The sequence below is a fragment of the Nocardioides sp. zg-DK7169 genome (genome assembly GCF_013155365.1).
Taxonomy (GTDB): domain Bacteria; phylum Actinomycetota; class Actinomycetes; order Propionibacteriales; family Nocardioidaceae; genus Nocardioides.
The window spans coordinates 1-111022 of record NZ_JABJRA010000007.1; the positions used below are offsets into that span (position 1 = coordinate 1).

Here is a 111022-nt window from a genome sequence, read left to right on the forward strand (position 1 = left end):
AAGGCCCCCAGCAGAACACTGGGTTGATAGGCCGGAGGTGTACAGCAGCAATGCCTAGCCGACCGGTACTAATAGGCCGAGGGCTTGTCTTACACTCACTTTGCTGAAACTATCAAGACGACCGCGCATGATCGCGTCCACGATCCAACACAACACCACATGCACGACATGTGAATAGTGGCTTGGCTCCCCAGACACCCACCCCCGAACCCTCACAGGTTTGTGGCTGGTGGTGATGGGTGGAGTCGATAGAGTTACGGCGGCCATAGCGAAAGGGAAACACCCGGTCCCATCCCGAACCCGGAAGTTAAGCCTTTCAGCGCCGATGGTACTGCAACCGAGAGGTTGTGGGAGAGTAGGACGCCGCCGGACAATCATTCACAGAAAGGGTCGCACCCGTGAGGGTGCGACCCTTTCTGCTATTTCGCGTGCAGGTGGCGCGACAGCTTCCGCGCGCAGCAGCTGGTCGTGCCGGACGCCGTTGTGGGGGGTCGCCGGCGCCCGGCACCGAGCCATCCTAAGCACTCCTCTTGCCGCTGGGTAGTGGTCTGGACCGAGCGGGGACATGGTGCAGGCGGTCCGGGTCACCGGTGGATGTCCCCCTACGAAGTGAGGTCCCCATGTCCGTGCTGCGCCGTGTCACTGCTGCCTTCGGCTCCGCCGTCCTGATCACTGTGCCGCTGAGCATCGTCGGCGCCCCCGCCGCGAGCGCGGCGGAGCGCGAGTTCCGCTGCTCCGGCGCGTCCGTCGACTTCGAGGTGGAGCGCGAGGGCGGACGATTCGAGGTCGACGTGAGCATCGACGGCACCCGCAACAGCCGGTGGCGCGTCACGCTGCGCCAGGACGGCCGGGTCGTCAGCAACCGCGTCCACCGTGCCGACAACGACGGCGACGTGGACGTGCGCCTGCGTCGGCCCAACACCCCCGGCGCCGACGTCTTCAAGCTCCGGGTCAAGAAGATCGGCGGCGCGCCCGCCTGCACCAGCAGGATCCGGCTGCGCTGACGCCCGATGATGTGGACGTGCCAGCGACGCCCCACCTACTGAGCCGCACGGACGCGCGACGCATCGCGGTGCAGGCCCAGCTCCTCGCTCGCCCGCGCCCGGGCGGCCTGGGCGCGGTGGTGCGCGGGGTGTCGCTCGTCCAGCTCGAGCCGACCGCCGCGATCGCCCCGAGCGCGGACCTCGTGCTCTGGAGCCGGCTCGGCGCGGCGTACGACCCCACGCACCTGCGCGCCGCGCTCGACGAGCAGCGGCTGGTCGAGATCGGCGGCTTCGTGCGGCCGCTCGAGGACGTCGTCCTGCTGCAGGCGGAGATGGCGGTGTGGCCGGGGCCGGAGCCGCGGCGCGCGTGGCAGGTGGAGCTGGCGGAGTGGCTGGGTGCGAACGACGCCTCCCGTCGCGAGGTGCTGGCGCTGCTGCGCTCCGACGGTCCGCTGCCCGCGAGCGAGCTGCCCGACACCTGTGCGCGGCCGTGGCGCTCGAGCGGGTGGAACGACTCGCGCAACCTGCGGATGCTCCTGGAGGTGCTGGTGCGCCGAGGCGAGGTCGCCGTCGCCGGGTACGAGGGGCGGGAGCGCCTGTGGGACCTCGCCGAACGGGTCTACCCCGAGGTCCCTGTGCCGCCACTGGCCGAGGCGCGTCGCGAGCGGGCCGTGCGCCGGCTGGCCTCCCTCGGCATCGCGAGGCCGGGCGGGCCGCAGGACCCCGGCGAGCCGATCGACCTGCGCGACGTGGGGGAGCCGGCCGTCGTCGAAGGGCTGCGCGGATCCTGGCGGGTGGACCCGTCATGGATCGGCCGGCCGTTCGCGGGGCGTACGGCGCTGCTCTCGCCCTTCGACCGGTTGATCAAGGACCGCCGCCGCCTCAGCGAGGTCTTCGACTTCGACTACCTGCTGGAGATGTACAAGCCGGCCGCCCAGCGCCGCTGGGGCTACTACGCGCTGCCCGTGCTCCACGGCGACCGGCTGGTCGGCAAGCTCGACGCGCAGGCCGACCGGGACACCGGGGTGCTGCGGGTGCAGGCGCTCCACCGCGACGTGCCGTTCACCGCCACCATGGACGCCGCCGTCGAGGCGGAGGTCGCTGCCCTGGCCGGCTGGCTCGGCCTCGAGGTCGAGGGCCCGGGATGACCTGCACCGGGTCCCGCGCGAGCGATAGGTTGCCACCCGTGTCCGAGACCGTGAGCCCGCCCGGAGTCGTCGCCCTCAACCACGTCGGGGTGAGCGTCGCCGACCTGCCCCGGGCACGCGCCTTCTGGGCCGACGGCCTCGGCGCCGCCGACCACGGTGCCTTCGGCTGGCCGGCCGGCACGGCGCCCGCCGACGAGTCGCTCGCGACCGAGGGCACCGCCGCCGAGGTGGTGCTGCTGCGCACCGACGCGGCGTTCCTGGAGCTCTTCGCCTTCTCCGCACCGGCATCCGCGCCCCGCCCGGGAGGCACCCCGGGGGTGAGCGCCCTGCGCTGGGCGGTCCCGGACGTCGCGGCCACCCGCGAGCGCCTCCGCTCGCTCGGGGCCGGCACCGTGCCCGCCGACGAGACGCTCCCGGTCCGATGCCCGGACGGCACCGAGGTCACGCTGTGCGCGGCGGGGGACGGCCCGACCGGCCTCGTGGGCGCCACCGTCGCGGTGGCCGACCCGGAGCGCCACCCGCTCCCGCCGGTCCCCGGGCCGGTGCGTGTCGACCTCGTGGACGGCGCGGACGCCCCGCCCGCACGCCCGGTGGACCACGGCGTCAACCACGTGTGCCTCGACGTCACCGGGATCGCGGACCTGCGCGCCGGGCTCGAGGGGGTGCGCTGGCATCACGACGTGTCCGAGTCCAGCGGCGGCATCGCGGCGGTCTGCTACGGCACGACCGACGACGGGCTGCTCGTCGAGCTGCTCGAGAGCCGCTCGCCCGAGGCGTTCTTCGCCCGCTGCAAGCTGGTGCACCCGTGAGCGCGCTGGACGCCGGGCGGGTGCTGGTGGTCGCCGCCACCCCCGAGGAGGCGGGCCACCTGCCCGCGGGGACGCCGCTGGTGGTGACCGGGATGGGCAAGACGCTGGCGGGTGTCGCCACCGCGCGGGCGCTGTACGAGCGCGCAGGCCAGGTCGACCTGGTGGTCAACCTGGGCACCGCGGGCGCGCTGCGCCCCGGGCTGGTCGGCCTGCACCGACCCCGCCGGGTCCTCAACCACGACCTCGCCGCCGGGGCGATCCGCTCCCTCGGCCACGACCCGTTCGACGAGCTCGAGCTCGCCCATGGCGATGAGACCGTGCTGGCGACGGGGGACGCGTTCGTCAGCGACCCGGTCGTCCGCGACCGGCTCGCGCAGCGCGCCCACCTCGTCGACATGGAGGGGTACGCCGTGGCGTGGGCGTGCCGCGAGGCCGGCCTGCCGCTCCTCCTGGTCAAGCACGTCTCCGACAGCGCGGACGCCTCGGCGCACGACTGGCCGAGCGTCGTCGACGCCAGCGCGCGGGTGCTCGCCGAGGCGCTGGCCGAGCTCCTCGAGTCCGGGCCGGACGGGCCGGACGGGCCGGACGCTCAGACCGGCTGACCGGTCCGCTCGCCCGGCTCGCCGTCGAGGTCGTCGTACGGCGTGTCCGTGCCGCCGTCGGCCGGCCCGCCCATGCCCGGCTGCGCGACCACGGAGGCCGCCGCGGCACTGCTGACCGCGGCCTCGGCGGTGGCGTCCGAGGCACGCGAGGCGGCGTCCAGCGCGCGGCGCACGGGGCGCTGGCCCAGCAGCGCGAGGAGCACCGCGCCCACCGTGGCAGCGACGGTGACGACGAAGGCGGCGCCGTACCCCTCGGCGTCGGCCGCCCGGCCGGCGGCGCCGGAGCCGAGGGCGTAGCCCACGCCGGTGGCCCCGCCGAGCAGCGTCATCGCCATGCCGACGCGCGACATCGGCACCAGCCGCTCGCCCAGGGTGAAGACGCTGATCATGTACGGCGCGACGGCGAAGCCGAGCAGCAGCACGACCGCGATCAGCGCACCGATCGAGTCGACGCCGAGCAGCGGGGTGGAGAGCACCACGAGGGCCGCGGCGAAGGCGAGCACGCGCCGCTCGAGGCCGAACCGCTCGGGCAGCGCCACGGTGGCCAGTCCGGCCAGCACGCTGCCGACGCCGAGGAGCGCGTGCACGAGCCCGGCGACCTCCGGGTGCCCGGCCTGGTCGGCGAGCGCGGTGGTGCCGGTCTGCACGGAGCCGAACAGCATGCCGACGAAGAGCTGGGCGAGGAGCAGGCCGCCGAGCAGCGGGGTGAACAGCCGTCCACCGACCTCCGCGGCACCCTGCACGGCGCGGCCGGTGAGGCGCGCGGTCGGGTGGATCGCGAAGGCGCTGCCGAAGACGAGCAGCAGCACGGAGGCACTGACGAGCGCGCCGCCCGGGGAGGCCAGGGCGACCAGCCCGCCGACGAGCGCCGGGCCGAGGACGAACGCCGCCTCGTCCGCGGCACCCTCGTAGGAGAACGCCGCCGACATCAGCCGGCCCTGGCCGGAACCGGCCTCCTGGGTGATCGGGCGCCAGCGCACCCGGGCGAGCGGGCCGACCTGCGGCATGAAGAAGCCGGCGAGGGCCGCGCTGGCGATCAGCACGCCGTCGGCGGCCCCGGCGTCGGTAAGGGCGACCAGCGCCCCCAGGCCGGCGGCGCCGAGGACGGACTGGACGAGGACGACCGGGCGCTGGCCGATGCGGTCCGCGAGACCGCCCGCGAGCGGGGAGCCGATCGCGTTGGCGACCGCGAGGCCGCCGGCGGCGGCGCCGCCGGTGCCGTAGGAGCCGGTGCTCGTGGCGACCAGGAGCAGGGTGCCGATCTGGCTCATGCTCATCGGCAGCCGCCCGAGGAAGGCGACGACGACGTAGAACCAGCCGGTCAGGCCGAAGAGACGACGGTAGGTGGCGAGGGGGGACACGTGGGGAGACTTCCTTCGGGCGCGTTCACGAGCGCGCCGAACCCACCACCAAGACGCGCGGAACCCTTAACCGAGCCCCTAGCATATCGAGCGACCGGTGGGCTGCGCATTTCTCGGCGCCGCCCACGGCAGACTGGGGCGCATGCCTCTCGGGTCCCGCATGCTCTCGTCCCTGCTCGCCACGACCGGCGTCCTGACGGGGGTGGTGGTCAGCGCCCCGGACGCCCGCGCGCTCGATCCGGCGCCGGTCACCCTCGCCCTGGAGGCGCCGCGCGCGGTCGCCGGCGAGGTCAGCGACGTCTCGCTCTCGCTCGGCACCGACACCGGGCCGGTGCTCGCCGCGAGCGTGCGGGTCGAACGCCGCGTCGGGGGCGAGTGGAGCCCGCTGACGACCGTGGTGACCGACGACACCGGCCACGCGGTGGTGCCGCTGCGGCTGCGCAAGGTCGCGGCCGACAACGTCGTGCGTGCCAGCTGGTCGGGCGACGAGACCTACGGGCCCGCGCGCGCCACCCTCACCGTGCGGCTGCGCAGGCTCACCAGCCGCCTGGTGGTGCGCGCGCCGGCCCGCGTCGTCGACGAGCAGCAGGTCCGTGTCGAGGTGCGCTGGCGCGCCGGCGGCCGGCCGGTCGCCGGCCGGGTGCAGGTGCTGCGCCGCGACGCCGGCGGCCCCTGGCGCGCGGTGCGCTGGGTGCGCACCGGGGGCAAGGGCGCGGCGAGCCTCGTCGTACGACCGCGGGTGGACACGGCCTGGAGGGCCAAGGCGCCCGCCGTCGACTGGGCCACCCGCGCCACCAGCAAGGTGCGCCGCATCGACAACGTGCCGCCCGGCACACCGGTGTCCCTCCCGGCCGCGGCACCGAAGCCGCGGGTCTCCCTGCCGCGCCAGCAGCGGGCGATCGGCACCGGGCCGAACCCGGTGGTCACGACCATCCCGGACGGGGTCTGGCGCACCATGACCGGACGCAGCTGGCACGCCGGCTGCCCCGTGGGTCGCGGCGGTCTGCGGCTGCTGCGGATCAACTACTGGGGCTACGACGGCTACCGCTACCGCGGCGAGCTGGTCGCGAACGCGGACTCCGTGGGCCGGATGTCGGCCGCGCTCGCCTCCATGTACCGCCGTGAGCTGCCGCTGCGCTCGATGTACCGCGTGGACCGGTTCGGCTGGTCCAAGCGGCTCAACGGCGCCGACGACTACGCCTCGATGGCGGCCGGCAACACCTCGGCGTTCAACTGTCGCCACGTGGTCGGGCGCCCCGGCGTCCGTTCGCCGCACTCCTACGGCCGCTCGCTGGACGTGAACCCGTGGGAGAACCCCTACCGCGCCTCGCACGGCTGGACCCCGAACTCCTGGTGGGTCGGGCGCAGCCACCCCCGCGTCGCCTGGCGCTCGAGCGGGCACCAGGTGGTCCGGCTGATGGCCTCGCACGGCCTGCGGTGGACCTACGGCACCAGCGACGCCCACCACTTCGATGCCACGCCCGGCGGCGCCGCGGGGCGCCTGCTCACCCCGGCCGAGCTGCACCCCCAGTGCGACGGGTTCGTGTGCAAGTGAGCAGCGACTGCGCGTTCTGCGCGATCGTCGCCGGCGAGGCCGCCGCCGACGTGGTGCTGGAGACCGACGACCTGGTGGCGTTCCTCGACCGACGCCCGGTCTTCAAGGGCCACGTGCTGCTCGTGCCCCGCACGCACGTCGAGACGCTGCCGGAGCTGCCGGCCCGGCTGCGCGACCCGTTCCTCGAGGCCGGGCAGCGGCTCGCGACCGCCGTGGTCACCGGGCTCGGTGCCCAGGGCAGCTTCGTGGCGATCAACAACACCGTGAGCCAGTCGGTGCCGCACCTGCACCTGCACGTGGTGCCGCGCACCAAGGGCGACGGGCTGCGCGGGTTCTTCTGGCCGCGCACCCGGTACGCCGACGCCGAGGAGCCCGCGTCGTATGCCGCCCGCCTGCGCGCGGCGCTGGAGGACGCCGGGGGCGGCGCCGCCTAGAGTGACCGCGGTCACCAGCACACGCCACGACGGAGGAGTCAGCATGGGTCGTTTCGAGGGTCGCGTCGCCGTCATCACCGGGGCCGCCCGCGGCATCGGATTCGCCACCGCGACGCGCTTCGCCGAGGAGGGCGCCTCGGTCGCGGTCATCGACCTCGACGAGGAGGCGGCCGCCGCCGCGGCCGCCCGCCTGGCGCCCGTCGACGGCGCGAGCGCGATCGGCGTCGGCGCCGACGTCAGCGACGCCGGTTCGGTCGCCGCGGCACTCGCCCGGGTCGTCGGCGAGCTCGGCGGCCTCCACGTGCTGGTCAACAACGCCGGCATCACCCGCGACAACCTGCTGTTCAAGATGAGCGAGGACGACTGGGACCTGGTCCTGGGCGTCCACCTCAAGGGCGCGTTCCTGATGAGCAAGGCGGCCCAGGAGCACTTCGTCGCCCAGCGCTACGGCAAGATCCTCAACCTCTCCAGCACCTCCGCGCTCGGCAACCGGGGCCAGGCCAACTACTCCGCCGCCAAGATGGGCGTGCAGGGGTTCACCCGCACCCTCGGCATCGAGCTCGGCCCGTTCGGGATCAACGTCAACGCGATCGCGCCGGGCTTCATCGCCACCGAGATGACCGACGCGACCGCGGCACGCCTGGGCATCGAGCTCGAGGAGTTCCGCCGCCTCAACGCCGAGGCCAACCCGGTGCGCCGGGTCGGGCGGCCCGAGGACATCGCGGCCGCCGCGGCGTTCCTGTGCAGCGACGAGGCGTCCTACATCACCGGCCAGACGCTGTACGTCGACGGCGGGGCCACCCTCGGCTGAGGAGGGGTCGAGGCGCGGATCACACTGCTTCGGTGCGGGGAGGCGACCGGGTATTCTGGCCTTCGGGCGCGCCTACCCTGCTGCGGCGGTGTCGCCCGCCAGACTGGGTGAGGCGACGCCGACCGCTCGCCGCACCCGACGGGTGCCCCCTTCCCCGACGTCGACCTCGAACGGAGCCTTCCCGTGCGCCGTGCCCGCCTCCTGGCTGCCACCGTCCTCGCCTCCAGCCTCGCGCTGACCGCCTGCGGCGGCGACGAGCCCGCCGACTCCGGAACCGACGAGCCGAAGGCCGCCGAGAGCAGCGTGGAGGCGACCTGGCCGCTCACCGGCCTCCCGGTCGGTGACGGCGAGGACGCCAGCCAGGACCACCCGGTGATGGTCGTCAAGATCGACAACAGCTCCGCCAGCAGCCCCCAGCTCGGCCTCGGCAAGGCCGACCTGGTCGTCGAGGAGCTGGTCGAGGGCGGGATGACCCGCCTGGCCGCCTTCTTCTACTCCGAGCTGCCGGACAAGACCGGGCCGGTGCGCTCCATGCGGGCCAGCGACATCGGCATCGTCGCCCCGAGCGAGGGCGTGATGGTCACCAGCGGCGCGGCCCCGGTCACCATCGAGCGGATCAACGACGCCGGCATCAAGTTCTTCAACGAGGGCAGCCCCGGCATCAGCCGCGACAACGCCCGCTCCGCGCCGTACAACCTCTTCGCGGACCTCGGCGTCATCGCCGAGGAGGCCGCCGGGGGCGACGAGCGCCCGGACGACTACCTGGAGTGGGGCAGCTCGGACGACCTGCCCAAGGGCCAGCCGGCCAGCACGGTCTCGGCCAGCTTCTCCGGCGGGCACACGACGAGCTGGCGCTTCGACAAGGGCGCCTACGTCAACGAGAACTCCTACGCCGCCGACGGCGAGGAGTTCCGCGCCGACACCGTGCTGGTGCTGCGGGTGAAGGTCGGCGACGCCGGCTACCTCGACCCGGCGAACAACCCGGTGCCCGAGACCAAGCTCGACGGCAGCGGCGAGGCCCTGCTGTTCCACAAGGGCCGCCTGGTCCGCGGCACCTGGACCAAGGACGGGCTGGACGCTCCGATCGAGCTCTCCACCAAGGCCGGCGACCTCACCGTCCCGGCCGGCCACACCTGGATCGAGCTGGTCCCGCAGGACGGCGGGGACGTCACGTTCGGGAAGTGACGCCCGGCGCCCCGGCCACGCGCCGGGGCGCTCAGCCCCGCGTGTCCGGCCCGGCCGGGGTCGAGGTGGGCAGCTCGACGCCCTCGTTGGCCAGCGACTGGAAGCCCATCAGGATGAACGTGATGGCCGTCTCCACGCGCTGTGCGGCCGCGACCGGGTCAGGGTCGGTGCTCACCGTCTCGCCGGCCGTCGACATCGCGCCGAAGAAGATCCGCGCGAAGGTCTGGAGCATGTCCTCGTCGAGCTCCCAGGTGCCGGCCTCGACGACCGAGCGCACGATCTCCAGGACGTTCGCGAACGTCGAGCGCTCCTCCTGCTCGCGGTAGCGCTCGTAGCCGAGCACCGCCGGGCCCTCCTGGATCACGATGCGGCGGTAGGCCGGCTCCTGCACGACCGCGAGGAACGCCCCGAGGCCGGCCCGGGCCTTGTCCCACGGGTCGCGGTGTCCGCGCAGCGCCTTCTGGATCGTCCTCGACGCCGCGCTCTCCACGCCCTCGAAGACCGCCTCGAAGAGCGCCTGCTTGCCGGTGAAGTGGTGGTACAGCGCACCCTTGGTCACCCGGGCGCCGGCCACGATCGCGTCGAGGGAGGTGGCGGCGTACCCGTGCTCGGTGAACAGCTCGGCCGCCACGTCCACCAGCGCGCGCTTCGTCGAGGCGGAGTACTGCTGGCGCCGGCTCGCCCCGGATCCGCCGGGGACCTTCGGGACGAGTCGGGCGACGGGGGACTTCGGCATCCCGCCAGCATATGACCTACCCGCGGTACGTCGGGGCGTGCGGCACCCCGGGGACACCGCCCGGTCGCGGGAGGGACCGGCGCACCGGGGGAGGTGCAAGATGGAACCATGGCAGCGGATCGAGGCGGGCTCGGCACGAGACCGGGAGCCGGCATGCTCCTGGTCGCCAGCCCCGAGCTGATCGACCCCAACTTCGCCGAGACGGTGGTGCTGCTCCTCGACGTCGACCCCGAGGGCGCGCTGGGCGTGGTGCTGAACCGGCCCTCGCCGGTGCCGGTCGCCGACGTCCTGCCGGAGTGGTCCGCCGCGGTCGCGGAGCCCGAGCTGCTCTTCGAGGGCGGCCCCGTCGGGCCCGACGGCGCGCTGGCGCTCGCCCTGAGCGAGGGCGCCGCGGACGACCAGCCGGTCGGGTTCCAGCCGGTCCTGGGCGACCTCGGCATGGTCGATCTCGACGCGCCGGTGGAGCTGGTGCGCGACCAGCTGCGCGAGCTGCGCATCTTCGCCGGGTACGCCGGGTGGGGCGCCGCGCAGTTGGCGGAGGAGATCGCCGAGGGCAGCTGGTACGTCGTCCCGGCCCACGCCGACGACATCTTCCGGGTGGACCCGACCCAGCTGTGGCGCGACGTGCTGCGCCGCCAGCCCGGCGAGCTGGCGTGGGTCTCGACACGCCCGATCGACGCCGGGCTCAACTGAGCGCCCGCCGCCCGCGCGGACGCGGCGCGCCGGCCGGCGGGTGCGCCGGGGGCCGCGTCGGCGGATGAGACCACCCGCGCGGACTGACGTACCCTTGAGCCGTGAGCACCATCGGATTCGGGACCGGCACAGCCGTCGACGAGCGGGTACGCGAGGACCGTTCCACGCTCCCCACCCAGGGTGGTGACCACGAGCGCTTCTCGCACTACGTGGACAAGGACAAGCTCACCGAGGCGATGGTGATGGGCACGCCCGTCGTCGCCCTGTGCGGCAAGGTCTGGGTCCCCAGCCGGTCACCGGAGAAGTTCCCGGTGTGTCCGGAGTGCAAGGAGGTCTGGGAGGAGCTCAACGACGACGAGGGCAAGGAGTGACCGGGGGCACCGACGCCGCCGAACCTCAGCCCAACGCACTCAGCCCGGCCTGGCCGGAGCGAGCCGCGTGGGGTACCGCGCCGTCCCTGCGTGCGTGGCAGTCCGCTGCCATGCAGAAGTACTTCACCGAGCACCCGCGCGACTTCCTCGCCGTCGCGACCCCCGGCGCCGGCAAGACCACCTTCGCGCTCTCCGTCGCCTCCGAGCTGCTCGGTCGCCGGATCGTGGACCGCATCATCGTGGTCGCACCGACCGAGCACCTGAAGACCCAGTGGGCCGAGGCCGCCTCCCGTGCGGGCATCCCGATCGACCCGACGTACTCCGCAGGCAAGGGCAAGACCTCCGGCGACTACGTCGGCGTCGCGGTGACCTACGCCGGCGTCGCGGTCAACCCGCTCGCGATGCGGATCCGCGCCGAGCGGTTCAAGACCCTGGTGATCCTCGACGAGGTCCACCACGCCGGTGACGCGCTGAGCTGGGGCGAGGGCGTCCGCGAGGCCTTCGAGCCGGCCACCCGCCGTCTGGCGCTGACCGGTACGCCGTTCCGCTCCGACATCAACCCGATCCCGTTCGTCACCTACGCGCCCGGTCCCGACGGCGTGCCGCGCTCGGTGGCCGACTACACCTACGGCTACGGCGACGCGCTGGCCGACCACGTGGTCCGCCCGGTCCTGTTCATGGCCTACTCGGGCGAGATGTCGTGGCGCACCAGCGCCGGCGACGAGATCGCCGCCCGCCTCGGCGAGCCGCTCACCAAGGACCTGACCAACCAGGCGCTGCGCACCGCGTTGGACCCACAGGGCTCGTGGATCCCCTCGGTGCTCGCGGCGGCCGACAAGCGGTTGTCCGAGGTGCGCCGCCACGTCCCCGACGCCGGCGGCCTGGTGATCGCGACCGACCAGGACGCGGCCCGCTCCTACGCCAAGACGCTGCGCCAGATCACCGGCGAGTCCGCGACGGTGGTGCTCTCCGACGAGAAGGCGGCGTCGAAGAAGATCGGCGAGTTCTCCAAGTCCGACAGCCGCTGGATGGTCGCGGTCCGGATGGTCTCCGAGGGCGTCGACGTCCCGCGCCTCTCGGTCGGCGTCTACGCCACGACCACCTCGACGCCGCTGTTCTTCGCCCAGGCCGTCGGCCGCTTCGTGCGCTCCCGCTCGCGCGGCGAGACCGCGTCGGTGTTCCTGCCGAGCGTGCCCAACCTGCTCGCCTTCGCCTCCGAGATGGAGGTGACCCGCGACCACGTGCTGCAGAAGAAGGTCCGCAGCGAGGACGACGTCTTCTCCCCGGAGGAGCGCCTGCTCGAGGCGGCGAACGCCTCCGAGGCGGCCTCCTCGGACCTGCTCGCGTCCTTCGAGGCACTGGGCTCGGAGGCCCGCTTCGACCGGGTGCTCTTCGACGGTGGCGAGTTCGGCCACGCCGGCGAGGTGCAGGTCGGCTCGGAGGAGGAGATGGACTTCCTCGGGATCCCCGGCCTGCTCGAGGCCGACCAGATGCGCGACCTGCTGCGCCAGCGCCAGAGCGACCGCGCCCGCAAGCAGAAGTCGGCGCTGGCCTCGCGTGTCGACGAGGCCCGCAAGGCCTCCGAGGACCTCACCGAGGTGACGACCCACGAGCAGCTCGCGGTGCTGCGCCGCGAGCTCAACGGCCTGGTCGCCGCCTGGTACCACCGCACCGGCACCCCGCACGGCATGACCCACGCGAAGCTCCGCAAGGAGTGCGGCGGCCCCGCGGCCGCCGTCGCCAACGCCGAGCAGCTGCGTGCCCGCATCGACAAGGTCCGCGACTGGGCGGCGCGCAAGACCTCCTGAGCCCGCTCAGGCCGGGTCCACCGCCGCACGCACGAGCGGCAGGACCCGGAACGGGACCTGGGTGGCCAGCGCGATCACGGTCGCGGAGCGCACGATCGCCGGGTGCGCCAGCACGGCGTCGATGACCCTTTGGAGGTCGGTGTTGGAGCGCGCGACCACGCGCACCCACAGGTCGCCGGCGCCGGTGATGGTGTGCGCCTCCAGCACCTCCGCGATCGCGGCGAGATGGCTCCCGACCGCGTCGTGGCCGCCGGCGTCGGGGGACTGGCGGATCTCCAGGGTGAGGAACGCCGTGACCGGGTGGCCCAGCGCGGCGGGGGAGACCTCGGGGCCCCAGCCGGTCACCACCCCGCCGGTCTCGAGCCGGTCCAGCCGCGCCTGCACGGTGCCGCGGGCGACGCCGAGGCGCCGGGACGCCTCGAGCACCCCGACGCGGGGCTCGGCGGCGAACAGCTCGAGCAGCCGCCTGTCCAGATCGTCCACGTGTGCCCCCGTCCCGGCCACCCTCGCTGGGCAGTCTGTCCAGTGTTCCGGGCCACGATTGCACAACCTGTAGTCCAGGTCACACCCTGCTGACATGACCCTCACGCCCGACGAGATCAAGGCCGACCTCACCCTCGAGCAGCTGCGCCAGCTGGTGGGGCTCGTGGAGTACGACGCGGAGTCCGACCCGTTCCCCGTCACCGGCATGGACGCCGTCGGGTTCGTCGTCGGCAACGCCACCCAGGCGGCCGCCTGGTACCAGCTCGCGCTCGGCATGGACCTGGAGGCCTACCGCGGCCCGGAGACCGGCTGCCGCGACCACAAGTCCTACGTGCTGCGCTCCGGCAGCGCCCGGTTCGTGCTCTCCGGGGCGGTCTCGCCCGACAGCCCCCTGATCGAGCACCACCGCCGCCACGGCGACGGCGTCGTCGACCTCGCCCTCGCCGTCCCCGACGTGGACGTCTGCATCGACCACGCCCGCGCATCCGGGGCCACGATCCTCGAGGAGCCCCACGACGTCAGCGACGAGCACGGCACGGTGCGCCTGGCCGCGATCGCGACGTACGGCGAGACCCGGCACACCCTCGTCGACCGCTCCCGATACTCGGGCCCCTACCTGCCCGGCTACGTCGCGCGCACCTCCACGGTCGTGCGCCCCGCGGACCGTCCGGCGCGGCTCTTCCAGGCCGTCGACCACTGCGTCGGCAACGTCGAGCTGGGTCGGATGGATGAGTGGGTGGACTTCTACCGCCGGGTGATGGGCTTCGCCAACATGGCCGAGTTCATCGGCGACGACATCGCCACGGACTACTCCGCGCTGATGAGCAAGGTGGTCGCCAGCGGCAACCACCGGGTGAAGTTCCCGCTCAACGAGCCCGCGATCGCGCAGAAGCGCTCCCAGATCGATGAGTACCTGGAGTTCTACGACGGCGCCGGCTGCCAGCACCTGGCGCTCGCGACCGGCGACATCCTGCGCGCGGTGGACGTGATGCGCGAGCAGGGCGTGGAGTTCCTCAGCACCCCCGACTCCTACTACGACGACCCCGAGCTGCGTGCCCGGATCGGGGAGGTGCGGGTGCCGGTGGAGGAGCTGAAGAGCCGCGGGATCCTCGTGGACCGCGACGAGGACGGCTACCTGCTGCAGATCTTCACCCGGCCGATCGGGGACCGGCCCACCGTCTTCTTCGAGCTCATCGAGCGGCACGGCTCGCTCGGCTTCGGCAAGGGCAACTTCAAGGCCCTCTTTGAGGCGATCGAGCGCGAGCAGGAGCTGCGCGGCAACCTCTGAGGCCGCGCCTCCTCAGTCGCGGCGGGCCACGGCGACGAACAGCTCGCTGCCGACCTCGACGAGCCGGTCGGGGGTGAGCCCGGGCTCGTCGTGGAGCCAGTCGGCGACCAGCTCGGCGAGGCCGGCGACGAAGAACGTCGCGTGCACGCGCAGCCGGTCCGCGGGCAGGGCCCGCTCGCCCAGGATCGAGCGCGCCTCGTCGGTGACCACGCCGGCGAACCACGCGACCAGCTCGCGGCGCCGCGCGCGCAGCGGGGCGCTCGCGCTGGACTCCACCACGACCACCCGGGCCTTGGCCGGCGCGGCGACGAGCACGTCGACGGCGGCGCGCAGCGCGGCCCGGGTGCGGTCCAGCGGCTCGCCGTCGGTCGCCTCCACCGCGGCCACGGCGCTGGTCGCCAGCTCGCGGCACACCTCGTCGAGCGCGGCCACGAGGGCCTCGTCGCGGTTGCGGAAGCTCTCGTAGAAGTAGCGCTCGGTCAGCCCGGCGGCCTGGCAGATCGCGGTCATCGTGGCCTTCTGCTCACCCTGCTCGCCGAGCAGTGTGATCGCGGCGGCCAGCAGTCGGGCGCGGCGTTCCGCGGCCCGCTCCGCGGCGCTGCGCCCGCCGTAGCTCCTGGTGCCCTCTGTCGCCTGGCTCACAGGAAGACCTTGACATCTCCGCGGCGTACGTCAAAACTGACAGCGCTCCCTGTCAGATGTCGCACGGCCTCTGACGACTCCCCACCGATCGGAGTCCCGATGCCCTCCCTGCCGCTCGTCGGCGAGACCCTCGCCTATGTGCGCGACGCCCCCGGCTTCATGCAGCGCCGCTGGTCCGAGCACGGTCCGGTCTCCACGATCACCTTCCTCGGCCGTCCCTGGACCGTCCTGCTCGGCCCCGACGCCTGCGCCGAGGCGCTGCGCAACGCCGACAAGGCCTTCGCCAGCGGCCCGGGCTGGGGCTACCTGGTCGGGCCGTTCTTCGACCGCGGCCTGATGCTGCTGGACTTCGGCGAGCACCACCAGCACCGCCGGGTGCTGCAGCAGGCGTTCACCCGCCAGCGCCTGGAGGGGTACGCCGCGGCGCTCGGCCCTGCCGTGGCCCGCGGGGTGGCCGCGTGGCCCGAGCAGCCGGGCTTCCGCGCGTATCCCGCCCTGAAGTCGCTGACCCTCGACCTCGCGACCGAGATCTTCATGGGCGGCGCCGACCTGGCCACCCCCGACGAGCTGGCCCGGGTGAACCGTGCCTTCGTCGACTGCGTGCAGGCTGCGACCGGTCTGGTGCGCGCCGACGTGCCCGGCACCCGCTGGGGACGCGCCCACCGCGGCCGGCGGGTGCTCGAGGAGTTCCTGCACCGCCACCTGCCCGCGAAGCGCGCCGGCGGGGGAGACGACCTGTTCTCGGTGCTGTGCCGCCTGCGCGACGAGGACGGCACGGCGTTCAGCGACGACGACATCGTCAACCACATGATCTTCCTGCTGATGGCCGCGCACGACACCTCGACGATCACGGTCTCCACCGTGCTCCAGCACCTGGGCCAGCACCCGGAGTGGCAGGAGCGCTGCCGCGAGGAGTCGCTGGCGCTGCCCGAGCACCCGTCGCTGGCCGAGCTGGACTCCCTGACCTCGCTGGACCTGGTGGTCAAGGAGTGCCTGCGGCTGGTGCCGCCGGTCCCGGTGCTCGCGCGGCACACCGTGCGCGAGACCGAGGTGCTCGGGCACCGGATCCCGGCCGGGCGCCACACCGCGCTGATGCTGCACCACAGCCACCAGATGCCCGAGCTGTGGAGCGACCCGCAGCGCTTCGACCCCGAGCGGTTCGCCGAGCCGCGCCGCGAGGACCGCTCGCACCGCCACGCGTGGGAGCCCTTCGGCGGCGGCGTCCACAAGTGCCTCGGCATGGCCTTCGCCGGCATCGAGGTGAGCACGATCCTGCACCACCTGCTGCGCCGCCACCGCTGGTCGGTCGACCCCGGCTACCGGGCGCCGCTGAGCTATGCCTCCCTGCCCTTCCCCAAGGACGGCCAGCCGGTCGACCTCGTCCCCCTCACCCGTCTTCCCAGGAGCGCCGCATGACCCGTGACCTCGCCACGCTGTCCGTCCTCGTCACCGGCGGCGCCCGCGGCATCGGGCGCGCCACCGCCGAGCGCCTGGCCCGTCAGGGCGCCCGGGTCGCGATCGGCGACCTCGACGCCGACCTGGTGCGCGCGGTGGCCGCCGAGATCTCCGCGAGCCCCGCCGTCGTGGCCGCCGGCGGACGCGTCGTCGGCGCCGAGCTCGACGTCACCGAGCGCGACTCGTGGGACGCGTTCCTCGCCGCCACCGCCGACCTCGGACCGGTCGACGTGCTGGTCAACAACGCCGGCATCATGCCGCTGGGCCCGCTGCTCGAGGAGCCCGAGGCGCTGACCCGCAAGATCGTCGACGTCAACCTGCACGGCATCATCCACGGCACCAAGGCGGTCGTCCCGGCGATGATCGGCCGCGGCGGGGGCCACGTCATCAACGTCGCCTCCGCGGTGGGCCGGGTCCCGCTGCCGAACGGCGCGACGTACTCGGCCTCGAAGTTCGCCGCCGTGGGCTTCAGCGAGGCGCTGCGCGGCGAGCTGGCGCCCCTCGGCGTGCAGGTCACCGCGGTGCTGCCCAACGTGGTGCGCACCGAGCTCGGGGCAGGCGTGCCGGCGGCGCGCGGGGTCAAGGCGGTCACCGCCGAGGACGTCGCCGCCGTCATCGAGTCGGCGATCCACAAGCCGCGCCCCGAGCTGTGGGTGCCGCGCTACGCCCAGGTGATCGCCAAGGGTGCGCTGGTGCTGCCCCAGCGGGTGCAGGACGCGATGGCCCGCCTGATCAAGGCCGACAAGGTGCTCTCCTCGGCCGACCACGAGGCGCGGGCGGCGTACGAGGCGAGGGTCCGCACCCAGCACTGATCCGGGCCATGATGGGCCCATGACGACGTACGTCGGGTTCCTGCGGGCCATCAACCTCGGCGCGACCCGCAAGTTCCCCAAGGACGCGATCGTGGCCGCGGTGGAGTCGCTCGGCTTCACCGCGGTCGCGACCCACATCAACACCGGCAACGTGCGCTTCGAGACCCCGATGCGCTCCCGCGCGCGGATCGAGGCCGCCCTGGAGGGCGCCTTCGCCGCCGCGGCGGGCTTCGAGGTCCCGACGGTGGTGATGACCCCCTCGGAGCTGCGCGCCACCCTCGAGCACGCCGAGTCCTTCGGGCACGACGGCATGCACTATGTGTCCTTCCTCAAGCAGGAGCCCGCCCCCGAGGCGGTCGCGGCGCTCGAGGCGGGCAGCAGCGCCGAGGAGGTCGCCCGCGTCGGCGGCCGCGCGGTGCACCTGATGCTGGGGGAGAACTACCACCAGGCGCGGCTGACCAACGCCGTGGTCGAGCGGCACCTCGGCGTCGCCACCAACCGGAACCTCACGGTCGTGCGCACGATCGTGGACAAGTGGTGCTGAGCTGAGGCTCGCCCGCGGCCGCGGCGTCACTCCCCGCGGAACACCGGGCGCCGCCGCTCGGAGAAGGCGCGCATGCCCTCGGCGACGTCGCGGGTGCGCAGCAGCACGCTCTGGCCGGTGCGCTCGCGCTCGAGCGCGTCCTCGAGGTGGGGGAGGGTGGCGGCGTTGACCGCCTTCTTGGCCGCCGCGAAGGCGAGCGGCGGGCCGGCGGCGAGGCGGCGGGCCAGGGTGGCGACCAGGTCGGGGAGCTCCTCGTCGGGGGCCAGGTGGGTGACCAGGCCGGCGGCCAGTGCCTCGGCGGCGCTGAGCGGCTCGGCCAGCAGGGCCATCCGCATCGCGCGGGCCCGGCCGATCGAGGCGGCCACGGTGGCGCTCGCGCCGCCGTCGGGCATCAGTCCGACCCGGCTGAAGGCCAGGAGGAACGAGGCGGACTCCGCCGCGACCACGATGTCGGCGGCGAGCGCCGCGGAGCAGCCGACGCCGGCGGCGACGCCGTTGACCGCCGCGAGGACGGGCTTGTCGAGGTTCACCACCGCGCGGATGATCCGGTTCGCGGCGTCCAGTGCGCGGACGTCGAAGCGCTCGTGGGCGTCCTGGCCGGAGATGTCGGCGCCGGTGCTGAACGCCGCGCCGGTGCCGGTCAGCACCACCGCGCGCACCTCGTCGCGCGCGGTCGCCCGCTCCAGCTCCTCGGCCAGCCCGACGGCCATCTCGTCGCTGAGCGCGTTGAAGACCTCGGGGCGGTTCATCCGCAGCCACAGCACGCCGTCGGCGAGGTGGACCTCCAGGTCAGACAACGTCGACCCCCGCCTCGCGCAGCTGCACCAGCGCCGCCTCGGTGGTCTCCGGCGCCACGCCGGCGCACAGGTCGAGCAGCACCCGGGTGGCGAAGCCCTCGCGGACGGCGTCGAGCGCGGTGGCCCGCACGCAGTGGTCGGTGGCGAGGCCGACGACGTCCACCGCCTCGACCCCGCGCTCGCGCAGCCAGTCGGCCAGCCCCGCGCCGGAGTGGTCGCGTCCCTCGAACCCGGAGTACGCCGCGGCGCGCTCGCCCTTGCGGAACACCGCGTCGAAGGGCCGCGGCTGGAGGTCGGGGTGGAACTCCTCGCCCGGGGTCCCGACCGCGCAGTGCACCGGCCAGGAGTCGACGAAGTCGGGGGTCTCGGACCAGTGGTCGCCCGGGTCGACGTGGTGGTCCTTGGTGGCCACCACGTGGCCGTAGCCGGGGGCGTCGGCGGCGCCGCGCACCGCCCAGCGCTCCAGCAGGTCGCCGACCTCGCGGGCCACCCTCGCGCCGCCGCTCACCGCCAGCGAGCCGCCCTCGCAGAAGTCGTTCTGGATGTCCACCACGACCAACGCACGTGTCATGGCACGACCCTAGACCGGGGCCGGGGACGCCAGCAGGCCCAGCGAGGACCAGAGACGCTCAGACGTGCAGGGTCGGGATCACCGGCTCGCCGCGCGAGAGCTTGCGCGCCGCGCGCGGCAGCTCGGCCCGGGCCATCTGGTGTCGGTCGCGGGCGGTCTCCAGCGACTCGCGCCCGACCACCTCCCCGTCGCGGACCAGGGGGACCAGCAGCGCCCGGTCGTCGCCGTCGTCCTCCGGCGGGGTGCCGACGCCGACGACCTCGGCCTCAGCGACACCGCGCCTGTTGCGTCGCCGCAGCGCGTACTTGCGCCCGCCCAGCGAGCTCTTGTCCTTGCTGAGCTTGGCCACCGAGACCAGCGAGCCGTCCGCCCCCTCGCGCGCGACCAGCTTGTAGACGAGGCCCGAGGTGGGGTGGCCCGAGCCGGTCACCAGCTGGGTCCCCACGCCGTACCCGTCGACGGGCGCGGCGCCGAGCGCGGCGATGGCGTACTCGTCGAGGTCGCTGGTGACGATGATCCGGGTCCCGGTCGCGCCGAGGGAGTCCAGCTGGGCGCGCACCTCATGGGCCAGCACACCGAGGTCGCCGGAGTCGAGGCGCACCGCGCCCAGGCCGGTGCCGGCAGCCTCGACCGCGGCCCGCACGCCCGCGGCGACGTCGTAGGTGTCGACGAGCAGGGTGGTGTCGGCGCCCAGCGAGGCCACCTGCGCGCGGAAGGCATCGGCCTCGGAGTCGTGCAGGAGGGTGAAGCTGTGCGCGCTGGTGCCCGTGCTCGGCACGCCGTAGCGCTGCCGCGCGGCGAGGTTGGAGGACGCGGTGAAGCCGGCGACGTACGCCGCCCGGGCCGCGGCGACCGCCGCCTCCTCGTGGGTACGCCGGGCGCCCATCTCGATGCAGGGCCGGTCCCCGGCGGCGCAGGTCATCCGGGAGGCGGCGGAGGCGATCGCGCTGTCGTGGTTGTAGATGGAGAGCAGCAGCGTCTCCAGCAGCACCGCCTCGGCGAACGTCGACTCCACCACGACGAGCGGGGAGTAGGGCAGGTAGACCTCGCCCTCGGGGTAGCCCCACACGTCCCCGGAGAAGCGGTAGGACGCCAGCCACTCCAGCGTCGTGCCGTCCACGACCCCGTCGAGCGCGGCGAGGCTCTCGTCGTCGAAGCGGAACGCCTCGAGCGCGTCCAGTGCCCGGCCCACGCCCGCGACCACGCCGTAGCGCCGGCCCTCGGGCAGGCGTCGGGGGAAGAGCTCGAAGACGGCCCGGCGCCCGGCCGTGCCGGCCGCCAGCGCGGCCTGCACCATGGTCAGCTCGTAGTGGTCGGTGAGCAGGGCGGTCGAGTGGGGCGTCGACGGGGACGCGGTGGGAGAGGCCACCGGGTCAGTGTGCCAACATGGTCAACGTGTCCGCCGCGAGCCCGGTCGAGGTCGAGCCGACGGTCGTTCCCGATGACCTCACCCACCTGTCCAAGCCGTGGGTGACCATCGTGTGGAACGACCCGGTCAACCTGATGACCTATGTCACCTACGTCTTCGAGACCTACTTCGGCTACCCGCGCAAGAAAGCGGAGAAGCTGATGATGGAGGTCCACGAGGACGGCAAGTCGGTGGTCAGCTCCGGCACCCGCGAGGAGATGGAGCGCGACGTGCAGGCCATGCACGAGTACGGCCTGTGGGCCACCTTGCAGAAGGCGGAGTAGCGATGATCAGCACCGGTTTCGAGCGGCACCGCCGCAGCGGACGCATCATCGCCAACTTCACCGCCTTCGAGGCGGACCTGCTGCGCTCGCTGGCCTCCCAGCTCGTCGAGCTGCTGCGCAACGAGGCGGCCGTCCCGCGCGAGGACCAGGACCCGTTCGAGGCGATGATGGACTTCTCCGGGCCGACCACGGTCCCCGAGGACCCGGTGCTGGCGCGACTGTTCCCCACGGCGTACACCCACGACGAGGAGGCGGCCGGCGAGTTCCGTCGCTTCACCGAGGGCGCGCTGCGCGACGGCAAGGCGCAGGCCGCGGCCACGGTCATCGAGACCCTCGAGGACGCCGGTCTGCCCGCCGAGGTGGACGAGGACCGGATGGTCTTCATCGACGTCGAGCTCGACCGGGAGACCGCACACACCTGGATGCGGTCCTTCACCGACATCCGCCTGGCCCTCGCCACCCGCCTCGGCATCGAGGACGGCGACGAGGAGTTCTGGCTCTCCCTGCCCGACGAGGACCCGCGCGCCGCCGCGCACGACATCTACGAGTGGGTCGGCTACCTGCAGGAGACGCTCGTCCAGTCGCTCATGTCCTGAGGCCGCCGACGAAGAACCGCCCGGAACGCCGAAGGGGCGCCCCCACCGCTCGGATCCGACGGCGAGGACGCCCCTCTCGACGTACGGGTCAGACGACGCCGAGGGAGAGCATCGCGTCGGCGACGCGCAGGAAGCTGGAGACGTTGGCGCCGGCGACGTAGTTGCCGGGCTGGCCGTACTCGTCGGCGGCCGAGGCACACCGGTCGTGCACGCCGACCATGATCTCGCGCAGGCGCTGCTCGGTGTGCTCGAAGGACCAGGAGTCGCGCGAGGCGTTCTGCTGCATCTCCAGCGAGCTGGTCGCGACGCCACCGGCGTTGGCGGCCTTGCCCGGCGCGAACAGCACACCGGCCTCCTGGAACAGGCGGGTGGCGTCGGGGGTGCAGGGCATGTTCGCGCCCTCGGCGACGGCGCGCACGCCGTTGTCGATGAGCGTCTTCGCGGCCGCCCCGTCGAGCTCGTTCTGGGTCGCGCAGGGCAGTGCGACCTCGCAGGCGACGTCCCAGACCTGGCCGTTCTCGACGAAGGTGGCGCGGGGGCGCTGGGCGGCGTAGTCGGAGACCCGCTGCCGGTCGACCTCCTTGACCTGGCGCAGCAGGTCGAGGTCGAGGCCGTCCTCGTCGACGACGTAGCCCGAGGAGTCCGAGCAGGCGACGACGTGCGCGCCGAGCTGCATGGCCTTCTGGGCGGCGTAGATCGCCACGTTGCCGGAGCCCGACACGATCACCCGGCGACCCGACAGCGACTCGCCGCGGGTGGCCAGCATCTCCTCGGTGAAGAAGACGGTGCCGTAGCCGGTGGCCTCGGTGCGGACCTGCGAGCCGCCGTACGACAGGCCCTTGCCGGTCAGCACGCCGGACTCGTAGCGGTTGGTGATCCGCTTGTACTGGCCGAAGAGGTAGCCGATCTCGCGCTGGCCGACGCCGATGTCGCCCGCGGGGACGTCGGTGTACTCGCCGAGGTGGCGGTAGAGCTCGGTCATCAGCGACTGGCAGAAGCGCATGATCTCGGCGTCGGAGCGACCCTTGGGGTCGAAGTCCGAGCCGCCCTTGCCGCCGCCGATGGGCAGGCCGGTCAGCGCGTTCTTGAAGATCTGCTCGAAGCCCAGGAACTTCACGATGCCGAGGTAGACCGACGGGTGGAAGCGCAGCCCGCCCTTGTAGGGGCCGAGGGCGGAGTTGAACTCGACGCGGAAGGCGCGGTTGATCTGCACGCGGCCCTGGTCGTCGGTCCACGGCACCCGGAAGATCAGCTGGCGCTCGGGCTCGCAGAGACGCTCGATGACGGCCTGGTGCAGGTACTCCGGGTGCTTGTGGACCACCGGGCCGAGCGACTCGAGGACCTCGAGGACGGCCTGGTGGAACTCGCGCTCGCCGGGGTTGCGCGACAGTACGGTCGCGTAGTGCTCCTGCAGCGCGGTGTCGAGCTTCTCCATGCGACAAACCTTAGGTGCTGGCTGGGAGGCCCCCACGCCCGGATGTCCCGGTCGAGACCGCGGCGCGTGCCGGTGTGAGGTGCGTCGCTCCCCTCCCGCGCCGTCGTGCGGCGCAACATGGTGGCAACAGGCCGGCAACAGCGCTGTCACACTGGGGCCGTGCCGATCCCGCCGTTCATCGTCGACCTGCGTCGCAGCGTCGGCACGCACGAGCTGTGGCTGCCGGCGGTGACCGCGGTGGTGCTCCACGAGGGCCGGGTGCTGCTCGTCGAGCGCGCCGACAACGGCCGCTGGGCGCCGGTCACCGGCATCCTGGACCCGGGGGAGGAGCCCGCGATCGGGGCACGCCGCGAGGCGCTGGAGGAGACGGGTGTGGAGATCTCGGTCGACCGGCTGGCCGCGGTCTCGGTGAGCCCGCGGATCACCCACGTGAACGGCGACCGCGCGGTCTACCTCGACCTCACCTTCGCCTGCTCCTGGGTGGCGGAGGACCCGTACGTCGCCGACGACGAGAGCACCGACGTGCGGTGGTGGCCGATGACGGACCTGCCGCCCATGGCTGCCCACATGCTGGCCGGCATCGAGGCCGCGGCGTCGGGGGAGAGCACCCCGCGCTTCGTGCGCTGAGCGCGCACCCACACCGCGGGAGCGGGCGTGTGCCACGCCTCGTCGTACGCCGTCCGGGTCCCGGGCGGGTGCTCGGCGCGCCTGCCGCTACCCCTAGTCTGGAACGGTGCTGACCATCGACCAGGCGACCTTCGACGCGATCGTCGCGCACGCCAAGCGCGACCACCCCGACGAGGCCTGCGGCATCGTCGCGGGACCGTACGGCAGCGACCGCCCCGAGCGGTTCGTCGAGATGGTCAACGCCGCGGGGAGCCCGACGTTCTACGAGTTCGACTCGATGGACCTGCTCGCGCTCTACAAGGAGATGGACGAGCGCGACGAGGAGCCGGTGATCATCTACCACTCCCACACCGCGACCGAGGCCTACCCGAGCCGCACCGACATCGGCCTGGCCAGCGAGCCGAACGCGCACTACGTGCTGGTCAGCACCCGCGAGCACGGGAATAACGACGGTCCCGTGGAGTTCAGGTCGTATCGGATCCTCGACGGCGAGGTGACCGAGGAAGAGGTCGTCGTCGTCCCCGCACTGGGCTGAGGACCCTCCGACCGCAGCACCCGCACGACCCTGCACCGAGCGCAGAGACCTGCGCGCACCACGACATCGCACGACATCGCTGAATCCCTGAGGAGCTGTTCGAAGCCATGGCCATCGAGGTCCGGATCCCCACCATCCTGCGCACCTACACCGGCGGCGAGAAGGCCGTCTCGGGTGACGGCGCGACGCTGAGCGCGCTCATCGACGACCTCGAGGGCAGCCACCCCGGCATCAAGGACCGCCTCATCGACAACGGCGACCTGCGTCGCTTCGTCAACGTCTACATCAACGACGAGGACGTCCGCTTCATCGGCGGGCTCGAGGCCGAGCTCTCCGACGGCGACCAGGTCGTGGTGCTTCCCGCCGTGGCCGGGGGCTGCTGAGAGCGCGACGGCCCCGCGATGATCACCACCCCGGCGCGGCGCACGTTCGTCCTGGTCGACGGCGAGAACATCGACGCGACCCTCGGCAACTCGCTGCTGGGCAGGCGCCCGCAGCCCGACGAACGGCCCCGCTGGGAGCGGGTCACGGCCTACGCCCGTGACCTGTGGGACCAGCCGGTCACCGGCCTGTTCTTCCTCAACGCCTCCAGCGGGCAGCTGCCGACGAGCTTCGTCCAGGCCCTGCTGGCCATGGACTACCGGCCGATCCCGCTGGCCGGGCGCAGCGACGAGAAGGTCGTCGACGTCGGCATCCTGCGCACCCTCGAGGCGCTCATCGGCCGCGACGACGACGTGCTGCTGTGCAGCCACGACGCCGACTTCGCCGACGCGCTCGGCCGGCTGCTCGGCAACGGGCGCCGGGTCGGCGTGGTGGCGCTGCGCGAGTACGCCAGCACCGCGTTCGACAACCTCGGGCTGGAGGTCCACGACCTCGAGGACGACGTGCGTGCCTTCAACGTGCCGCTCCCGCGGGTGCGGATCATCGCGCTGGAGGACTTCGACCCCGAGCGCTTCCTCAGCTGAGACGCGGGCCTGCGGGCCACGTCGTCGGTTCCGATCCGATCCCACCCGAATGGCATCCTGATACCCATGCGCTACGACAACCTGCTCGCCTCGGTCGGCAACACCCCGCTGGTGGGTCTGCCTCGGTTGTCGCCGAGCCCCGAGGTCCGGCTGTGGGCCAAGCTGGAGGACCGCAACCCCACCGGCTCGATCAAGGACCGCCCGGCCCTGAAGATGATCGAGGAGGCCGAGAAGAGCGGCCTGCTCCGTCCGGGTTGCACGATCCTGGAGCCCACGTCCGGCAACACGGGCATCTCCCTGGCGATGGCGGCCAAGCTCAAGGGCTACCGCATCGTGTGCGTGATGCCGGAGAACACCTCCGAGGAGCGGCGCCAGCTGCTGCGGATGTGGGGCGCCGAGATCGTCTCCAGCCCCGCCGCCGGCGGCTCCAACGAGGCGGTGCGGGTCGCGAAGCGGATCGCCGAGGAGCACCCCGACTGGGTGATGCTCTACCAGTACGGCAACCCCGCCAACGCCCTCGCCCACGAGCAGGGCACTGGGCCCGAGCTGCTCGCCGACCTGCCCTCGATCACCCACTTCGTGGCCGGCCTCGGCACCACCGGCACGCTGATGGGCGTCTCGCGGTTCTTCCGCTCCGCGAAGCCCGACGTACGCATCGTGGCGGCGGAGCCGCGCTACGGCGAGCTCGTCTACGGCCTGCGCAACCTCGACGAGGGCTTCGTCCCGGAGCTGTACGACGCGGACCTGATCGACTCCCGCTTCTCCGTCGGCCCGCGTGACGCGGTGCGCCGGGTGCGCGAGCTGCTGGAGCTCGAGGGCATCTTCGCCGGCGTCTCGACCGGCGCGATCCTGCACGCCGCGCTCGGCCAGGCGGCCAAGGCGGTCAAGGCCGGGGAGACCGCGGACATCGCCTTCGTCGTGTGCGACGGCGGCTGGAAGTACCTCTCCACCGGCGCCTACGAGGGCACGGTGGACGACGCCGAGGAGCGCCTCGAGGGCCAGCTCTGGGCCTAGCCCGGGGTCCGTCCGCGGTCCGTCAGCGGTCCGTCCTGGGGTGCCGGTGGCGAGGGACACCCCGCCGTGGACGTGACGTCGGTCGCGACACGGTGCGCGCGGGCGCGCGACGCCCTAGCCTGTGCGACGTGCCTGCCCTGACGACGACCTGCCTCCCGTGCTGCCGGGGGCGTGCATGAGGCTGACGATCGTCGGGTGCTCCGGGTCCTTCCCAGGGCCGGACTCGCCCGCGAGCTGCTACCTCCTCGAGGCTCGTCACGACGACGGGACCGGCGAGCGGACCTGGCGCGTCCTGGTCGACCTCGGCTCCGGCGCGCTCGGCGCGCTCCAGCGCCACGTCGACCCGCTGACGATCGACGCGGTGCTGCTGAGCCACCTGCACGCCGACCACTGCCTGGACCTGTGCGGCTACTACGTGATGCGCCGCTACCACCCCGACGGCGCGCAGCCGCGGATCCCGGTGTGGGGCCCCGCCGACACCGCGGACCGGATGGCGCGGGCCTACGACCTGCCCCAGGAGCCCGGCATGCGCGAGGAGTTCGACTTCCGCGTCTGGGACGGCCCGGTCGACGTCGGCCCCTTCCACGTCGAGCCGGTCCCGGTGGACCACCCGATCCCGGCGTACGGCCTGCGCGTCAGCGCCGACGGTGCGGTGCTGGCCTACACCGGCGACACCGGCCCCTGCCCGGGGCTCGAGGACCTGGCCCGCGACGCCGACCTGCTGCTCGCCGAGGCCTCCTTCGTGTCCGGGGTCGAGAACCCGCCCGCGCTGCACCTGACCGGCACCGACTGCGGGGAGGTCGCGCGGCTGGCCGGGGCCCGGCGCCTGGTGCTCACCCACATCCCGCCGTGGCACACCCCGGACGTGGCGCTCGCCGAGGCGCAGGGCGAGTACGACGGCCCCGTCGAGCTGGCCCGCCCCGGCGCGGCGTACGACCTGCACGGCTGAGGGGCGCCCGCGGGTCCTGCTCAGGCGGGGCCGGCGTCGTGCACGCAGATCGCGATCTGCACCCGGTTGGTGACCTCGAGCTTGTCGAAGAGCCGTGACACGTGCGCCTTGACCGTCGGCACCGACAGGTGCAGCGTCCGGGCCACCTCGGCGTTGCTGAGACCGCGCCCCACCGCGAGGGCGACGTCGAGCTCGCGCTCGGTGAGCCGGTCCAGGCGCGCCCGGGCCCGCCCGGCCCGGTCGTCGGGCACGTCGGCGCGGAAGCGCTCGATGAGGGTGCGGGTCACCGAGGGCGACAGCATCGGGTCCCCGGCGGCGACCCGGCGGATGGCGGTGAGGATCTCGGCCGGGGCGGTGTCCTTGAGCAGGAAGCCGTCCGCACCCGCCGACAGCGCGGCGAGCACGTGCTCGTCGGCGTCGAAGGTGGTCAGCACGATCACGCGCGGGCCCTCCTCGGCCATCAGCTCACGGGTCGCGTCGAGGCCGTTGAGGTGCGGCATCCGGATGTCCATCAGCACGACGTCGGGGCGCAGCCGCCGGGCCAGGTCGACCCCGGCGCGCCCGTCGCCGGCCTCGCCCACCACGACGACGTCGTCCTGCCCGCCCAGCATCAGCCCCAGCGCGGAGCGCACCAGCGGGTCGTCGTCGACCACGAGCAGGCGGGTCGGGGGCGGGCTCACCGGGCCCACGGTATCCACCCGCGCAGGACGAATGTCGCACCCTCGCGACCGTGGCTCAGGTGGCCGCCGCGCAGCTCGGCGCGCTCGCGCAGCCCGACCAGCCCGACGCCGGCACCGGGGGTCGCGCTCGTCCCGAAGCCCACGGGGTTGCTCAGGCAGGCAGTGACGCCCGCCTCGGGCGACCCGGACAGCGCGACGGTGACAGTGGAGCCCGGCGCGTGCTTGCGCGCGTTGGTGAGCCCCTCCTGCACGATCCGGTAGAGCGTGCGGCCCACGGCCTCGGGCACCGGCTCCCGGTCCGCCAGGCGGTCGTCGAGGTCGACGGTGAGCCCCGCCAGCCGGGCCTCGGCGACGAGCGCGGGCAGGTCGTCGTACGTCGGCTGCGGGGAGTCGAGGACCTCCCCGCGCAGCACGCCGAGCACGCCGCGCAGGTCGCTCAGCGCCTCGTGCGCCCGCTCGCGGATCGCCCCGGCACCCGCGCGCATCTCCTCGGCGCTGAGGTCCTCGCGGAAGCTCAGCGCGCCGGCGTGCATGGAGATCTGCGAGATCCGGTGTGCCAGCACGTCGTGCATCTCCCGGGCGATCCGGGCCCGCTCGGCGTCGCGGGCGCCGGTGACGCGCAGCTCCTGCTCGGCCTCGGCCCGCTCCGCGCGCTGGCGCAGGCTCCAGACGAGCTCACGTCGCGAGCCGATGTACATGCCCCAGGCGCACATGCCCGACACGAGGGCCGCGTTGAGAGCGAGGTCGATGGGCCAGGGGTCCCGGGGATCGAGCGGCTGGACCTGGTTCCACGTCATTCCGGCGGCGATCCCGAGAACCGCGACGGGGACGATCTCGTTCCACCGGCGTCGGGTGGCCAGCGACACCGTGGCGAGCAGGGCCGGCCCCGTCGCGAGCGAGAACACCGTGGAGAGCAGGGCGGTCGCGACCGCGACCGCGAGCGGCCAGCGGCGCCGGCACGCGGCCAGCGCGAAGGCGGGGAGCGCCATCGCCAGCTCGACGGTCCGCATCGCGTCGGACTGTCGCTCGGCGACCAGCGTCCAGAGCATCAGGCTGACCGTCAGTGCCAGCAGGACCCGCCAGGTGCGGCCCCACCCGCTGAGCGGGGGAGGGGGCGGTGCCGGCTCGTCCACGCGGAACAGGCTAGGCGTCCGCACGGCCCCGCGGCAGCCGTCCCCGGTCGCAGGCACCCCCTACTTAGGTCACCGTCCGCCAGCCGCGCGTCCCGTGCGCGGCAGGGACGGGCTCTGGAAGGGTGGGCGCATGATCACAGTCGAAGGACTCACCAGGACATACGGCGCGTTCACCGCCGTCGACGACGTGAGCTTCGTCTGCCAGCCAGGACGGGTCACCGGGTTCCTCGGTCCCAACGGTGCCGGCAAGACGACCGCGATGCGCATGATGGTCGGGCTCACCGCCCCCACCCGGGGCCGGGCCACGATCGGTGGACACCGCTACGCCGACATCCCCAACCCCGGGCGCCACGTCGGCGTCCTGCTCGACGCCTCCGCGCAGCACGCCGGCCGCACCGGCCGCGAGGTCCTCACGATCGGCGCGAAGACGATGGGCCTGCCCGCCTCGCGCGTCGACGAGATGCTCGCGCTGGTCTCGCTCAGCGACGCGGAGTCCAAGCGCCGCCTGCGCAACTACTCCCTCGGCATGCGCCAGCGCCTCGGCATCGCGCACGCGCTGCTCGGCGACCCCGAGGTGCTGATCCTCGACGAGCCGGCCAACGGCCTCGACCCCGCCGGCATCCGCTGGATGCGCGGCCTGCTGCGCGGGTACGCCGAGCGCGGCGGCACCGTGCTGCTCTCCAGCCACCTGCTGCACGAGGTCGAGCAGATCGCCGACGAGCTGATCCTCATCGGCCGCGGCAAGATCGTGGCCCAGGGCGACCGCGAGACGCTGCTGGCCGACGCCGGCCCCGCGAGCAGCCTGGTCACCGCGCTCGACAACGACGCGCTGGCCGCCGCGCTGCGCGCCCAGGGCATCCAGGTGAGCGCGTCCGGGACCGGACTGCGCGTCGCTGCCTCCCCGGAGACCGTGGGCCGCACGGCGCTCGACGCCCGCGTCGTGCTCACCGACCTCCGCACCGGCCAGGCCGGCCTGGAGGACCTCTTCCTCGAGCTCACCGCCGACACCCAGCGCGAGGGCCACCCCGCCGCCGCGACCCAGCAAGGAGCCTCCGCATGAGCACCCCCGACCTGACCGCGACGGCGCCGCCGCGCACCATCGACATCTCCGGCACCGCTCGGGTCCCCTTCACCCGGCTGGTCGCGGTGGAGTGGCGCAAGATGCTGGACACCCGGGGCGGGTTCTGGCTGATGGCGATCACCGGGCTGCTCCTCGCCGGCACCATCGCCCTCGTGCTGCTCGTCGTGGCCCTCGCGGACGACGCGCGGGTGAGCGCCAACGACCTCTCCCAGATCCTCTCCATCCCGCTCTCGGTGCTGCTGCCGGTCTTCCCGATCCTCGTGGTGACCAGCGAGTGGAGCCAGCGCACCGGCCTGGTCACCTTCAGCCTCGAGCCGCACCGGCTGCGGGTGCTGCTGGCCAAGCTCAGCGCCGTGGTGCTGCTCGCGCTGGCCACGATGGTGCTCGCGGTCGTGCTCGGCGCGATCACCAACCCGGTCGGTGCCGCGATCGGCGGCTACGACGTGCGGTGGAACCTCGAGGCCGGCACCCTCGTGATGACGGTGATCAGCCAGCTGTTGTACTTCCTGATGGCCTTCGGCCTGGCGATGCTGATGCTGAGCACCCCGGCGGCGATCGCGGTCTTCTACGTCGTCGCGATCATGCTGCCGTTCATGGTCTACTCCATCCTCTACGCCGTGTTCGACTGGGCGCAGTCGCTGATCCCGTGGATCGACCTGAGCTTCGCCTTCACGCCGTTCCTGGACGGCTTCGACGGGGTCGACGGCCTCGACGTCGCCCGGCTGCTGGTCGCGGTCGCCATCTGGATCGTGGCCCCGATGGTGCTGGGCGCCCGGCGGGTGCTGACCTCCGAGCCCAAGTAGGCCCCAGCAGGCCGACGGCGCGACCGTCGGCGCCGGGTCGTAGCCTTCGGGCCATGACACGTGCCGACGGTCGCGCCGACGACGAGCTCCGCCCCATCACCATCACCCGCAACTGGCTCGACCACGCCGCGGGCTCCGTCCTCGTGGAGTTCGGTCGCACCAAGGTGCTCTGCGCCGCCTCCGCCTCCGAGGGCGTGCCGCGCTGGCGCAAGGGCTCCGGCCTCGGCTGGGTCACCGCCGAGTACGCCATGCTCCCCGCCTCCACCAACACCCGCTCGGACCGCGAGTCGGTCAAGGGCCGCATCGGCGGGCGCACCCACGAGATCAGCCGCCTGATCGGCCGCTCGCTGCGCGCCGTCATCGACTACCAGGCGCTGGGGGAGAACACCATCCAGCTCGACTGCGACGTCCTCCAGGCCGACGGCGGCACCCGCACCGCCGCGATCACCGGCGCCTACGTCGCCCTCGCCGACGCGGTCGCGCACCTGCGCTCCACCGGCGCGATCAAGGGCGAGCCGCTGACCGGCTCGGTCGCCGCCGTCAGCGTCGGCATCATCGACGGCGTGCCGCGCCTGGACCTTCCCTACGAGGAGGACGTGCGCGCCGAGACCGACATGAACATCGTGATGACCGGCACCGGCTCCTTCATCGAGGTGCAGGGCACCGCCGAGGCCGCGCCGTTCGACCGCGCCGAGCTCGACGCGCTCCTCGCCCTCGGCGAGAAGGGCTGCGCCGACCTGACCCGCATGCAGATCGAGGCGCTCGCGCGATGACCCGCGTCTTCCTGGCCTCGCGCAACGCCAAGAAGCTCCAGGAGATGGAGCGGATCCTCGGCGAGCACGTGCCGGGCGCGGTCGTGGTCGGGCTCGACGACGTCGCGCCGTACGACGAGCCGGTCGAGGACCAGCCGACCTTCGCCGGCAACGCGCTGCTCAAGGCGCGGGCCGGTTTCGAGGTCACCGGGCTGCCCTCGATCGCCGACGACAGCGGTCTGTGCGTCGACGCGCTGAACGGCATGCCGGGCGTGCTCTCCGCGCGCTGGAGCGGCCCGCCGAAGTCGGATGAGCGCAACAACGAGCTGCTGCTCGCCCAGCTGGCCGACGTCCCCGACGAGCGGCGCACGGCGCACTTCGCGTGCGCGGTCGCGGTCGTGCACGCCGGCGGCGAGCTCGTCGTCGAGGGGCGCATGGACGGGCGGGTGATCCGCGAGACCCGGGGGACCGGCGGCTTCGGCTACGACGTGCTCTTCGAGGCCGACGACCGGCCCGGGCTCACCACCGCCGAGCTGGACCGCGCCGAGAAGGACGCGATCTCCCACCGCGGGCGCGCGCTCAGGGAGCTGGCACCTCGGCTCGCGGCTCTGCTCGCACCCGGCGACTGACCAGCGCGCCCCAGGCTGCGGCGAGCACGAACATGAAGACCGAGTAGACGGCTGCCGGGATCGACATCTCGGTGGAGTCGAGCACCTCGACAGCCACGTAGATCGCCAGCGTGGCGTTGTGGACGCCGATCTCCATCGACGACGCGATCGCCTGGTCCTCCCGCACGCCCGCGGCGCGCGGGACGACGTACCCGACGACCAGGCTCAGCGCGCAGAACAGGCCGGCGGCCAGGCCGACGTCGGCGAGGTAGTCCCCGACCTCCTCGCGCTGGTCGAGCAGGATCCCGAGCACCAGCACCGCCAGCACGACCGCCGAGCCGATCCGGACCGGCCGGTCGGCGCGCTCGGCGAGCGCCGGCCGGGCCGCCCGGACCGCCATCCCGAGCGCGACCGGGAGCAGGACCACCGCGAAGACCTCCACGACCTTGGTGAACTGCAGGCTGACCGTGTCGCCCTGGTCGTAGTGGGCGATCGCGAGGTTGGTGATCAGCGGCAGCGTGCCGATCGCCAGCACCGAGTTGATCGCGGTGAGGCTGACGTTGAGGGCGACGTCGCCGCGGAACAGGTGGCTGTAGAGGTTCGCGCTGGTGCCGCCGGGCGAGGCGGCCAGCAGCATCATGCCGATCGCCAGCAGCGGCGGCAGGTCGAAGGCGGTGACCAGGCCGAAGCACAGGACCGGGAGCAGCACCAGCTGGCAGCCCAGCGCGACCACCACCGCGCGCGGGTGCCGTGCCACCCGGCGGAAGTCCTCGGGGGTGAGGGAGAGGCCCAGGCCGAGCATGATGATGCCGAGCGCGATCGGCAGGCCGACGGTGGTGAGCGCGGAGTCCATGGCGGGACTGTAGTGACCCGCGTCACTTCGTGGGCCCGGATCGCGCGGTCCCGGCTCCGGGGTGCGACCGGCCCGCCCGGTACCGTCGGCAGGTGACCCCGCCCTCGGCCCGCTCCTCCTTCCGGATCCGACGTCCCCTCGCCCGCGCGCTGCTGCGCCTGGCCCGCTGGCGCACGGTCGGCACCGTCCCCGAGCGCGGTGTGCTGGTCGGCGCCCCGCACACGTCCAACTGGGACTGGGTGCTCACCATGCTCCTGGCCTGGGACAACAACGTGAACATCCACCTGCTGGTCAAGAAGGAGCTCTTCGTCGGCCCGCTCGGCTGGTTCCTCAAGGCCTCGGGTGCGGTGAAGCTGGACCGCGCCGACCCCGGCGCCACCATCCGCGAGCTGATCGAGCAGGCGAGCGCCTCCGACGAGCCGTTCCTGCTCGGGATCGCCGCCGAGGGCACCCGCGACCGCGGGGAGTACTGGAAGTCCGGCTTCTACCGGATCTCCCAGCGCACCGGCCTGCCGGTCACGCTGGCCTTCCTCGACGTGCCGACCCGCACCGTCGGCTGGGGCCCCACCTTCCAGCCCTCCGGCGACGTCCGCGCCGACATGGACCGGGTCCGGGAGTTCTACGCCGACAAGCGCGGCTTCCGCCCCGACGACTTCACCCCGCCTCGCCTGCGCGAGGAGGAGCGCTGACCGGCTGATCGCCGGCCTCGGTGCGCTCGGAGAGACTCGAACTCTCACTGGCCAGGACCTAAACCTGGTGCCTCTGCCAATTGGGCTACGAGCGCGCTGCCGCGCCGAGTCTAGGCAGGGCGCCGCCCGCGTGGAGCGGCGCCCGGCCCCCCGGCGTACGGCGGGGGTCAGGCCTCGTTGAGGGCCAGGTCGCGCTTGAGCTTCGCGACGTGGCCGGTGGCCTTGACGTTGTACTGGGCGAGGAAGACCTTGCCGTCCTCGTCCACCACGATCGTGGAGCGGATGACGCCCTCGACGACCTTGCCGTAGAGCTTCTTCTCGCCGAACGCGCCGTAGTCCTTCATCACCTGCTTGTCCGGGTCGGAGAGCAGCGTGATCGACAGCCCGTCCTTCTCGCGGAACTTCGCGAGCTTCTCGGGCTTGTCCGGGGAGATGCCCAGGACGTCGAACCCGGCGCCGCGCAGCGCCTCGAGGGAGTCGGTGAAGTCGCAGGCCTGCTTGGTGCAGCCCGGCGTCATCGCGGCGGGGTAGAAGTACACGATCACCTTGCGGCCCAGGTAGTCCGAGAGGGCCACCTGCTTCCCGGTGTCGTCGGCGAGGGTGAACTCGGGGGCGGTGTCGCCGGGGGACAGGCGGGTGCTCTCGCTCACGGGGGTCTCCTCGATGCTCGAAATCTGCTATTGCGACAAATGTGCAACAGCGTAAAGTGGGCGGACAGGGCAGGACGCCCGGTCGCCAAACTAGCGGCACCCCCTGCAAGCACCTGGAGCGAGTCCATGCACGTGCCCGACGCCTTCCTCGACGCTCCCACCTCGATCGCCACCGGTGTCGTGGCCGCCGGCGCTGTCGCCCTCGCGCTGCGCCGCGCCCGCACCGAGCTCGACGACCGGACCGCGCCGATGGCCGGGCTCGTGGCCGCGTTCGTGTTCGCGGCCCAGATGATCAACTTCCCGGTGGGCGCCGGGACCAGCGGCCACCTGATGGGCGGCGCGCTGGCGGCGGTCCTGGTCGGACCATGGACGGCCGTCCTCTGCCTCGCGGTGGTGCTCCTGGTCCAGGGCCTCTTCATGGCCGACGGCGGCGTCACCGCGCTCGGCACCAACATCGTCCTGATCGGCGTGGTCACGACCGCGGTCGGATGGCTGGTCTTCCGCGGCCTGCGCGCCGTGCTCCCGCGGCGCCTCGGCGTCGTCGCTCCGGCCGCCGCGGTCGCCGCGCTGGTCTCGGTGCCGGCGGCCGCCGTGGTCTTCACCGCCCTCTTCGCGGTGGGCGGCACCGTCCCGGTGGAGAACGGCGACGTGCTCGCCGCGATGGTCGGCTGGCACGTCCTGATCGGGATCGGCGAGGCCGTGGTCACCGGCCTCGTGGTCGGCGCGGTCGTGAAGGTCCGCCCGGACCTCGTCCACGGCGCCCGCGACCTGATCGCCGAGCGCACCCTGGAGATCCGCACGACGGGGACCTCCGCATGAGGACCCGCCGCTTCTACGTCGTCGCCCTGCTGGTCGCGCTGCTCGTCGCCGGGGTCGGGAGCTACTACGCCAGCGCCCACCCCGACGGACTGGAGTACGTCGCGGAGAAGACCGGGTTCCTGCACGCGGCCGAGGACTCCGCCGCCTCCGACAGCCCGCTGGCCGACTACCAGGTCGTCGGGGTCGACGACGCCCGCCTCAGAGGCGGGCTGGCCGGGGTGCTCGGCGTACTGCTGGTGCTCCTGATCGCCGGTGGCCTGGCCTGGGCGGTGCGACGGCGCGGGCGGCCGGACGAGGCGGAGCGGTCCGCGGACGAGCCGGTCGAGGACCCGGCGAAGCGGCGGTGAGCGGGGGCCACGCGCACCTGCTGCACCACCACGGGCACAGCCCCGTGCACCACGCACCCGCGCACCTCAAGCTCGTCGCGCTGCTGGCCTTCGTCCTGCTCGTGGTCGCCACCCCGCGGGAGTGGTACGCCGTGTTCGCGGGCTGGGCGGTGCTGCTCGTGGCGGTCATCGCCTTCGCGCGGGTGCCGCTGCGCCACCTGGTGCCGCGGATGGTCATCGAGGTGCCGTTCGCGGTCTTCGCGGTGCTCGTGCCGTTCATCGCCACCGGCCCGCGCACCGAGGTGCTCGGCGTGAGCGTCTCCGAGCCGGGCCTGGTCGCCGCGGGCGCCCTGCTCATCAAGGGCACCCTCGGGGTGCTGGCGTCCCTGACGCTGGCCGCGACCACCGAGCCGACCGAGATCCTGGTCGGGCTGCGCCGGCTGCGGATGCCGGAGCTGCTCGTGCAGATCATGGGCTTCATGGTGCGCTACCTGGAGGTGGTGACCGGCGAGATGGCGCGGATGCTGACCGCCATGCGCTCGCGCGGCTGCCAGCCGCGCTCGCCGCGCCACTGGCCGGCGCTGGCCCGCTCACTCGGCGCGCTGTTCATCCGCTCCTACGAGCGCGGCGAGCGGGTCCACCTCGCGATGGTCTCGCGCGGCTACACCGGTAGCCTCCCGGACATGAGCGGGATCGCGGCAGGAGCGCCGGACGCCCGGCACGAGCGGCCGTGACGACCCCGGTCCTCGACGTGCAAGGCCTCGCCTACGCCTACCCCGACGGCCGGCAGGCGCTCTACGGCGTCGACCTGCACGTGCACCGCGGGGAGCGGGTGGCGCTGCTCGGGCCCAACGGCGCCGGCAAGACCACGCTGGTGCTGCACCTCAACGGCATCCTCACCGCCGGTGCCGGGTCGGTCAGCATCAGCGGGCTGCCGGTGGTGAAGAAGAACCTGGCCGAGATCCGGCGCCGGGTCGGGGTGGTCTTCCAGGACCCCGACGACCAGCTGTTCATGGCCACCGTCGGCCAGGACGTCGCGTTCGGCCCCGCCAACATGGGCATCCGCGGCCCCGAGCTCCGGCACCGGGTGCTGGCCGCGCTCGAGATGGTCGGGATGGCCGAGCACGTCGACCGCGCGCCGCACCACCTCTCCTTCGGCCAGCGACGCCGCGTCGCGCTGGCCACGGTGCTGGTGATGGAGCCCGAGATCCTGGTGCTCGACGAGCCGTCGTCCAACCTCGACCCGGCCTCGCGTCGCGAGCTCGCCGACATCCTGCGCTCCCTCGACGTGACCGTCCTGATGGTCACCCACGACCTGCCCTACGCCCTCGAGCTGTGCCCGCGTGCGGTGGTGCTCCACGACGGGGTCGTGGTGGCCGACGGCGCGACGTACGACGTGCTGCTCGACGAGGAGCTGATGCGCGCGAACCGTCTGGAGCTGCCCTTCGGTTTCGACCCGCGCACCACGCGGGCCGCGCCCGACGCGGATTGATAGCCTCCCCTAGTCCAGCACCGTCGGGGTCCACCCGGCCGAATCCCAGGAGCAGGCCCGTGAGCAACGCCAACGACACCTCGGCCCTCGAGCGCGAGATCGAGGAGACCCGCGAGCGGCTCGCCGGCACCATCGACCAGCTGCTGTACCGCTCCAGCCCGAAGACCATCGCCAACCGCGAGATCGCCTCGCTGAAGGCGCACTTCGTCGACCCCGCCACGGGCGAGCCGCGCACCGACAACATCCTCAAGGTCGTCGGCGGCGTGGTCGGCGCGATCGCCCTGATCGTCGTGATCCGCAAGGCCGTCGGCTGATCGTCGTGAGCGAGCGCACGCCGATCAAGATGCTCCACGACCGCATCCTCGTCGAGGTCGACGGGGAGGCGGGGGAGCGGCGGTCCTCCGGCGGGATCGTGATCCCCGCGACCGCCGCCATGGGCGCGCGACGGCTGAGCTGGGCCAAGGTCATCGGGACCGGCCCGACCGCGCGCGCCGTACAGCCCGGGGACCGGGTGCTCTTCGACCTCGAGGACAAGGCCGAGGTCGAGGTCTCCGGCGAGGTGTACGTCGTCATGCGCGAGCGCGACGTCCACGCGGTCGCCGCGGACCGGATCGCCGACGAGTCGACCGGCCTCTACCTCTGACCCACCCGCTCTCGTTGAATCGAGAGTTCTGACCGGTTGAGTCGGTACGTCGGACGCCATTGGCGCCGACTCGGCGCGCCATTGGCGCCGACTCGCGCGGGCACCCGGCGTGGGTTACGGGGCGACCTGGACGACGACCTTGCCCTGGTTGCGGCCGCCCATCAGGCGGGCGAAGGCCTCGGGGGCCTGCTCGAGGCCGACGTAGCGGTCCTCGAGGAGGCGGACCCGGCCGTCGGCGATGAGGCTGCCGAGACGGCTGGCCTGCTCGGCGACGAGGTCGTGGTGGTCGTAGACGACCATCCCGCGCACCTCCGCGCGGGCGGTCATCACCGCGCCGGCGCGGACGGTCGTGGGGGTGCCGCCGTTGTACTGGTCCATCAGGCCGCACAGCGAGACCCGCGCGCCGAGCGCGAGCTGCTCCATCACCACGTCGAGGGTGGCCTGGTCGCCCATGTGCAGGTAGGCGTCGACGCCGTCCGGGCAGGCCTTGCGCAGCTCCTCGGCCCAGCCGTCGCGTCCGCGGACCACGGCCTCGGCGTACCCGAGCTGCTCCACCGCGATCGCGGCCTTCTCGTCGGTGCCGACGATCGCGACCGCGCGGGCGCCAGCCACGGTGGCCAGCTGCCCGGCGACGGCGCCGACGCCGCCGGTGGCTGAGGAGACGACCACGGTGTCGCCGACGCGCGGCACCAGGTGCCGCACGTGCGCGGCGTACGCCGTGAGGCCGGGCATGCCGAGCGCGCCGAGGGCGGCGCTGGCCGGGACGCCCGGGCGCCGGGGGACGGGCGTCACCGCGGCGGCGGGCAGGACCGCGGTCTCGCGCCAGCCGGTCTCGGCGAGCACCAGGGTGCCGACCGGGACGGAGTCGTCCGCGGACGCGGTCACGGTGGCGATCGAGCGGCCGGGCACCACGTCCCCGGGTCCCACGGGTGCGTCGCCGAGGTGACGACCGCCCAGCGTGGAGCGGATGTAGGGGTCGAGGGACAGGACCTCGACGGCCACGGTGACCTGGCCCGCGGTCATCTCCGGCACGGCGACGGTGGTGACGGCGAAGTCCTCGGCGCAGGGGACCCCGTCAGGGACCCGGGCGAGGGTGACGGCGCGGGCGGAGGTGGTGGCCATGTCGTGCTCCTGGGGCTGGTCGGGGTGGCTGGGACCGAGTCTCGCACAGCGATATATGATCTACGAGCGCCCGTTGCGGGACGTGGAACATGGTTACACTCCCAGCCGTGCCGGACACCTTCCTCTTCGGGCCCCTGATCTCCACCGACGACATCGCCGCCCACCAGCGCGTCTTCGGCGTGGCCTTCGACCTCGTCGAGGCGGGCCGCTCGCAGGTCCCGGGCGCCGACGCGCAGGCCCTCTTCGGCTCCGGCGTCGACATCGCGAACCTGGTCTCCCTGCAGACCGAGGGCGTGCCGGCCGGCGTGGTCCTCGCCGACTTCGGGCCGCGCTCCGCCGAGACGGTGCGCGACCCCGACACCTGGATCCACCGCGACGTCCTGCGCGTGGTCGACTTCCACGCCCCGGACTTCCCTGCGGCGGTGGCGCACGCCCGCGCCTCCGGGTGCGAGGTCGAGGGCTCCGAGGCGGAGTACGAGGGCGAGGACGCGGGGTTCCGCGAGGCCCACCTGCGCCTGCCCGACCACGTCGTCGCGGCGGTGCTGGGCGCTCCGGCGGACTTCTTCGCCGACTTCGTCCAGGTGTCGGACCGCCGGGTGAGCGAGGTCGTGAGCATCTCGCTGCCGCTCAGCGACGCCACCGAGACCCTGGACTTCCTCGCCCGGGTGCTCGGCTGGGACGTGGTCTACGAGCTCACCTTCCGCGACGCCTCGTTCAGCGAGCTGCTCGGCACCGACGAGGAGCTCACGGTGCGGGCCCGGATGGTCGGCCCGGCGCGCAACCAGCCGTACCTGAACCTCGTCGACTACGGGCTGCCCGCCACTGCTGCGGCCAGCCTGCGCGGGCGTGCGGTCGCGCCGCGCCGCGGCCTGCTCGGCGCGGTGCTGGGCACCTCCGACCTCGACGCCGTGCGTGCGGCCGCCGGCGCCGCGGCCGGCCCCGTCGTACCGCTGGGGCTGGCGCCCTTCGGGGAGACCCGGGCCTGCGTGCTCGACCTGCCCCCGGGCGTCCCGCTCCTGGTCCTCGAGGCCCGCTGACGGCACCTGCGAGCTTCGCAGGACGGGCGAGGCGCGTGGCGCCCGGCAATGTGCGCGTAACCATGGCAACGTCCGTGTAACACCGTTCCGCCACAGTGGGCGTGAGGGCGGCCGGCGGTTCCCGCCGTGCCCGCGGAGCTCAGGGGGACGTCCCGGTGGTCGGCCCCTTGACCATGTGGTCCACACCACCTACCTTTGCCTCATTCCGCACAAAGAAAAGTCGTTTCGACTAGCGGAACGCATGGGACGTCATCGGGGACGGGCCGGTGCCTTCAGGCTTGAGAAGCAGAATGGAGCCCACATGAAGTTCAATCGGCGCAGCCCGCAGGCCGCAGGCCGCCAGGTCGGCCGTCTCCGGCTCGGCACCGCCGCCGTCGCCGCTCTCGGCCTCGGTGTGCTCACCGCCTGCGGTGGCGGCTCGGGCACCTCCGACAGCGCTCCGGAGAGCACGACCATCAAGGACCTGGTCGTCGACGTCCTGTCCGAGCCCGACTCGCTGGACCCCTTCTACCGCAACACCGCCGAGACCCAGCGCTACTACCGCCTGGTCTACAGCAGCCTGCTGCAGTGGAACGAGGACGGCACCCTGGAGCCCGACCTCGCCGCCGAGATGCCCGAGGTCAGCAAGGACGGGCTCACCTGGACCGTCACCCTGCGCGAGGGCGTCACCTTCCACGACGGCTCCCCCCTGACCGCCTCGGACGTGGTCCACACGATCGAGGAGGCCCAGGACCCGCAGAACGGCGCGGTCTGGCTGGCCGGCATGAGCTACGTGAAGTCGGCCGCCGCGCAGGGCGACGACACGGTGGTGCTCACGCTCAGCCAGCCGTACGCCTACCTGGACGGCAAGCTGGCGATGCTGCCGATCATCTCCGACGAGGACGACTACAAGCCCAACGCGACGTACGCCACCACCGGCAACGGCAGCGGTCCGTACGCCCTGTCCTCGCTCAAGCGCGGCGACTCGCTGGTCCTCGAGCGCAACGAGGACTACTACGGCGAGCCGATGAAGTTCGAGACCATCACCTTCAAGGTGGTCCCCGAGGACGCCTCGCGCATCGCGCGGCTCACCAACGGCGACTCCCACATCGTGCCCGACCTCCCGACCGAGCAGGTCGACCTGGTCACCGAGCGCGGCGCCAACGCGGTCACCGTCGAGTCCAACGTCTCGCGGCTCTTCGCCTACCCCTCGATGAAGGCCGACCGGCCGACGTCCAACGCCGACTTCCGCCTCGCGATCGCCTATGCGGCGGACCGTCAGCGCATCGTCGACCAGGTCTACGGCGGCGCCGGTCGCCCGAACAGCACCTACCTGACCTACGGCACCCTCCACCACGACGAGGACCTCGGTCTCGCCTTCGGCGCGGAGCCGGACCTGGACAAGGCCAAGGAGCACCTGGCCGCCTCGGGGGTCAAGCTGGACCGCAAGCTCAGCATCATCGCCGTCAACGACCCGCAGGTGACCAGCGCCGCCACGATCCTGCAGTCCAACCTCAAGGACCTCGGGATCGAGTCCAGCGTCGAGTCCCAGGACGTCGCGGGCTTCTACGCCAACCTGGTCTCGGGCGAGTACGACCTGATCCTGTTCGACGCCCCGGCGTCGACCTCGACCGGTTTCTCGCCCGACTACGTCAACGGCGGGCTGAACTCCCAGGCGGCGAACAACTTCGCGAAGTTCGCGGACGACGAGATGGACGAGCTCCTCGAGGTCGCGCTGACGGCGCAGACCAAGGAGGAGCAGGCCGAGGCGTGGCGCGCGGTGCAGCAGCGCGACATCGAGACCCAGGGCAACATCCAGCTCGTGGTCTCGCAGATCAGCCAGGCGTGGTCCAAGCAGCTGGTCGGCTACGAGCCGTCCGCGCTGCTCTGGCTCAACACCCTGCGCAACGTGAAGTAGTCCCGCGAAGACACGGGGAAACGGCGCCGGTCCGGGTGGCAGCACCCGGGCCGGCGCCGCCGTGCGTCCCCGCCTCGGGGCCCGCTCAGGCGGCGAGCAGCCGGCGGCGCAACCAGACGCCGAGGACCACCAGCACCAGGGCCGAGAGCAGGAATGCGACCAGCTCGCCGTTCTCGGTGACGCCGGCCGAGACGGCGACCTGCCCGGCGGAGGCGAGGGTGGCGATGCCCAGCACCGTGCCGATCTGGCGCATCAGCGCGACCGAGGCCATCGCGGGGGCGCTCTGATGGCCCTGTGCTGCGTCCAGCAGTGCACTGGTGTCGAGGGAGTACAGGACGCCGCACCCGACGCCGATGAGCACCAGCGGCACGACCAGTGCGCCGACCGGCAGGTCGCCCCCGAGCGCCAGTGCCAGGTACGCCGCGGCCAGGACCAGCAGGCTCCCGCCCATCAGCGTGGGGGAGGAGAGGAACGGGCGCAGCACGTTGACCAGCACGCCGGCGATCGGCATGCCTGCGTTCGCGACCAGCAGCAGCAGGCCCGCGGTGGTGACGCTGAGCCCGCGGGTGTCCTGCAGGTGCATCGACAACAAGAACGCCGCCCCGTTGATGACGGCGTTGTAGCCCAGGCAGGCGATCAGGACCGCGCGGATGCGCGGGGAGGCGAAGAGCTCGAGGTCGAGCACCGGCCGCTCCGCGCGGCGCTCCACCCGCACGAAGACCCCGACCAGCACCGCGGTGCCGGCGTACGCCGCGAGCAGCGGGACGGCGCCGGCGGTCCCACGGCCGGTCGCGATCAGCGCCCAGGACAGCAGCGCGAGCGTCGCGCACGCCGTCGCCAGCCCGGCCAGGTCGAGGCGCCCCGCCTCGCGCCGCGCGGTGTTGTCCAGGCGCCCGGTCACCAGGACGGCGAGCAACGCGACCGGGACGACCGCGGCGAACGTCGCGCGCCATCCGTAGGCCTCGGCCAGGGTGCCGCCGAGGAGCGGGCCGAGGAGCAGTCCGGTGGAGCTGGCCATCATCCAGTGGCTGACGCTGCGCGCCCGGTGGGCCAGGTCGACGTTGCCGCCGAGCAGGGTGGGGCCGTTGGGCAGCACCAGCGCCGCGCCCACGCCCTGGACGACGCGCGCCGCGAGCAGCACCGCGAGGTTCGGGGCGAGCGCGGCGGTCGCGGCGCCGGCGGCGAACACCAGCAGTCCGGCCCGCAGCGTGCTCCGGGCGCCGAAGCGCTCGCCGAGCAGCCCGCTGACCGGCATCGTGCTCGCGGCGACCAGCGGGAAGATCGCGGTCAGCCACTGCAGGCCGCTGATCCCGGAGCCGAGGTCGGCGCCGATGGTCGGCGCGGCGACCACCAGCGAGGTCTGGTCGAACATCACGCAGCCCATGCCGATCGCGCACATCAGCGCCACCAGGAGCGGCGGGCGCTGCCGGCTCGTCGCCGGGATGCCGGTCGGGCGGGGGACGGCAGTGCTCACGAGATCTCCGGTTCCTCGAGCGACGGGCGGCCTGGATCCGAGCGTCGAGGGGTGGGCAGCCGTTGACGGCGCCGGCCTCTCTGATTACGCTCAGTGAAACGATGTTTCCGTTAGTGGAACATAGAAACGGTCTGATCCGCTACGGACGATCGGCCGTCGAGAGAGGAAGACGATGAGCCTTCAGTTCCTGCAGGAGGTCGTGGTCGCGAGCGCCGACGTGCCGGCCGCGACCCGCTTCCACCGCGAGGCCTTCGACCTCGAGGTGCTCGAGGAGGCCGACGGCTCGGTCCTGCTCGGGGTCCCGGGTGCCCCCGCGGGGCGGCTGCGCCTGGTCCCGGCGAGCTCCGCACCGAGCGAGGACGCCCCCGAGGTGTGGGACCTCGGCGCCCGGCTGCTCGGCATCTACTCCCGCGACCTCGACGCCACGGCGGCGGCGATGGCCCGCGCCGGGGGAGCGCCGCGTCGTCCGGTGACCTACCCCTACGGCGAGGCCAGCCTGTCCGAGCTGGTCGGCCGCGGCCCCGACGGGGTCTGGTGGACCATCCCGCTGGCCGTCACTGGCGCGCACCGCCCCAGCGCGGCGTACGACGCGGACGCCGTGCGACGCCACTCCGAGCTGCACACGGCCGTGCTCGTGGTCGCCGACCACGAGGCGGCCGTCGCCTTCTTCGAGGCGGCCGGGTTCAGCACCCTGTTCGACGGCGCGATGACCGGCGCCCCGTTCGACGACCTCGTCGGCATGCCGGCCGACGCCGCCCTCCGCCTCGCCTTCATGGTCGGCCCCGAGCACCAGCCGGCCCGCCTGGAGATCATGTCCTTCACCGGCGTCCCCACCCGCGACCGCAGCGCCGACCCGGTCGGGATCCGGCGCCTGGTCCTGGTCTCCGACGACCCCGAGGCGACCCGCGCGGCCATGGTCGGTGCCGGCGCCGAGGTCCTCGAGGGTGGCATCCTGCGCGGCCCGGTCGGCGTCGAGATCGAGGTCGTCGCCGAGGGCGCGCGATGAGCACCGTCCCGGTCGTGGTCGTCGTGGGGACCGGCGGCGCCGGCCTCACGACCGCGATCGCCGCGGCCGAGCACGGCGCCCGGGTGCACCTGGTCGAGAAGCAGCCCGGCATCGGCGGGATGCTGCACATCGCGAACGGCGAGTTCTCCGGCGCCGGCAGCCGCCGCCAGCGGGAGCGCGGCATCGACGACAGCCCGCAGCGCCACCTCGAGGAGGTCGAGCGGATCTCCCACGGCCGCATCGACCGCGACCTCGCCGCCCTGTCGGTGCGCCACCAGGGCGAGACCGTCGACTGGCTCGACGACCTCGGCTTCGAGTTCCACCCCGACTGCCCCGGGCTGATCCACGGCCACGAGGTGTACGACGTCCCGCGCACCTACTGGGGCGTCGAGCACGGACGCTCGGTGATCACCGTGCTCGAGCGGCTGCTCGCGGAGCAGGTCGCCGCCGGCCGGGTGCTGCTGCACCTGTCCACCACGATGACCGGCCTGCTGCGCGAGGGCGACCGGGTCGTCGGGGTCGAGGTCGAGCACGAGGGCGCCACGCGCCCGCTGACCGGGGACGCGGTCGTGCTCGCCACCGGCGGCTACGACGCCAACCTCGAGCTGCGCAACCGGTTCCTGCCCGAGGGCTGCCACGACGTGCTCGTCGGCTGCCTCGACCACGCCACCGGCGACGGCCTGCTCGCCGCCGAGGCGCTGGGCGCCGCGGTCTCCTCCGACGGCATCTTCCTGCCGGTGATGGGGCTGATCCCGGACCCGGCCCGGCCCCAGCACGCCGTCGACTACCGCGAGGCGTTCGTCGAGATGGCGCCGGCCTACCGCGCCCCGCACGAGATCTGGGTCAACCGCGACGGGCACCGCTTCGTCGCCGAGGACACCACCAGCCCCGAGCACCGGGAGCGGGCCCTCATCCGCCAGCCTGGCAACACCATGCACGTGGTCTTCGACGCCGGTGTCGTCGAGAACGCGCCGGTCAGCCTGATCCGCAACCCCGCCGACGAGTGGACGCCCGCCCGCTTCGCCGAGGCCTGCCGCACCAGCCCGTGGGTGACCCGCGCGGACTCCCTCGCCGAGCTGGCCGCCCTGCTCGACGTCGACGCGGACGCGCTGGCCGCGAGCGTCGCGTCGTACAACGAGGCGGTGACCAGCGGCTCGGACCCGCTCGGCCGGACCACCCTGCCGCAGCGCCTGGACCGGGCGCCGTACTACGCCATCACGACCGTGGCCTCCTCGATCCTGTCGCGCGACGGGCTGTCGGTCGACACCTCGATGCGGGTCCTCGACACCTCTGGCGAGGTCATCGAGGGGCTGCACGCGGTCGGCGAGCTGCTCGGCAACAACAAGTTCGCCGGCGACAACTACGTCGGTGGCATGAGCATCACCCCCGCGATGACGCTGGGTCGTCTGCTGGGCCGTCAGCTGGCCAGCCGGCTGGCCGGCGCCGGCACCAAGGAGAAGAGCTGACATGGCCGAGCCCCTCATCATCGGCGGCGTCGACGCCGCCTTCATCGGGGTCAACGACCTCGCCGCCCAGCTCGACCTCTACGTCGGGCAGCTCGGCTGGGAGGTCGCCGAGGAGGGCGTGATCCCCGCCGCCGAGGCCGCCGCCCTGTGGGGCGAGGGGGTCGGCGACCTGCCGGTCACGGTGCTGAACGCCGCCGGCGCCCAGCACGGGCGGCTGATCCTGCTGCAGGTCCCGCAGCAGGAGGTCCCCGAGCACCCGCTCCAGGCCGACACCGGCCTGGTCGCGATCAACATGTACACCCGCGACATCGAGGTCAGCCACACCACGCTGGCCGAGGCCGGCCAGCAGTGGCGCACCCCGCCGGCGACCTGGGCGGTGCCGCTGGGGGACAAGCTGGTCTCGGTCACGCAGGGCTTCCTGCTCGCGCCCGAGGGCACCGACATCGTCTTCGTGGAGCCCGCCGAGGCCCGCGGCACGGCCGCCTGGGACGCCGACCCCGACCGGCACTACACCGAGCTCACCTCGGTGGTGTGCCACGTGCCCGACTTCGAGGCGGAGGCCGCCTTCTGGGGGCCCGAGGGCCTCGGCCTGCAGAGCTGGTACGACGTGTCCTTCACCCACCCCGGCCTCGACGAGATGGCCCTGCTCCCGGCGGGCTCGGTCATGCGCCTGAGCTTCCTCGCCGGGCCGGCGACCGCCCGCCTGGAGGTCACCCGCCTCGAGAACCGGACCCTCGGCACCGACCGCCGCGCCCACCAGCGGACCGGTCGGCACCTCGGCCACACCGGATGGCTGTTCAAGGTGCGGAACCTTGAAGAAACACTGTTCCGCGCAGAGCAGTTAGGCGGTACACTCTGTACTAGAAACCAGGCGGGACCGTCGGTCCTCTTCGGCGAGAAGTCGGTGGCGTTCGTGGACACCCCCAACGGACTCCCCGTGACCTTCGTCGAGATCTCCGGCTGACGCGCGTGCCTGGGGCGCGTGCTCGGCAGTCGTCGAGCAGTGCGGCACCACGCACCACCACCACCCATCGAGAGAGAAGAGGCGCGTCATGCGACCGCACGTGGAACTGATCCAGGAAGACGACTACGTCTGGCACGGCGCCGAGCTGCCGGGCGGCGAGGGCCGCGCGAGCGAGCGCCGCCTCTCGGTCGACGAGGAGGACGGCTCGTCCTCGCTGCGCGTCGACTTCCACACCGAGTGGGGCCGCAGCGCCGGCATCCACCACGCGAACACCGAGTACTACGTCCTCGAGGGCGAGATCGACTACGGCGGTCGCAAGATCGGCAAGGGCGGCTACGTCTACGCGCCCAAGGGCGTGCCGGTCGACTACCTCAAGGTCGCCGAGGGCACCAAGCTCCTGCACTACCGCGAGTACGGCGACGCCGGCTTCGACGCGGTGGACTCCCTCGCCGGTGCCAAGGCCTGGGACGACGCCCGCGAGGACGTCATCGTCATCGACTCCGAGGCGATGAAGTGGGACGCCGTCCCCAACCCCGGCCCGATGCCCGGCCTGTACATCAAGTACCTGCACGTGGACCCGGTCACCGGCTTCTACACCCGTCTCGTCCACGCCCAGGAGGGCTGGTCGGACCACCGCCTCGCGCACCACCCGTGCTACGAGGAGGCCTACACCACCCAGGGCCACATGGAGTACAACTTCGGCACCCTGGACCTCGGCACCTACTTCTTCCGCCCGGCGCGGGTGAAGCACGGCCACTTCACGACCATGGAGGGTGGCGCCACCTGGCTGCTGCGCTCGGACGGTGAGCTGAAGAACTGGTACACCCAGAACGAGTGGGTGCGCTGGGGCGGCGACGGCGTCAACTACACGCCCGAGGGCCTGAACGAGGCGCCGCACGAGCCGGCCCGCTGGTCCTCCTCGACCCACGACCTCGCCGAGCCGTGGCGCTCGGACGAGGACATGCGTCAGATGACCGCCGCGTGGCAGTTCCAGATCGACCAGGGCCAGAACAACACCCCGGTCAAGCACCAGGGCCTGGGCGCCGACCCGTCGGTCCTCGCGATCATGAAGGCGATGGACGCGGCCAACCTCCAGGGCGGCCACGGTCACGACCACGACCACGAGCACGGCCACGACCACTCGCACGACGACGAGCACGGTCACGACCACGAGCACAGCCACGACGAGACCCCGGCGCGCGAGACCATCAACCTCGACTGGGGCTGGAGCGGCCGCGACGTCGAGCACCCCGACGAGCGCACCGGCAAGTTCGCGCACAACTGGGGCACGCGCGTCGACTGGAAGGACGGGGACCCCATCCCCGCCCCGATCATCTCCTCGCTGCCGGTCCGCAGCCGCTCGCGCGGCCGCTGGGACGGCGACGGCATGTGATCACCCGGTGCGCCCCACGTCGTACGGCGTGGGGCGCACCACCTCTCAGCGGCCGGGCCCGCCCGGCCGCTGAGCCCCGTCCGATTCCGCCTCCACAGCGAGGCGCCCCCGAGGAGTGAAGAGCGATCAGCACTGAGACCAGCTACGACGTCGTCGTCGTGGGAGCCGGCACCGCCGGGATCCCGTGTGCCATCCACGCCGCCCAGGGCGGCGCCCGGGTGCTGCTCGTCGACAAGGAGTCCAAGGTCGGCGGCACGCTCTTCATCACCGGTGGCCACATGGCGGCCGGCGGCACCAAGCGGCAGGCCGAGAAGGGCATCGTGGACTCGCCCGAGGCCCACCTCGCCGACGTCCGCGAGATCAGCGCCGGCACCGCGCGCGACGACCTGATCACGATCGTCGCCGACCACGCCCCGCAGACCCTCGACTGGCTCCACGAGCGCGACTTCCCCTGGGCGCCGGAGACCCCGCGGATCGTCTACGGCCACGAGCCCTACAGCGTCGCGCGCACGGCGTACGGCAAGGACGAGGGCCTCTCGATCCTCGAGGTGCTGCGCGCCGAGCTCGACCGCACCGTCGCCGAGCACGACCTCACCGTGTGGACCCAGGCGCCGGTCATCGAGCTGCGCCAGGACGCCGAGGGTCGGGTCATCGGCGTCTCGGTCCTGCGCGGCAGCGACGAGGTCGAGATCGACGCCGGGGCCGTGGTCCTGGCGACCGGCGGCTACGGCGCCGACGCCGAGCTGTTCCTCGAGCTCGAGGGCGCGCCGCTGGTCTCGGCGGCCGCGAAGACCTCCACCGGCGACGGCATCCACCTCGGCATGTCGGTCGGCGCCCGCCTCCAGGGGGAGGGCACCTACCTGCCGACCTTCGGCGGCCTGCCCGACCCGCAGGCCCCGAACCGCGCCAACTGGAACGACCGGCAGCGGCTGACCAGCGAGCGCCCGCCGCGCGAGATCTACGTGGACGTCCACGGCAGGCGCTGGGTCGCCGAGGACGAGGAGTCCATCGACCAGAAGGAGCGGGCGCTGGCCACCATCACCGACCAGACCTTCTGGACGGTGTTCGACGACGCGGCGCTGAGCCTGTCCACCGGCACCCTCAACGAGATGGTGGTCGGCAAGGACCCCGACGCGGTCCGCGCGATGGTCAACAACCGCCCCGGCCTGCACTCGGCGCCCACGCTCGCGGAGGTCGCCCGGCTGGCCGGGATCGACCCGGACGGCCTGGAGGCGACGGTCGCGGCGTACAACGACGCGGTGGTGAACGGCGTGGACCCGGAGTTCGGCCGCACCTACCTGCCCGCGCCGATCGCCGAGGGCCCGTTCTACGCGATCCGCAACCACGCGATCACGCTGGTGACCTTCCAGGGCCTCGACATCGACGCGGACTTCGCGGTCCGCGACGAGGCAGGCGAGACGATCCCCGGCCTCTACGCCATCGGCGAGGTCATCGGCGCCGGCGCCACCTGCGGCAACAGCTTCTGCGGCGGCATGCTGGTCACGCCCGCGCTGACCTTCGGGCGGCTGCTCGGCACCCGCCTCGCGGCCGGCTGAGCGGTCCCGACCCGGTGCCCGCGGCCGACGACGCGCCCGTGCTGCAGTCCCTCGACGTCCCCGACAGCAGCTGGCTCGACCTGACCATCCCGGGCTCTCAGCCCGAGGTCAGGTTGTGCCGGCTGCATGCCGACCCCGTCTCGAAGGCAAGCGTCTCGCTGGTCCGGTTCCCGCCCGGATGGCGCCGCCCCGGCTCGGGGCACTACCTGCCGGCCGAGGAGTTCGTGGTGCTCGAGGGCTCGATCGACGTGGTCGGGACCCATCAGCCGGGCGACTACGTCTACCTGCCGCCCCGCACCGTGCGCGCCGACACGCGCTCGGACGGCGGCGCCCTGGTGATCGCCTGGTTCTCCGGCGTGCCCGCGTGGGTCGACGGCGAGCCGGCGGTGCCCGCCGCGCAGGACCCGGTCGCGCTGGACGCCCGCGGCGTCCTGCGCGCCGATGCGCCCGAGGTGCCGGGGGAGTACGCCGTGCTGGCCGACGGGCTGAGCGCCCCGCTGCAGCACGACGCCGACGTCCTCGACCTCGAGGCGCGTCTGTGGGGCTGGCTGCCGGCCGGCACCCCGCCGCCCGTCGGCCGCGCGCCGCTGCACGTGCGCGTCTGGGGCTGAGCACCCTGCTTCTCGGGGTGCGCCCAATTACCTGACATATCGGCCGCCCCTTCCCAAGGCGGCGTCGCGGGTGGAGGATTCCCTTCACCGAATCGGGAAGACGTTTCGCACAGCGGAATGAATCGATGACCCGGCGACGGTGCCGCGGTCGTCGCGCAGCGGAGCGTCCGTCCCCGATCCGGCGGTCCTCCCCCCAGGTGCGCCCTCACGCACCGACCCGCGAAAGGCCGACTGTGACTGCGATCTGCATCGACCACGTCTCCAAGAGGTACGGCCCGCCCGGGGCGCCCCTGATCCTCGGCGACATCGAGCTCGAGATCCCCGAGGGGCAGTTCGTCGCCCTTCTGGGTTCCTCGGGATGCGGCAAGACCACGCTGCTGCGCATCGTCGGCGGCCTCGAGACCGCGACGTCGGGCCGCGTGGAGGTGGCCGGGCGCGACCTCGGCACCACCGCCGCCTCGCGGCGCCGGGCGCTGGGCGACGTCGGCTTCGTCTTCCAGGAGCACAACCTGCTGCCGTGGCGCTCGGCGCTCGCCAACGTGCTGCTCCCGCTGGAGAACCGCAAGGTGCCGCGGTCGGAGCGCCGGGCGATCGCCGAAGCGATGCTGGAGGTCGTCGGCCTCTCCGCCGCCAGCGCCAAGCTGCCGCACCAGCTCAGCGGCGGGATGCGCCAGCGGGTCGCGATCGCCCGGGCGCTGTCCTACGACCCCTCCGTGCTGCTCATGGACGAGCCGTTCGGCGCCCTCGACGCGCAGACGCGGGACAACCTCAACCTCGAGCTCCAGCGGATCTGGCTGGAGAAGCAGAAGACGGTGGTCTTCGTGACCCACTCGATCCAGGAGGCGGTCTTCCTCGCCGACCGCGTGGTGGTGATGCAGGCCGGCCCGGGCCGGATCGTGGCGGACGTGCCGATCGAGCTCGAGCGGCCCCGCGGCATCGACGTGCTGGCCACCCCGGAGTTCGCCCGCTACACCGGCGTGCTGCGCGAGGCGCTGACCCACCAGGCGGCCACCGACGAGCGCGGGAGCGCGGCATGAGCGCGCGGAGTCTCCTCGACCGGTACCTGGTGCTGGTGACCACGCCGCTGCTGGCGCTCGCGCTCATCGGCGGGTGGCAGCTCTACGTCGAGCTGAGCGACGTCTCGCCGTTCATCGTCCCGCCGCCGGGGGACGTGTGGACCGCCCTGCGCAGCCAGGTGAGCGACCCCTACATCTGGAAGGTGCACGTCTGGACGACCTTCGTCGAGACGGTGCTGGGCCTGCTGATCGGTGCCGTCATCGGCGTCGGCGCGGGCTTCGCCATCGGCAAGTCCCGGATCCTCAACCTCGTGCTCAAGCCGTTCCTGGTCCTGCTCCAGGTGACGCCGAAGGTCGCGCTCGCGCCGCTGTTCGTGCTCTGGTTCGGCTTCGGCGAGGAGTCCAAGATCGCCCTCGCCGCGCTCGTCTGCTTCTTCCCGCTGATGGTCAACACGGCGTTCGGCATCCAGTCCCTGCCCCAGGGGCACACCGACATGGCCAGCTCGATCGGCGCCGGGCGCGTCTTCCGGTTCCTGCGCGTCGAGGTCCCGCACACGATGGCCTTCATCCTGGCCGGCCTCGAGCAGGCGATCGTGCTGGCCACGATCGGCGCGATCGTCGGGGAGTACCTCGGCGGCGACAAGGGCTTGGGCCGCTACGCGCTGAACCTGCAGAACAACCTGCAGATCGACCTGCTCTTCGGCGCCATCGTGCTGATGGCCCTCTACGGCCTGGTGCTCTACCTGGCCGTGACCTCCCTCAAGCGGTTCCTCATCCCGTGGCACGAGTCCGTCCGGCTCACCCGGCCCGCCCCCTGATCACCCACTGATCCCCCCTGAGCACAGGAGAATCCATGCACCAGAACGGACTGAGCCGGCGCAGCGTCCTCTCATGGGCGGCCGGCCTCGGGGTCGCGATCCCGACCGCCTCGCTGCTGAGCGCCTGCGGCGGTGACGGCGGTGGCAGCGGCAGCGGCGGGGGTGGGACCCGGCGCACCTACCAGACGGCGCTGGGCTACAACGTCGGCAACTGCCCGGAGATGGTGGCCCGCGAGGCCGGCTTCTTCAAGGACCTCGGCCTCGACGTCGACGTCATCTCCTCGACCGGCACGCCGCAGGCGATGTCCGGGCTGATCGCCGGCTCCACGGCCTACACCCGCTTCCAGTCGATCAGCGCGCTGATCACGATCGCCAACGAGGACGCGCCGTTCGTCGCCATCGGGATGCCGGTGCAGCGCACGGCCTTCGAGCTGCAGTCGATGGCGGAGTCCCCGGTCGCCGGCATCGCCGAACTGGAGGGCCGCGCCGTCGGCGTCGTCTCGGCCGGTGGCACCACCGACCAGCTGATCGACCTGATGGCCGTGCAGGCCGGCATCGACCCCGGCTCCATCGAGCGCAAGGTCACCGGGCTGGGCACCGCCGCCTACCAGTTCGCCAAGAAGGGCGACGTGGCCGCGTGGATCGGCAGCGCGGCCGAGCGTGAGGCGCTCGAGGAGGCCGGCAGCGGCGTCCACGCCTGGAACTTCGACGACGTGATGCCGGTGCCCGCCGACACCTACCTCACCACCCGCGACGAGCTCGACAAGCACCGCGACGTCGTGGTCAAGGTGCTGGCCGGGTTCTACCAGGCCCTGGAGTTCGTCTGCGAGGAGTCCAACGACGCCCAGACCATCGAGTGGATCCGCAAGTACAACCGCGAGATCACCCCCGAGGACGCCCAGGAGCAGCTCGACCTGGTGCGCCCGCTCTACCTGGCCCGCGGCGAGGACCAGCTGATGGCACTGCACCCGCAGGAGTGGGAGCAGATGCAGGAGGCCCTGCTCGGCGCCAAGCTGATCGGCAAGAGCACCGACCTGTCCAAGGTCGTCCACCCCGACCTCCTCGCCGAGGCGAAGGCCCTGCTGTGAGCGCCCCTCGCTTCCGCGCCCTGGCCCTCCAGACGGCCTGCCACGCGATCAACGAGTGCCCCGACACCGCGTCGGCGCGCTCCGCGATGCTGGCCGCCGTCGACCGCATCCACGGCGAGGTGCTCGCCTCCCGGGCCAGTGTCGGGCAGGACCTGCGCCTGGTCGTCCTGCCCGAGTACGTGCTCAGCGGACCGCCGGCGGGGGAGGCACTGCCGGTGTGGGCCGAGCGCGCCGCGCTCGACCCGGACGGCCCGGAGTACCAGCGCCTCGCCGCGATCGCCCAGGACGCCGGGGTGTTCCTCGCGGTCAACAACTACGAGACCGACGAGCACTTCCCGGGCGTGTACTTCCAGGCCTGCGTGATCTTCGGCCCGACCGGGGAGCTGCTGCTGCGCTACCGCCGCCTCAACTCGATGTGGGCGGTCACCCCGCACGACGTGCTGGACCGCTACCTGGAGATCTACGGCGAGGACGCGCTGTTCCCGGTCGCCGACACCGAGATCGGCCGGCTCGCGCCGATCGCCTCGGAGGAGATCCTCTACCCCGAGATCGCCCGCTGCTTCGCGGTGCGGGGCGCCGAGATCTTCGTGCACAGCTCCTCGGAGGTGGCCAGCGGGCTGCAGTCGCCCAAGAACGTCGCGAAGCTGGCGCGCGCCCTCGAGAACAGCGCGTACGTCGTGTCCGCCAACACCGCCGGCCTCTACGGCACGGCGCTGCCCCCGCAGTCCGGCGACGGCAGCAGCAAGATCGTCGACCACCGCGGGCTGGTGCTGGCCGAGGCGGTGCAGGGGCCCTCGATGGCCGCGAACGCCGAGCTCGACCTCGCCTCGCTGCGGGCCTTCCGCCGCCGGGTGGCGATGGAGAACGTCCTGGCGCGCCAGCGCTTCGAGCTCTACGCCCCGACGTACGCCGGGACCATCGTGCACCCGGCGAACACCGTCGAGGGCGTGCCGGACCGGGCGCACTTCCGCAGCACCCAGGAGAGCGTCATCCGCGGCCTCGAGGCCCGCGGCATCATCTGAGCCAGTCGAGGAGACCGCGACATGAGCACCACGATCAACGACATCCTGCGCGAGAAGGTCGCCGGCGTGTGGGCGGGCACCTACACGGTGCTGCGCCCCGACGGCACCCTGGTCGAGCGCTTCGACAGCCGCCAGGAGGGCCGCATGACGGGCACCACCTGGACCGAGCGGGTGACCTACCTGCGTGCCGGCCAGGAGCCCTACGAGCACTACTACCACGCGACCGTCGACGGCGACTCGGTCCACTTCCACAACTCCGACATGTGGGGTGAGACCAGTCGGATCGGTGCGGAGGCGGTGATCTTCTCCTTCGGGTGGAAGGACCGGCCCGACGAGCGGATCATCGAGGTCACCCGGCCCGACGGGGACTACCGCACCCGGGTCTGGCAGCACTTCGAGAACGGCGAGCTGAGCAAGCTCACCATCATCGAGGAGCGCCGGGTGCCGGGCGCCGAGGCGGTCCGCTGGGACCCCGAGCAGAACCCGGTCTGAGCCCGGTGCCCGGGACGATCCTCATCACCGGCGGCGGCACCGGCCTCGGTGCCGCCATCGCCAGGCTCCTCGGTGCGCTCGGGTGGACGGTGCACGTCGCCGGCCGACGGCAGGCGCCGCTCGACGCGGTCGTCGCCGAGGTCCGCGGGGCCGGTGGTCAGGCCCACGCGCACGTCCTCGACGTGCGCGACGCCGAGGCCTGCCTCCGGGTGGTCGCCGACGTGGTCGCCTGCTCCGGGAGGCTCGACGCCCTGGTCAACAACGCCGGGGTGTTCCGGCGCGGCACCGCGTCCGGGGTCGGCGCCGATGACTGGGCGACCACCCTCGAGGTCAACCTCACCGGCGCGCTGCACGCCCTGCAGGCCGCCGTCGCCCAGATGCGGCGCCAGGCGCCGGTCGACGGCTGTCGCGGACAGGTGCTCAACGTCAACTCCGGCGCCGGGCTGCGCGGCTACGAGCCCGGGGCCGCCTACACCGCGTCGAAGTTCGGCCTGCTGGGCCTCTCCGACGCGCTACGACTGGAGGTCGCCCCCGACCTGGTCAAGGTCACCGACGTGGTGGTCGCGGCGGCGGTCGAGAGCGACCTGTCGACCGGCGGATCGGTACGCCGGCTGCCGGCGCTCGTCGTGGCGCAGGCCGTCGCGAGCGTCCTGACGATGCCCGGCGCCGCCGTGCTCAGCCGCGTCGACCTCACCCAGCTGCCCGAGCCGGAGCCGCAGCCCCCGGGACCCCGGTCCTGACCCCGCCGACGGGGCCCGTCCGGGCGCCCGTCCCCGTACAGCAGAGGAGCACGAGAGTGGAGCACGAGATCGTCACCGCGGTGAGCGACGTACGCGCCCGGGTCGCCGACTGGGTGGCGCGCGGCGTCGAGGGGAGGATCGAGGTCCTCGCGCAGTGGGCCGAGGAGCTGCGGGCCCGCCGGCCCGAGCTGCTGGCCGGCCTGGTGGCCGACACCGGCCGGATCGCGCTCTCGGACATGGAGATCGACTCCGTGCTGGCGTCCATCGAGCGCCAGTCGGGTTGGGCCCGGGACCTGCTCGGTGCGCCGGCCGGCCGGCCCAGCAGCGACGGCAGCGTGCTGATCACCGACGCGCCGGTGCAGCTCGGTGTGGTCGGGGTGATCTCGCCGTGGAACTTCCCGCTCCAGCTGGCCCTCATCGACGCGGTCCCGGCGCTGCTGGCGGGCTGTCCGGTGGTCGTGAAGCCGAGCGAGGTGACCCCCGGCTTCGTGCCCGCGCTGCGGGCGAGCATCGCCGCGGTCCCGGCGCTGGCGGAGGTGCTGGTCGTCGTCGAGGGCGGACCGGAGGCCGGTCGTGAGCTGGTCTCGCGCGTGGACGCCGTCTGCTTCACCGGCAGCGTGCGCACCGGCCAGGCCGTGGCGGTCGCGGCCGCCGAGGCGTTCGTGCCGTCGTTCCTCGAGCTGGGCGGCAAGGACGCCGTGATCGTCGCGGCCGACGCCGACCTCGACGTCGCCAGCTCGGCGATCCTGTGGGGCTCCACCGCCAACACCGGGCAGTCGTGCATGTCCCTGGAGCGGGTGTACGCCGAGCGGTCGGTCGCCGAGGAGCTCGTCGAGCTGATCGTGCGCAAGGCGGCCGCCGTGCGCCTCGCCGTACCGGCCCCGGCCGACGGCGAGATGGGCCCGTTCATCGACTCCCGCCAGGCGGCGGTCGTCGCCGAGCACATCCGGGACGCCGTGGAGCGCGGCGCCGTGGTGCGCCACGGCGGTGAGGTCGAGGAGCACGGCGGGCGGCCCTACCTGCGCCCCACCGTGCTGTCCGGCGTCGACCACACGATGACGGTGATGACCGAGGAGACCTTCGGGCCGGTGATCCCGGTGATGGCGGTCGACGACCTCGACCAGGCCGTCGCGCTCGCCAACGACACCCGCTACGGGCTCTCCGGTGCCGTCTTCGGCAGCCGCGAGGTCGCCCAGGCCGTCGCCGCCCGCCTCGAGGCGGGCGGCGTCAGCATCAACGACGTGTGCCTGACCGGACTGGTCCCGGAGGGGGAGAAGCAGGCGTTCAAGCTCTCCGGTCTCGGCCCGAGCCGCATGGGCCCGGCCTCGGTGCGTCGGTTCCTGCGCCAGCGGGTGCTGCTGACCCGCGAGGAGCCGAAGCTGCAGCCGTGGTGGTACCAGGCCTGAGCCTCACGTCACCTCTCGCACCTCACCAGGGCTGGATGCCCTCGTCGTCGCGGAAGGTGCCGGTCGGTCCGCCGTCGGGCAGCGTCGCGAGCTGGAGGAAGATCGCGGCGCCCTGCTCGGGCGTGCGGTGGCCCTGGAAGCCGTTGAGGTCGGTGGCGACGTAGCCGGGGCAGCCGGCGTTGATGAGGATCCCGGTGTCGGCGAGCTCCTTGGCGTACTGGATCGTGACGGCGTTGAGGAAGGACTTGGATGGCGAGTACGCCGCCGAGATCGGGCCGACGGCATCGGCCTGGGCGGTCTGCAGGGTGAGCGAGCCGACCGTGCTGGAGACGTTGACGATGCGCGGTGAGGTCGCGCGACGCAGCATCGGCAGCATCGCGTTGGTCACCCGGATCACGCCGACGACGTTGGTGTCGACGACCGCGAGGACCAGCTCGGGGCTCACCCGGGTCGGCTCCTGCGGCACCCCGCCGGTGACGCCGGCGTTGTTGACGAGCACGTCGAGGCCGCCCTGGGCCTCGAGCTGGGCCGCCGCGGCGGCGACGCTGGCGTCGTCGGTGACGTCGAGCGGTACGCCGAACACGTCGAGGCCCTCGGCGCGGAGCTTGGCCACGGCCTCCTCGCGCCGGCCGGTGTCGCGGGCGCCAAGGCCGACGCGGAACCCGAGGCGGGCGAGGCCGGCGGCGATCTCGTAGCCGATGCCCTTGTTGGCGCCGGTGACGAGCGCGGTCTTCTGGTCGGTCTGGTGGTGCTGGGTGGTCTGGGTGCTGTTCTCGGTGTTGTTCTCGGTCATGCCTCGATCCTGTGCGCCGCGTGCCGGGCGGGTCCAAGACCGATCGGGTCGGGTCCGATACCGCGCGGGTATCGCTGCAGGTGAGCGGGGTAACGTCGAGGTCGTGGAGACCCGCGAGCTGCGTTACTTCCTCGCCGTCGCCGAGGAGTCGCACGTCGGCCGCGCCGCCGAGCGCCTCGGGATGGCCCAGCCGCCGCTGTCGCGCGCGATCGCCGGGCTGGAGCGGCGCCTCGGCGCCGACCTGTTCGTGCGTACGTCGCGGGGGGTGACGCTCACGGGCGCGGGGGAGACGCTGCTGCGCGAGGGGCGGGCCGCGCTCGCCGCGGTCGAGGCGGCCGAGCGCCGTACCCGTCGTACCGCTGCGGCCGGCGCCCGAGCCCCCGTCGTGCTCACCGCCAAGGCGGGTGCGTCGAGCGAGCTGATGGCCAAGTTGCTCGACGCGTACGCCGCCGAGCCGGACGCCGTCGACGTGGACGTCGTGCTGAGCCCGCCCGGGCACCAGGCCGTGATGCTGCGCGACGGCCGCGCCGACGTCGCGCTCCTGCACCTGCCCTTCGACGACACGAGCGGGTTCGACATGGACACCCTGCTCGTCGACGAGCAGGTGCTGATCCTGCCCGCCGCCCATCCGCTCAGCAACCGGACCTCCCTGACCGTTGCCGAGGCCGCCTCGATCCCGGACCTGCCGCTGCCGCGGTGGCCGCACCTCGACGGCACCTACCCCGCCGGCCCGGGCCCCGAGCTCCGCGACCTGACCCAGGTCCTCCAGCTGGTCCGCCTGGGCCGCACCGCGATCATGCTGCCCGAGTCCGCAGCCGCCGGTCTGCACGACGGCCTCGCCGTCCTACCCCTCACCGACGCGCCGCAGGTCACCACCGTCATCGCCTGGCCCCCGCACAGCACCTCCCCGGGCGTCGCCGGTCTGGTGCGTACCGCGGGGAGGTTGTGAGGGGCTTGGTCTCCTAGCCCCCGCCGAGAGGCGGGGTCTGACCTGCGTCGAGGTGACGGTGCAACGCGGGGCACCCCGCCGCCTATGCCAGCACCAACCGGCTCGCCGACGTACCGGAACGGCCGGCAGCTAATGGCCCGGTGGTGCGAAGGCGCGCCGTACCGTCTCGCGGAGTAGATCGCGGCGCTGTTGGTGGACCGCGGCCGGCTCGTCCGCGGTCGCGGCGTAGACGTTGCTCACGGGCGACCACGCCATCGACATCGCGATCACCATTGCCATCACGTCGAACGGGTCGGCCCGGCCAGCGACGTCGCTAATGGCGCCCGACCGCTGTGCCGACGCGATCGCCGTGAGTTTGGGCTCGTCGATGCGGTCGTCGCCCAGGAGGTGCCCCGTCGGTTGTCGTTCGAGCCGGGCCCAGGTCGCGAGCCGGATCAGGTCGGGGCGGTCGAGATACTCGTCGTACAACCGCACCGCCCAATCGGCGAGGTCGTCGGCGGAGATCGGTACGACCTCCATGATGCGCTCCAGCGAGGCCGCGAAGACGGTGTCGAAGAGCCGGTCCTTGCTTCCGAAGTACGAGTAGAGCTGGGCCTTGTTCGTGGCAGCGGCGGCGGCGATCCGGTCGACCCGCGCCCCGGCGATCCCGTGCCGGGCGAACTCGTCGGTCGCCGCCTCGAGGATCCGTTGTCGGGTGGCCTCACCCTTGCTCGTCAGGGAGGTACCCGAGGATCGCGGCGTGCTCACGAGCCAAGAGTACCAACCGGTCTGTTTGGAAATTGGAACTCCGTCTGCCTAGAGTTGCCGGACAAACTAACCAGTTGGTTTTAGGAGTTCCCGATGCGAAGCACCACCGCGTACCAGGCGGCAACCCCTGGCTCGAGCCTCGAGCAGGTGACGATCGAGCGACGCGACCTGCGATCCGACGACGTGGCGGTGCGGGTGACGCACTGCGGGGTCTGCCACAGCGACTTGCACGCGCTCGGGGCCTCGGAGTCGAGCGCCTTCCCGGTCGTGCCCGGTCATGAGTTCGTCGGGGAGGTCACCGCTGTCGGTGCCGCGGTGACGGCGTTCGCCGTCGGCGACCCGGTCGCCGTCGGCAACATCGTGGACTCCTGTGGCTCCTGCCCGATGTGCCGCGCCGGCCAGGAGAACTTCTGCCGGGAGTTCCCCACCCTCACCTACGGCGGACGCGACCGGCTCGACGGCTCGGTGACCCAAGGCGCGTACGCCGCGGAGTACGTCGTGCGCGACCGGTTCGTCTACCACCGCCCGCCCGGCCTGGACCCCGCCGCCGTCGCGCCGCTGATGTGTGCCGGCATCACGGTCTGGGAGCCGCTGCGCCGCTGGCAGGTCGGCCCGGGAACCCGGGTCGGCGTGGTCGGTCTGGGCGGGCTGGGCCACCTCGCGGTCAAGCTCGCGCACGCGCTCGGCGCCCAGGTCACCGTCTTCACCACCTCGCCGAGCAAGTCGGAGGACGCGCGCGAACTGGGCGCTCACCACGTCGTCATCTCAACCGACGAGTCCGCGATGGCCGCGGTCGCCGACTCCCAGGACCTGGTCATCGACACCGTCTCGGCCGCCCACGATCTGACGCCTTACGTTGCAGCCGTCGCCCTCGACGGCACTCTGTGCTCCCTCGGGCACCTCGGCACGGTGACCATCGAAACCACGGCGCTCCTGATCGGTCGCAAGAGCCTGTCGTCCGCCGGCAGCGGAGGCCGACCAGCCACCCAGGACCTCCTCGACTTCTGCGGCCGGCACGGCATCACTGCCGACGTCGAAGTGCTGCCGTCGAGCGCGGTCGCGATCGCGCTGGACCGGCTCGCCCGCAACGACGTCCGCTATCGGTTCGTCCTGGACCTCACGGACCTCAGCTGAGACAGAGTCGTCGCTCCACGACTCCCCTATCGATGCCGCGCGCAGCCCTGGAGCCGCACACGCCGTGACACGCGAACCTGGCTCCGGACCCGGTCGCCGGAGTCGCGTCATATCGGCCCCCTTCTGTTGTCAACCGGTCCGGCGTAGCGTCTTGTCCGCGGGTCCGGGAAGTGGCTGATCCGAAGTGTCGATGAGCAGGGGAAGGTCGACCGCGCTGGATTTTTGAGACGCCCTGCAGTGCCCTCCCGGACCCGTGCCAACGTCCTCGACGGCGGCGCGTTGAGCGTCCTCGAGGAGTTGGCGGTAGATCGCATCTGAGATCCTGCGCTTGAGGCAGCGGATCGCCTCGAGGGGCTTCTTGCCCTCGGCTCGCTTGCGTCGGTAGTAGGCGCGGCCGTCGGTGTCGAGCCGGATCTGGCTGATCGCGGCGATGTGGATCATGTGGTTCATCCGCCGGTTCCCGGCACGTGAGAGACGGTGTCGGTTCTGCTCACCAGAGGAGGCGTCGAGGGGTGCGGTGCCCGTCCAGGACGCGAAGCGGTTGCGGTCGGCGAAGCGGGTCACGTCACCGACGTCGGCCAGGACACGGGCTGCCACGACGGGGCCAACACCATGAAGGTCCATCAGCCGGGAGCCTCGGGCCAAGACGATCGACTTCAGTTCGGCGGTGGCCTTCTTGATCTTGGCCTCGACCGAGACGAGCTCGGCAAGCTCCTCGGAGGCGATGCGTCGGCGGGTCTTCCCGGCGATGTCGCGCGGCCTCACGCTGGCCAGCATCGTTTTGGCCTGACCCGTGGTGAGGTCGCGTTTCGCCTGCCCTGGCAGGAGTTCAGCAAGCAGTGCCTGGAGCCGGTCGACGGTCTGGACCCGGCGCCGGGTGAGTGCTTCACGGCGGTCGGTGAGCATTCGCAGTGCCTCGAGTTCACCGTCGTGCTGCAGCACCCGCAGGGTCGTGGTGCGCACTGCGACGGCCGCGACCGCGTGCGCGTCGTGGGCGTCGGTCTTGCGGTTGTGCCCGGTGTCGAACAGTCGCACTCGGGCGGCGAGTTTCGCGGGCACGTCGACCACGTACTCGCCGTCTTCGAGGAGTCGTTGCGCGAGCGGTCGCCCGGCGCCGTTGCTGCCTTCGACCGCCCAGACCCGGTCCGGCCACTTCCTGGCGTAGGACCGCATCGCGGCGTAGCCGGCTCGGTCCGTGGTGAACCGACCTGATCCGAGCATCTGCTCGCGCTGACCGACGACCTCGATCGTGACCGACAACTTGTGGGGATCCACCCCGATGATGACCTGCTCGACCTTCTGACTCATGTGCTGCTCCCGCCTCTTCGATCCGATGTGGACGGCGAGGTGGGCATTGCTACTACGAGCAGGGCAGTCCCTTCTTGAGCCACGCCTCGTCACGGTGACCGGCGGGCCGCAGACCGATAGCGAGCCACACCAGAACAGCCGGTGGGCAGCCGCATAGAGAGCTGCCCGCCGATCACCTGGACCGAGTCTGGCCGGACGCCGGTCCTACGGGAATCGTCTAGTAGGCGCGGTAGGGACATGCCGGACCGCGTGCACGCGTAGCTCGGGCCGCGGGGAGTAGGGCTACAGCCCGGCGGACGACCACAGATGACGTGTCGGGCTCGGCCGGTCGGTCTAACAGCGTCGGTGGAAGGTGAGCTTCCCGCCCGGGAGAGTCGTGGTCTCGTAGGCCGGGTCGTGGGCGCGGGCGTGGTGGCGGGGGCAGAGGAGCCGGCCGCTGGCCACGCTGGTGCCTCCGCCGCGTGACCACGGGACGTCGTGGTGGGCGTGGCACAGGCCCGGTGGCCAGTCGCATCCTTCGGCGGTGCAGCCCCCGTCGCGCAGCGCGAGGGCGACGCGGTGGGTCTTGGTGTGCAGCCGCCGCTTGCGCCCGACGTCGAGGGGGCGGCCCTGGCCGTCGAGGACGGCCGGCACGATCCCGGCCTCACAGGCCAGGCGGCGCGCCTCGGTGGCCGAGATCGTCTCCCCGGTGTGCAGGTGCGCCGCGCGCAGCCCACCGAGCAGGGACTCCAACGGCATGGTGATGACGATGGTCGCGGCCACGCCCCCGGCGTCGGGCAACCGGTCGGTGGGGTAGCGCTCGAGGAACTCGCAGAACGCCTGACCCATCCGCTCCGGCCCCGGCCTCCGCTCAGCCCCCACAGCACCGGCGCCGTTCACCGCCTGCTGGTGCTTCGGCGCGGCGATCGCGAGGAGCGCGGCACGCAGCATCGCGGCGTGGTGGGTGGGGATGGTGAACCGGCCGTGGGTCTTGCCGTGGCCGTCGTCGGACATCGTGAGCCGGGCCGCGGCACGCGCCGCGGCCTCCTCGCGCTCCAACCGGGCGGCCTCGGCGGCGTCGGCCTGCTCGGGAGCGGCCACCTCGACCAGCCGCTTGGCCAGACGACGCAGGGTGATCGCGTCGTGCTCGCTCGCCTGCTCGAGGAGGAACTCCTCCGCCTTGGCCCGGATCTCCTCGTCGACCAGGTCGGCGGGCAGGTCGTCGACGGCGTCGATGATCACCTGGGCCTGGTCCAGGTGGATCTGCCCAGCCGCCAACGCGCCCCGGACACCGTCGTGGTGGCCGCTGTCGAGCGCCCGGGCAACCCGCATCAGCCGGTGGGCCTCCGGGCGGGTCAAGCGGGACTCATGGGCCCACCAGTTCGCAGTGCTGGTCGCACCGACCGCGTCACCGACCTCGACCGAATGCGCGTGGGCCGCGACCCGCAACCGCAGCTCCTGCAGCCGCGCGATCTCGGCCCCCAGGTCCAGCAGGGTCGCCCCGGCCTCCGCCTCGCTCAGCGACCACACCGGCGCCTCCGCGACCGCGTCCAGGGCCTCGTGCACGCAGGCCACCGCTGCGGCCACCGGGTGGCCGGATCGGGGCGGGCGAGGTGCTTCCATGGACCTACTCAACCATCGACCACCGACAGTCTCGGGCCGTCGTTCCCGCAGGTCAGGGGGCCTGTGGACAACCGTTCGGTCGGGCGGCTCAGCCGTCGAGGGTGTAGTCGAGCAGGAGCCGGTGGGTCCCGTCCTCCTCGACCACGACGCGGCCCGTCCCGGCGATGCTCGCGAGGTCGCCGGTGCCGCTGTCCGGGACGATCACAAGGTGCTCGTCGAAGCGGTCGGTGCCGTGCGTCGACGCCGCATGCACCACGTTGAACGTGCCGCGCCGTCCGCTCAGGGAGCTCGCGAAGGGTCTTGACCATGTGGGCGACGACTCCCGCTGGCGACGACCTCTCCGGGACGGCGATGCCGCCCACCGCGGTGGGGGAGCTTATCGGGGTCCAGACGGAGGTCGTGAAGGTCGAGGATCGTGCATGGCCCGACGGGAGGCGACCCGGCGCCGTCGTGGGGTGAAGGAGAGCGACGGCTCTCGCCCGCGTCGTACGACGACAAGGGCCCGGCCCACCGCGAGGTGGACCGGGCTCGTGGTCGTACGACGGAGCTCAGCCGGCGAGCGTGCCCGGCTTGAAGACGCCCAGGAACGAGGCGATCAGGACCAGCACCCAGATGGAGTAGACCCACGGCACGGCACGCTTCATCGCGCCGCCGATGCCGGCCTCGACCTCGGGGGTGGAGCCGGTGGTCATCAGGGCGCCGAAGGCGGGCCCGAAGGGCCGCAGCGAGACCCGGATCATGATGCCGCAGAAGATGCAGAGGGCGTAGGCGATGATCTTGCCGGCCAGCCACTTCGGGTTGGTGTCGACGCCGAACGGCGAGTCGACGATCAGCGCGTAGAACGCGGCGGCCAGCAGGCCGACGGTGATCGCGATCCGGACCACCCAGTCGGCGCGGTAGGCCAGGTCGGCGTGCTTCGCGGGGGACTTGAAGAAGGCGATGAGCATGATCGCCAGCCAGGCCAGCGAGCCGACCCAGGCGAGCACCAGCGGCCAGCCGTAGAAGATGTCGCGGCCGATGTCGCCGGCCGCCATCAGGGTCACGCCGCTGGGGAGCATCAGGATCAGGCAGATCCGCGGGGCCAGGTCGACCATGTGCATGATCTTCATGGCCGTGGCGCGGGCGGCCGGGGTGATGCTCGGGTCGACCACGAACTTGCTGGAGTAGAACACTCCGAGGTCGCTGCCCAGCCAGTAGGTCACCAGCAGGATGTGCAGGAGGATCGCGAAGCTGTGCAGGTCGAAACCGACTGCGGGTTCGATCGTCGCAGCGAGGTCCATGGGTCTCCGTTCGAGGGCAAGACGGGATGGGGAGCGCCGCGGAGCGGCAGGCTCAGAGGCGGATGTCGCGCTTGACGACCTTGCCCGCGGCGTTGCGGGGCAGGACGTCGGTGGTCGACCAGCGACGGGGGATCTTGAAGCCGGCGAGACGCGCGCGGCAGAAGGACTCCAGGTCGTCGGTGTCGAGGGTGGCGCCGGGGGCCAGGACGAGCACCGCCGCGACCTCCTCGCCCCACTTCTCCGAGGCCACGCCGAGGACGGCGGCCTCGGACACGGCCGGGTGCTCGGCCAGGACGTCCTCGACCTCGCGGGGATAGACGTTGATCCCGCCGGAGACGATCATGTCGCTCTTGCGCCCGACGATGTGGATGAAGCCGTCCTTGTCGAGGGAGACCAGGTCGCCGCAGGTGACGAAGCCGTCCTCGGTGGTGCAGCGGGCGGTGGCCTCGGGGTTCTTGAAGTAGCCGTTCATCAGGTACGGCGAGCGGCTGAACAGCTCGCCGCTGCCGCCGGGGCCGACCTCGACGCCGGCGTCGTCGATGACGCGCACCTCGGTCATGAACCACGGCTGGCCGACCGACCCGGGCCGGCTGGTCGCCTCGTCGGGGCGCAGGTTGGTGATGATGCCGCTCTCGGTCGAGCCGTAGAGCTCGTGGACGTCGACACCGGGGAAGGCGCCCATGACCCACTGCTTGAGCTCCCAGGGCAGGGCGGAGGCGTTGAAGTACAAGGTGTCCAGGCTGGACAGGTCGGCGGCGGCGATCGCCTCGTCACCGAGGCCGCGCAGCATCTGGGCGTGCGCGGGCACCAGGAACACCGACTGCACGGCGTGCCGGGCGACCAGCTCGAGCATCGTGGTGGGGGACCACTTGTTCAGCATCACGACGGTGCCGCCGGTGAAGACCGGCGCGTAGCCGAAGGCGAACCCGGCGCCGTGGTACATCGGCGCGACCGCGAGCGAGGTGCGGCCGTTGCCCAGGCCCCACTCGGCGGCGGCCTGGTAGAAGGTCAGCGACCGCGAGCGGTGGCTGATCATCACGCCCTTGGGCTGACCGGTGGTGCCCGAGGTGTAGGCGATGCAGAAGGGGTCGGTCTCCGCGACCGGGCGGCGCGGGTCGACGGGGGAGGCGGCGGCGAGCTCCGCGTCGTACGTCGCGAACTCCTCGCTGTCCCCGACCACGATCAGCGGCAGCCCCCCGGAGCGGACGGCCGGGCCGACGACGTCGATGAGCTCCTCGGCGGCGATCACGGCGCGCGCCTCGGAGTGCTCGAGGATGAACGCGGCCTCCGCGGCGGTGTAGCGCGGGTTGACCGGGACCATCGTCATCCCCGCCATCGCGATGCCGCAGGCGATCTCGGGGTGCTCAAGGCGGTTGCCGAGCCCGACGGCCACGTGGGCGCCGTCCTCGAGGCCGAGGCCGAGGAGCACGTTGGCGACGCGGGCGGCCCGCTCGCCGAGCTGGGCGTAGGTCAGGGTCCGGTCACCGTCGATGACGGCGAGGCGGTCGGGCGTCGCGCGGACGAACTCACGGACGCCGTTGGCGATGTTGAGCGGCGCACCGCCCGGAGCGAGTGACATGGGAAGCCCTTCCGGTTTTCAGGATGCGAAACAGCGTTCCACATCTGGGGCGTCCCCGTCCAGCGTTGCGCGACGTTCGGGGTGATTCTGGTCGGCCTGTCCAGTCCCGCGGGCCGTGTCCGGCCAGGGAGCACGGTTTTGCTTGCGACCGGGGGGAGAACATGGGAGAAACGAGATTGCCCTGTGTGGAACAGGTGGATCCGGCGGGCCGTTGTCCGCTGCGAGGCCCGCCCGGGCCGGGCGGGCGCCGCCGACCCGCCATGACGACGACACGATGTCCAGACATCTGCGAGGAGTTCAGGTATGCCCCCCACGGCCAAGTCGGTCACTGGCACCGAGAGTCAAGGCAGCGGCAGCGCCACCATCGCCACGGTCGAGCGCGCCGCCGACATCCTCCTGCACCTCGCGAACACCCGCGGCCCGGACTTCGGGATCACCGAGCTCAGCGAGCAGCTCGGCATGTCGAAGGCGGCGATCCACCGGGTCCTGGCCTCGCTGCGCGGCCGCGGCCTGGTCGACCTCGACGAGCGCACCCGCCGCTACTCCCTCGGCGTGGGCGCGCTGCGGCTCGGGCTGGCCTACCTCGATCGCATCGACGTGCGCCGGATGGGCCGCCCGACCCTCGAGCAGCTCTCCGCCCGCACCAACGAGACCGCCACCCTCTCGGTGCTTCTCGGCGGGCGCGAGCGGATCTACGTCGACCAGGTGACCCCGGACCGCGAGGTGATCATGTCGGTCTCCCTCGGCGAGCCGTACCCGCTGCACGCGGGCGCCTCGGGACGTACGTTCCTGGCCTACCTGCCCGAGGAGCAGGGCGAGACCTACCTCAACGACGTCCCGCTCGACGCGCTGACCGCCAGCACGATCATCGACGCCGACACGCTGCGCAGGACGCTGGCCGAGATCCGCGCCCAGGGCTGGGCCCGATCCTCGGGCGAGCGCAAGAGCGGTGCCGCGTCGGTCGCGGCCCCGGTGCGCAGCCATGACGGCTACCCGATCGCCGTGATCAGCGTGTGCGGCCCGGCGGAACGCCTGGCGAGCGAGTTCGAGGGCTGCCGCGACGCGCTGCTGCACGCCTCGCGGATGATGTCGCGCCAGTTCGGCTGGACCGGGGACTGATCAGCGACCGGGTCGAACGCCCCTCGGGGGCAGAATTAACACGAACGTTCCCGTTACCCCTTGTGGAACACCGTTCCTCTAGGTGAAACTCCTGTCTAGCGCGGCGTCGCCGGCCTCGGTCGCAGCGGTCCGCGCCACCAGCCGGATGTCCGCGTCTGCGGCGCTGCACAGGAACGAGGGAACCGATGGGCTCGCACCGACCCGTGCTGTACGGCGGACTCATCTCGACCGCGACGCCGCAGGCGCACGTACGCCTCTTCGGTGAGGTGTTCGGCATGGCGCTCGCCGGCGCGACCCGCCTCGACGGCGCCGCCGCGAGCGCCCTGTTCGGCGCCCCGCTGAGCGGCGCCGAGCTCGTCGTGCTCCAGACCCCGGGTGTCGAGTCCGGGGTGGTGGTCGTCGCCTTCACCCCCACCTCGGCCCAGACCGTGCGCAGCTACGCGACGCGGGTGGACCGCGACGCGTTGAAGGTCATCGACTTCTACGCCCCCGACTACGAGGCCGCGATCGCGCATGCCCGGGCCCTCGGCCACGAGGTGGTGGAGGCCGAGGCGGAGTACGAGCTGGCCGCCGGCACCTTCCGCGAGGCGCACCTGTGGGCCCCGGACAACGTCGTGACCGCGTTCCTCGGCGGCCCGGCGGACTTCTTCGCCGACTTCGCCCAGGTGGGGGACCGCCGTACCAGCGAGGTGCAGAGCATCTCGGCGCCGGTCAGCGACGCCCAGCCCGTGGTCGACTTCTACCGCGAGGTCCTCGGCTGGGACGTGGTGTTCGAGTACGCCATCGACGACCCGAGCTTCTCGGCCCTGGTCGGCATCGAGGAGCCGCTGCAGCTGCGCTCGCGCAACGTCGGGACCAGCACCCGCGAGCCCTACCTCGGGCTCATCGACTACGGCCTGCCCGCCGACGTCGGGGGATCGCTGCGCGGGCAGAGCGTCGCGCCGCGACGCGGGCTGCTCGGCGCGGTCGTGCTCGTCGCCGACCTCGACCCCGTGGTGGCCGCGGCCGGTGACGCCGCCGGCCCCGTGCAGGCGCTGGACCCCGTCGCGTTCGTGGGCCCCCGGGCCTGCGTCCTGACCCCGCCGCACGGGGTGCCGCACCTGGTCCTGGAGCGAGCGCGCTGACCGTGGTGCCGAGACCTGCCCAAGAGGCGTGGTCGGTGCCCACGGGCCCGGTCCGCGGTGTGAACGAAGTGTCGAGGAGTGCCACCGGAGCCGCCCGCAAGGGCGCACCGGGCGGCGAGAGGAGTGGAGCCGTGAGGCGGACGCAGAGGCGAGTGGGCCACGTGGACCCAGTGGGTCGAGCGGGGGTCCCGGCACCCCGGTGCTCGACCCCGTCGGGGGCCGGGCGCGATCCGCGCCCCGTCGGGCGGGAGGACGCGGCGTGCTGAGGATGACGCTCTCGCGGCTCGCCTCGGCGGTGCCCGTGCTGATCTTGATCTCGATGGTGTCCTTCGCGCTGCTGCGGCTCTCGCCGGGCGACCCGGCGCTGCTCTCGGTCGGGATGGAGGCGCCGGCGGAGGCGCTGGCCAAGGCCCGCGCCGAGATGCGTCTCGACGACCCGATCTGGACCCAGTACTGGGCCTGGATGACCGACATGGTCCGCGGCGACCTCGGTACGTCGTACTCCGACAAGGCGCCGGTGACCGAGGCGATCGCCGACCGGCTGCCCGCGACGCTCCAGCTCGCCGTGATGGCGCTCCTGCTCATCGTCCTGATCGGCGTCCCGCTCGGCGTGCTCTCCGCGCTGCGCGCGAACCGGCTCACCGACCAGATCATCCGGGTCGGCTCGCTGGCCGGCATCTCGGTGCCCAACTTCGTGGTCGCGCTGTTCCTGGTGCTGGCCTTCGGCTGGTGGTTCCCCGGGATCATGCCCTACCAGGGCTACGTCGCCCTGGGTGACGACCTGCTGCTCAGCCTCAAGACCACGCTGCTCCCGGCGATCGCCCTGGCGGCGCCGCAGATCGGCCTGGTCGCCCGGCTCACCCGCTCCAGCATGCTCGAGGTCCTCGGCCAGGACTACGTGTCCGCGGCCCGGGCGATGGGCGTGCGCGAGCGGGTGATCATCTGGAAGGACACCCTGCGCAACGCGCTGCTGCCCGTCGTCACGGTCCTCGGCGTGCAGACCGGGTTCCTGCTCGGTGGCTCCGTGGTGGTCGAGACGGTCTTCGGCATCCCGGGCCTGGGGCGCCTGCTCGTGGAGTCCTTCACGATCCGCGACTACCCCGTGACCATCGGCGTGATGATGTTCATCGCCGCGGTCTTCGTCTTCATCAACATCGTGGTCGACCTGCTCTACGGGGTCATCAACCCGCGCATCCGGGTCGGCTACGCGAGCGGGAAGGAGTGAGCGCGGTGAGCACCAGCATCCCCACACCGCCCGCCGTCGAGCCGAGGGACCCGGGTGCGGCGACGACGCCGGCACCCGCCTCGGTCCACCGGGCCGACGAGGTCGGCCTGCTGCGCCGGCTGGCCTCGAACAAGCTCAGCCTGATCAGCCTGATCGGCGTCGTCTTCTTCCTGCTGCTGGCCCTGGTCGGCCCGTTCTTCTCGCCCCACGACCCCGCGGCGCTCGGCGACGACCCGATGGCGGCGCCCAGCTCGACGTACTGGATGGGCACCGACTCGGTCGGCCGCGACGTCTTCTCCCGGTTCCTGCACGGCTCGAGGGTCTCGATCCTGGTCGGCTTCGTCGCCGTCGTCTTCGCGCTGGTCGTCGGGACCGCGCTGGGCATGCTCGCCGGCATGCGCTCGGGCAAGTGGCGCGACTCGGTGATCATGCGGCTGATGGACGTCATCTTGGCGTTCCCGCTGCTGGTGCTGGTGCCGGTGATCACCGGCATCATCGGCCAGCGCGACCTCTCCCTCGGGCCGATCCCGATCGGGCCCGAGGTGCTGGTGGCCGTCGCGATCGGCATCGTCCTGGTCCCCGTCTTCGCCCGCATCGCCCGCGCCAGCGTCCTGGCGGAGATGCGCGAGGACTACGTCATGGCGGTGCGCTCCTTCGGCGGCCGCAGCCGCGACATCCTGCTGCGCAACCTGCTGCCCAACATCGCGGCCCCGCTGGTCGTCCAGGCGGCGTTCGGCCTCGCCATGGCGATCACCGTCGAGGCGGCGGTGTCGTTCCTCGGCCTCGGCGTGCAGCCGCCCGGCGCCAGCTGGGGCACCCTGCTCGCCGACGCCCGCCAGTACGTCACCCTCGGCGCCTGGTGGCTGGTGGTGTTCCCGTCGATCGCGATCGCGCTCTTCGTGCTGGTCTTCAACCTGCTCGGCGACCAGCTGCGCGACGAGCTCGACCCGCGGGCCAAGACCGCGATGAAGAAGAGGTCCGGCGGTTCGCGGCGGGCCCGACGTGGCGCCGTTGCGGCCGCCACCCCCGAGCGTGTGGAGGGAGAGCAGCGATGAGCACCACGACGACGGACGGCGCCACGGCCGACGCCGCACCCGCGGTCCCGGAGGTCCTGCGGGTCACCGGGCTGCAGACCAGCTACCAGTTCCGCGGGACCCCGGTCCCGGCCGTGCAGGAGTTCTCCCTGTCGGTGCGGCCCGGCGAGATCGTCGGGCTCGTGGGGGAGAGCGGCTCGGGCAAGAGCACCGCCCTGAAGTCGATCCTCGGCATGCTCCGGCCGCCGGCCGAGGTCGTCGCGGACGAGATCGTGCTCGACGGGCGCGACCTGCGCGGCCTCTCCGCGGACGAGGCGCGGCGGGTCCGCGGCGGCGAGATGTCGATGATCTTCCAGGACCCCATCAACTCCTTCAACCCGGCCTGGACGATCGGCAGCCAGTTCCGCCGGGTGCTCGCCCTGCACCGCCCCGACCTGCGCCGCAAGGAGTACGACGCGGAGATCATCCGGCTGCTGCGCGGCGTCGGGATCGACGGCAACGGCAAGCTGGACTCCTACCCGTTCCAGTTCAGCCAGGGCCAGCTCCAGCGGATCATGATCGCGGTCGCGTGCGCCAGCAAGGACCTCAAGGTGCTGCTGGCCGACGAGCCCACGACCAGCCTCGACGTGACCATCGAGGCCCAGGTCCTCGACCTGCTCCGCACCCTGCGCGCCGAGCGCGGGCTGGCGATGGTGCTGGTCACCCACGACCTCTCCGTGGTCGCGGAGATGTGCGACAAGGTCGTGGTGATGTACGCCGGACGCATCGTCGAGGTCGCGGACGTCTTCGACCTCTTCGAGCGCCCGCAGCACCCCTACACCGCCCAGCTGCTCCGCGCGATCCCCGGCTTCCCGCACGACGGGGAGCGGCTCTACGCGATGCGCGGCGCCGTCCCCGGGCTGGACGCCCAGATCCGCGGCTGCCGCTTCGCCGACCGGTGCGACGCCAAGCTGGGCTCCATCTGCGACACCCAGGCGCCGGACCTCTATCCCGTCGGCGACCAGGGAGCCCGTGCCGCCTGCCACCGGGTCGTGACCGACCTGCCCACCCCCACGGTCCAGGAGACGAGCCGATGAGCACCCCAGCCCCCGACGCCGCGACCGCGCTGGTCTCGGTCCGCGACCTGAAGACCCACTTCCCGGTCGGCGGCGGCCTCCTGGCCAAGGCGCGGGGCAAGCAGCAGATCGTGCACGCGCTGGACGGCGTGACCGTGGACATCATGCCGCGCGAGACCCTCGCCGTGATCGGGGAGAGCGGGTCCGGCAAGAGCACCATGGGGCGCAGCATCCTGCGCCTGGAGGAGCCCACCTCGGGCTCGGTGTCCTTCCGCGGCAAGGACGTCACGTCGCTGTCCCGCGAGGACCTGCGCCGCCAGCGCCAGCACATGCAGATGGTGTTCCAGAACCCCTACTCGTCGGTGAACCGGCGCAACCGGCTCGTCGACATCATCTCCGAGCCGCTGCGGGTGCACGGGGTCGGCGACGCCGCGTCGCGGCGGGCGCGGTCGGTGGAGCTGCTCGAGCTGGTCGGCCTGAACCCGGACTTCCTGCACCGCTACCCCCACGAGGTCTCCGGCGGCCAGCTCCAGCGCGTCGGCATCGCCCGCGCGCTGGCCACCGGACCGGAGTTCCTGGTCGCCGACGAGCCGACCGCGAGCCTCGACGTCAGCGTCCGCGCCCAGGTGATGAACCTGCTCAAGGACCTGAAGGAGGAGCTCGGGCTGACGCTGATGTTCATCAGCCACGACCTCGCGGTCGTCTCCTACATCGCCGACCACGTCGCGGTGATGTACCTCGGGCGCATCGTCGAGGTCGGCACCCGCCAGCAGCTGGAGTCCGAGCCGCAGCACCCCTACACGCGGGCGCTCTTCGCCGCCGCCCCGAAGCCGGACCCGCGGCAGCGCAAGACCGAGCCGGTGCCGCTCGGGGAGGTCCCGAGCGCGATCGATCGGCCCGCGGGCTGCCACTACCGCCCGCGCTGCCCGCTCGCGATGGACATCTGCGAGGTGGAGTACCCGCGCCTGGAGCAGAAGGCCCACGGCCAGCAGGCGGCCTGTCACGCGGTGCCCTCGGCGCCGCTGCCCGCCGGCGCGACGGCGCTCCCGCTCACGACCGCCTGAGGCTCCCGGCCTGAGGCTCCCGGGCCGGTCCCGCCCCGCCGCGTGTGCGGCGGGGCGGGACCGCTCAGCCCGGCAGCTGCGCGAGGTCCACGCGGTCCCAAGTGGCCGCTCCGCCGAGGGCGAGGCACGCCTCGATCGTGTGCACGACCGTGCCGGGCGGGATCGTCGCGACGTCGCGGCCCGCGCTCATCTCGCTCTCGACCAGCCCGCGCAGGAGGTGCTCGGACGCGGCGTACGCCGAGCCGGCCGGGAAGGCAGTCACGCCGGCGCCGGAGCTCAGCGCGAAGACGTGGCCGCGGGCGCCGTCGAGCACCGCCCGGCCGATGCCGGAGCCGGCTCCGGTGACCAGGGCGAGGCCACGCGGACCCGCGGGCGGCTCACCGGCGCTCGTAGATCTCGAGCCGCTCGTCGTCCGGGCCGAAGTAGGCGCGGGCCGCCACCCGGCCCAGGCCCGGCAGCTCGAGCTCGACGCGCTCGCCGGCCGCCTCGGCCCCGATCGCCCCGAGCAGCAGCTCCGCGGCGCCCAGGTCGTCGGTCTCGAGGGCGGCGCTGAGGATGCCGAGGGCCGGCGGGACCGCGCGGCCGCGCTGGGAGCGGCCCGGGAACCCGACGTACTGGGCGATCTCCAGGCGTCCGAGGTCGGGCGCCTGCGGGTTCATCATGTTGATGTTGTGCAGGCCGGTCCCGGCGGGGAGGCCGAAGAACGACTCCATCTCGCGCAGGACCTTGTCGTAGAGCGGCCGCATGCCGAGCGCGGCGTAGAACTGCGCGGAGCGTCGCGCGTCGCTGCTGTGGATCGCCACGGTCTGCAGCGCCGAGGGCCGCCCGTCGTAGTCGGCCAGCAGCGACCCGGGGGCCGGCTCGAGCTCGAAGACGTCGAGGAGGACCCGGTCGGGGTCGTAGGACAGCGAGTCCCAGGCCGACAGGTCGGGGGTGACGGTCCAGTGGGTCGGGCCGGACCGCGCGCTGCCGCCGTGCGTGCGCACCGCCTGCACGGCGGCCTGGATCTCGGGGACCCGGACGTTGAGCGCGTAGTGGCCGTAGTCCTGCATCGCGGAGTAGTCGCCCCAGTAGAGCTCCCCGGGCCGGTCGAACTGGGCCAGGCGCAGCAGGCCGCTGGTGGCCCCCTCGGGCCCGAGCAGCACGGTGTCGGCACTCATGCCCTCGGGCAGGCCCCACAGCTGACCGAGGGCGTCGCCGGACAGGCGCCCCGCGCCGAGGACGACGTAGTCGAAGCACTCGGCGTAGAAGCGCTGCGAGCGCTCGAGGTCGGAGACGCCGACCGTGGCCACCCGGATCTCGCTGATCATGGTCCCTCGTTCCACTAGTTGAAACAGTGTTTCGCGAGTCTGGCGGCCGGGAGGAGGGGGTGTCAAGCGCGGGTCGAGGGACGGTCGGCGCTGGTCGACGGCGCCTTAAGTAGGACTTTATTCCTGCTGCCGCGACGCGGCCCTAGCGTGAGCGAAACCACGTTACGAACAGCGGAACGCGGGATCGATCACGGACGGAGGCGCGCTGAATGCTGTCCTACCTGGTGCGGCGCCTGGGCGGAGTGGCCGTCGTGCTGCTGCTCGTCCTGACCATGGTCTTCCTGATGCTGCACGCCACCCCCGGCGGCCCCGAGACGGCGTACCTCGGCAGCAACCCCACGCCGGAGAAGCGCGACGCCGTGCTCGCACAGCTCGGCCTGGACCGGCCGCTGTGGATGCAGTACCTCACCTTCGTCGGCAGCGTCCTCACCCTCGACCTGGGCAGCTCGCTGACGACCGGGACCCCGGTCACCGAGCTGCTCGGGGACCGGATGCTGGTCACCCTCGAGCTCGGGCTGGTCTCCTTCGTCGTCTGGACGGCGGTCGGCATGCTCGCCGGCGCGCTCGCCGCGGCCCGCCGCGGGCGACTCCTCGACGGGGTGGTCCGGGTCGGCAGCGTCGTGGCCCTCTCGATCCCGAGCTTCTGGCTCGGCCTGGTCCTCGTCCTGATCTTCGGCCTCTACGTGCCGGGCGTGCTGCCCAGCTCGGGCTGGGTGCCGTTCACGGAGGACCCGGTGGAGAACCTGCGCTCGCTGGTGCTGCCCGCCTTCACCCTCGGCATCGGCGCCTCGGCGGTGATCGCCCGGACCCTGCGGACCTCGATGATCGAGGCCCTCGACGCCGACCACGTCGCGTTCGGGCGGGCCCTCGGCCTGCCGGAGCGGACCATCCTGTCCCGGCTCGCGCTGCGCAACGCCGTCATCCCGACCCTCACCGTGCTCGGCATGATGCTCGGGACGTTCATCGGGGGCGCGGTCCTGGTCGAGAACGTCTTCAACGTGCCGGGGGTCGGGCAGCTCGTCGTGACCTCCTTCCTGGCCCACGACTACCCGGTGGCGATCGCGGCCACGGTCTGGACGGCGGGCACGTTCCTGGTCACCACGCTGGTGGTCGACCTCCTGTACTTCGCGATCAACCCGCGCATCCGTGCCCAGTTCGTCGGAGGTGGTTCCCGGTGAGTGCCCTCGCTCCCACGGTCCGTGCCAGGCGCCGCCCGAGGCTGCCCCGCCTCTCGGCCCTCGGCTGGATCGGGCTGGTCCTGGTGCTGGCGTTCTGCGCGCTGGCCCTGCTCGGGCCGCTGTTCTCGCTGCCGCCCGACGAGCGGACCGGCGGTCCGCTCGAGGCGCCCAGCGCCGCGCACTGGTTCGGCACCGACGACCTCGGGCGCGACCTGTTCGCCCGCACCGCGGTCGGGGCCCGGCTCTCCCTGATGGTCGCCCTGGGCAGCGTGCTGGCCGGCCTGGTCGTGGCCGTGCCGCTCGGCCTCCTGGCCGGCTACCTGGGCGGCACCTGGGTCGACGACGTGCTGATGCGGGTCATGGAGGCGCTCCAGGCGCTGCCGGTCTTCGTGCTGGCGCTCTTCGTGGTCGGCATGATCGGCACCGGCCCCACCGAGGTCGGACCGGTGACCCTCTCCGCGGGGGTCAAGGTGATCATCCTGCTCGCGCTCTCGTTCCTGCCGTTCTTCGCCCGGGTCACCCGGGCGGCGACCCTCGTCGAGGTCCAGGAGGAGTACGTCGCCGCCCTGCGGGTCGTCGGCGTCCCGCGTGGGCGGATCATGCTCGGCGAGCTGCTGCCCAACGTGCTGCCCCCGGTGCTGGTGCAGGGCTTCTTGTGGGTGGGCGTGGCCGTGTTCGCCGAGAGCGCGCTGTCCTTCCTCGGCCTCGGGGTGCAGCCGCCGCAGGCCAGCCTCGGCAACCTGCTCTCGGACGCGACCAGCGCCCTGATGATCGGCGGCTGGTGGCTCTCGGTGGTCCCCGGCCTGGCGATCCTGCTCGTCACGATCGGCATCAACCTCCTCGGCGACGAGGTCGACCGCCACCTCGGCGGCCGCTGACCGCACCGCCGCTCCCGGCTCGACCCACGGCCCAGACCCGGGCCGCCCCAGACCCAGGCACACCCCGGCCCCGCGCCCGTCGCGGTCCCGACCCCGTCGCGGACGCCCGTCCTCACCGACACCCCACCTCTGTTTCAGGAGCTCGCATGAAGACCGATTCCTTCGCCATGTCGCGCCGCACCCTGCTCGGCACCCTGGGCGTCATCACCGCAGGGGTGGCGCTGTCCGCGTGCGGCGACGACTCCAGCACGGGCGGCTCCGGGACCGGCGGCAAGCCGGTCGCCGGCGGCGCGCTGGTGCTCGGCCTCCCCGCGCTCTCGGACTACCTCAACCCCCTGGTCGCCACCACCAACTCCCTGGCCTGGGTGACCGACCCGGTCGTCGAGACGCTCTACACCTACGACGAGGAGATGCGCTCGGTCCCGCTGCTCGCCGCCGGCGAGCCGACGATCTCCGAGGACGGCCTCACCTGGACCATCGAGGTGGCGAAGGGCGTGACCTTCTCCAACGGCGAGCCGCTCACCGCCGAGGACGTCGCGGCCGTGATCAACCACGTCTCCGACCCCAGCGCCTACACCGACTGGACCAGCTACTTCGCCTACTTCGTCTCGGGCGCCAAGGCCAAGGGCCCGCGCACCGTCGTGATCTCCCTGGCGATGCCGTACGGCGTGCTGCGCTCGCACCTGAGCAACCTGCCGATCATCCACCGCGACTCGCTGAAGAAGAACGACACCACCATCGGCACCGGCCCCTACGCGATCGACAAGGTCACCCAGGGCCAGACGGTGCTGCTGCGCCGCAACGACGGCTACCACGGCACCCCGGGCGGCCCCGACACCCTGGAGTTCCGCGCGATCCCGGACGCCGGCACCCGCCTGGTGAACCTGCGCGAGGGCAAGATCCACGTGATGACCGACGTGCCGGCCAGCAACGTCGCGACCCTCGAGAAGGACGACTCGCTGACCGTCGAGGTCGTCGACGCCCCGATCTCGATCCTCACCTTCTTCAACGCGACCAAGGCGCCGTTCGACGACGTACGCGTGCGCCAGGCGCTCGCGCACGCCATGGACCGCGAGGGCGTGGCCGAGCTGGTGTACGCCGGCACCGCGGTGCCCGCGCAGGGCCCGGCCGGCCCGGCCCTCGAGGCGCACGACCCCGACCTCGAGCTCTACTCCGCGACCCCGGACGTGGAGCGCGCCAAGGAGCTGCTCGCCGAGGCCGGAGTCGCGGACGGCGTGGAGTTCACGCTGACCATCAGCAGCTCCTCGGAGGCCACCGTCAAGATGGCCGAGGTCCTGGCCCAGGGCTGGGCGAAGGCCGGCATCACCTGCCGCCTGGAGACCACCGACGCGGGCACCTGGATCACCCGCTGGATGGAGGGTGACTACCAGCTCTCGATGACCACCTACGTCACCGGCGTCAGCGCCGGGGCGAGCGCCTTCCCGCTGTTCACCTCCTACGCCTCGAGCAACACGATGAACTTCGGCTACTCCAGCAAGGAGGCCGACGCGCTGATGAGCCAGGCGTGGGCGACCACCGACGAGTCCGAGCGCGCGGAGCTGACCCGCAAGGTCGACCGGATCCTGGCCGAGGACGCGGTCGCCGTGCCGCCGGTCTACCCCCGGATGATCGTGGCCCAGCGCCGCGACGTCACCGGCCTGGACGCCGGGCAGCTCGCCGTGGGCCGCATCGACGCCGCCGCGCTGCGGCGCCTGGCCTGACGGTGAGGACCGAGGTGAGGGACCGCGGGGAGCCGCGGTCCGTGGACACCGGCGCCACGCCGGTGCTGCGCGTCGAGGGCCTCGACGTGACCTACCGGACCGGGCGGGGCACGCTCCCGGCCGTCCGCGACGTCTCCTTCGAGGTCAGCCGCGGCGAGGTCTTCGGGCTGGTGGGGGAGTCCGGCTCGGGCAAGAGCACCCTGCTCAGCGCGCTGATGCGCCTGCTGCCGCGGGGCACCGAGCTCTCCGCCGGTCGCCTCGAGCTGGAAGGAGACGACCTGCTGGGCATGTCCGAGTCCCGGCTGCGCGGCCTGCGCGGCACCGAGATGGGACTGGTGCCGCAGCGCCCCATGACCTCCCTGTCGCCGGTCACCCCGGTCCGCGCCCAGCTGCGCCGCCTCACCGGCGGGCAGGTCGACGACGCCCGGCTGCACGAGCTGCTGACCAGCGTCGGGCTCGGCGGGCTGCGCGAGCGGCTGGGGGACTACCCCTTCCAGTTCTCCGGCGGCCAGCTGCAGCGGATGCTGATCGCGATCGCGGTGCTCGCCCGCGAGCCCCGGCTGGTGCTCGCCGACGAGCCGACCACGACCCTCGACGCCACCGTGCAGGCCCAGGTGCTCCGGCTCCTGATCGACCTGCGCGAGCGGCTGGGCAACACCGTCGTGCTGGTGACCCACGACCTCAACGTGGTCGCCCAGGTCTGCGACCGCGTCGGCGTGATGTACGGCGGCCGGCTGGTCGAGGTCGCGCCCACGCGCGCGCTCTTCGAGGACCCCCAGCACCCCTACACCCAGGCGCTGCTCGCGGCGATGCCGAGCAAGCACGCGCCGGGGGAGCGGCTGCGCCCGATCCCGGGCACGGTCAGCGGCGCCCAGCGGCTGCCGGGGTGCCCCTTCGCCCCGCGCTGCCCGCGCGCCGACGCCCAGTGCCGCGCGGTCGACCCGGCGCCCCGGCCGATCGACGCGGCCACGGTCCGCTGCCACCACCCCGGGAGTGCCGCATGAGCGCCGCCGTCGAGCCCCTCGTCAGCGTCGAGGGCCTGGTCAAGCACTACCCGGTCCGCGGCCCGCGGCGCCGTCGCGGTGCGCCGGCCTCGGTGGTGCACGCCGTCGACGGGATCGACCTGCGGATCGCCCGGGGCGAGTCGGTCGCGCTCATCGGCGAGTCCGGCTGTGGCAAGTCCACGGTCGCGAAGGTCCTGGTCGGCCTGGTCCCGGCGACGCGCGGCGTGGTCCGGGTCGCCGGGCACGACGTCGTACCGGTGACGGTGCGGGACCCGGAGGCACGCCGCCGGGTGCAGCTGGTCTCCCAGAACCCCTGGTCGGCGCTCAACCGCGCCCGCACCGTGCGGCACATCCTGGCCCAGCCGGTGCTCCTGCACGGCCGGGCGACGGGACGCGACGCGGTGGAACGGCGCGTGGTCGAGCTGCTCGGCCTGGTCGGGCTGCCGGCCGAGTACCTCGACCGGCGTCCCCGCGACCTGAGCGGCGGCGAGCTCCAGCGGGTGACCGTGGCCCGCGCGCTCGCGACGGAGCCCGAGCTGCTGGTGCTCGACGAGCCGACCGCCAGCCTGGACGTCAGCGTCAAGGCGACGCTGGTCAACCTGCTCGCGGACCTGCGCGCCGAGCTCGGGCTCACCTACCTGCTGATCACCCACGAGCTCGACGTCGCCCGCCACCTCGTGGACCGGGTGGCGGTGATGTACCTCGGCGAGGTCGTCGAGACCGGTACCGCCGAGCAGGTCTTCACCGCACCGGAGCACCCCTACACCCGCGCGCTGCTGGCCGCCTCGCCGGCCGAGCTCGTGATCGGCCAGCTGCACGGCGACGGCCTGGTGGGCGAGGTGCCCTCGGCGATCGACGTGCCGTCCGGCTGCCGCTTCCACACCCGCTGCCCGTTCGCCACCGAGACGTGCACGACCGAGCACCCCCTCCTCCGCAGCCGGCCCGGCGATCGTGCCGTGGCCTGCCTGCGCATCGACGAGCTCGCCGACGTACCTGTCGCGGGCACCCCCACCGGAAGGACACCGCAATGAACCCCTGGGACCAGGACTTCCCGATCCTCAGCAAGCACATGGGCGAGTGGGAGGGCGAGTACGTCCACCTCGACCCCGAGGGCAACGAGATCGACCGGCACGCCTCGCACCTGCGGATGTGGGTGCCCGAGGACGGCTCGTGCGACATCAAGCAGATCAACACCTACACCTGGCCCGACGGCCGGGTCGAGGCCGTGGAGTTCCCCGGCATCCTCAAGGGCCGCGACGTGCACTTCGAGACCGACCGGATCTCCGGGCACATGCACCAGGCCGACGAGCTCACCATCCTGCTCACCTGGACCTACAAGGAGCTGCTGAAGAGCGGCAACTACCTCTACGAGCTCATCCAGCTCAGCCGCGACGGCCAGCAGAAGGTCCGCACCTGGCACTGGATGGAGGAGGACCGGCTGGTGCGCCGCACGGTCATCCGCGAGCGCAAGACCGCCTGACCCGAGCTGACCCGAGCCTCCCGCCCGGACGGCGGGCGCATCCCCCTGCGCCCGCCGTCCTCCGCACCCGAGCACGAGAGCGAGCCATGCACGCAGACACGAACCCCGGGCGCTACCCCGTCGCCCCGCTGGCCCAGGACGCCTGGACCCTCGGCGTCGCGCAGTCGCGCATCCACCCCGCCGCGGACCGCGCGGAGATGGACGACAACCTCCAGCACATGCTCCACCTCATCGACAACGCCTTCCACTACGGCGCCGGTCCGGACCTGCTGCTCTTCCACGAGTTCCCGATCAGCGGGTGGGACACCTGGACGCGTGCCGAGGCGCTCGAGCGCTGCATCACCCTGGACGGGCCCGAGGTGGCCGCGATCGCGGCCAAGGCGCGCCAGTACGGCTCCTACATCGCCTTCGGCGCCTACGTGAAGGACCCCGACTGGCCCGGCCACGTGCTGAGCATGACCAACCTCGTCGGCCCCGACGGCGACCTCCTCGCGAGCCACTGGAAGGCCCGCAACGTCCGCGGCCTGTTCCCGGGCTTCGAGCTGTTCACCACCTCGATCTACGACGTCCTCGACGAGTACGTCGCGCGCTACGGCGCCGACGCGGTGCTGCCGATCGCCCGCACCCCGCTGGGCAACATCACGATGTCCTCCGCCCAGCTCGAGCCCGAGCTGATCCGGGCGCTGGCCGTCAAGGGTGCCGAGGTGGTGCTGCGCACGGCGAGCGGGAGCTTCACCGAGACCGACGTCGCCGCGTCCGCGCTCTACAACCGGGTCTACGTCGCCATCGCGAACAACGCGCTCCTGCTGCGCAAGGGGCCCTACTTCGAGGACACCGGCGCCGGCGGCTCGGCGATCTACGGGCCGGACGGTCGCGCGATCGTCCGCGCCGAGGACAAGCACGAGACGCTGCTCCAGGCGCGGATCCCGATCGCGGAGTTCCGCGCCCGGCACCTGCAGCCCGACGTGCACTGGGACCTGTACCGCGACGTCTTCGACGGCTACGTCAGCCGGTTCCCGCCGAACCTGTTCGCCGAGGAGCAGCCCCCCACCCTCGGCGACACCGCGGCGTACGTCGCGGGCCGGAGCCGGTGGACCTGAGCCCCGCCCACGGCCCGCCGAGCGGCGCCCCGACGGGGCGCCGCTCAGCCGGTCGGAGCGCTCCGGGCGACCACCCGGTCCTGGGCGTGCAGGAAGAGCGCGAGGGTGAGGTCCATCAGCTCGCCGCACACCTTCTCGGCGCCCGCGACGTCCCCGGCCTGCACCAGGTCGACCAGCCGGCCGTGCCGGGCGGCGGTGTCGGGGGAGAAGTGCCGGTAGCGCTGGAAGTCCGGCACCCGCAGGCAGGCGTGCACGGTGCCGGCGAGGCGCGCGAGCATGTCGTTGCCCGAGCCGAGGTAGAGCAGCCGGTGGAAGGCGGTGTCGGCCTCGATCATCAGGCGCGGGTCCGCGGCGCGGGTCGCGCGGTCGATGCGCTGCACCGCGTCGGCGAGCGACTCCAGCACCGCCGGGTCGCCGTGCGCCGCGGTCAGCCCGGCGGCCAGCGGCTCGAGGCGCTCGCGCAGCTGGAGGGACTCGCGCAGCTGCACGAACCGGCGCGACCCGGACGCGCGCCAGCGGATCACCTGCTCGTCCAGGAGCGCCCAGCTGCTCGGGTCGGTCACCGTCGTACCGGTGCGCTGGCGGGCCTGCACCATGCCCTTCGCGGCCAGCGTGCGCAGGCACTCGCGCACCAGCGAGCGCGACACCCCGAGCTCGGTCGCGATCCGGTCGGGGTCGATCACGCCGACCACCTCCCCGGCGGCGATCTGGCTGCCGAGGCGCTCGACGATCCGCCCGTGCATGCTCGCCAGCTCGGCCGGCTCGGGCGGGACGGGCGGGTAGGACTGGCTCCGGGCCTCCACTCCGCGCGGAGCCGGGAGACGGCGGGTCGGCCGGGCGGCGCCGGTCGAGGACGGGGCGTGCGAGCGGTCCGCCACGGGTCGGTCCCCTTCGGTAGGCGTGGGAGCAAGTGACCGCACCATATAGGAACAATGTTTCAATTAATGGAACAAGTGGAGGTTCGTCCATGTCCGCATCCGCCCGGTCCTCGGGGTCCGGGGCCACGATCGCGACCGTCGAGCGCGCGGCCGACGTCCTCCTCCACTTCACCCGCGACCCGCGCGCCGACCACGGGGTCACCGAGGTCGCCGAGGCCATGGGGCTCTCCAAGTCCGCGGTCCACCGGGTGCTGAGCTCGCTGCGGCACCGCGGCCTGGTCGAGCTCGACGAGCGGACCCGCCGCTACTCCCTCGGGGTGGGCGCGCTGCGCCTGGGGCTGAGCTACCTGGACCGCATCGACGTGCGGCGCCTGGCCCGGCCGGTGCTGGAGGACCTCTCCGAGCGCACCGGCGAGACCGCCACGCTGTCGGTCCTGCTGGGGGAGCGGCAGCGGATCTACGTCGACCAGGTGACGCCCGAGCGCGAGGTGATCATGTCGGTGTCGCTGGGCGAGCCGTACCCGCTGCACGCCGGGGCGTCCTCGCGTGCCTTCCTCGCCTTCCTGTCCGAGGCGCAGCGCGAGCGCTACCTCGCCGGCGGCCCGCTCGCCTCGGTCCGCGCGGCCACGATCGTCGACGACGAGGGCCTGCGCGAGGACCTGGTCCGGGTGCGTGCCCAGGGGTGGGCGCGCTCGGCGGGGGAGCGCCTGGACGGCGCCGCCTCCGTGGCCGCGCCGGTGCTGCGCCACGACGGCACGCCGGCCGCGGTCATCAGCGTGTGCGGCCCGGCCTCCCGGTTCGCCGACGACCTCGACCACTGCCGCGAGCTGCTGCTCGGGGCCACCCGGTCGCTCTCGACCGGGCTGGGCTGGGTCGCGGAGGCCTGATCGCCGCGTGCCGAGCCGTTCGGGCCCGGCGTACCACTTGTGCGACACCGGACCGACGGCCAGAATGATTCCGCTAAGCGAAACAATGTTTCACGAGGAGGAATCGGTGATAGAGCGTCACTACGTCAGTCTCCCGGGCGGGCAGCTGCACTACCTGCGTGCCGGAGCGGGGGCGCCGGTCATCGTGCTGCACTCCTCGCCGATGTCGTCGGCCTGCATGACACCGTGGATCGAGCGGCTCGCGGCGTCCTTCACCGTCTACGCCCTCGACACCGCAGGCTACGGCCAGTCCGACCCGCTGCCGTACGGCGGCGCGGACCCCGAGATCGCCGACTACGGGCGCCGGGTGCTGGAGTTCGCCGACGCCGTCGGGCTGGAGCGCTTCATGCTCGCCGGCACCCACACCGGGTCCAAGATCGCGCTGTCCGCCGCGGTCCAGGCGCCCGAGCGGGTCGCGCAGCTGGTGATGGACGGCCTCGGTCTCTACACGGTCGAGGAGATGGCCGAGCAGCTCGAGCACTACACCCCGCCGATCGAGCCGGTCTGGCACGGCGGCCACCTCACCGAGGCCTGGCACCGGATGCGCAACATGTGGACGTTCTGGCCCTGGTACCGCCAGGAGGCCGGCCGGCGCCTCGATGAGTCCATGCCGGCGCTGGCCGACCTGCACCAGATGACCTTCGACATGCTGCGCGCCCGTCCCGACTGGGGCCTGGCCTATCGCGCCGCGTTCCGCTACGACGCCCGCGCGGCGCTGCGCGACCTGCGGGTGCCCGCGGTGCTGCTCGCCAAGCACGCCGACCCGCTGCACGAGCACCTCGACCGGCTGCGGGTCGAGGCGCCGACGATGGAGGTGCGCAGCGTCGACAACGCCACCCACCTCGACGACCTGGTGGCGGCCTTCGACCGCGGCCTCGGCCTGGCCGACGCCCCGCCTCCGCCGCCGGTCGAGCACCGTGGGGGTACGACGCGGACCTACGTGCGCACCGAGCACGGGGTCAGCCACGTGCGCCTCGACGGCGACCCCGCCGCCCCGCCGCTGCTGCTGGTCCACGGCTCGCCAGGCTCGGCGGACAGCTTCGAGGCCCTGATCGGCGAGCTGGCCCGGGACCACCTGGTGGTCTCGCCCGACACGCTGGGCAACGGCTACTCCTCCGCGCCCCGCGGCGAGGACCCCCGCATCGAGGAGTTCGCCGCCGCCGGCGCCGCGGTGCTCGACGCGCTGGGCCTCGCCGGCGTCACGGCGTACGGCAGCCACACGGGCGCCTGCATCGCCCTCGAGCTGGCCTGCCAGCGCCCGGACCTGGTGGCCAGCGTGGTCGCCGACGGCCTCCCGGTGCTGGGGGAGGAGGAGCGCGCCGACCTGCTGGAGAACTACTTCATCTCGATGGAGCCCGAGCGGCACGGCGAGCACCTGCTGCGCGCCTGGCACACGATCCGCGACGTGCAGCTGTTCTGGCCGTGGTACCGCCAGACCGCGGCGACCGCGCGGCCGACCGCGCCCTCGCAGCCCGCGCACCTGCACCGGCTGGTGATGGAGTTCCTCAAGAGCGGCCCGACCTACCGGCACTCCTACCGCGCGGCGTTCCTCTTCGACTCCCGCGAGCGGCTGGCGGCGGTCTCGGTGCCCACGCTGGTGTGTGCCGCCCCGGAGGACATGCTGCGCAAGGGCAGCGAGGAGGTCAGCGGTGAGGGGCGGGTCCGCTTCGTCGAGCTGGACCACGCCGCGGGGCGCGATGCGGCCTGGGCGGTGCGCCAGGCCTGATCCGGCGCGCCCCCGAGGGCAGGACCTACGACGACGCCCGCCGCTCCCCGAGGGGAACGGCGGGCGTCGCTGCGTCAGGCGCCAGGCAGCCGGTCAGGCCGTCGGGCGGGCCAGGTAGCGCCCGGGCGTCTCGTCGGTGACGACGCCGTCGGTCATGATCTGCTGGCCGCGCAGGAAGGTGTCGGTGACCTTGGCGGTCAGGTCGGCACCCTCGAACGGCGTGTACTCCTGGCTGGAGACCGAGTCCGCGGCGCGCACCGTCCAGGCCTGGTCGATGTCGACCAGCGCGACGTCGGCGTCCTTGCCGACCTCGATCGCGCCCTTGGTGGCCCCCAGGCCGTAGCGCTGCGCGGGGTTGGTCGCGGTCAGCTCGGCGATGCGGCCGAACGCCAGGCCGCGCTTGCGGCCCTCGGAGACCATGCCGGCGAGCAGGTACTCGGCGCCGCCGAAGCCGGACTTCGCCACGAAGACGTCGTCCTTCGGCTGGCCGAACTTCAGCTCCTCCTTGCAGCAGGCGTGGTCGGAGACGACCCAGTCGATCTTGCCGTCGAGCAGGTAGTCCCACAGCGCCTCGACGTCCTCGCGGGGACGCAGCGGCGGGTTCACCTTGCCGCCGACACCGTGCGCGGTGTCGCAGTCGGCGAGCAGGTGGCCCACGGTGACCTCGCGGCGGAAGTCGATGTGCGGGAACGCCGCGGCCATCGTCAGCGCCGCCTCGACGGCCTTGCGGCTGGTGAGGTGGAGCAGGTTGATCGTGGGCAGGTTGGTCTCGTGCGCCAGGTAGGAGGCGATCGTGACCGCGAGGCCCTCGGAGTGCGGCGGGCGCGAGGCGGAGTACGCCGGGAGGCCGGTGAGGGTGCCCTCCTCCTCGACGATCTTGGTGTAGGCGGCCATGATCTCAGCGGTCTCGCAGTGCAGCGAGAGCGAGATCTGGTCGGCGATCTCCGGGTTCTCCTCGCGGGCCTTCTGCACGCCGCGCATCACGAACTCGAAGTGGGCGTAGTCGTAGCGCTCGCCCTCGGGGGTCATCAGGAACTGCGACTGGTCGCTGCTGCGCCCGTGCAGGCCGTAGGAGCCGTAGAACATGAAGACCTTGAACGACGTCACGCCGTGGTCGCGGACGAGCGCGGGGATCTCCGCGATCTGCGACTTGCTCATCGGCGCCAGGTGGTAGGTGTAGTCGATCGTGGCGTTGCCGTCGGTCAGCTCCAGCACCTCGGGGAAGACGTCGGCGTAGTCGCCGGACTTGTTGAGGTAGTACTGCCCGGTGCGCATGTAGGACAGCGAGGTCGTCACGCCGCCCTGGGCCGAGGCGCGCGACTCGGTGCGCACGTCCTCGGGCAGCGGGTTGTAGATGCCCCAGTGCTGGTGGGCGTCCACGACGCCGGGGAAGGCGACCTTGCCGCCGGCGTCGACGACCCGGGCCGCGGAGTCGGCGGGGATGCCGGCCTCGATCCGGGCGAACTTCCCGTCCTTGACGGCGATGTCGACCGCCTGGGGGTCGTCGTGGCCGGGGAGGACGGCCTTGACGTTGGTGAGGAGGACGTCGTACTCGGTCACTCGGATTCTCCTTGCGCAGTGGGCTCGATGAACGTGGACAGCGGCGTGAGGACGGCCACCAGGTCGGTGGCCGTGTGCAGCGAGAGCACGTCGGCGCTGACGGCCTCTGCGGTCGCGGGTGCGAGGCGTCCGGCGACGTTGTCGCTGAACTTGCGCGCCAGCTCGGCGTCGGAGAGGGGACGGGCCGGACCGCCGCGGTTGGCCAGCACCTCCTCGACCAGGACCTCCCCGGAGACGGTGGTCACGGTGACCACGGCCGGGAACTGGAAGGGGTAGATCTCGTTGCACCGCTCGTCGGCGACCACGTCGACCTTGGCCATCAGCTCCCGGCGGGCCGGGTCCTGGGCGAGGGCGTCGGTGTAGTCGTCCAGGCCGGTGCCGAGCCCGCCGCCGCCGAACAGGCCGGCGGCGAAGGCGTACGGACCGGAGAACTGCGCCTGGTAGCCGGTCACCGGGGTGCGCTTGACCTCGATCGGCTCGCCGATGGTGCGCACCGTCGAGCCGGCGACCCCCACGACGACCGAGGCGACGTCCTCGGGGCGCAGGCCCCGCTCGCGCAGTGCGCGGCCGGCGTCGACGGTGGTGTGGGTGAAGTGGTTGGCCGGGTAGGGCTTGAAGAAGATGCCGGGCACCGACCACTCGGTGCCGAGGCCGTCGGTGATCGCCTCGGGGAAGAACTGGCCGTGCAGCCAGGCCTGGAAGAAGCCGAAGCGGCCCTCGAGGACGGTCGGCGGACCGGTGAAGCCGCGGCGCACCAGCTGGGCGGCGGTGACGCCGGCCTGGGCGGCGTACCCGCAGTGCAGGCGCTTGACGGTGCCGCCGGTCCGGTTGGCCTCGATGATGCCGGAGGCCAGCGACGCGGTGATGCCGAGCGCGTCGGCCACCCCCGCCTCGTCGAGCCCGTAGGCGATCGCGGCGGCGACCGCGGAGCCCATCGCGCCGGTGATCGAGGTGGCGTGCTGGCCGTGCTCGAAGAAGACCGAGTTGCCGAGCTCCGCGTCGTACCCGGCCATGCCGAGGCGGACAGCGACCTCGAGGCCGACGGCGATGGCGCGGACGGTCAACTCGCCGCTGGCGCCGGCGTGCTCGGCGGCGGCCAGCGCGGCCGGGACGACCGAGGCGGACGGGTGCAGCACCGAGGGCAGGTGGGTGTCGTCGTAGTCGAGGGAGTGGGCGAGCACGCCGTTGGCGAAGGCCGCCTGGATCGCGCTGACCCGGGTCGGCTCGCCGACGACCGTCGCCTGCGGGTGACCGCCCTGGTCGAGCACGTGGCCGATGGCCGCGGCGCTGGTCGGGAGCCGGTGCGCGGCGACGCAGAGGCCCAGGACGTCCAGGGTGCGCTGGCCCACCGACGCCTCGACCTCGGGCGGTACGCCGTGGGCCGCGGCGTCGACGGCGAACGCGGCGAGCTGCTGGGCGAGGGTCGGGCCGCCGCCCTGCTCGCCGGTCGGGTTGCCGGCGGGGCGGGCGTCGGCAGCGGGCGTGTAGCTCATGCGCCCACCACTGCCAGCGGGCGCACCGGGGAGCCGGTGGCGCCGAAGAACTTCAGCGGCGAGAGCACGAACAGGAACTCGTGCACCCCGGCGGCGGCGAGCGCCTCCAGGTCCATCGCCTCGATGATGTAGATGCCGGACTCGACCAGGAGCACCCGGTGGGCCGGCAGCAGGCCGTGACCGGCGCCCGGCTTGAGCTGCTCGTAGGCGATGGTGTCGGCGCCGGTGGCGTGGATGCGGTGCCCGGCGAGGAACGCCGCACCCGCCTCGGAGACGCCCGGGACACCGGTGGACAGGCCGCGGTAGAGGTCGCCGTCGCCGTTGTCGAAGTGCTGGCCCCAGCCGGAGCGGACCAGCACGACGTCGCCCTCGCGGATCTCGGTGCCCTGGGCGGCCAGGGTGGCCTCGAGGTCGGCCACGGTGATCTCCTGGCCCGCCTCGAGCCGGTCGACCCCGAGGGTGCCGGGCACGTCGAGCAGGACGCCGCGGCGCACCATCGGCTTGATGGTGTGCGCGCCGTGCTCGAGGAAGCGGCCGCCGACCTGCGCGGCCTCGGCGTCGAGGTCGCCGTGCAGCTTGCCGTCCTGGGAGACGTGGCTCAGCGCGTCGATGTGGGTGCCGACGTGGGTGCCCATCGAGATCATGTCGTTGGCCGCAGAGCCGCCGTCGGAGCGCACCATGTCGCCGTGGCGACGCGGCAACGCGTGCCAGTACGCCGGGTGGTTGGGCGACTGCGGCATGCCGACGGTGAGCGTGCGGCCCAGGTCGAAGATCTCCAGGCCGGCAGCGGCGGCGTCCAGGAGGCGTGCGGTGGTGGAGTCGGTCATCTGTCCTCGAAGTGTCGTGCGGGTCGGGGCGGCGGTGCGGGGTCGGCGGAGGTCAGCGGATGTCAGCGGATGACCAGGCGGCTGCGCAGGTCGGCGAGCTCCTCGGCGCTCAGGCCGAGCTCGCCGAGCACGGCGTCGGTGTCCTCGCCGTGCTCGCGACCGGTGAACCGGATCGAGCCGGGGGTCTCCGACATCCGCCACATGACGTTGTGCTGGAGCAGGGGGCCGAAGTCGCGGTCCTCGACCTCGGTGAGCATCTCGGTCTCGCGGATGTGCGGGTCCTCGACGATCTCCTTGGCGGAGTAGATCGGGGCGATCGCGGCGCCGGCCTCGGTGAAGGCGGCCACCACCTCGTCGCGGGTGCGAGCGCCGATCCAGGAGCCGACCATCTCGTCGAGCTCGTCGGCGTGCTCCGCGCGGGTGTTGCCGGCGGCGAACCAGGGCTCATCGATGACCTCGGAGTGCCCGACCAGCACCATCACGCGCTCGGCGATGGCCTGGGCGCTGGTGGAGATCGCGACCCAGTGGTCGTCGGAGGTCCGGTAGGCGTTGCGCGGGGCGTTGTTGGTCGAGCGGTTGCCGTGGCGGGTGCCGACGACGCCGGTCTGCTGGTAGACCGTGGGGCCGGGGCCGACGGCGGTCATGATCGGCGAGAGCAGGTCGAGGTCGATGACCTGGCCGCGACCGCCGTTGCGCTCGCGGTCCAGCAGCGCCATGGAGACGGCCGAGGACGCGGCGATGCCGGCGATCGAGTCCGCCAGGCCGAAGGCCGGCAGGGTCGGGGGCCCGTCGGCCTGGCCGGTCAGGTGCGCGAAGCCGCTCATCGACTCCGCCAGGGTGCCGAAGCCGGCGCGCGAGGCGTACGGACCGGTCTGTCCGAATCCGGTGATCCGGACGATGACCAGCCCGGGGTTGACCGCGTGCAGCTGCTCGGGGCCGACGCCCCAGCGCTCCAGGGTGCCGGGGCGGAAGTTCTCGACGACCACGTCGGCGCTCGCCGCGAGCCGGAGGAAGAGCGCGGCGCCGTCGGGCTCCTTGAGGCTGAGGCCCACGGTGCGCTTGTTGCGCGCGATCTCCTTCCACCAGATCGGCGTGCCGTCCTTCGCGGGACCGTGCCCGCGCATGCCGTCGACCTTGGCCGGGTGCTCGATCTTCACCACGTCGGCGCCGAAGTCGCCGAGGATCTGGCAGGCGAGCGGCCCCGCGAGGATCGTCGACGCGTCGATCACCGTGTAGCCGGTGAGCGGTCCTGCGGTCATGGGGTTCGCCCTCCGTCGTGTTCCGCCTTGCGAAACTGTATTCCAGAAGCTGCAATATAGGCCGGGGCGCCCGCCGAGCGCCAGTACGCCGCGGGAGCGGTCTGATCGGCGGGTCGCCTCGGGTCGCCCCGGGTCGCCCCGCGTCGGCTCAGAGGACGGGTGCGGCGAACCCGCCGGCCCGGCCGAGCATGGCCGGTGCCTGGGGCAGGCCCAGCTGCTCGGAGATCCACGTGCCGGTGCCGGCGACCGTCTCCGCGTCGATGGCGCTCGTGGTCGCGATCCCGGACTGGCGCAGCAGGTAGAGCAGGTCCTCGGTCGCGATGTTGCCGGTCGCGCCCGGGGCGAAGGGGCAGCCGCCGATGCCGCCGGTGGAGGCGTCGAGCACGCCCACGCCGGCCTCGACGGCGGCCAGCGCGTTGGCGTACCCGGTGTTGCGGGTGTTGTGGAAGTGCGCGCGCAGCGGCACGTCGGCGTCGAGCGCGCGCAGCCCGGCGACGAGCGCGGTGACCTGGCGGGGCACACCCACGCCGATGGTGTCGGCGATCGCCAGCTCGTCCGGGCCGCCGTCGAGGCAGCCCTTGGCCACCTCGAGCACCCGGGCGACGGGCACGGCGCCGTCGAAGGGGCAGCCGAAGGCCGCCGCGATGATGACGCTGGCACGCACGCCGGCGTCGCGGGCGGCATCGGCCATGTCGTGCCAGGCGGCGATCTGGGCGGCGGTGTCGGCGCCCTGGTTGCGCAGGGCGAGGCCGTCGGAGGCGACCACGACGGCGGTGACCTCGCGGCAGCCCGCGGCGACCGCGCGGTCCAGGCCGCGGCGGTTGAGCACCAGACCGATCGACTGGAGCCGCTCGTCGTCGCGCACGGCGGCGAGCACGTCCTCGGCGTCGGCCATCTGGGGGACCCGGTCGGGACGCGCGAACGCGGTGACCTCGATGCGGCGCAGCCCGGCGTCCAGGGAGCGGCGGATCAGCTCGGCCTTGACCTCGGTCGGCAGCACGCGCTTCTCGTTCTGCAGCCCGTCGCGCGGGGCGACCTCGACGATCTCGACGGAGGCCGGGGCGGTCGGAGGGGTGCTCGGGTGAGTTGTCACGGGTATCGTCCCAGTCCTCGGAGGTGCGGGGTGCAGGCCGATGATATCGAATATACGATCAGCGGCATGACCAGTTCCGAGACCGTGACCGGCCCGCTGCACGGAGTCCGCGTCCTGGAGGCCGGCCAGCTGCTGGCCGGACCGTTCGCCGGCACCCTGATGGGTGACCTCGGCGCCGACGTGATCAAGGTGGAGCCCCCGGGCATCGGTGACTCGATGCGCCAGTGGGGCCGCGCCACCGCGGCCGAGGGCAAGTCGCTGTGGTGGCCGGTCGTCGGGCGCAACAAGCGCTCGGTGACCCTGGACCTGCGCCAGGCCGAGGGCCAGGAGATCTTCCTCAAGCTCGTCGAGCAGGCCGACATCGTGGTGGAGAACTTCCGCGTCGGCACCTTCGAGAAGTGGAACCTCGGCTACGAGCAGCTGCGCGCCGTGAACCCCAAGATCATCTTCGTCCGGGTCAGCGGCTACGGCCAGACCGGCCCGTACGCCAAGCGCGCGGGCTACGGCTCGATCGGTGAGGCGATGGGCGGGCTGCGCTACATCGTCGGCGACCCCGACCGCCAGCCCTCGCGCACCGGCATCTCGATCGGCGACTCGCTCGCCGCCATGCACGCCACCATCGGCGCGCTCGCCGCGCTGCGCCACCGCGACGTGACCGGGGAGGGCCAGGTCGTGGACTCCGCGATCTACGAGGCCGTGCTCGCGATGATGGAGAGCCTGGTGACCGAGTGGGACGCCGCGGGCTACCAGCGCGAGCGCACCGGCGCGATCCTGCCGAACGTCGCGCCCAGCAACGTCTACCCGACCGCCGACGACAGCATGGTGCTGATCGCGGCCAACCAGGACAGCGTCTGGAGCCGCCTCGCGGCGGTGATGGGCCGTCCCGAGCTGGCCAAGGAGGGGCAGTACGCCACCCACACCGGCCGCGGCGAGCGCCAGGCCGAGCTCGACGACCTGATCTCGGACTGGACCCGCACGGTCGACTCCGAGGAGCTGCTCGGGCTGATGCACGAGAACGGCATCCCGGCGGGCCGCATCTTCAAGGCCGCGGACATGCTGACCGACCCGCACTTCGAGGCCCGCGAGGCCATCGTGCGGGTGCCGGACGAGTCCTTCGGCTCCCTGGCGATGCAGAACGTCGTGCCCAAGCTGTCCGCCACGCCCGGCTCGATCCGCTGGACCGGTCCCGAGCTCGGCCAGCACAATGGCGACGTGTACGGCGACCTGCTCGGCCTCAGCGAGGAGGAGCGCGCCGCGCTCCTCGACCGCGGCGTGATCTGAGCGATGGCGACCGAGCGCTCCGAGGACTACTCCTCGGCCGGCTTCCTGGGCCGGATCGGCCCGGGCAGCGCGCCCGCCGTGATCGTGGTCGACGTGTGCCGCGCCTACCTCGAGGGCGGTCCGCTGACCGACGCGGGCGGCCGGTTCGAGGCGGCCCGCGCGAGCGCCGCCCGCGTGGTCGAGGCCGCGCGCGCCCTCGGCCACCCGGTGCTGTTCACCGAGGTCCGCCTCGCCCCCGGGCGCGTCGACGCCGGCTGGTTCGGCGTCAAGGTGCCCGGCCTGGCGGCCTTCGAGAAGGGCTCGCCGTGGGCCGAGGCGCCCGAGGCGGGCCCCGCGCCGCTGCCCGGGGAGGTCGTGGTCACCAAGCAGTACGCCTCCGGCTTCTTCGGCACCTCGCTGGCCTCGACCCTGCGGGCGCTCGGCGTCGACACGACGTACGTCCTGGGGTTCTCGACCAGCGGCTGCGTGCGGGCCACGGCGCTCGACGCGCTCCAGAGCGGGTTCCGCCCGCTCGTGGTGCGCGACGCCAGCGGCGACCGCGACGCGGTCGTGCACGACCAGAACCTCTTCGACCTCGACGCGAAGTACGCCGACGTGGTGTCCGAGGACGAGGCCATCGACCAGCTGCGGGCGATCGCCCCGCGCGACCTGACCGGAGGACCTGCATGAGCATCGTCGAGCTGGACTCGCCGGACCTGGCCTGGGGCCAGCACACCGTGGCGGGGGCCGACGTCCCCGCCGGCATGGTGATGCTGCACGCCGACGCGCAGCGGCCCTACCGCGCCGTGCTGGTCGGCTTCCCCGACGGCTGGCGCCGCGACGTGACCGGCAACCAGCCGGCCGGCGAGGAGATGGTGGTGGTCTCCGGCGCGCTGCACATCAGCGGTCGCACCTGCGCCGTCGGCGAGGTGCTCCTCGCCGAGCCGCACGCCACCCGGGCTGCGACCTCCACCGAGCCCGGCACCCGCGCCGTCGTGTGGTTCACCGGCACGCCCGGTGGCTGGAGCGAGGGCGAGGCCGAGCATCCGGGCAATCTCGACGTGGTGCCGATCGCGCCGGGCGTCCTGCGCGGGCCCAGCGACACGCTGCCCGGCACCGTGGAGGTCCGCGAGGACGTCTCCGGCGCGGTGTTCGACAGCGACGTCGACCTCGTGTGGCCCGACGCTCAGCGCTACCTGCACCTGCCCGCCGGCACTCCGGCCCCCCAGGTCGCCGGCCCCGCCGTCGTACGCGTCTGGGGCTGAGCCCGCGCACACCACGAGCGCCGACTCGGCACACCACGAGCGCCGACTCGGCGGACATGACGAGAGCGCCCGGCCCTCCCTCTCGCGAGGGGGAGCCGGGCGCTTCGTCGTTGCGGGGCCAGGTGGCCCGGGATGGTCCCGGCAGCCGCGCTGGGGCTGCCGGGACCCGGGGTCAGACCACGGTGTCCGGGGAGACCCGGGAGGCGGCCGTCGCGCGGGCGGCGTCCTCCTCGAAGGAGTCACGGATCCAGAGCAGTGCCACCACCGCGGCGAACATCGCCGGCACCAGGACCAGCATCGCCAGGGCGAGCGGCTCCCCGTCGTAGCCGGTCGAGCCGACCAGGTCCGAGGTGGCGCCGATGAGCAGCGGGCCGACGGCGCCGCCGAGGGTGACCAGGAAGGTCAGCAGGGCGAAGCCCATGCCGCGGCGGTCCGCCGGGACGACGTCGGCCGAGGCGGCGGTGAGGTTCGGGATCGCGGCGGCGAAGCCGGCGCAGGCGGCGCACACGAGCGCGATGCGCAGCCACAGGCCGGGCAGCAGGACCGAGCCGGTCAGGGTGATGGCGCCGATGAGCAGGAAGCCGGTGGCCACCTTGATCCGCCAGCCAGGACGGATGCCGTGGAACTTGTCGCCCATCCGGCTGCCCAGCACGATGCCGATCACGATGCCGGTGCCGCCCACGCCGCCGGCGAGGCCGGAGGCGGCGTCGTAGCCCAGGTCCTCGGTGCGCTCCAGGAAGGTGGGCAGCCAGTAGAAGAGGCCGGCCACGCCGAGGGACAGCAGCGCCTGGCCCAGGATGATGCCCTTCAGGGTCTTGACCTTCAGCAGCCCCTTGGCCTCGGCGAACAGCGAGCTCTTGGAGACGGTCAGGACGCCGTGGGCGCCGTCGGCGCCGGTCGTGTCGGTGCCACCGCGCAGGCGGTCCATCCGGTCGCCGAGGCCGCGCAGCGGCTCGCGCAGGGTGAGCACGAGCAGCGCCACCAGGACGCCGGGGACCGCGGCGACGAAGAAGACCGCGCGCCAGTCGAGGGCCTCGGCGACGGCGCCGCCGAGGATCACGCCGGTCGGCAGGCCCATGTAGTAGCCGGCCCGCTCGAAGCCGAAGGCCTTGCCGCGGCTGCGCGCGGGGTAGTAGTCGGCGATCAGGCTCGAGGCCGGCGGGTTGTAGAGCTGGCCCGCGGCGCCGATCAGCACCCGGACCGCGAAGAACATGACCAGGCTGGTCGCCAGGCCGCTGAGCACCGAGCAGATCGCCCAGGTCAGCACCACGATGAAGATCGTGATGACCCGGGGCGCGCGGTCGGCGAGCCGGCCGGCCGGGAGCAGCAGGATCGCCGCGGCGAGGCTGGCCGCCGTCGGGATCGCACCGGCGACGGTGTCGTTGAACCCGAAGTGGTCCTGGATGGCCGGCAGGGCGCCGGCGATCAGGTTGATCTCGACGCGGTCGATGAAGGCGACCAGGGCGATGACCACGGCGGGCCACCAGCCCAGCGGTGCCGGCTTGTGCACGTCGACCGCCTGGGCCGGCCGCTTGGGGTAGACATCGAGCATCACGGGCTCGGACGCCGCTGCGGACGCGGCGCCGACGGCCTCTCCTGCGGGCCGTTGCGGTGCCACGTCGTGCGTGTCCGTCATGAGATCTGCTCCTGTCGTGGGACCGGGTGTGGGAGGCTTCGGGCAAGATCGTACAAGATATATAGGAGCAGATGTGTCGGTCCTTCGCGTCGCCGCAGTCCAGTTCGCCGCCACCGAGGACGTTGCCGAGAACCTCGCCACGTGCCTGCGCACGATCGACGAGGCTGCCTCCCAGGGCGCTCGGGTCGTCGTGCTCCCGGAGTTCTGCAACCACGTCTCCTGGTACGGCTCGCGCGAGCACGCCCGGGAGAAGGCGGTGACGCTCGACGGCGAGTTCGTCGCGGCGCTCGCCGAGCGCGCTGCTCGCCACGGGCTGTACCTGATGGCCAACCTGACCCTCCTGCGCGAGGACGGCCGGGTCAGCGGCAGCAACGTGCTGCTCGGCCCCGACGGTGCGGTGCTCTGCGTCAGCGACAAGCAGGTGCTGATGGGCAGCGAGCGCGACCACATCGACACCGCGGTCGAGCGGTCCCCGGTCGTGGAGACCGAGGTGGCTCGCTTCGGCCTCTACTCCTGCATGGACGGCGTCATCAACGAGACGCCGCGGATGCTCGCCGTCGAGGGCGCCCAGGTGCTGCTCAACAGCGTCAACTCCTTCGCCCTCGACGAGGCGACCCTGCACGTCCCGGTGCGCGCGGTCGAGAACAAGGTGTGGGTGGTGGCCGGCAACAAGGTCGGTCCGCTGGTCCCCGAGCACAGCATCCAGGCGGTCGCCGAGCGCGTGGGCGTGCCGGTCGAGCGCCTCCACGGTGCGGGCGAGGCCCAGATCGTCGCCCCGGACGGCACCGTGGTCGCCCGCGGGCCGCGCACCGGCGAGGCCGTGGTCGTCGCGGACATCGAGGTCGAGGCCGCGGACGACAAGCGTCGCCCCGACGGCACCGACCTGATGGCCGCGCGCCGTCCCGAGGTCTACGGCCCGATCGCCGAGGAGCCCCGCGGTCGCCGTGCGCCCGCCGGCGCCGCACGCGCCAGCGCCGTCGTGGTCGCACCGGCTCCCGGGGAGGACGTCGCCGCGCTGCTCGCCAAGGCCGTCGCCGAGGGCCCCGACCTGATCGTGCTGCCCGAGCTCGCCGCCCACGAGGGCGGTACGGCGGACGCCCCGGCGCGTGAGGACCTCGACGCTGACGCGATCGCCGCCGCCCTGGCCGGCACCCGCACCCTCGTGGTCACCAGCGTCGTGGACGGCGCCCGCCACCTCGGCCTGGTCGTGGGGGAGTCCGGCGTGCTCCTTGCCCAGCCGCAGCTGCACCGCAGCGCGCGGCACGCCGGCTGGCACACCGACCTCGGCAGCGAGGTCGCCGTGCTCGAGACCGCCTTCGGGCGCCTGGCCGTGCTCGTCGGCGACGACGCGCTCTACCCCGAGGCGTTCCGCCTCGCGGCGCTCCAGGACGCCGACGTCGTCGCGGTGCCGTTCAGCGCCGCCGAGCCGCACGACCTGGACCTGCTGCTGCGCGAGCGCGCGGCGGAGAACCGGGTCAACCTGGTCGCCGGTTCGCGGCGTACCGGTGCGGGCCTGAGCGGGGCGGCCGTCCCGCTGTCCCCGGACTTCACGCTGTGGGGCGATGGCTGGGAGAACGGCTTCGCCGGCGTCATCAGCTGCCCCGGGCTGGTCGTGGCCGAGGACTCGCTCACCACGGTGTCGCTGCGCCCGGAGTGCGCGACCAACCGCTTCGTCAGCAAGGGCACCGACGTGGTCGACGGGCGGCCGTGGTCGCTCGCGGCGCCGCTGGTCGCGCCGATCGCCGGCCGCTGAGCAGCAACCCCGGTCCGACGAGACGAGGGCCGCACTCCCACGGGAGTGCGGCCCTCGTCGCGTTGCTGTGGCCCGTGCTGTGGCTCGTGCGGTGACCGGGATCTCTCCCGGTGGGCGGGACGGCGCTCAGGCGGAGGTGTCGCCCCGGGCGGCCAGCGCCTGCAGCATCGCCTGCTGGGTGCTGTCGAGGTGGGCGATCCAGGCCTTCTTGAGGCCCTCGGTGTCGCCGGCGCGGGCCAGCTCGAGGAGCTCCTGGTGCTCGTCGATGCGGCGCTGCTGGGTCTCGGGCTCGCGGTCGAGGTTGTCCATGAGCAGGTGCAGGTAGCGGTCCGCGGACTTCCACAGCAGGTCGAGCACGCGCCGATCGGCGTTGCCGAGCACGTGGTCGAGCATCGCCGCGTGGAACGCGTGGTGCTTGGCGGCCAGGGCGGCCGGCTCGCGCACGATCCCGACGTACTCGGCGAGCGCGTCCTCGGCGGTCTTGAGGTACTCCTCGCGCATCGAGGCCATGGCGCGGACGGTCAGCTCGCCCTCGACGAGCTTGCGCAGCTCATAGATGTTGGTGAGGTCCTCGGCGCTCAGCGAGGCGACCAGTGCGGAGCGGCCGGGGCGCAGGCTGATCACGCCCTCGCTCTCGAGACGGCGCAGCGCCTCGCGCACGGGGATGTGGCTGACGGCGAACTGCTCGCACAGATCGACGATCGAGACTGCGGACCCCGGGGCGATGTCGCCGTTGAGGATCGCCCGGTGCAGCTCGTCGGTCACGCGGTCGACCAGGGACTGGTGCGCGATCGGGCGGACCGAGGTTGAGGCCTGTCGGGCCATCGGAACTCCTGGGGGATGGTGCGGGGGGCAGGGGGTGCCTCGGACTGCACAGATCATATATCGACGCCGCCCGGATGCGGCTTCTCAGGAACTGGTTCCCCCGGTCGGGACCAAAGTACTCTTGCGCGCCAGCGAAGAAGATATTGTATATTCTCCGACGAGGATGAGGAGGTGAGCCGTGGTCGATCCACAGGTCTTCCGGGACGTGCTGGCCCAATGGCCCAGTGGCGTGACCGTCGTGACGACGCTGGCTGCCGACGGCAGCCGGATCGGGATGACTGCGAGCTCGTTCTCGAGCGTGAGCGCGACCCCCGCGCTGGTCTCCATCTGCTTGGACCGCAAGCTCTACACCCACGACCAGATCGCGCAGGCGGGCTGCTTCGGCATCAACGTCCTGGCGAAGGACCAGATCGAGGTCGGTCGGCGCTTCGCCGGCATGGTCAAGGACTGCCCGGACCGGTTCGCGGGGGAGGAGTGGTCGACCGCCGAGACCGGCGTCGCGCTCCTCGACTCCGCCCTCGGCTGGTTGGACTGCCGCGTCGTGCACCAGTACGACGGGGGCGACCACACGATCTTCGTCGGCGAGGTGCTCGCGGCCAACGCCGCCCGCCGCTCCGCGCCGCTGCTCTACCACGCGCGCGGCTGGGGCCAGTTCGCCGACGTGCTCCCGGAGGTGGCCACCCTCGCCGACGGCGGCGCGGTGCAGGCGCTGCGCGAGCGCGGGGAGGACCCCGCCTCGATCGCGGCAGTCGTCGCGGCGCTGGCCGACGCCGGGATCCGGGTGCGGGTGCTCGACCTCACCGACGCCGGCTCCGGCCCTGACGCGCAGGACACGCAGGCGGCGCTCGCCGCGGTGCCCGGCGACGTCGACCTCGCGACCACCACCGCCCGGGTGGGCGACCGGCTCCAGGCCGAGCAGGCGCTGGGCCTCGGCATCGGCACCGTGGAGGTCGTCGCCGACCTCGGCACCGACCCCGACGCGGCCCTCGCCCGGGCGCTAGCCACCATCGAGGGCGTCGAGGACCGGGCCGCGGTGACGTTGCTCGACCCGTTCGACCCGGCGCGCGCCGAGAGCGTGATCGCCGCCGTGGTGGCCCTGGCCGACCGCGGGGTGCGCGAGGTGTGCCTGCCCGACACCGACGGCCGCGCCACCGCCCTCGAGGTCCGCGCCCTGCTCTCCGAGGTCACGCGGCTGGCCCGCCCGACCTCGCTGCGCATGGCGCTGCACGACCGCGACCGCCTCGGCCTGGTCAAGGCGCTCACCGCCCTCAAGAGCGGCGTCACGCACTTCGACACGACCCTCGGCGGGCTCGACGGCGCCGTCGCCTCCGAGGACCTGGTCCGGCTGCTCGAGACGCTCGACGTCACGACGCCCGCCGACCCCCACACGCTCTCCGGACTCGCCCAGCAGCTGCGCGGCGAGTCCACCTCGGGCCTGCTCGGCCCGGAGCCGGTCGCCGACCGGCCGGAGCTCGCTCCGGGAACTTCCACCCCTGACACCGTAGGAGCCGCAGGATGACGGCACGACTGACCGCAGAGCGCCTTCTGCCCGACCTCACCCCGGCAGAGCGCGCCCGCGCCGAGCGGGTCGAGGCCGTGCTCCCGGCGATTGCCGCCGCTGCCGAGGCGGCCGACGCCGCGGGCAAGCTGCCCGAGGGCCACCTCGAGCTGCTCGGCGAGGCCGGCCTGCTCGGCCTGGTGATCCCGGAGAGCTACGGCGGCCTCGGCGGCGGCCTGCGCGACCTCGCCGCGACGACGTACTCGATCGGCACGGTCTGTGGCTCGACCGCGCTCGCGTACTTCTTCCACTGCTCCTCCTCCTCGCGCGGCATGCTGCCGCTGGCCGCCCTCGAGGCCGGCCTCTACACCGACGAGGAGGCCCCGGTCGTCCGCGCCTTCGCCGAGAAGGTGCTGACCCTGATGGGCGCCGAGAAGAAGTCGATCGGCAACTTCGCCTCCGAGGCGGTCAAGGCCTCCAACGCCAACGTGCTGATCCAGACGACCGCGACGCGCACCGAGGGCGGCTGGCTGCTCAACGGCGAGAAGTCCTTCGGCTGCCTCTCCGGCTCCGGCGACTACGCCCTGGTGACCGCGCGCCGCGAGGACGTCGACGGCCTGGACGCGCTGAGCCTGTTCCTGGTCCCGAAGAACGCCGCGGGCTCGCGCCCCCGCCTGGACTGGTCGGGCCTGGGCATGCGCGCCTCCGACAACTTCGGCCTGGTCCTCGAGGACTGCTTCGTCGCCGACGACCTGGCGCTGACGGTGCCCGGCGGATTCACCCGCGCCACCCAGATGTCGCGCGGCTCGTGGGTCGGCAACCAGATCGCCATCGCGGCGATCTATGCCGGCATCGCGCAGGGCGTGTGGGACTACGCGCTGGGACGCACCATGGCCGCGACCTTCGCCGACACCGGCAAGCCGATCGCCTCCTCGCCGATGCACCAGGTGCTGATCGGCGAGGGCGAGCGCCACCTCGCCGAGGCGCACCTGTGGCTGCGCCGCCAGATCGAGCTGGAGGCCAGCGACCCGCCGATCCTGCCCAAGCCCGAGGTCGTCCAGAGCTGGAAGCTCGCCAAGGGCGCGATCTGCGAGCACGCCCACGAGGTCGCCCTCGCCGCGCTGAAGATGTGCGGCACCTCGGGCGCGCTGATGGGCAACGAGATCGGCCGCGCGGTGCGCGACACGACGATGGGCCTGGTCCAGGCGTTCCCGGCCGAGCGCGGCAAGCTCGACCTTGCGAAGATGATCGTGGAGAAGGAGGGCTGGGCCGGTCTCACCACGACCGACAGCTTCAAGCCCACCCCGACCAGCCCCGCCGCGAACGGGTCGGCGGTCAACGGTGCCCTCAACGGCGCCCCGGCACCGGCACTGGAGAAGGCATGACCGCCACCGACGCGACCGGCACCGCAACGGGACGCATCGAGGTCCCCGAGGTCGTCGAGATCATCGCCGGCGTCACCGCGACCCCCGGTGACCGCCTCGAGCTCGTGCTCGAGGACCCGTTCACCGGCGCCGAGCTCGGCCAGGCCGTGGCCAGCACGCCCGAGGCCGTCGAGCGGGCGCTGGCCGCCGCCGCCGAGGTGCACGCGTCCGGCTCCTGGTCGGGCACCCCGATCGAGCGCCGCGCCGACATCCTCGAGGCCGTCGCCGACGCGGTGATGGCCGAGGTGCCGCGCCTGGCCGCGCTGGAGTCCTTCGCCACCGGCGTCCCGGTCGCCCAGACCCAGATCGTCGCGCTGATCGACCACGCGGCCTTCCGCCTCGCGGCCGCCGCCATCCGCAACGGCGCGCTGCACGAGACGACCACCGGGGAGAGCGGCCGCGCCGTCGAGGTGCACCGCCTCCCGCTCGGTCCCGCGCTCAACCTGGTGCCGTGGAACGCCCCGGCCCCGATGGCCGCGCACAAGATCGCCAGCTCGCTGGCCGCGGGCGCGCCCACGATCCTCAAGCCGAGCGAGTACGCGCCGTACGCCACCACCGAGCTCGGGCGCATCGTCGCCCGGGTGCTCGAGGAGCACGGCGTCGCGCCCGGCACCTTCCAGCTCGTGCAGGGCGGCGCCCACGTCGGCGGGTCGATGGTGCAGGACCGCCGCATCCGCGCGGTCTCCTTCACCGGCGGCCTGGTCGGCGGCAAGGCGATCGCCGCGGCCTGCGCTGCGAACTTCACCTCCCTGCAGCTCGAGCTCGGCGGCAACAACCCGCTCGTCGTCCTCCCGGACGCCGACCCGGCCGCGGCCGCGCACCACGCCGCGGACCTGCTCACCACCCTCAACGGCCAGTGGTGCCGCGCCCTGGGCCGGCTGATCGTGCCCGAGGAGCTCGCCGAGGAGATCGTCGAGCTGACCCTGGGCCGCCTCGCCGACCTGCGCGTCGGCGACCCCCTCGACGAGGCGACCCAGCTCGGCCCGATCGTGCACTCCGTGCACCGCGCCCGCCTGGACGCCGCGATCGAGGAGCGCGTCGCCGCCGGCGGCACCGCCCGCTCCGCGACCACGCTGCCCGAGGACGGTCACTTCCTGGCCCCGACCCTCATCACCGGCGTGCCCGACGAGGCCGCCCACGAGGAGGTCTTCGGCCCGGTCGCGACCGTGCACACCTACCGCACCGAGGAGGAGGCGCTGGCCCTGGCCAACGCGACCCCCTTCGGCCTCGAGGGGTACGTCGTGGGCTCGGACGAGGAGCGGGCGCTCGCGGTGGCCCGCCGGGTCCAGGCCGGCGAGGTCAAGGTCAACGGCTCCACGATCATGAACCTGCACCTGATGACCCCCCGCCCCGCCTGGGGCTGGTCGGGCATGGGCGAGGAGGGCACCGTGGAGACCATCCGGATCTTCACCGGGGCCCGCGTGGTCGGCGTCGAGGGCGGCTTCGCCCTCCACGGCCGGTGACCTCGCACCAGCTCCTGCGTGCGGCGCCCGGCGGGGCCGCGGACCGACTGAGGTCGCTGCTGCACGGCAGCGAGCCCGACGGGCTCGTGCACCTGCCGGGCGTCCACGACGCGGTCAGCGCACGGCTCGCGAGCCGCGCCGGCGCCCGTGCCCTGCACCTCTCGGGCGCGGCCGTCTCTGCGGTGGAGCTCGGCCTGCCCGACATGGGCTTCGTGCACGGCACCGACATCGCCCGGCGGGCCGCGGTGATCGCGGCCGCGAGCGGCGGCGTACCGGTGCTGGCCGACGCCGACACCGGCTACGGCAACGCCCTGCAGGCGCGGCACACCGCGCTGGGCTACGCCGCGGCCGGCGTCGCGGGCCTGCACCTGGAGGACCAGGTCTCGCCCAAGCGCTGCGGGCACATGGCCGGCAAGGCCGTGGTCCCGCGCGCCGAGGCGGTGCAGAAGGTCCGCGCCACCATCGACGCCGGGACCTCGTTGGTCGTCGTGGCCCGCACCGACGCGCTGTCGGTCGAGGGCATCGGGGCCGTGGTCGAGCGGTGCGTCGCGTTCGCCGACGTGGGCGCCGACGCGGTGTTCCCCGAGGGGGCCGCGCTCGCGGACCTCGAGCGGGTCCGCGACGCCCTGGACACCGCCGGCCACCGGGTGCCGATGGTCTGGAACCGCTCCGAGGCCGCCGGCCCGGTCGAGTCCGGCCCCACCGCCGCACAGCTCGCCGAGGTCGGCGTGCGTGCCGTGATCCACCCCGTCTCCGCGCTGCTGGCCGCCGCCCGCGCGATGGAGCAGGTCTATGCAGCAGTCGTCTCGTCGGGCTCCGCGGCCGGCACCGAGCGCTGGGAGTGGTCCGCCCTCACCGCGCTCGTGCGCCAGCCCGAGCTGCTCGACGAAGAGTCGCAGTACGCCGTCGCCGAGGCCGAGCCCTCGGCGCACCTTTGAAAGGGAGACCGATGACCACCACCCCCGCCCCCCACCACAGCACCGTTCTCGTGGCCGGCGCCGGCGCGGTCGGCCTGACCGCCGCCCTGGTCGTCGCCCGCGCGGGTGTGCAGGTGACCGTGCTCGAGGCCGGCGCCACGCTGTCCACGGAGTCGCGCGCCTCGACGTTCCACCCGCCGAGCCTGGAGATGCTCGACGACCTCGGCGTCCTCGAGCAGCTGATGGCCCGGGGCATCGTGTCCACGGGGTTCCAGTACCGCGACCGCCGCTCCGGCCCGATCGCCGACCTCGACCTCGGGGTGCTCGCCGAGGACACCCGCTTCCCGTTCCGGGTGCAGTGCGAGCAGTCCAAGCTCACCCCGATCCTGCTCGAGGTCCTCGAGGGCCTCGACAACGTGACCGTCCACTTCGACCAGCGCGTGGTCAAGGCGGAGACCACTTCGGACACGGCGACCCTGACCACCGAGCGCGGCGACGTCTTCACCGCCGACTGGGTGCTCGGCGCCGACGGCTCGAACTCCCAGGTGCGCCAGACCGCGGGCTTCACCTTCGAGGGCATGACCTACCCCGAGCGCTTCCTGGTCGCCTCGACCACCGAGGACCTCGAGACGATCCTGCCCGGCATCTCCGCGGTCAACTACGTCTTCGACCCCACCGAGTGGCTGGTGCTGCTGCGCACCCCCGAGCACTGGCGGATCCTGTTCCCGACCGACCCGGCCACCGCCGACGAGGTCGAGATCGACGCGGCCCGGGTGCAGGAGCGCCTCGCCGGCGTCGCCGACCTCGGTCGCGAGTGGGACGTCCTGCACACCACGCTCTACCGGGTCCACCAGCGCGTCGCCGACACCTTCCGCAAGGACCGGCTGATCCTGATGGGCGACGCCGCCCACATCAACAACCCGCTCGGCGGCATGGGCATGAACAGCGGCGTCCACGACGCCATGCTCGAGGCGCTGACGCTGGTCGGCGTGCTCGACGGCTCGGCCACCCTCGCCGACCTCGACGAGGTCTGCGAGGCCCGTCGCCAGGTCGCGCTGTCCTACGTCAAGACCATCACCCACGACAACTGGGAGAAGCTGCGTCAGGACGACCCGGAGGCGCAGCGGGCCTACCACGACGAGCTGCGCGCCCTGGCCTCCGACCGCGAGAAGATGCGCAAGCACCTGCTCAACACCTCGATGATCAACTCGCTGCGCAGCGGCCAGGTCGTCGACATGGTCGGCGTCGGCGGTGCCTCGGCGTGAGGATCGAGCGCGAGAACCCGGCGCGCACCGACGAGCTCGTCGGTGCCGTCGAGTCCTCCGACGCGGCCGCGGTCGACGAGGTCGTCCGCCGCGCCCGCGCCGCCCAGGCCGAGTGGGTCGCCGTACCGGTCGAGAAGCGGGCCGCGCTGCTGCGCGCCGCCTCCGAGCGGGTGCGCGAGCACCTGGAGGAGATCGCCACCCTCACCGCGCGCGAGACCGGCAAGGTGCTCGCCGACTCGCGCGGCGAGGCAGGCTTCGCCGCGACCGTGCTCGGCTTCTACGCCGACCGCGGCGAGGCGCTGCTGGTGCCCGGCGGGTACGACGACGAGCGCGGCCGGATGAGCGTGCGGCACCGCCCGTACGGCGTGGTCGCGGCGGTCACGCCGTGGAACGCGCCGCTGATCCTCACCACGCTCAAGCTGGCCCCGGCGCTGGTGAGCGGCAACGCGGTGGTCGTGAAGCCCTCGCCGTTCGCGCCGTTCGGCATCGGCCGGCTGCTGGAGCTCGTCGGCCGCGACCTGCCGGCGGGACTGGTCCAGGTCGTGCACGGGGGAGCGGAGACGGCCACCGCGCTGGTCACCCACCCCGGCGTCGACCGGGTCGCGTTCACCGGTGGGGAGACCGCCGGGCGGGCGATCGCCTCGCTGGCCGGCCAGGCGCTCACCCCCAGCGTGCTCGAGCTCGGCGGCAACGACCCGGCGCTGGTGCTCGACGACGCCGCCCTCGACGACGCCGCGCTGGACCGGATGGTGATGGCCGCGTTCGCGACCAGCGGCCAGGTCTGCATGGCGATCAAGCGCCTCTACGTCCACCGCAGCCGCCTCGATGAGGTCGTCGTCGGCCTGGAGTCGGCGGCGGCGCGGGTGCTGCGCACCGGTGACCCGCTGCACGACGGGGTGAGCATGGGGCCCGTCGTGAGCGAGGCGTCGGCAGCGCGGGTGTCCGGGTTGGTCGGGGAGGCACGCGCCGCGGGTGCCGAGGTGCGCGACCTCGGCACCGTCGACGCGGCGACCGACCTGGCCCGGGGCTACTTCGTGCGCCCCACGCTGGTGCTCGGCGCCGCGGACTCCTCGCGCCTGGTCGCCGAGGAGCAGTTCGGCCCGACCCTGCCGGTGCTGGTCTTCGACGACGTCGAGGAGGCCCTCGCGCGGGCCAACGCCGGCGACCTGGGCCTCGGGGCCTCGGTGTGGTCGGCCGACGAGGACCGGGCCTTCGCGCTGGCGTCCCGCCTGGACGCCGGCTTCGCCTTCGTCAACACCCACAACCGCACCGGGATGGCGCTGCACGCGCCGTTCGGCGGCGTGAAGCGCTCCGGCTGGGGCCGCGAGTACGGCGACGACGGCCTGTGGGAGTACGTCCAGCCCTGCGTGGTGCACGCGCCCGCGGCGTTCCGCGCCGGCGGGGCCGGGCTCGCGGCGAACGCCTACCCCGGCTCCTGAGAGTTCGGGACCAAGGTCCCGAGCCGAGCCGCTCGATATAATATATAGTTCAGGCGTCACCGCCCGAGATCCCCAAAGGACACCCATGAGCCAGAACCTCAAGTTCGTCCAGGACTTCCTGGACGACGCCCCGGTCACGGACGTCTCCACCATCTTCGCGGAGTGGACCGACATCATCGATGGCCTCAAGGAGAAGGTGATGGCGCGCTTCGAGCTCGAGCGCGACCCCTCCACCGAGGAGCTCGAGGCGTTCGCGTCCGACGTCGACGGCGGCCCGAGCGGCAGCGTGCGCGGCTACACCGGTCCCGACGTGGACTGGATGATCCACTCGCACATGCAGAACAAGGGCCTCGGCTTCGTCAACGTGCACCTGACCATCTGGCTGGGCCCGCACATCGACGTCCCGCACTTCGGCATGGCGCTCGGCGCCTTCCCGCAGGGCTGGATGTTCATGGACTCGGTGCCGCGCAAGCTGGTCCCGACCGACGTGGACTACTACAAGAAGTACTACGAGCCGTTCAACGCCGAGTGGGAGCAGATCCACAAGAACACCCCGGGCATCGAGGAGTTCGTCTCCCGCGACGCCTTCGTCCGCGCGACCTACTCGCCGACCGCGTGGTCGTTCATGGGCCCCGGCTCCCAGCAGCTGTTCGACCTCGCGCGCAGCACCGCCAACGCCCACCTCGACCGCTGGCTGCAGTGGGTCGACGAGGCCGTCGCGGTCCCGGCGGAGAAGCGCGCCGAGCTGGCCGCGGGCGACCTGGCGACCCGCCGCAACATCGCCGAGCTCGACCCCGCCAACGTCGTGGCCGTGCGCTACTTCGGCGAGGAGCGCACCGAGCAGCTGGTCCGCGCCCTCTGGGGCGGCGACCGGGTCCTGCCCCGCCCGCTGGACGCCTGACCTCTCGCGATGAGCTCCCCTGTCACCCCGGTGCTGGTCCGGGCGGTCCGTGAGGCGGTGCGCGTCCCCGGCGCGCCCGCCCCCTACGACACCGCCCACGTGACCGTGCGCCACCCGGCCCGGCCGGCGACGACCGAGGTCGAGCGGATGAGCGGCATGCTCCCCGCCGACGCCTCGGGCGCGCCGTACCCGGTGGTCGTGGTGGTCCCGGGCGTGAACGTCTCCTCGGAGGGCTACCGCTGGCTGGCCGGCGCGCTCGTCGAGGCCGGGTACGTCTGCGTCACCTACGACTGGGTCGGGGAGCTCTTCGCGGGCCAGAACGGCCTCACGCCCGGGGTCGACCTGACCGCGGTCGGGCCCGACACCTACGGCACCAAGCCGACCACGCCCGCGCTCGCCGCGGTGCTCGACCGGCTCGCCGAGCTCCACGCCGCCGAGGATGGCGTGCTCGCGGGCCTGCTCGACCTGGACCGCGTCGCGCTGCTCGGCCACTCCGCCGGCGGCACGGTCGCCCTGCAGTCGGCGAGCCCGCAGTGGTTCCCCGGCGTACGCGCCGTCATCACCTACGCCTCGCACACGATGGCCTCCCAGCAGCTCGGCCACCCGGCCGGAACCCTGCTGCGCGCCCCCGTCACGGCGCCCGTCCTGCTCGTCGGAGGGAGCGCCGACGGCGTGGTCGCCGCCAGCGCGGTGCGCTACGGCGAGCGGGCCGGCGCGCCCGACCACGACCCGCTCACCCGCACCTGGGGCGAGGGGCTGCCGGGTGCGGCCGAGGCCTGGCTCGCGGTGCTGGCCGGCGCGGGGCACATGCTCCCCGCCACCCCCGACGACCCGTCGTCGGCGCGAGGCTTCCTCGAGGAGCCGCTCGCCGCCGACCAGGACGAGCTGCGCGAGGCCTTCGTGCGACTCGTCACCGACTTTCTTGCCGCGAAGCTCCGCGACGACCCGGCCGCCACGGCCACACTTCTGCACTACCTGGACCAGCCCAACCCCGTCTTCGCCGATATCCGGCGACGCTAGGAGGATCACGATGTTCAAGAACTTCTGGTACGCCGTCGAATTCGCCACCGACGTTGTCCCCGGCAAGCCCAAGAGGGTCAAGGTGCTGGGTCAGCAGCTGGTCCTCTACCGCAAGAACAGCGACAACTCCGTCGTCGCGATGTCGGACCTGTGCGTGCACCGCGGTGCCGCGCTCTCCGACGGCGAGGTCAAGGGCGACTGCATCACCTGCCCGTACCACGGCTGGGAGTACAACCCCGCCGGTGAGGTCACCAAGATCCCCGCGCACCCCGACAAGGGCATCCCGCGCAAGGCCCGCATCGACTCCTACCCGGTGCAGGAGAAGTACATGATGGTGTGGGTCTACATGGGTGACCTGCCCGAGGAGGAGCGCCCGCCGATCCCGGACTGGTCCGCGGTCGACGACACCGAGACCTACGCCGCCGTCACCGGCAGCTTCTTGTGGAAGTCCAACTACGAGCGGATCCTCGAGAACGGCGTCGACGTCGCGCACACGCCGTTCGTGCACGGCGGCGTCTTCGGCAACCCGGAGAAGCCCGAGGTCCCCGAGTTCGAGATCGAGGAGAGCCCCTGGCACTGCAAGGTGTCGGTGAAGCTCAACCCGCCGAAGTCCAAGGGCCTGTGGGGCGTCATCAACCCCAACAAGCAGGACCTCGCGAACCGCCCGCAGGTGCCGGTCTCCACCACCTGGTGGCTGCCGAACATGATCCTGCTCGAGGTCGACACCCCGATGGGTGCGATGAAGATCTTCGACGTCAACATCCCGATCGACGAAGAGACCACGCTGGTCAAGTTCATCGCCCTGCGCACCTTCTTCAAGGGCAAGTGGGCCGACCGCGACGCCAGGCGCCGCGTCTTCAAGGTGCTCTACGAGGACCAGGCGATCGTCGACGCCGTGCGTCCCGAGCTGCTCCCGTTCGACCTCTCCGACGAGCTGCACGTCAAGAGCGACTACAACGCGGTGCTCTACCGCCGCCGTCGCCAGCAGCTCATCGACATGGGCTGGTCGGTCGAGGGCAACACGATCGTCGGCGAGGGCCCGGCCCGCGTCGAGGCCCGGGTGATCCCGTCGCCGATCCGCAAGGAGGTGCCGGAGCTGGCCAGCGCGTGGAACTTCAAGGAGGTCCGCAGCCGCGAGCTCAAGGCCGGCATCCAGGAGAAGGAGGCGGCGGCCAAGGACGCCGCCACCGCGCGTACCAAGACCAAGGCCGGCGCCAACGGCGCCGCCGCGACCAAGACCCCCACCAAGAACGAGGACGTCAAGGCATGAGCCTGCCCGAGGAACTGTGCATCGGCACGCTGGACGAGATCGTCAAGCGCGGCAACCTGACCGAGATCACCGGGGCCGACGGCGGCCCCTTCCAGGTGCTCGGCTCCGTCATGGGTCCCGACCCGGTCGGGTCGGTCCGGATCTTCACCGGCGAGAAGATCGCGAAGGTCGTCTACGTCGGCATCGTGGTCCCGCAGATCCAGATGGACAGCCACATGGTGTTCGCGTTCATGCCCGACGACTCGCCGGTGCCGCACTACACCCTGGACTCGGTCCACGCGGGCGGGCACTACGCCTTCCACATCGACCTGATCCAGCGCGCCGACGCGGGCACCCACATGGTCTACAACGACTGGGCGCACACCCCGCTCACCGAGGCCTACGAGTCCGTCCACGCGATGGAGGGCCTCTCCAAGGCGGCCCTCGCGCCGCGCCAGCTCACCGTGATGTCCTCGTGGATGCTGGCCAGCCGCGCCAGCGAGGAGGCCTTCGCCGGCCTCCACGCCCCGGTCAACGCCTACCTCGACCACTGGTTCTCCCTGGTCGAGGGCGGCGTGCCGGCCGAGGTCGCCGCCGACCTCGCCGACACCGACCTGGCCGCGCGCGACGCGAAGAACCGGGCCCTGCTGTTCAGCCCCGACGTGGACAAGGTGTGGGCGCAGATCTCGCGCCTGCTCACCGAGCCGGTCGCCGAGAGCATCCGCCTGCAGCTGGTCGACAACGAGCTGCCTGCATGAGCGAGGCCCAGGCCAGCGAGTGGCAGAAGCGGATCGCGGGGGAGTGGCACGGGCGACCGTCGCTGTTCGACGCCGAGGGCAACCACGTCGGGTTCGAGCGGATCGCCCGGGCCAGCGTGGTCGAGAACGGTGAGACCAGCTACTGGATGAAGAGCCAGCTCGAGGGCAGCGGACCGCTGCGCAACCGCCTCGAGGTCGGCGCGACGTTCAACTTCGGGATCGTCGACTCCGACGAGAACCGGGTCTACGTCGGGCCGGACTTCTTCGGCACCGGCCAGCCCTACGGCACGCTCGTGGACGCGAACTACTACTCGCCGGCCTGGCAGGCCGACATGCACACCTGGAACCAGGTGCTGCCTGACGGTGACACGCAGGTCTACTCCTCGATCCTCTACGACGGCTGGTCGGTCGTGGCGCTGTTCAACGGCGTCTACACGAGGACCTTCGACCACGAGACCAACCCCGAGACCCAGGCGTACGTCGAGGACTGGATCGCCGCCGAGACCCGGCGCGGCCCGGTCCCGCAGGTGCTGCCGACCAAGGAGGCCGGCACCTACTCCGGCGTCCTGGCGGTGGTGGGGGAGGACCAGAAGCCGGTCGGCGAGGTCTCCGTGCGCATCGAGCACGAGCCCGTCGGGCTGCGCACGGTGCGCCACCGGGTGACCTGGACCGGCGCGCTGGAGCGCTCCTACACCTACGAGCGCCAGCGCGACGGCGCCCGGGTGCTCTACGAGGGCCCCGAGGTCTACGGCAACGCGATGACCTTCGGGCGCGCGGTCTTCACCAACCAGCACCTGGTCGGGCCCGACCTGACCGGTGTGGAGAAGATCCGCGGCCGCGAGTACGTCCTGGACCCCGAGACCCGCGACCTCGCGGTGGTGTGGCGGCTGTTCCACGGGGACCGCACCACCCACTTCGTGCACGGACTGCTGACCTGGGAGCCCCGATGAGCAGCACGGACGGTCGCGTCGTCGTCGTCACCGGCGGCACCCGCGGCATCGGCCTGGGCCTCGCGCGCGAGCTCCTCGCACGCGACGCCCGGGTGGTGATCTGCGGGCGCAGCGACGCCGCGGTCGCCCAGGCCCTCGGCGAGCTCGGCGCCGGCGCCCGCGCGAGCGGCCTGGCCACCGACGTGACCGACCGCGCCGCCGTCCAGGCGCTGTGGGACCACGCCGTGGCGGCGTACGGCCGCGTCGACGTGTGGATCAACAACGCCGGCATCTCCGCGCCGCACAGCACGATCGTGGACGCCGACCCGAAGACCGTCTCCGACGTCTTCGCGGTCAACGTCTCCGGCGCCCACAACGGGTGCGCGGTGGCGGGGGCCGGGATGGCCGCCCAGCCCGGCGGCGGCTGGGTGTGGAA

The 111022-nt window shown here is 72.8% G+C and carries 113 protein-coding genes, 1 tRNA gene and 2 rRNA genes (1 of these 116 cut by a window edge); 84 read left to right on the forward strand and 32 right to left on the reverse strand.

Annotation, left to right across the window (positions count from 1 at the left end; all coding sequences use genetic code 11):
* From HOQ23_RS12310 to HOQ23_RS20930, 6 genes are all read left to right on the forward strand, one after another.
* Positions 1–92: ribosomal RNA gene (locus HOQ23_RS12310) — 23S ribosomal RNA — on the forward strand; the annotation flags it as partial.
* A 163-nt stretch (positions 93–255) separates the two neighbouring features.
* Positions 256–372: ribosomal RNA gene (gene rrf / locus HOQ23_RS12315) — 5S ribosomal RNA — on the forward strand.
* Positions 373–620: 248 nt separating this feature from the next.
* Entirely contained in the window at positions 621–1004 is a 384-nt protein-coding gene (locus HOQ23_RS12320) for a hypothetical protein (protein ID WP_172214910.1), read from the forward strand.
* Positions 1005–1021: 17 nt separating this feature from the next.
* Positions 1022–2131, forward strand: a complete 1110-nt coding sequence (locus HOQ23_RS12325) for a crosslink repair DNA glycosylase YcaQ family protein (RefSeq protein ID WP_172214911.1) — start codon at positions 1022–1024, stop codon at positions 2129–2131.
* 38 nt (positions 2132–2169) lie between these two features.
* A complete protein-coding gene (locus HOQ23_RS20925) occupies positions 2170–2940 on the forward strand; it encodes a VOC family protein (RefSeq protein ID WP_172214912.1) in 771 nt (256 codons plus the stop codon).
* The gene (locus HOQ23_RS20930) at positions 2937–3542 is read left to right on the forward strand and encodes a nucleosidase (protein WP_367650480.1); all 606 of its coding nucleotides are present in this window, start codon (positions 2937–2939) and stop codon (positions 3540–3542) included. The genes HOQ23_RS20925 and HOQ23_RS20930 overlap by 4 nt, the downstream gene beginning before the upstream one ends.
* Here HOQ23_RS20930 and HOQ23_RS12340 read toward each other — a convergent pair.
* The gene (locus HOQ23_RS12340) at positions 3530–4903 is read right to left on the reverse strand and encodes an MFS transporter (protein WP_172214913.1); all 1374 of its coding nucleotides are present in this window, start codon (positions 4901–4903) and stop codon (positions 3530–3532) included. The two genes, HOQ23_RS20930 and HOQ23_RS12340, sit on opposite strands and share 13 nt — an antisense overlap.
* A 142-nt stretch (positions 4904–5045) precedes the next feature.
* On the opposite strand from HOQ23_RS12340, the gene HOQ23_RS20935 reads away from it, so the two are divergent.
* The 4 genes from HOQ23_RS20935 to HOQ23_RS12360 all read left to right on the forward strand — a co-directional run bounded on the left by HOQ23_RS20935 (position 5046) and on the right by HOQ23_RS12360 (position 8888).
* Entirely contained in the window at positions 5046–6458 is a 1413-nt protein-coding gene (locus HOQ23_RS20935) for a M15 family metallopeptidase (RefSeq protein ID WP_172214914.1), read from the forward strand.
* Positions 6455–6892: an HIT family protein gene (locus HOQ23_RS12350; RefSeq protein WP_172214915.1), complete on the forward strand. Its 438-nt coding sequence runs from the start codon at positions 6455–6457 to the stop codon at positions 6890–6892. Before HOQ23_RS20935 ends, HOQ23_RS12350 begins: the two co-directional genes overlap by 4 nt.
* Before the next feature lie 43 nt (positions 6893–6935).
* Complete coding sequence (locus HOQ23_RS12355) at positions 6936–7703, forward strand: SDR family NAD(P)-dependent oxidoreductase (RefSeq protein ID WP_172214916.1); 768 nt, start codon at positions 6936–6938, stop codon at positions 7701–7703.
* A gap of 183 nt (positions 7704–7886) precedes the next feature.
* A complete protein-coding gene (locus HOQ23_RS12360) occupies positions 7887–8888 on the forward strand; it encodes a DUF3048 domain-containing protein (protein WP_172214917.1) in 1002 nt (333 codons plus the stop codon).
* 31 nt (positions 8889–8919) lie between these two features.
* On the opposite strand, the gene HOQ23_RS12365 is transcribed toward HOQ23_RS12360, so the two are convergent.
* Complete coding sequence (locus HOQ23_RS12365) at positions 8920–9624, reverse strand: TetR/AcrR family transcriptional regulator (protein WP_172214918.1); 705 nt, start codon at positions 9622–9624, stop codon at positions 8920–8922.
* 108 nt (positions 9625–9732) lie between these two features.
* Here HOQ23_RS12365 and HOQ23_RS12370 point away from each other — a divergent pair, with 108 nt between their 5' ends.
* From HOQ23_RS12370 to HOQ23_RS12380, 3 genes are all read left to right on the forward strand, one after another.
* Positions 9733–10317, forward strand: coding sequence for a YqgE/AlgH family protein (locus HOQ23_RS12370; protein ID WP_172214919.1), 585 nt, complete (start codon positions 9733–9735; stop codon positions 10315–10317).
* 101 nt (positions 10318–10418) lie between these two features.
* Positions 10419–10688, forward strand: coding sequence for a DUF3039 domain-containing protein (locus HOQ23_RS12375; RefSeq protein ID WP_172214920.1), 270 nt, complete (start codon positions 10419–10421; stop codon positions 10686–10688).
* 86 nt (positions 10689–10774) lie between these two features.
* Complete coding sequence (locus HOQ23_RS12380; protein ID WP_301539787.1) at positions 10775–12496, forward strand: DEAD/DEAH box helicase; 1722 nt, start codon at positions 10775–10777, stop codon at positions 12494–12496.
* Between the two features lie 6 nt (positions 12497–12502).
* On the opposite strand, the gene HOQ23_RS12385 is transcribed toward HOQ23_RS12380, so the two are convergent.
* Positions 12503–12979, reverse strand: a complete 477-nt coding sequence (locus HOQ23_RS12385) for an Lrp/AsnC family transcriptional regulator (RefSeq protein ID WP_367650481.1) — start codon at positions 12977–12979, stop codon at positions 12503–12505.
* A 94-nt stretch (positions 12980–13073) separates the two neighbouring features.
* Between HOQ23_RS12385 and hppD the strand changes: the two genes are divergently transcribed.
* The gene (gene hppD / locus HOQ23_RS12390) at positions 13074–14267 is read left to right on the forward strand and encodes a 4-hydroxyphenylpyruvate dioxygenase (RefSeq protein WP_172214923.1); all 1194 of its coding nucleotides are present in this window, start codon (positions 13074–13076) and stop codon (positions 14265–14267) included.
* Positions 14268–14279: 12 nt separating this feature from the next.
* Here the strand turns inward: hppD and HOQ23_RS12395 are convergent, their stop codons facing one another.
* Positions 14280–14909, reverse strand: coding sequence for a TetR/AcrR family transcriptional regulator (locus HOQ23_RS12395; RefSeq protein WP_172214924.1), 630 nt, complete (start codon positions 14907–14909; stop codon positions 14280–14282).
* Positions 14910–15008: 99 nt separating this feature from the next.
* On the opposite strand from HOQ23_RS12395, the gene HOQ23_RS12400 reads away from it, so the two are divergent.
* The 3 genes from HOQ23_RS12400 to HOQ23_RS12410 are packed head-to-tail and all read left to right on the forward strand — an operon-like array spanning position 15009 to position 17720.
* Complete coding sequence (locus HOQ23_RS12400) at positions 15009–16325, forward strand: cytochrome P450 (RefSeq protein ID WP_172214925.1); 1317 nt, start codon at positions 15009–15011, stop codon at positions 16323–16325.
* The gene (locus HOQ23_RS12405; protein ID WP_172214926.1) at positions 16322–17176 is read left to right on the forward strand and encodes an SDR family oxidoreductase; all 855 of its coding nucleotides are present in this window, start codon (positions 16322–16324) and stop codon (positions 17174–17176) included. The genes HOQ23_RS12400 and HOQ23_RS12405 overlap by 4 nt, the downstream gene beginning before the upstream one ends.
* A gap of 19 nt (positions 17177–17195) precedes the next feature.
* The gene (locus HOQ23_RS12410; protein WP_172214927.1) at positions 17196–17720 is read left to right on the forward strand and encodes a DUF1697 domain-containing protein; all 525 of its coding nucleotides are present in this window, start codon (positions 17196–17198) and stop codon (positions 17718–17720) included.
* Between the two features lie 26 nt (positions 17721–17746).
* On the opposite strand, the gene HOQ23_RS12415 is transcribed toward HOQ23_RS12410, so the two are convergent.
* From HOQ23_RS12415 to HOQ23_RS12425, 3 genes are read right to left on the reverse strand one after another with little or no spacing between them, the layout of a single operon-like run.
* Positions 17747–18517 carry an enoyl-CoA hydratase gene (locus HOQ23_RS12415; RefSeq protein WP_172214928.1) on the reverse strand — a complete coding sequence of 257 codons (771 nt, stop codon included), beginning with the start codon at positions 18515–18517 and terminating at the stop codon, positions 17747–17749.
* A complete protein-coding gene (locus tag HOQ23_RS12420) occupies positions 18510–19088 on the reverse strand; it encodes a nicotinamidase (protein WP_172214929.1) in 579 nt (192 codons plus the stop codon). The genes HOQ23_RS12415 and HOQ23_RS12420 overlap by 8 nt, the downstream gene beginning before the upstream one ends.
* 58 nt (positions 19089–19146) lie before the next feature.
* The gene (locus HOQ23_RS12425) at positions 19147–20457 is read right to left on the reverse strand and encodes a nicotinate phosphoribosyltransferase (protein WP_172214930.1); all 1311 of its coding nucleotides are present in this window, start codon (positions 20455–20457) and stop codon (positions 19147–19149) included.
* 17 nt (positions 20458–20474) lie between these two features.
* On the opposite strand from HOQ23_RS12425, the gene clpS reads away from it, so the two are divergent.
* A complete protein-coding gene (gene clpS, locus HOQ23_RS12430; protein ID WP_172214931.1) occupies positions 20475–20780 on the forward strand; it encodes an ATP-dependent Clp protease adapter ClpS in 306 nt (101 codons plus the stop codon).
* Between the two features lie 2 nt (positions 20781–20782).
* Positions 20783–21376: a DUF2017 domain-containing protein gene (locus tag HOQ23_RS12435; protein WP_172214932.1), complete on the forward strand. Its 594-nt coding sequence runs from the start codon at positions 20783–20785 to the stop codon at positions 21374–21376.
* An 88-nt stretch (positions 21377–21464) separates the two neighbouring features.
* Here HOQ23_RS12435 and gdhA read toward each other — a convergent pair whose 3' ends face one another.
* Positions 21465–22811, reverse strand: a complete 1347-nt coding sequence (gene gdhA, locus HOQ23_RS12440; RefSeq protein ID WP_172214933.1) for an NADP-specific glutamate dehydrogenase — start codon at positions 22809–22811, stop codon at positions 21465–21467.
* 159 nt (positions 22812–22970) lie between these two features.
* Here gdhA and HOQ23_RS12445 point away from each other — a divergent pair, with 159 nt between their 5' ends.
* The 6 genes from HOQ23_RS12445 (at position 22971) to HOQ23_RS12470 (ending at position 26901) form a co-directional block, all read left to right on the forward strand.
* Positions 22971–23438 carry an NUDIX domain-containing protein gene (locus tag HOQ23_RS12445; protein ID WP_367650482.1) on the forward strand — a complete coding sequence of 156 codons (468 nt, stop codon included), beginning with the start codon at positions 22971–22973 and terminating at the stop codon, positions 23436–23438.
* 106 nt (positions 23439–23544) lie between these two features.
* The gene (locus HOQ23_RS12450) at positions 23545–23973 is read left to right on the forward strand and encodes a M67 family metallopeptidase (protein ID WP_172214935.1); all 429 of its coding nucleotides are present in this window, start codon (positions 23545–23547) and stop codon (positions 23971–23973) included.
* 107 nt (positions 23974–24080) lie between these two features.
* Complete coding sequence (locus tag HOQ23_RS12455) at positions 24081–24356, forward strand: MoaD/ThiS family protein (RefSeq protein ID WP_172214936.1); 276 nt, start codon at positions 24081–24083, stop codon at positions 24354–24356.
* A gap of 18 nt (positions 24357–24374) precedes the next feature.
* The gene (locus tag HOQ23_RS12460; protein WP_172214937.1) at positions 24375–24938 is read left to right on the forward strand and encodes an NYN domain-containing protein; all 564 of its coding nucleotides are present in this window, start codon (positions 24375–24377) and stop codon (positions 24936–24938) included.
* 66 nt (positions 24939–25004) lie between these two features.
* Positions 25005–25952 (forward strand): PLP-dependent cysteine synthase family protein, encoded by a 948-nt coding sequence (locus HOQ23_RS12465; protein WP_172214938.1) that lies wholly within the window; start codon positions 25005–25007, stop codon positions 25950–25952.
* Between the two features lie 175 nt (positions 25953–26127).
* Positions 26128–26901, forward strand: coding sequence for an MBL fold metallo-hydrolase (locus HOQ23_RS12470; RefSeq protein WP_172214939.1), 774 nt, complete (start codon positions 26128–26130; stop codon positions 26899–26901).
* Positions 26902–26921: 20 nt separating this feature from the next.
* Here HOQ23_RS12470 and HOQ23_RS12475 read toward each other — a convergent pair whose 3' ends face one another.
* Together HOQ23_RS12475 and HOQ23_RS12480 are read right to left on the reverse strand one after the other, a co-directional pair.
* Positions 26922–27581, reverse strand: a complete 660-nt coding sequence (locus HOQ23_RS12475) for a response regulator transcription factor (RefSeq protein WP_172214940.1) — start codon at positions 27579–27581, stop codon at positions 26922–26924.
* Positions 27578–28714, reverse strand: coding sequence for a sensor histidine kinase (locus tag HOQ23_RS12480; RefSeq protein WP_367650483.1), 1137 nt, complete (start codon positions 28712–28714; stop codon positions 27578–27580). The genes HOQ23_RS12475 and HOQ23_RS12480 overlap by 4 nt, the downstream gene beginning before the upstream one ends.
* Before the next feature lie 130 nt (positions 28715–28844).
* On the opposite strand from HOQ23_RS12480, the gene HOQ23_RS12485 reads away from it, so the two are divergent.
* The 4 genes from HOQ23_RS12485 to rdgB are packed head-to-tail and all read left to right on the forward strand — an operon-like array spanning position 28845 to position 31979.
* Positions 28845–29774 (forward strand): ABC transporter ATP-binding protein, encoded by a 930-nt coding sequence (locus tag HOQ23_RS12485; protein WP_172214941.1) that lies wholly within the window; start codon positions 28845–28847, stop codon positions 29772–29774.
* Positions 29771–30598, forward strand: coding sequence for an ABC transporter permease (locus HOQ23_RS12490; protein WP_172214942.1), 828 nt, complete (start codon positions 29771–29773; stop codon positions 30596–30598). Before HOQ23_RS12485 ends, HOQ23_RS12490 begins: the two co-directional genes overlap by 4 nt.
* A 53-nt stretch (positions 30599–30651) precedes the next feature.
* Positions 30652–31371: a ribonuclease PH gene (gene rph / locus HOQ23_RS12495; protein WP_172214943.1), complete on the forward strand. Its 720-nt coding sequence runs from the start codon at positions 30652–30654 to the stop codon at positions 31369–31371.
* Positions 31368–31979 (forward strand): RdgB/HAM1 family non-canonical purine NTP pyrophosphatase, encoded by a 612-nt coding sequence (gene rdgB / locus HOQ23_RS12500; RefSeq protein ID WP_172214944.1) that lies wholly within the window; start codon positions 31368–31370, stop codon positions 31977–31979. Before rph ends, rdgB begins: the two co-directional genes overlap by 4 nt.
* Here the strand turns inward: rdgB and HOQ23_RS12505 are convergent.
* Positions 31930–32811, reverse strand: a complete 882-nt coding sequence (locus HOQ23_RS12505) for a bile acid:sodium symporter family protein (protein ID WP_172214945.1) — start codon at positions 32809–32811, stop codon at positions 31930–31932. The genes rdgB and HOQ23_RS12505 overlap by 50 nt on opposite strands.
* A 92-nt stretch (positions 32812–32903) precedes the next feature.
* On the opposite strand from HOQ23_RS12505, the gene HOQ23_RS12510 reads away from it, so the two are divergent.
* Positions 32904–33500: a 1-acyl-sn-glycerol-3-phosphate acyltransferase gene (locus HOQ23_RS12510; protein WP_367650484.1), complete on the forward strand. Its 597-nt coding sequence runs from the start codon at positions 32904–32906 to the stop codon at positions 33498–33500.
* A gap of 21 nt (positions 33501–33521) precedes the next feature.
* Here the strand turns inward: HOQ23_RS12510 and HOQ23_RS12515 are convergent.
* Both HOQ23_RS12515 and bcp read right to left on the reverse strand, forming a co-directional pair.
* Positions 33522–33595 (reverse strand) — tRNA-Leu (locus tag HOQ23_RS12515).
* 72 nt (positions 33596–33667) lie between these two features.
* Complete coding sequence (bcp, locus tag HOQ23_RS12520; RefSeq protein WP_172214946.1) at positions 33668–34150, reverse strand: thioredoxin-dependent thiol peroxidase; 483 nt, start codon at positions 34148–34150, stop codon at positions 33668–33670.
* Positions 34151–34276: 126 nt separating this feature from the next.
* On the opposite strand from bcp, the gene HOQ23_RS12525 reads away from it, so the two are divergent.
* From HOQ23_RS12525 to HOQ23_RS12550, 6 genes are read left to right on the forward strand one after another with little or no spacing between them, the layout of a single operon-like run.
* Complete coding sequence (locus HOQ23_RS12525) at positions 34277–34969, forward strand: energy-coupling factor ABC transporter permease (protein ID WP_172214947.1); 693 nt, start codon at positions 34277–34279, stop codon at positions 34967–34969.
* The gene (locus HOQ23_RS12530; RefSeq protein WP_172214948.1) at positions 34966–35316 is read left to right on the forward strand and encodes a PDGLE domain-containing protein; all 351 of its coding nucleotides are present in this window, start codon (positions 34966–34968) and stop codon (positions 35314–35316) included. Before HOQ23_RS12525 ends, HOQ23_RS12530 begins: the two co-directional genes overlap by 4 nt.
* Positions 35313–36029 (forward strand): cobalt ECF transporter T component CbiQ, encoded by a 717-nt coding sequence (gene cbiQ, locus HOQ23_RS12535; RefSeq protein WP_172214949.1) that lies wholly within the window; start codon positions 35313–35315, stop codon positions 36027–36029. The genes HOQ23_RS12530 and cbiQ overlap by 4 nt, the downstream gene beginning before the upstream one ends.
* On the forward strand, positions 36026–36787 hold the full coding sequence (locus HOQ23_RS12540) for an ABC transporter ATP-binding protein (protein ID WP_172214950.1): 762 nt from the start codon (positions 36026–36028) through the stop codon (positions 36785–36787). The genes cbiQ and HOQ23_RS12540 overlap by 4 nt, the downstream gene beginning before the upstream one ends.
* Before the next feature lie 59 nt (positions 36788–36846).
* Positions 36847–37101, forward strand: coding sequence for a DUF3618 domain-containing protein (locus tag HOQ23_RS12545; RefSeq protein ID WP_172214951.1), 255 nt, complete (start codon positions 36847–36849; stop codon positions 37099–37101).
* A 29-nt stretch (positions 37102–37130) separates the two neighbouring features.
* Positions 37131–37430: a co-chaperone GroES gene (locus HOQ23_RS12550; protein ID WP_172215126.1), complete on the forward strand. Its 300-nt coding sequence runs from the start codon at positions 37131–37133 to the stop codon at positions 37428–37430.
* Between the two features lie 114 nt (positions 37431–37544).
* Here the strand turns inward: HOQ23_RS12550 and HOQ23_RS12555 are convergent, their stop codons facing one another.
* Positions 37545–38552, reverse strand: coding sequence for an NADP-dependent oxidoreductase (locus HOQ23_RS12555; protein WP_172214952.1), 1008 nt, complete (start codon positions 38550–38552; stop codon positions 37545–37547).
* A gap of 107 nt (positions 38553–38659) precedes the next feature.
* On the opposite strand from HOQ23_RS12555, the gene HOQ23_RS12560 reads away from it, so the two are divergent.
* Both HOQ23_RS12560 and HOQ23_RS12565 read left to right on the forward strand, forming a co-directional pair.
* On the forward strand, positions 38660–39589 hold the full coding sequence (locus HOQ23_RS12560; RefSeq protein WP_172214953.1) for a hypothetical protein: 930 nt from the start codon (positions 38660–38662) through the stop codon (positions 39587–39589).
* A gap of 301 nt (positions 39590–39890) precedes the next feature.
* Complete coding sequence (locus HOQ23_RS12565) at positions 39891–41486, forward strand: ABC transporter substrate-binding protein (RefSeq protein ID WP_172214954.1); 1596 nt, start codon at positions 39891–39893, stop codon at positions 41484–41486.
* An 85-nt stretch (positions 41487–41571) separates the two neighbouring features.
* Here the strand turns inward: HOQ23_RS12565 and HOQ23_RS12570 are convergent, their stop codons facing one another.
* Positions 41572–42960 (reverse strand): MFS transporter, encoded by a 1389-nt coding sequence (locus tag HOQ23_RS12570; RefSeq protein ID WP_172214955.1) that lies wholly within the window; start codon positions 42958–42960, stop codon positions 41572–41574.
* Between the two features lie 172 nt (positions 42961–43132).
* On the opposite strand from HOQ23_RS12570, the gene HOQ23_RS12575 reads away from it, so the two are divergent.
* The 13 genes from HOQ23_RS12575 (at position 43133) to HOQ23_RS12635 (ending at position 56538) form a co-directional block, all read left to right on the forward strand.
* Entirely contained in the window at positions 43133–43966 is an 834-nt protein-coding gene (locus tag HOQ23_RS12575; RefSeq protein WP_172214956.1) for a VOC family protein, read from the forward strand.
* Entirely contained in the window at positions 43963–45432 is a 1470-nt protein-coding gene (locus tag HOQ23_RS12580) for an FAD-dependent oxidoreductase (protein ID WP_172214957.1), read from the forward strand. The genes HOQ23_RS12575 and HOQ23_RS12580 overlap by 4 nt, the downstream gene beginning before the upstream one ends.
* Position 45433: 1 nt before the next feature.
* Complete coding sequence (locus tag HOQ23_RS12585) at positions 45434–46396, forward strand: VOC family protein (RefSeq protein ID WP_172214958.1); 963 nt, start codon at positions 45434–45436, stop codon at positions 46394–46396.
* A gap of 88 nt (positions 46397–46484) precedes the next feature.
* The gene (locus HOQ23_RS12590) at positions 46485–47789 is read left to right on the forward strand and encodes a DUF4437 domain-containing protein (protein ID WP_172214959.1); all 1305 of its coding nucleotides are present in this window, start codon (positions 46485–46487) and stop codon (positions 47787–47789) included.
* Between the two features lie 125 nt (positions 47790–47914).
* Positions 47915–49345: an FAD-dependent oxidoreductase gene (locus HOQ23_RS12595; RefSeq protein ID WP_172215127.1), complete on the forward strand. Its 1431-nt coding sequence runs from the start codon at positions 47915–47917 to the stop codon at positions 49343–49345.
* 38 nt (positions 49346–49383) lie between these two features.
* The gene (locus tag HOQ23_RS12600; protein ID WP_172214960.1) at positions 49384–49956 is read left to right on the forward strand and encodes a cupin domain-containing protein; all 573 of its coding nucleotides are present in this window, start codon (positions 49384–49386) and stop codon (positions 49954–49956) included.
* A 233-nt stretch (positions 49957–50189) separates the two neighbouring features.
* Entirely contained in the window at positions 50190–50993 is an 804-nt protein-coding gene (locus HOQ23_RS12605) for an ABC transporter ATP-binding protein (RefSeq protein WP_367650485.1), read from the forward strand.
* Complete coding sequence (locus HOQ23_RS12610; RefSeq protein WP_172214962.1) at positions 50990–51790, forward strand: ABC transporter permease; 801 nt, start codon at positions 50990–50992, stop codon at positions 51788–51790. Before HOQ23_RS12605 ends, HOQ23_RS12610 begins: the two co-directional genes overlap by 4 nt.
* 35 nt (positions 51791–51825) lie before the next feature.
* On the forward strand, positions 51826–52878 hold the full coding sequence (locus HOQ23_RS12615; RefSeq protein ID WP_172214963.1) for an ABC transporter substrate-binding protein: 1053 nt from the start codon (positions 51826–51828) through the stop codon (positions 52876–52878).
* Positions 52875–53900: a nitrilase-related carbon-nitrogen hydrolase gene (locus tag HOQ23_RS12620; protein WP_216654185.1), complete on the forward strand. Its 1026-nt coding sequence runs from the start codon at positions 52875–52877 to the stop codon at positions 53898–53900. Before HOQ23_RS12615 ends, HOQ23_RS12620 begins: the two co-directional genes overlap by 4 nt.
* A 21-nt stretch (positions 53901–53921) precedes the next feature.
* Positions 53922–54392 (forward strand): DUF3598 family protein, encoded by a 471-nt coding sequence (locus tag HOQ23_RS12625; protein ID WP_172214964.1) that lies wholly within the window; start codon positions 53922–53924, stop codon positions 54390–54392.
* Between the two features lie 5 nt (positions 54393–54397).
* On the forward strand, positions 54398–55132 hold the full coding sequence (locus tag HOQ23_RS12630) for an SDR family NAD(P)-dependent oxidoreductase (protein ID WP_172214965.1): 735 nt from the start codon (positions 54398–54400) through the stop codon (positions 55130–55132).
* Positions 55133–55188: 56 nt separating this feature from the next.
* Positions 55189–56538 carry an aldehyde dehydrogenase family protein gene (locus tag HOQ23_RS12635; RefSeq protein WP_172214966.1) on the forward strand — a complete coding sequence of 450 codons (1350 nt, stop codon included), beginning with the start codon at positions 55189–55191 and terminating at the stop codon, positions 56536–56538.
* 22 nt (positions 56539–56560) lie between these two features.
* Here HOQ23_RS12635 and HOQ23_RS12640 read toward each other — a convergent pair whose 3' ends face one another.
* On the reverse strand, positions 56561–57331 hold the full coding sequence (locus HOQ23_RS12640; RefSeq protein ID WP_172214967.1) for an SDR family oxidoreductase: 771 nt from the start codon (positions 57329–57331) through the stop codon (positions 56561–56563).
* A gap of 103 nt (positions 57332–57434) precedes the next feature.
* On the opposite strand from HOQ23_RS12640, the gene HOQ23_RS12645 reads away from it, so the two are divergent.
* Complete coding sequence (locus HOQ23_RS12645) at positions 57435–58280, forward strand: LysR family transcriptional regulator (protein ID WP_172214968.1); 846 nt, start codon at positions 57435–57437, stop codon at positions 58278–58280.
* Between the two features lie 129 nt (positions 58281–58409).
* On the opposite strand, the gene HOQ23_RS12650 is transcribed toward HOQ23_RS12645, so the two are convergent.
* The gene (locus HOQ23_RS12650; protein WP_367650486.1) at positions 58410–59027 is read right to left on the reverse strand and encodes a TetR family transcriptional regulator; all 618 of its coding nucleotides are present in this window, start codon (positions 59025–59027) and stop codon (positions 58410–58412) included.
* Between the two features lie 93 nt (positions 59028–59120).
* On the opposite strand from HOQ23_RS12650, the gene HOQ23_RS12655 reads away from it, so the two are divergent.
* Positions 59121–60161, forward strand: coding sequence for an NAD(P)-dependent alcohol dehydrogenase (locus tag HOQ23_RS12655; protein WP_172214969.1), 1041 nt, complete (start codon positions 59121–59123; stop codon positions 60159–60161).
* Positions 60162–60290: 129 nt separating this feature from the next.
* On the opposite strand, the gene HOQ23_RS12660 is transcribed toward HOQ23_RS12655, so the two are convergent.
* The 5 genes from HOQ23_RS12660 to HOQ23_RS12680 form a co-directional block, all read right to left on the reverse strand.
* Positions 60291–61469 (reverse strand): IS110 family transposase, encoded by a 1179-nt coding sequence (locus tag HOQ23_RS12660; protein WP_172214970.1) that lies wholly within the window; start codon positions 61467–61469, stop codon positions 60291–60293.
* Between the two features lie 333 nt (positions 61470–61802).
* Positions 61803–63071, reverse strand: coding sequence for an HNH endonuclease signature motif containing protein (locus HOQ23_RS12665; RefSeq protein WP_172214971.1), 1269 nt, complete (start codon positions 63069–63071; stop codon positions 61803–61805).
* A gap of 88 nt (positions 63072–63159) precedes the next feature.
* Positions 63160–63354 (reverse strand): DUF3224 domain-containing protein, encoded by a 195-nt coding sequence (locus HOQ23_RS12670; RefSeq protein WP_253945496.1) that lies wholly within the window; start codon positions 63352–63354, stop codon positions 63160–63162.
* 265 nt (positions 63355–63619) lie between these two features.
* Positions 63620–64351 (reverse strand): hypothetical protein, encoded by a 732-nt coding sequence (locus HOQ23_RS12675; RefSeq protein ID WP_172214973.1) that lies wholly within the window; start codon positions 64349–64351, stop codon positions 63620–63622.
* 52 nt (positions 64352–64403) lie between these two features.
* Positions 64404–65930: a class I adenylate-forming enzyme family protein gene (locus HOQ23_RS12680; RefSeq protein ID WP_172214974.1), complete on the reverse strand. Its 1527-nt coding sequence runs from the start codon at positions 65928–65930 to the stop codon at positions 64404–64406.
* A 303-nt stretch (positions 65931–66233) separates the two neighbouring features.
* Between HOQ23_RS12680 and HOQ23_RS12685 the strand changes: the two genes are divergently transcribed.
* From HOQ23_RS12685 to HOQ23_RS12710, 6 genes are all read left to right on the forward strand, one after another.
* Positions 66234–67049, forward strand: a complete 816-nt coding sequence (locus HOQ23_RS12685) for an IclR family transcriptional regulator (protein WP_172214975.1) — start codon at positions 66234–66236, stop codon at positions 67047–67049.
* A gap of 185 nt (positions 67050–67234) precedes the next feature.
* A complete protein-coding gene (locus tag HOQ23_RS12690) occupies positions 67235–68173 on the forward strand; it encodes a VOC family protein (RefSeq protein ID WP_172214976.1) in 939 nt (312 codons plus the stop codon).
* 268 nt (positions 68174–68441) lie between these two features.
* Positions 68442–69398, forward strand: coding sequence for an ABC transporter permease (locus HOQ23_RS12695; RefSeq protein WP_253945497.1), 957 nt, complete (start codon positions 68442–68444; stop codon positions 69396–69398).
* Positions 69399–69403: 5 nt separating this feature from the next.
* Entirely contained in the window at positions 69404–70453 is a 1050-nt protein-coding gene (locus tag HOQ23_RS12700) for an ABC transporter permease (RefSeq protein ID WP_172214978.1), read from the forward strand.
* Positions 70450–71508, forward strand: a complete 1059-nt coding sequence (locus HOQ23_RS12705) for an ABC transporter ATP-binding protein (RefSeq protein WP_172214979.1) — start codon at positions 70450–70452, stop codon at positions 71506–71508. The genes HOQ23_RS12700 and HOQ23_RS12705 overlap by 4 nt, the downstream gene beginning before the upstream one ends.
* Complete coding sequence (locus HOQ23_RS12710; protein WP_172214980.1) at positions 71505–72551, forward strand: ABC transporter ATP-binding protein; 1047 nt, start codon at positions 71505–71507, stop codon at positions 72549–72551. The genes HOQ23_RS12705 and HOQ23_RS12710 overlap by 4 nt, the downstream gene beginning before the upstream one ends.
* A 64-nt stretch (positions 72552–72615) precedes the next feature.
* Here the strand turns inward: HOQ23_RS12710 and HOQ23_RS12715 are convergent, their stop codons facing one another.
* Entirely contained in the window at positions 72616–72864 is a 249-nt protein-coding gene (locus HOQ23_RS12715) for a hypothetical protein (RefSeq protein WP_172214981.1), read from the reverse strand.
* 64 nt (positions 72865–72928) lie between these two features.
* Positions 72929–73861, reverse strand: coding sequence for a hypothetical protein (locus HOQ23_RS12720; RefSeq protein WP_172214982.1), 933 nt, complete (start codon positions 73859–73861; stop codon positions 72929–72931).
* 209 nt (positions 73862–74070) lie between these two features.
* On the opposite strand from HOQ23_RS12720, the gene HOQ23_RS12725 reads away from it, so the two are divergent.
* The 7 genes from HOQ23_RS12725 (at position 74071) to HOQ23_RS12755 (ending at position 81222) form a co-directional block, all read left to right on the forward strand.
* Positions 74071–75039: an ABC transporter permease gene (locus HOQ23_RS12725; protein WP_172214983.1), complete on the forward strand. Its 969-nt coding sequence runs from the start codon at positions 74071–74073 to the stop codon at positions 75037–75039.
* Complete coding sequence (locus HOQ23_RS20940) at positions 75036–75917, forward strand: ABC transporter permease (RefSeq protein WP_172214984.1); 882 nt, start codon at positions 75036–75038, stop codon at positions 75915–75917. Before HOQ23_RS12725 ends, HOQ23_RS20940 begins: the two co-directional genes overlap by 4 nt.
* Positions 75918–76063: 146 nt before the next feature.
* Positions 76064–77638, forward strand: coding sequence for an ABC transporter substrate-binding protein (locus tag HOQ23_RS12735; RefSeq protein WP_172214985.1), 1575 nt, complete (start codon positions 76064–76066; stop codon positions 77636–77638).
* A 41-nt stretch (positions 77639–77679) separates the two neighbouring features.
* Positions 77680–78642 carry an ABC transporter ATP-binding protein gene (locus tag HOQ23_RS12740; protein ID WP_172214986.1) on the forward strand — a complete coding sequence of 321 codons (963 nt, stop codon included), beginning with the start codon at positions 77680–77682 and terminating at the stop codon, positions 78640–78642.
* Positions 78639–79673 carry an ABC transporter ATP-binding protein gene (locus HOQ23_RS12745; protein ID WP_172214987.1) on the forward strand — a complete coding sequence of 345 codons (1035 nt, stop codon included), beginning with the start codon at positions 78639–78641 and terminating at the stop codon, positions 79671–79673. Before HOQ23_RS12740 ends, HOQ23_RS12745 begins: the two co-directional genes overlap by 4 nt.
* Positions 79670–80122, forward strand: coding sequence for a DUF3598 family protein (locus HOQ23_RS12750; protein ID WP_172214988.1), 453 nt, complete (start codon positions 79670–79672; stop codon positions 80120–80122). Before HOQ23_RS12745 ends, HOQ23_RS12750 begins: the two co-directional genes overlap by 4 nt.
* Positions 80123–80208: 86 nt before the next feature.
* The gene (locus HOQ23_RS12755; RefSeq protein WP_172214989.1) at positions 80209–81222 is read left to right on the forward strand and encodes a nitrilase-related carbon-nitrogen hydrolase; all 1014 of its coding nucleotides are present in this window, start codon (positions 80209–80211) and stop codon (positions 81220–81222) included.
* Positions 81223–81266: 44 nt separating this feature from the next.
* Here the strand turns inward: HOQ23_RS12755 and HOQ23_RS12760 are convergent, their stop codons facing one another.
* Complete coding sequence (locus HOQ23_RS12760; RefSeq protein WP_172214990.1) at positions 81267–82100, reverse strand: FCD domain-containing protein; 834 nt, start codon at positions 82098–82100, stop codon at positions 81267–81269.
* 89 nt (positions 82101–82189) lie between these two features.
* On the opposite strand from HOQ23_RS12760, the gene HOQ23_RS12765 reads away from it, so the two are divergent.
* Together HOQ23_RS12765 and HOQ23_RS12770 are read left to right on the forward strand one after the other, a co-directional pair.
* Positions 82190–82987 carry an IclR family transcriptional regulator gene (locus HOQ23_RS12765; protein WP_172214991.1) on the forward strand — a complete coding sequence of 266 codons (798 nt, stop codon included), beginning with the start codon at positions 82190–82192 and terminating at the stop codon, positions 82985–82987.
* Positions 82988–83093: 106 nt separating this feature from the next.
* Entirely contained in the window at positions 83094–84752 is a 1659-nt protein-coding gene (locus HOQ23_RS12770; protein WP_172214992.1) for an alpha/beta fold hydrolase, read from the forward strand.
* Between the two features lie 93 nt (positions 84753–84845).
* Here the strand turns inward: HOQ23_RS12770 and HOQ23_RS21590 are convergent, their stop codons facing one another.
* The 5 genes from HOQ23_RS21590 to HOQ23_RS12795 all read right to left on the reverse strand — a co-directional run bounded on the left by HOQ23_RS21590 (position 84846) and on the right by HOQ23_RS12795 (position 90984).
* Positions 84846–86312, reverse strand: a complete 1467-nt coding sequence (locus HOQ23_RS21590; protein WP_172214993.1) for a dihydroorotase family protein — start codon at positions 86310–86312, stop codon at positions 84846–84848.
* Entirely contained in the window at positions 86309–87805 is a 1497-nt protein-coding gene (locus HOQ23_RS12780; RefSeq protein WP_172214994.1) for an MmgE/PrpD family protein, read from the reverse strand. Before HOQ23_RS12780 ends, HOQ23_RS21590 begins: the two co-directional genes overlap by 4 nt.
* On the reverse strand, positions 87802–88632 hold the full coding sequence (locus HOQ23_RS12785; protein ID WP_172214995.1) for a cyclase family protein: 831 nt from the start codon (positions 88630–88632) through the stop codon (positions 87802–87804). The genes HOQ23_RS12780 and HOQ23_RS12785 overlap by 4 nt, the downstream gene beginning before the upstream one ends.
* Positions 88633–88694: 62 nt before the next feature.
* Entirely contained in the window at positions 88695–89891 is a 1197-nt protein-coding gene (locus tag HOQ23_RS12790) for a CaiB/BaiF CoA-transferase family protein (protein ID WP_172214996.1), read from the reverse strand.
* A gap of 148 nt (positions 89892–90039) precedes the next feature.
* Positions 90040–90984 carry a hydroxymethylglutaryl-CoA lyase gene (locus HOQ23_RS12795; RefSeq protein WP_216654187.1) on the reverse strand — a complete coding sequence of 315 codons (945 nt, stop codon included), beginning with the start codon at positions 90982–90984 and terminating at the stop codon, positions 90040–90042.
* Positions 90985–91050: 66 nt separating this feature from the next.
* Here HOQ23_RS12795 and HOQ23_RS12800 point away from each other — a divergent pair, with 66 nt between their 5' ends.
* From HOQ23_RS12800 to HOQ23_RS12810, 3 genes are read left to right on the forward strand one after another with little or no spacing between them, the layout of a single operon-like run.
* Positions 91051–92265: a CaiB/BaiF CoA-transferase family protein gene (locus tag HOQ23_RS12800; RefSeq protein ID WP_172214997.1), complete on the forward strand. Its 1215-nt coding sequence runs from the start codon at positions 91051–91053 to the stop codon at positions 92263–92265.
* A gap of 3 nt (positions 92266–92268) precedes the next feature.
* A complete protein-coding gene (locus HOQ23_RS12805; protein WP_172214998.1) occupies positions 92269–92934 on the forward strand; it encodes an isochorismatase family protein in 666 nt (221 codons plus the stop codon).
* Entirely contained in the window at positions 92931–93509 is a 579-nt protein-coding gene (locus HOQ23_RS12810; protein WP_172214999.1) for a hypothetical protein, read from the forward strand. Before HOQ23_RS12805 ends, HOQ23_RS12810 begins: the two co-directional genes overlap by 4 nt.
* Before the next feature lie 172 nt (positions 93510–93681).
* On the opposite strand, the gene HOQ23_RS12815 is transcribed toward HOQ23_RS12810, so the two are convergent.
* Positions 93682–95145, reverse strand: coding sequence for an MFS transporter (locus HOQ23_RS12815; protein ID WP_172215000.1), 1464 nt, complete (start codon positions 95143–95145; stop codon positions 93682–93684).
* Positions 95146–95218: 73 nt separating this feature from the next.
* Between HOQ23_RS12815 and HOQ23_RS12820 the strand changes: the two genes are divergently transcribed.
* The gene (locus HOQ23_RS12820) at positions 95219–96898 is read left to right on the forward strand and encodes a carbon-nitrogen hydrolase family protein (RefSeq protein WP_216654188.1); all 1680 of its coding nucleotides are present in this window, start codon (positions 95219–95221) and stop codon (positions 96896–96898) included.
* 126 nt (positions 96899–97024) lie between these two features.
* On the opposite strand, the gene HOQ23_RS12825 is transcribed toward HOQ23_RS12820, so the two are convergent.
* Complete coding sequence (locus HOQ23_RS12825; protein WP_172215002.1) at positions 97025–97723, reverse strand: GntR family transcriptional regulator; 699 nt, start codon at positions 97721–97723, stop codon at positions 97025–97027.
* Between the two features lie 178 nt (positions 97724–97901).
* Here HOQ23_RS12825 and HOQ23_RS12830 point away from each other — a divergent pair, with 178 nt between their 5' ends.
* The 12 genes from HOQ23_RS12830 to HOQ23_RS12885 form a co-directional block, all read left to right on the forward strand.
* The gene (locus HOQ23_RS12830; protein WP_172215003.1) at positions 97902–99242 is read left to right on the forward strand and encodes a flavin reductase; all 1341 of its coding nucleotides are present in this window, start codon (positions 97902–97904) and stop codon (positions 99240–99242) included.
* A complete protein-coding gene (locus HOQ23_RS12835) occupies positions 99239–100606 on the forward strand; it encodes an acyl-CoA dehydrogenase family protein (protein ID WP_172215004.1) in 1368 nt (455 codons plus the stop codon). The genes HOQ23_RS12830 and HOQ23_RS12835 overlap by 4 nt, the downstream gene beginning before the upstream one ends.
* Positions 100603–102108 (forward strand): aldehyde dehydrogenase, encoded by a 1506-nt coding sequence (locus tag HOQ23_RS12840; RefSeq protein WP_172215005.1) that lies wholly within the window; start codon positions 100603–100605, stop codon positions 102106–102108. The genes HOQ23_RS12835 and HOQ23_RS12840 overlap by 4 nt, the downstream gene beginning before the upstream one ends.
* Positions 102105–103046 carry an isocitrate lyase/PEP mutase family protein gene (locus HOQ23_RS12845; protein WP_216654189.1) on the forward strand — a complete coding sequence of 314 codons (942 nt, stop codon included), beginning with the start codon at positions 102105–102107 and terminating at the stop codon, positions 103044–103046. Before HOQ23_RS12840 ends, HOQ23_RS12845 begins: the two co-directional genes overlap by 4 nt.
* An 11-nt stretch (positions 103047–103057) precedes the next feature.
* On the forward strand, positions 103058–104290 hold the full coding sequence (locus HOQ23_RS12850) for an NAD(P)/FAD-dependent oxidoreductase (RefSeq protein ID WP_172215006.1): 1233 nt from the start codon (positions 103058–103060) through the stop codon (positions 104288–104290).
* Positions 104287–105729, forward strand: coding sequence for an aldehyde dehydrogenase family protein (locus tag HOQ23_RS12855; RefSeq protein ID WP_172215007.1), 1443 nt, complete (start codon positions 104287–104289; stop codon positions 105727–105729). Before HOQ23_RS12850 ends, HOQ23_RS12855 begins: the two co-directional genes overlap by 4 nt.
* 85 nt (positions 105730–105814) lie before the next feature.
* Positions 105815–106630, forward strand: a complete 816-nt coding sequence (locus HOQ23_RS12860) for an oxidoreductase (RefSeq protein WP_172215008.1) — start codon at positions 105815–105817, stop codon at positions 106628–106630.
* Positions 106631–106639: 9 nt separating this feature from the next.
* Positions 106640–107650 carry an alpha/beta fold hydrolase gene (locus HOQ23_RS12865; RefSeq protein ID WP_172215009.1) on the forward strand — a complete coding sequence of 337 codons (1011 nt, stop codon included), beginning with the start codon at positions 106640–106642 and terminating at the stop codon, positions 107648–107650.
* Between the two features lie 10 nt (positions 107651–107660).
* Entirely contained in the window at positions 107661–108920 is a 1260-nt protein-coding gene (locus HOQ23_RS12870; protein ID WP_172215010.1) for an aromatic ring-hydroxylating dioxygenase subunit alpha, read from the forward strand.
* Positions 108917–109657, forward strand: a complete 741-nt coding sequence (locus HOQ23_RS12875) for a hypothetical protein (RefSeq protein ID WP_172215011.1) — start codon at positions 108917–108919, stop codon at positions 109655–109657. Before HOQ23_RS12870 ends, HOQ23_RS12875 begins: the two co-directional genes overlap by 4 nt.
* Positions 109654–110607: a hypothetical protein gene (locus HOQ23_RS12880; RefSeq protein WP_172215012.1), complete on the forward strand. Its 954-nt coding sequence runs from the start codon at positions 109654–109656 to the stop codon at positions 110605–110607. Before HOQ23_RS12875 ends, HOQ23_RS12880 begins: the two co-directional genes overlap by 4 nt.
* Positions 110604–111022, forward strand: the 5' portion of a protein-coding gene (locus tag HOQ23_RS12885) for an SDR family oxidoreductase (RefSeq protein WP_172215013.1). The gene runs 388 nt beyond the window's last position; only the first 419 of its 807 coding nucleotides appear in the window; the start codon lies at positions 110604–110606; its stop codon lies off the right edge, out of view. Before HOQ23_RS12880 ends, HOQ23_RS12885 begins: the two co-directional genes overlap by 4 nt.

Bases quoted from the DNA above. Each gene is read 5' to 3' on its own strand.
- HOQ23_RS12320 (WP_172214910.1), top strand. From the start codon at position 621: ATGTCCGTGCTGCGCCGTGTCACTGCTGCCTTCGGCTCCGCCGTCCTG.
- HOQ23_RS20935 (WP_172214914.1), top strand. From the start codon at position 5,046: ATGCCTCTCGGGTCCCGCATGCTCTCGTCCCTGCTCGCCACGACCGGC.
- HOQ23_RS12355 (WP_172214916.1), top strand. From the start codon at position 6,936: ATGGGTCGTTTCGAGGGTCGCGTCGCCGTCATCACCGGGGCCGCCCGC.
- HOQ23_RS12365 (WP_172214918.1), bottom strand. From the start codon at position 9,624: ATGCCGAAGTCCCCCGTCGCCCGACTCGTCCCGAAGGTCCCCGGCGGA.
- HOQ23_RS12370 (WP_172214919.1), top strand. From the start codon at position 9,733: ATGGCAGCGGATCGAGGCGGGCTCGGCACGAGACCGGGAGCCGGCATG.
- hppD (WP_172214923.1), top strand. From the start codon at position 13,074: ATGACCCTCACGCCCGACGAGATCAAGGCCGACCTCACCCTCGAGCAG.
- HOQ23_RS12400 (WP_172214925.1), top strand. From the start codon at position 15,009: ATGCCCTCCCTGCCGCTCGTCGGCGAGACCCTCGCCTATGTGCGCGAC.
- HOQ23_RS12405 (WP_172214926.1), top strand. From the start codon at position 16,322: ATGACCCGTGACCTCGCCACGCTGTCCGTCCTCGTCACCGGCGGCGCC.
- HOQ23_RS12410 (WP_172214927.1), top strand. From the start codon at position 17,196: ATGACGACGTACGTCGGGTTCCTGCGGGCCATCAACCTCGGCGCGACC.
- HOQ23_RS12420 (WP_172214929.1), bottom strand. From the start codon at position 19,088: ATGACACGTGCGTTGGTCGTGGTGGACATCCAGAACGACTTCTGCGAG.
- clpS (WP_172214931.1), top strand. From the start codon at position 20,475: ATGGTCAACGTGTCCGCCGCGAGCCCGGTCGAGGTCGAGCCGACGGTC.
- HOQ23_RS12435 (WP_172214932.1), top strand. From the start codon at position 20,783: ATGATCAGCACCGGTTTCGAGCGGCACCGCCGCAGCGGACGCATCATC.
- gdhA (WP_172214933.1), bottom strand. From the start codon at position 22,811: ATGGAGAAGCTCGACACCGCGCTGCAGGAGCACTACGCGACCGTACTG.
- HOQ23_RS12455 (WP_172214936.1), top strand. From the start codon at position 24,081: ATGGCCATCGAGGTCCGGATCCCCACCATCCTGCGCACCTACACCGGC.
- HOQ23_RS12460 (WP_172214937.1), top strand. From the start codon at position 24,375: ATGATCACCACCCCGGCGCGGCGCACGTTCGTCCTGGTCGACGGCGAG.
- HOQ23_RS12465 (WP_172214938.1), top strand. From the start codon at position 25,005: ATGCGCTACGACAACCTGCTCGCCTCGGTCGGCAACACCCCGCTGGTG.
- HOQ23_RS12470 (WP_172214939.1), top strand. From the start codon at position 26,128: ATGAGGCTGACGATCGTCGGGTGCTCCGGGTCCTTCCCAGGGCCGGAC.
- HOQ23_RS12485 (WP_172214941.1), top strand. From the start codon at position 28,845: ATGATCACAGTCGAAGGACTCACCAGGACATACGGCGCGTTCACCGCC.
- HOQ23_RS12490 (WP_172214942.1), top strand. From the start codon at position 29,771: ATGAGCACCCCCGACCTGACCGCGACGGCGCCGCCGCGCACCATCGAC.
- rph (WP_172214943.1), top strand. From the start codon at position 30,652: ATGACACGTGCCGACGGTCGCGCCGACGACGAGCTCCGCCCCATCACC.
- rdgB (WP_172214944.1), top strand. From the start codon at position 31,368: ATGACCCGCGTCTTCCTGGCCTCGCGCAACGCCAAGAAGCTCCAGGAG.
- HOQ23_RS12505 (WP_172214945.1), bottom strand. From the start codon at position 32,811: ATGGACTCCGCGCTCACCACCGTCGGCCTGCCGATCGCGCTCGGCATC.
- HOQ23_RS12525 (WP_172214947.1), top strand. From the start codon at position 34,277: ATGCACGTGCCCGACGCCTTCCTCGACGCTCCCACCTCGATCGCCACC.
- HOQ23_RS12530 (WP_172214948.1), top strand. From the start codon at position 34,966: ATGAGGACCCGCCGCTTCTACGTCGTCGCCCTGCTGGTCGCGCTGCTC.
- HOQ23_RS12550 (WP_172215126.1), top strand. From the start codon at position 37,131: ATGCTCCACGACCGCATCCTCGTCGAGGTCGACGGGGAGGCGGGGGAG.
- HOQ23_RS12555 (WP_172214952.1), bottom strand. From the start codon at position 38,552: ATGGCCACCACCTCCGCCCGCGCCGTCACCCTCGCCCGGGTCCCTGAC.
- HOQ23_RS12565 (WP_172214954.1), top strand. From the start codon at position 39,891: ATGAAGTTCAATCGGCGCAGCCCGCAGGCCGCAGGCCGCCAGGTCGGC.
- HOQ23_RS12575 (WP_172214956.1), top strand. From the start codon at position 43,133: ATGAGCCTTCAGTTCCTGCAGGAGGTCGTGGTCGCGAGCGCCGACGTG.
- HOQ23_RS12580 (WP_172214957.1), top strand. From the start codon at position 43,963: ATGAGCACCGTCCCGGTCGTGGTCGTCGTGGGGACCGGCGGCGCCGGC.
- HOQ23_RS12585 (WP_172214958.1), top strand. From the start codon at position 45,434: ATGGCCGAGCCCCTCATCATCGGCGGCGTCGACGCCGCCTTCATCGGG.
- HOQ23_RS12590 (WP_172214959.1), top strand. From the start codon at position 46,485: ATGCGACCGCACGTGGAACTGATCCAGGAAGACGACTACGTCTGGCAC.
- HOQ23_RS12610 (WP_172214962.1), top strand. From the start codon at position 50,990: ATGAGCGCGCGGAGTCTCCTCGACCGGTACCTGGTGCTGGTGACCACG.
- HOQ23_RS12615 (WP_172214963.1), top strand. From the start codon at position 51,826: ATGCACCAGAACGGACTGAGCCGGCGCAGCGTCCTCTCATGGGCGGCC.
- HOQ23_RS12625 (WP_172214964.1), top strand. From the start codon at position 53,922: ATGAGCACCACGATCAACGACATCCTGCGCGAGAAGGTCGCCGGCGTG.
- HOQ23_RS12640 (WP_172214967.1), bottom strand. From the start codon at position 57,331: ATGACCGAGAACAACACCGAGAACAGCACCCAGACCACCCAGCACCAC.
- HOQ23_RS12655 (WP_172214969.1), top strand. From the start codon at position 59,121: ATGCGAAGCACCACCGCGTACCAGGCGGCAACCCCTGGCTCGAGCCTC.
- HOQ23_RS12660 (WP_172214970.1), bottom strand. From the start codon at position 61,469: ATGAGTCAGAAGGTCGAGCAGGTCATCATCGGGGTGGATCCCCACAAG.
- HOQ23_RS12665 (WP_172214971.1), bottom strand. From the start codon at position 63,071: ATGGAAGCACCTCGCCCGCCCCGATCCGGCCACCCGGTGGCCGCAGCG.
- HOQ23_RS12675 (WP_172214973.1), bottom strand. From the start codon at position 64,351: ATGGACCTCGCTGCGACGATCGAACCCGCAGTCGGTTTCGACCTGCAC.
- HOQ23_RS12680 (WP_172214974.1), bottom strand. From the start codon at position 65,930: ATGTCACTCGCTCCGGGCGGTGCGCCGCTCAACATCGCCAACGGCGTC.
- HOQ23_RS12685 (WP_172214975.1), top strand. From the start codon at position 66,234: ATGCCCCCCACGGCCAAGTCGGTCACTGGCACCGAGAGTCAAGGCAGC.
- HOQ23_RS12690 (WP_172214976.1), top strand. From the start codon at position 67,235: ATGGGCTCGCACCGACCCGTGCTGTACGGCGGACTCATCTCGACCGCG.
- HOQ23_RS12695 (WP_253945497.1), top strand. From the start codon at position 68,442: ATGACGCTCTCGCGGCTCGCCTCGGCGGTGCCCGTGCTGATCTTGATC.
- HOQ23_RS12705 (WP_172214979.1), top strand. From the start codon at position 70,450: ATGAGCACCACGACGACGGACGGCGCCACGGCCGACGCCGCACCCGCG.
- HOQ23_RS12710 (WP_172214980.1), top strand. From the start codon at position 71,505: ATGAGCACCCCAGCCCCCGACGCCGCGACCGCGCTGGTCTCGGTCCGC.
- HOQ23_RS12720 (WP_172214982.1), bottom strand. From the start codon at position 73,861: ATGATCAGCGAGATCCGGGTGGCCACGGTCGGCGTCTCCGACCTCGAG.
- HOQ23_RS12725 (WP_172214983.1), top strand. From the start codon at position 74,071: ATGCTGTCCTACCTGGTGCGGCGCCTGGGCGGAGTGGCCGTCGTGCTG.
- HOQ23_RS12735 (WP_172214985.1), top strand. From the start codon at position 76,064: ATGAAGACCGATTCCTTCGCCATGTCGCGCCGCACCCTGCTCGGCACC.
- HOQ23_RS12745 (WP_172214987.1), top strand. From the start codon at position 78,639: ATGAGCGCCGCCGTCGAGCCCCTCGTCAGCGTCGAGGGCCTGGTCAAG.
- HOQ23_RS12750 (WP_172214988.1), top strand. From the start codon at position 79,670: ATGAACCCCTGGGACCAGGACTTCCCGATCCTCAGCAAGCACATGGGC.
- HOQ23_RS12755 (WP_172214989.1), top strand. From the start codon at position 80,209: ATGCACGCAGACACGAACCCCGGGCGCTACCCCGTCGCCCCGCTGGCC.
- HOQ23_RS12765 (WP_172214991.1), top strand. From the start codon at position 82,190: ATGTCCGCATCCGCCCGGTCCTCGGGGTCCGGGGCCACGATCGCGACC.
- HOQ23_RS12780 (WP_172214994.1), bottom strand. From the start codon at position 87,805: ATGAGCTACACGCCCGCTGCCGACGCCCGCCCCGCCGGCAACCCGACC.
- HOQ23_RS12785 (WP_172214995.1), bottom strand. From the start codon at position 88,632: ATGACCGACTCCACCACCGCACGCCTCCTGGACGCCGCCGCTGCCGGC.
- HOQ23_RS12790 (WP_172214996.1), bottom strand. From the start codon at position 89,891: ATGACCGCAGGACCGCTCACCGGCTACACGGTGATCGACGCGTCGACG.
- HOQ23_RS12800 (WP_172214997.1), top strand. From the start codon at position 91,051: ATGACCAGTTCCGAGACCGTGACCGGCCCGCTGCACGGAGTCCGCGTC.
- HOQ23_RS12805 (WP_172214998.1), top strand. From the start codon at position 92,269: ATGGCGACCGAGCGCTCCGAGGACTACTCCTCGGCCGGCTTCCTGGGC.
- HOQ23_RS12810 (WP_172214999.1), top strand. From the start codon at position 92,931: ATGAGCATCGTCGAGCTGGACTCGCCGGACCTGGCCTGGGGCCAGCAC.
- HOQ23_RS12815 (WP_172215000.1), bottom strand. From the start codon at position 95,145: ATGACGGACACGCACGACGTGGCACCGCAACGGCCCGCAGGAGAGGCC.
- HOQ23_RS12825 (WP_172215002.1), bottom strand. From the start codon at position 97,723: ATGGCCCGACAGGCCTCAACCTCGGTCCGCCCGATCGCGCACCAGTCC.
- HOQ23_RS12835 (WP_172215004.1), top strand. From the start codon at position 99,239: ATGACGGCACGACTGACCGCAGAGCGCCTTCTGCCCGACCTCACCCCG.
- HOQ23_RS12840 (WP_172215005.1), top strand. From the start codon at position 100,603: ATGACCGCCACCGACGCGACCGGCACCGCAACGGGACGCATCGAGGTC.
- HOQ23_RS12850 (WP_172215006.1), top strand. From the start codon at position 103,058: ATGACCACCACCCCCGCCCCCCACCACAGCACCGTTCTCGTGGCCGGC.
- HOQ23_RS12860 (WP_172215008.1), top strand. From the start codon at position 105,815: ATGAGCCAGAACCTCAAGTTCGTCCAGGACTTCCTGGACGACGCCCCG.
- HOQ23_RS12865 (WP_172215009.1), top strand. From the start codon at position 106,640: ATGAGCTCCCCTGTCACCCCGGTGCTGGTCCGGGCGGTCCGTGAGGCG.
- HOQ23_RS12870 (WP_172215010.1), top strand. From the start codon at position 107,661: ATGTTCAAGAACTTCTGGTACGCCGTCGAATTCGCCACCGACGTTGTC.
- HOQ23_RS12875 (WP_172215011.1), top strand. From the start codon at position 108,917: ATGAGCCTGCCCGAGGAACTGTGCATCGGCACGCTGGACGAGATCGTC.
- HOQ23_RS12880 (WP_172215012.1), top strand. From the start codon at position 109,654: ATGAGCGAGGCCCAGGCCAGCGAGTGGCAGAAGCGGATCGCGGGGGAG.